We start from the raw sequence: 112,936 nt of genomic DNA on the forward strand, positions 1-112,936 counted from the left end.
CCTCCGAGGTTGATCCCGAAGATCTGCAGACCGCTGTCGACCGGACCGTCGGAGGAGAACATCGCTCGCCACACGATCGCGACCGACACCGAACCGCCGATGAGCGACGGAGCGTAGAACGCCGAGCGGAAGAAGCCCGCGCCCTTGTCACGGTAGTTCAGCAGCATCGCGACGGCCAGCGCCGCCGCCAGGGTGATCGGCGTGCCGATGAACACGTAGACCAGGGTGATCTGCGCCGACTGGATGAAGTTCGGGTCGTTCGTGAACAGGCGGATGTAGTTGTCCAGGCCGATCCACTTGGGCGGCTGGAAGATGTTGTACTTCGTGAAGGACAGGTAGAGGGAGTACACCATCGGCACTCCGGTCAGCCCGAAGAAGCCGATCAGCCATGGGGTGAGGAACGCATAGCCGGTCGCGGTCTCACGACGCAGTCGTGCGCGCTGTCCGGGCCGTGCGAGTTCGTTCTCGGGGCGGCGGCCGCTGCGCAGCGCCCGCCCTCGCCCGGACTTCTTGCCCGTGACGATCGTCCTGGTCGCCGTCGTGCTCATGACAGCTCCTTCCGAAGTGGATGGGGTGCGGTGGGTCGGGCGGACGTCGCCCGACCCACCGGCGGAATCACTGGTTGAGGACGACGTCCATCTCGGAGAAGAACTGCTCCACGGCCTCGTCGACCGTCGTCGTGCCGAAGTTCAGCTCGGTGCCGAGTACCCGGAACTTCTCCTCGAGGGTGCCGTAGCCGACGATCGGCACGGGCGGTGCGTCGCCGAGGCGGTCGGAGATGGACTCCTCGTAATCCTTGACGAGCTGGCTCATCGGGTCGAGGTCGGCCGCCTCGAGGGCGGTCTCGGATGCCGGGAGGCCACGGTTCGTGCCGAAGATCTCACCGGACTCGGGCGAGTTCACCAGGAAGTTGACGAGCGTCGCCGCTGCCTCCGGGTGCTCCGTCTTGGCCGAGATCGTGTGCAGCATCGACGGCTTCAGGTAGAGGTCCTTCGCGCCGTCCTTGGTGACGGGAGGAGCCACGAGGCCGAGCTCGGTGTAGTTCTCACCGAGGTTGGCGAGGTAGCCGGCACCGAAGTTGTCCCACGTCAGCTCGCTGGCGTTCTTGGCCGCATCGAAGGCGCTCAGCGGGTTGAGCTCCTCGACGGTCTGCTGAGGAACGACGGCGCCATCGCGGATGTCGTCTCCGGACTCCCAGAACTCCTTCAGGCGGTCCTCGTCGAAGCCGGGGGTGCCGTCCTCGTCGAACAGGTTCTTGCCTTCGCTGCGCAGCTGGATCTCGAAGTTCTGGATGCGGCCGGTCCAGTCCGATCCGCCCCAGAACGCGCCGCCGCTGGCATCGGTGACCTCGCCGATCCACTCGTCGTAGTCTTCCCAGTCGCCACCGGCGAACTGCTCGACGCCCGCGGTCTCGAGGAGCGCCGGGTTCGTGAACATGCCCCACGCGTTGGTGGAGGTCGCGATGCCGTAGGTGGTGTCGTCGACGACGCCGATGCCGAGGATGTTCTCGGGCAGCGGGTCGGTCTCGATGACGGATCCGAGGTAGGGCTCGAGATCCAGCAGCAGACCGTTCTCGGAGTACTGACGCAGGTACGAATAGTCGAACTGCATCACGTCGGGGAGTCCGCCACCGGCGGCCTCGGTCTGACGCTTCTCCCAGAACTCCGGGAACCCGAGGAACGTCGCGTTCACCGTGATGTTCGGGTACTCCTCGTTGAACGCCTCGATCGCCTGGTTGTACAGGTCGGCGCGGACGTCGTTGCCCCAGAACGCGAGGTCGAGCGTGACCTTCTCGTCGGGATCGTAGGTGGCCCCGCCCTCGGGGCTGCCACCGCCGGCGCAGCCGGCGAGTACCAGCGCTGCGCTGGTGGCGACGGCCGCTGCGGCCGCCAGACGCTTCTTGCTGAACATCGTTGTCCTCTCTGGTGAACGTCCTCGTTCGGCTGAGCCGCGGAACGCCTGTGTCCATGTGGTGCGGGATGCGATCTCCGAAGTGCGGGGAAAACGCTTACCTGCACGCTAATCCAGATTGAAACGTTTCGCAACCGGCAATTCCGCGGCCGGATTACATCGATTACCGCGGGATCTTCCAGTCTTTCACGACCAGGTTCCCGGCCTCGACGTCGAGACCCAACCGATATACCGCAGCTCTCCGCTGCTCACCCGTCGCAGCGTGCACAGGTGCCGCCTCGGCGGTGGCGAAGAAGTAGAACCACAGCTCGTCACCGTCGCGCACATGGGCGCCGTGATTGCCGTGCCCTCCCCCGGGAGCATCGGTGAGGATGACGGCATCATCACCGCCCTGGCGGGTCCACCCGACGCCGTCGTCGGAGCGATACACGCCCATCCCCCGCCACTCGTCGACGATCATCCACCAGAATCCACCGAGGTCGAAGACCGTCGGCCCCTCATGGGGGCGTCCGCCGATCGCGACACCGTCGAGACGCCATTCCGCGAGGTCGGCGGATGACGCGACCATCGTGACCGAGTCCGCCGCCTCGTCCTTGTACCAGATTCGCCAGAGGCCGTCAGGGGTGCGCGCGACCGCCGCGTCGATGACCCGATCGCTGCTCAACGCCAGCGGTCCGCGTCTCACCCAGCGACGGAGGTCGTCTGAGACGTACTCCACGATCTCGCGCACGAATCCGGGCCAGCGGTCGGGAATGCCGTCGATCTCGGTCAGGTACATGCGCCACCGGACGCCGTCCCAGACGACCTCGGGGGCCCAGTGCGTGCGCTCGACGTCGACAGGCGGCAGGCCCGGCACCAGGACGAGGTCGGATGCCGCGGGCTCGAGCGTGCCGTCGTACGTCCACTCGACTCCATCGTGCGAGGTGGCGACACCGATGCGGCTGCCGTGGATCCACGAGACGCCGGGCCCCGCGTCCTCGAGGCTCGCCCGGCGCTGCGTGTAGAACATCCACCACAGACCGTCCGCATCGATCACGACCCGCGGATCCGTGGCACCGTCGTAGACGGGGTCGCGGTAGAGCTCGATCATCGGCGGAGGTCGGTCACAGGGCTCGCGAAGCCGGCACGATGCGTCGGATGCGTCCCCAGAAGTTCCGGCGTGATGACCGCGCCGTCGGCGGCCGCCGAGGCGTAGATCCCCGCGACGATCTCGAGAGACCGGGCGGGAGCATCCGCGGTCGCCGGCAGGGGCTCGCCGTCGAGCAGCGCGTCGAACACGTCACGCAGCAGCGGCCCGTGGTCGCTGCGCTCTTCGACGTCCGGGAACGCCCACGAGTTCGCCTCGGCCTCGAATCCGGGCGCCGGGGTGATCCGCCAGTTCTCGTGCCCGTGACCGTAGACGTGGTCGACCGTGATCGTGGCCTTCTGCGTGTCGATGCGGATGGAGCTCGTCTCGCGCGGCGATACGGCGCTCGTGATCAGCTGCGCCACGACACCCTGCTCGAAGACTATGGTCGCGGTCGACACGTCCTCCGTCTCGGTCTCACGGTCAAGCCTCCAGAGCCGCCCCTGCACCGACGACCAGTCACCCAGCAGGTGAGCGAGCAGATCGATCTGATGGATGCCGTGGCCGAGCGTCGTGCCACCGCCCTCCGTCTCCCACCTGCCGCGCCACGGCACCGCGAAGTAATCCGCGTCACGGAACCAGAGCGTCTGGCACACCGCGACGAGCGGGCGACCGAGCGCTCCGCGCTGCAGCAGTCCGCGCACGTGCGCTGCCGCCGTGCCGGTGCGCTGCTGGAACACGACAGCAAGCTGCCTGTCGGCTGAGAGTGCGCCCGCGCGCATGTCGTCGAGCTCATCGAGTGAGGGCGCCGGCGGCTTCTCGACGATCACGTGGGCGCCGGCCGCGAAGGCGGCCAGCGACTGCGCGCGGTGCGGACCCGGCGGGGTGCAGATGAGCACGACGTCCGGATGCTCGGCGGCGAGCATCTCGTCGAGGTCGGAGTACGCGGCGGCGATGTCGTATCTGACGGCGAACTCCCGAGCCTTGTCGAGGCTGAGGTCGGCGACGGCGACGAGTTCTGCGCGCGGGTACGCGGCGACTGCGCGGGCATGGGAGTTCGCCACGGCTCCGGTGCCCACGAGGGCAGCGCGAAGGGTCTTCTCGGAAGTCATCTGTCCTCCTCAGGACGGTGAGTCTGCGTCATCTCAGATCGCCGGTCATCTCATGCCGTTCTGCACCAGGTGCAGCCGAGCGTATCGCCCGTCGGCGGCGAGCAACTCATCGTGCGAGCCCTGCTCGACGATGCGGCCGTGTTCGAGCACGACGATGCGATCGGCCTGCCGGATGGTCGACAGCCGGTGCGCGACGACCAGGGTGGTGCGGCCGCGCATGAGTCGTTCGAGAGCCTCTCTCACGAGGCTCTCCGATTCGGGATCGAGGGCACTCGTCGCCTCATCGAGCAGCAGAATGCGCGGGTCGCGCACGAGCGCACGGGCGATCGCCAGTCGCTGGCGCTGGCCGCCCGACAGGCGCGCTCCCCGCTCGCCGACCACGGTGTCCCAGCCATGGGGCTGCTCGCTCACGAACTCCCACGCATTGGCGTCGCGCAGCGCCTGCTCGACGCGGCCCGGCGTGACGTCGGGCATGCCGTAGGCGATGTTGTCGAAGACCGACCCTTCGAACAGCACCGACTCCTGCGGCACGACCGAGATCGACCGCCGCACCGTGCGCAGGTCCAGCTCCTGCATGTCCTGGCCGTCGAGCCTGATGCGGCCGCTGGTGGGTCTGACGAAGCCGAGCACCAGGTTCAGGAGCGTCGATTTGCCCGACCCCGACGACCCCACGAACGCGACGGTCTCGCCCGGCGCGATGCGCAGATCGATCTCGAACAGGGCGTCGTCTTCGGCATCCTCATATCGATGCGTCGCCGAATCGAGCACGATCTCGCCGGTGACGGCTGAGACGACGCGCTTGCCGGAGTTCTGCTCGATGTCGGGCTCCTGCAGCACCTCGGCGATCGAGCGCACCGACTCGAGGCCGCGAGCGCCGACGGGGATGAGCATGAGCAGCTGCGTGAGCCCGCCGGTCAGCAGCGTGAAGTAGCTCGAGAGCATCACGACCTCACCGGGCGTGATCGGCAGGAATCCGGTGAGCGCGCACACCGCGGCGAGCATGAGGCAGGCGACGCCGAGCAGCTGCATCGCGACCCACGAGATCGACGCGACGCGGCCGTTCAGCAGATCGAGGTCGAGCCCGGCCCGACGCACTCCGTCTGCGCCGCCGGCGACCCGGGTGATCGCCGTCTCCTCGAGTCCGTGGGCTCGGGTCACGGGGATCAGCGATGCCATCTCGCCGACCCGGGCCGAGAGTGTCTCGATCTCGCGGCGGAAGATCTCGTTGCGTCGCTTCGAACGGTTGCGCATCCCATAGCGGATGCCGATGGCAATCGGCACAGCGAGAGCGTAGACCGGCAGGAACTGCGGCACGGTGACGGCCGTCATGGCCAGCGCACCGAGCATGACCATGGTCGACGACAGCAGCGGATGAGTGACCTGCTGCAGCATCAGCTCGACGTTCTCGACATCTCGCACGACCTTCGTCTGCACGATCGACGAGCTCATTCGCGTGTGGTACCCGATCGAGAGGCTCTGCAGTCGCGCGGTCAGGGCGTTGCGCAGGTCGGCGCCGAGGTCGCGCACCACGGTCATGAAGTTGCGCGTGTAGATGATGTGGTTCGGATAGTTCTGCAGCAAGAGGACCGCCGCGAGGGCGAACCACCAGAGCACCTCGGTGACGTCGCCCTTGCTCGCCACCACATCGATGATCGCGGCGGTGATCACCGGCAGGAACCACAGCGGGATCTCCTTCACCGCGAATGCCGTGATCGCGAACGTGAGGCGCCACGGGCGGCGCGCGACCAGACGCAGCACAGAACGGGTCGGGTGCTGACCGTCGATGAGCGCAGCCGGGTGGGAAAGCGCTTTCTGTCGCATGGTCCTATCGTAGAGTCCGAGCAGTCGCCACGGAAGCGCGACGGCAGGAATCGCCAGGAGATGACACTTATGACCTTCGACGCAGCGTTCGACTGGGCCCGCCGCCACGTGCACGCGGAGCGGCTGCCCACCGCCGTCGTCGGTATCGCGACCGCCGACGGCATCGTCGGCCTCGACGGCTTCGGCGCAGCCACGGATGCCGTGTATCCGCTGTTCTCGATCACGAAGGTCCTCACGGGGATCACGGCAGCGAGGGCGATCGAGCGCGGACTGCTCACCCCGAACACTCCGTTGACCGACGCCCTTCCCGACTTCGGCTCGTCTCGCGATGACATCGTGCGCCTGTGGCATCTCGCCTCGCACACATCGGGGATCTCCGAGCCGGCGCTCGACACGGCCCTGCCGCTGCGCCACGAACTGCTCACCAGAGGACGCGACTTCGCCGCCGGAACCGCCTCGAGGTACTCGACGCTGGCCTTCGAGGGCATCGCGGCGATGATCGAGCATGCGACCGACACGACATGGGATGACGGCACTCTCGACTGGGCTGCCGGAATCGGTGCGATCGGCCTGACGCTCGACACCGCGCAGTCGGTCGGCGTGCCTGACGCTGCGGCGGGCGGGCTCGACCTCGATCGATTCCACGCCACACGGGCACCGGGTGCGGGCCTGCTGGGCAGGGCCGAGGACCTGCTGCACCTGGGCACCGAGCTGCTGCGAATCGACCGGGGCGGCCGCGACGGCATCCTCTCACCGGCCGGTCTCGCCATGATGCGTCGCCCGCTCACGGGAGACATCCCGCGCCTCGACCCGTATCCGGACGAGCGTGGTCAGGACTGGGGGTTCACGTTCAATCTGCGCAGTCGCGCCCCCGGCCTCCTCGACCGCGACGTCTTCGGCCACGGCGGGTGGGCCGGCACCGAGTTCTGGGTCCACCCCGGTGCGGGGGTGGCCTGGGTGCTGCTCACCAACGCCGCCGTCCGGCCGGGCGTCGATGCCGACGAGCTCGACAACGCGGTGGTCAGCGCACTCTAGCGCGGCCTGGCGCGCGACGGTCGGCACCCGCGCGAGCCGCCCGGCCCATCTTCGAGAGACACCCTGAAACGTCTCAAGACAGTTCTGAAACGTCTCAAGAAAGTTCTTGCCACCGCCTCCGACCGCGTGCAAGGATCGGTGCCAACCCTCGGGAATACGTTTTCCGGGCAATTCGGATCCATCGATCGGCCGAGACGAAGTGGTCTCTTTCGCCTCGGCTCCCCCTTTTGATATCCGCACCGACGCGGGTCTCTCAGTCGTACCCCTTAGCCAGTGATGTCCAAGGAGGAACCGTGGAGCATTCCACCCGTTCTGCACGAACGTCCCGTCCGTTCCCGCGCCTGCGCGCAGGGCTCGCCGCCGCCACGATCGCCGCCGTGATCGGAGCGACCATGACCGCCGTTCCGGCGGCGGCCGCGCTCGAACCGGCCGCCGATGGCGCCTGGCGCTTCGACTTCGGCACGGCTACGAGCCCGGTCGCCGAGGGATACGAGCCAGTGGTCGCGACCTCGCTTTACACGGCCGCATCGGGATGGGGAGTGACGGTTCCCGACGGCGTCGCACTGTTCGCCCGTGACCGCACAGGCAACCGCACTCCGGCGGATCCGGTGGCCGAGGACTTCGTCGCCGGGACCTCCTGGGGCTTCCTGCTCGACAGCGTCCCCGCCGGCGAGTACGACGTGACCGTGACCATCGGCGATGCGCTGACGACGGCGTCGAGCACGAACGCGACGCTCACGCTCGAAGGTGTCGCGCAGACGCGACTGCTGTCACCCAAGGGCGGCTCCACCACCGAGACGTTCCGCACGAAGGTCGAAGACGGACAGCTGACCGTGGGCTTCACGGGGAGCGGCCTCGGGGCCTACGTCAACGGACTCGTCGTCGCCCCGGTGCTCCCTGCGGTGCCCGCCGACCTCGCAGTCGCCAAGGTCGCCTGGAACACGGTCGATCTGACGTGGACACCCTCTGATGGCGCCACGGCCTACCGTGTGCTGCGGGCCGACGTCGCTGGCGATGCTGTCGGCGAGTTCACTCAGGTCGCCGAGACCGAGACGACGACGTTCTCCGACACCGCCGTCGCCGAGGGCGACACCTTCGCCTACGTGGTCGAGTCCGTCAATTCCTATGGGCTCGTCTCCGCCCGCACCGCCGAAGTGCGCAGCGGCGCCATCCCGGCCCTCGCCGTGCCGGCGACGCCTGAGGGACTCGCGGTCGCGCAGGTGACGAAGGATGCCGTGGCGCTGACCTGGACCGCGACGCCCAACGCCGACGAGTACGCCGTCGAGCGCGCGGGTGCCGACGGACTCTTCTCCCCCGTCGCCACGGTGTCCGCACCTGCCTTCACCGACACCGTCGACACGTCAGAGAAGTGGTCGTACCGGGTGACCGCACGCAACGCGGCAGGTACCTCCGATGCCTCCGTCGCCGTCGATTCCGCGGTCTACGCGGCGCCCGCGCCCCTGCCCGCCGGCGACCGGATCGTCTTCGACTTCGGGCCCGGCGCCCTCGCCGACGGCGCCGTCGGCGTCACCTCGGCCATCGGGTTCTCCGACGAATGGGGATACGGCTTCAGCACGGCTCCGACCTCCGCCGAGCCCGATGTCGACCGCGGCGGCGACGACCCGCTGCGCGCAGACCACGTCGCGGCCCAGGGCGGCACCTTCGAGGTGCAGCTCGGCGCCGGCGACTACATCGTCACCGTCATCGCGGGTGACCGCACTGCCGCGAGCGAGATCGCGATCACCGCGGAGGGCATCGCCAAGGTGCAGACGACCGCGAAGCCCGCCGGGGAGTACCTCGAGATGGCCTTCCCGATCGCCCTCATCGACGGGCGCCTGACCCTGCAGGTCGGCGGTACGGCGGCGGCGCTCGACGCGCTGACCATCACGCGCCAGACGAGCCGCGCTCCCGGAGCGCTGCCGACCGTGTATCTCGCCGGCGACTCGACCGTCCAGACCTACACCGACACGTTCGCACCGCAGGCGGGATGGGGGCAGATGATCGACCGCTTCTTCGCCGACGACGTCGCGTTCGCGAACCATGCGATCGGCGGACGATCCTCGAAGAACTTCATCACGCAGGGCCGTCTCGACGAGATCCTCCGCGGGATCCGCCCCGGCGACTATCTGTTCGTGCAGTTCGGCCACAACGACGCGACTCAGGGCGTCGACGATCGCTACGCGTCTCCTGCCGACTACAAGGAGTACCTGCGCAGCTATGTGCAGGGAGCCCGCCAGCGCGGAGCCACCCCCGTGCTCGTCACGCCCGTCTCGCGCCGCAGCTTCGACGCTGCGACAGGGGCCGCCAACGTGAGCTTCCCCGAGTACGTGGCGAAGATGATCGAGCTCGCGCAGGAGGAGGGCGTGCCGCTCGTCGACCTCTCTGCATCGAGCCGCGCCTACCTCGACGAGATCGGCCCCGAAGCCGCGAAGTCGGTGTTCCTCTGGGTCGACCCGGGCATCTTCCCCGGGCGCCCCTCCGGCACCCAGGACGACACGCATTTCCAGGACTACGGCGCGATCCAGATGGCGCGCCTGATCGCCCAGGACGTCGCCGCCCTCGACGACCCCCTCGCCGCGAAGGTCATCGACGTCGAGCCGCCCGCCGCGGTGCCGGCCGCACCCGCGAATCTCGTGGCCGGCTCCATCTCGAATGCCGGCGCCGTGCTGCAGTGGGACGCATCCTCGGGCGCCGATATCTACCGCATCGAACGCCAGGCCACCGCGGACCCCGAACAGGTCTGGTCGCTGGTGACCACGACCACGCAGACGAGCGCCATCGTGCAGGGCCTCGCCGAGGGCGCGGGATACCGCTACCGCGTCTTCGCGGTGAACGGCCGGGGCGTCTCGGACGCGTCGAACACCGTGAGTTTCTCGACCAAGCAGGCAAAGTGGAAGTTCGACTTCCAGCTCACCGGCGGGGTCGTGATGCCGGGCTACACCGAGGTGAACCCCGACGACGGGTACACGGCTGATGCCGGATTCGGCTTCGAGGCCCCGTTGGCCGCGAGCGCCGGACGCGACCGGGGGACCGCGGGTGGTGCGAGCGACCTCGAGCGGGACTTCGTCCTCCCCGGCGACTCGAGCGAGTTCCTCCTCGACGTGCCGAACGGCACCTACTCGGTCAAGACCTACTCCGGCGATTGGATCGGCTCCACCCGGACCAACTTCGACATCGAGGGCAAGGCCTTCGGGACGGGCAACGCCGGATCCGGATCCGTCAACGCGTCGGTCCGCGGCCCTGTGCTCGTCACCGACGGTCAGCTCACCGTGCGGGTGCACGGTGCCGCCGCAGGAACACGCCTCAACGGCATCGAAGTGACTCCGATCCTGCTCGGCCCGGCCGGCCTCGAGGTGACGGACGTGGACGCGGATCCTGCTGCGCCGACCGTCTCCCTCGCCTGGACCGCCGAGCCGGGGATGACCTGGAAGGTGTATCGCACCTCGGCGTTCGAGAAGTCGTCGACCCTGGTCGGCGAGACGACGACGGCCTCGTTCGTCGATGCCGGCGCCCGCCTGGGGCTCGATTACACCTATCACGTGACCGCAGTCGACCAGACCGGGCTCGAGTCGGTGCCCTCGGCATCCGTCGACGTGTCCCTGGTGGACCCGGCTGTCGCCGCTCCGTCTTCTCCCACCGCACTCGCGGTCGACCGGCTCGAGAAGCGCGAGGTCGAGATCTCGTGGGCGCAGCCGAGCACCGCCGTGTACACGATGGTGTTCCGATCCGAGATCGAGGGTGAGCGTGGTGAACTCGCCGGCTTCACCAGCTCGAACCGCTTCGTCGACACCGCCGTGCTGACCACGATCCCGTACCACTACACCGCTGTCGCGGTGAATGCCGGTGGTGCAGGGCCCGACTCCGCGCAGCTGAGCACGGAGGCGGCCACGGTGCTGCAGCGGCAGGCCGAGTACCTCGACCGTGCGCCTGCAGCGGTGCAGACGGGCGATGGCGTTCTGGTCAGCTGGCGCATGCTCGGCACCGACCCCGATGCGATCGCCTTCCATGTGTACCGAGACGGCACCCGCATCACGGACGAGCCGATCACCGACTCGACCAACCTCCTCGACGCCGACGGTTCGAGCGACTCGACGTACTTCGTCACGAGCCTCCTCGACGATCGCGAGGTCACGGTGACCGACGAGTTCGGAGTGCAGGACGGCGACCACCTCTCGATCCCTCTCGACAAGCCTGCCGACGCGTACACGAAGGACGGCCAGCCGTACTCGTACCGCGCCAACGATGCGAGCGTCGGAGATCTCGACGGCGACGGGCAGTACGAGATCCTCGTCAAGTGGGACCCCTCGAACTCGAAGGACAACTCGCAGTCGGGTTACACGGGCAACGTGTACCTCGACGCCTACCGTCTCGACGGCACGCGCCTGTGGCGCATCGACCTGGGGGTGAACATCCGGGCAGGCGCGCACTACACGCAGTTCCAGGTGTTCGACTACGACGGCGACGGCCGCGCCGAGGTGGTCATGAAGACCGCTGACGGCACGATCGACGGCGTGGGGCAGCCCATCGGCAACGCCAGCGCCGACCACCGCAACAGCACGGGCTACGTGCTGACCGGCCCCGAGTACCTCAGCGTCTTCGCCGGACTGACGGGGGCTGCGGTCGACACCGTGGACTACGTGCCGGCCCGAGGCGACGTCGGCTCGTGGGGCGACACCTATGGCAACCGGGTCGACCGGTTCCTGGCGGCGACCGCCTACCTCGACGGCGAGCACCCCAGTGCGATCTTCAGTCGCGGGTACTACACCCGGGCCGTCATGGCGGCGTACGACTTCGACGGCACGACGCTCACTCAGCGCTGGGTGCTCGACTCGAACGACCCTGGCAACGAGGGCTTCTACGGGATGGGCAACCACAACCTGTCGGTCGCCGACGTCGACGGCGATCAGAAGGACGAGATCGTCTTCGGATCGGCCACGGTCGACGACGACGGCAGGCTCCTGTACTCGACCGGCCTCGGCCACGGCGACGCGATCCACGTCTCAGACCTCGTGCCCTCGAACCCCGGGCTCGAGGTGTTCGCCGCACACGAGGAGATGAACGCCTCGGGCAACGTCGGCGCGACGATGCGCGACGCGCGCACGGGTGAGGTCCTGTGGTCCATTCCCGCGGCCAAGGACACCGGTCGTGCCGCCTCCGGCGACATCGACCCCCGGTACGAAGGCGCCGAAGGCTGGGCGATCGGCGGTGATGCCGCGTGGAACTCCCCCGTCGGCCAGTTGCGCTCATCTACCGGTGAGCTCATCGGCGAGCGCATCCCTGCGGCGAACTTCCTCGCCTGGTTCGACGGAGACCCGCTGCGGGAGATCGTCGACCACGACTGGAACGCCGAGACGTCCACGGGCGTGCCGACCGTGTCGAAGTGGAACTGGGAGACAGAGTCCAGCGACGTGATCCTGAAGGCTGCGGGCGCGCTCTCCAACAACAGCACCAAGGGCACGCCGAACCTGCAGTCGGACCTCTTCGGCGACTGGCGCGAGGAGATCGCCTGGCGCTCCGACGACTCGACAGAGTTGCGGATCTACTCGACCACCGACGAGACGGATCTGCGCCTGCGGACCCTGATGCACGATCCCGTGTATCGACTCTCGGTCGCGTGGCAGAACACCGGGTACAACCAGCCGCCGCAGACGAGCTTCTTCCTCGGCGACGGCATGGAGCAGCCGCCGGCTCCGCGCATCGCGGTCACCGGCGATCCTTCGGGGGCAGTCGATCAGACGGCTCCCGTGGTCTCGGGAATGCCTGCGGACGGCACCCTGTTCGCCAGCACGTCGACCTTCACCGTGGACGTGACGGCCGCCGATCCCGAGTCCGGGGTGCGCACCCTCGACGTCACCTTCGACGGAGAACCCGTCGCACCGGGCCAGACGATCGACCTGGCCGACCTCGTCGGACCCCACACGGTCACGGTGAACGCGGTCAACCACGACGGCCTGGTCACCCGTGCGGAGGCTCAGATCCTGGTCTACGACGACGAGTGGCCGACGGCGAAACCCGCCCGCGGCACGCTGTCGACGGACTCGGGCTGGGACACCGGTCTGCACGACGGCGAGTTCACCGTGTCGATGAACCTCTGGCACGGCGTGAACGGGGCGGTGTTCCGGCTCTACGAGAACGGGACGCTCATCGCGACGAAGCTCCTCGACGCCGACTCGCCCAAGGCCCAGCTCACCACCGTCTCGGTGAGTGGCCGCACTGACGGCACGTATGTGTACACGGGCGAGCTGACCAACGCGAAGGGCACGACGTCGACGACGTCCATCACGGTCAAGGTCAAGGACGCCGCCCCCGGGGTACCCGTCGTCAGCCACGACAACTGGGATCGCGACGGCAGCTACACGGTGACCACCGACCTCTGGTGGGGCACCAACGGCACCGAGTACCGGCTCTACGAGAACGGGGTCCTGATCGACACCCAGGCTCTGGTGACCGCCTCCCCCTCGGCGCAGCGCGCGCAGACGGCGATCACCGGTCGCGCACCCGGCGCGTACGCGTATGTGGCCGAGTTCTCGAACGCGGCGGGGGCCACAGCCTCGAGGAGTGTGACTGTGACGGTGAGATGATCAGCGGATCCACCCGAGGCATGGCCGGTCGCTTGACAGAGCGACCGGCCATGCTAGTCTGGGAGACATTGAATGAAACGATTCAAAACCCCTCGATGAAGAGAGACCCATCATGACCCGCGTCGCGTTCCAGTTGCAGGTGCGTCCTGAACTGCTCGACGAATACCTGGCCCGTCACTCGCCCGTGTGGCCCGAGATGCTGGCAGAGATCGCGGCCGCCGGCCGCCGCAACTATTCACTGTTCCTCGCAGACGGTGGTCGGCTGATCGGCTACTACGAGGTCGACGACGACTCCGCAGCACAGGCGTACCTCGCGGCCTCCCCCGTCGCCGCACGCTGGGAGGCCGAGATGGGCCGCTTCTTCATCGGGCTCGACGGTCGCCCCGACCAGGCAGCCGCCACACTGACCGAGGTGTTCCACCTCGAAGACCAGCTCGACACCCACAACCGCAACGACACCGAAGGCAGCGCCTCATGAGCATCCTCTCGTCCGACAACCTCGCAGCTCTCGAGCAGCAGGGCATCGAGCTCCCCAGCTGGGCGTTCGGCAACTCCGGCACCCGCTTCAAGGTGTTCGGCACGCCTGGCACCCCGCGCGACCCGTGGGAGAAGATCGCGGATGCCGCGCAGGTCAACAAGTACACCGCCCTCGCTCCTTCGGTGGCGCTGCACATCCCGTGGGACCTCGTCGACTCGTTCTCGGACCTCCGCAAGCATGCCGAAGACCTCGGCGTGACTCTCGGCACGGTCAACTCCAACACGTTCCAGGACGACGACTACAAGTTCGGCGCCCTGACCCACGAAGATCCGACGATCCGCCAGAAGGCGATCGACCACCACCTCGCCTGCATCGACGTGATGGATGCCACGGGCAGCCGCGACCTGAAGATCTGGCTCGCAGAGGGGTCGAACTACCCGGGCCAGGCCGACCTGCGCGGGCGCCAGGACCGCCTGCAGGAGTCGCTGCAGCAGATCTACGCACGCCTCGGCGACGACCAGCGCCTCGTGCTGGAGTACAAGTTCTTCGAGCCGGCGTTCTACCACACGGATGTTCCCGACTGGGGCACGTCGTACGCTCAGGTCTCGTCGCTCGGCGACAAGGCGATGGTGTGCCTCGACACCGGCCACCACGCCCCCGGCACCAACATCGAGTTCATCGTCATGCAGCTGCTGCGCCTCGGCAAGCTCGGCTCGTTCGACTTCAACTCGCGCTTCTACGCCGACGACGACCTGATCGTCGGCGCGGCCGACCCGTTCCAGCTGTTCCGCATCCTGTTCGAGGTGGTCCGCGGCGGCGGTCTCAACAACCCTGACGTCGCGTTCATGCTCGACCAGTGCCACAACGTCGAGGACAAGATCCCCGGCCAGATCCGCTCGGTGCTGAACGTGCAGGAGATGACGGCGCGTGCCCTGATCGTCGATCGCGAGGCACTGGCCACGGCGCAGAAGTCCGGCGACGTGCTCGCCGCGAACGCCGTCTTCATGGACGCGTTCTACACCGACGTGCGCCCTGCCCTCGCCGAGTGGCGCGAGTCGCGCGGACTCGCCGCCGACCCGATGGCGGCCTACGCCGAGTCGGGTTACCAGCAGAAGATCGCCGCGGAGCGCGTCGGCGGTGTGCAGGCCGGCTGGGGCGCCTGACCCTCGACTGCTGAGACCATGAGACCCGTCGGGATGCGGGAGCCGATCCCCGCATCCCGACGCCCCACCGACAGAAGGACGGATGCTGTGAGCGACCAGGTGCTCGACGGGCCGCACGGACCGCTGCGCGTGCGCGTGTACGAGCCGGAGAATCCTGCAGGGCCCGGACTCGTCTGGGCGCATGGCGGAGGGTTCGCCGCCGGCGAGCTCGAGATGCCGGAGGCCGACTGGGTGGCGCGGAGCTTCGCCGACCGGGGCATCGTCGTGGTCTCGGTGGACTACGCGCTCGCGCCGTTCCCTCGCACCTGGGCTGTGGCAGCCGGTGCTCCGGAGCGCGCAGGCGTGCACTATCCGGTCGCGTCCGACGAGCTCGAGGCCGCGTTCCGCTGGGCCGTCGACTCCGGCCTCGCACGCGGCCCGTGGTCGATCGGCGGAGCGAGCGCCGGCGGCAACCTGGCGACCGGCGCAGCTCTGCGCCTGAGCCATGGAGCAGGCCCCGTCCCCGCCCTCGCGGTGCTCGCCTACCCGACTCTGCACGCGGTCCAGGGCGCACCGGATGCCGTCCTCCGTGCGGCGCTCGACGCGGATCCGGAGGCCGACCTGTTCGGGCCCGACCCCGTGCGCGTCATGTACGAGAACTACCTGGGCGGCTCCCTCGCAGACCACGACGTCTACGCGGTGCCCGGCACCGCATCGGTCGACGACCTCTCGCGCTTCCCCGCCACGATCATGATCAACGATGAGGTCGACGAGCTGCGCGTCTCCGGCGAGGCCTTCGGTGCCTCACTGCGATCCGCCGGTGTCGATCTCGACATCTCGACCGAGCCTGGCACCCGCCACGGCCACCTCAACCGTCCCGAACACGCGGCGGCGACAGCATCCATCGACCGCTTCGCCGCGCGCATCCTCGCCACTTCTCCCGAGAACAAGGAACAGCCATGACCAACCCCACCGCCGCCGCCCTCATCGAGCGGTCGAACCGCCTGGGCGCCGATCCGAAGAACACCAACTACGCCGGCGGCAACACGTCGGCGAAGGGCACCGAGACAGACCCGGTCACGGGCCAGCCGGTCGAGCTGATGTGGGTCAAGGGCTCGGGCGGCGACCTGGGGACGCTGAAGGAGCAGGGACTCGCCGTGCTGCGCCTCGACCGCATGCGCGCGCTCGTCGACGTCTACCCCGGCCTCGACCGTGAGGACGAGATGGTCGCCGCGTTCGACTACTGCCTGCACGGCAAGGGCGGCGCCGCTCCGTCGATCGACACCGCGATGCACGGCCTCGTCGACGCCGCGCACGTCGACCACCTGCACCCCGACTCGGGCATCGCGATCGCGACCGCGGCCGACGGCGAGGCGCTGACCGCGAAGATCTTCGGCGACAAGGTCGTGTGGGTTCCGTGGCGTCGCCCCGGCTTCCAGCTCGGACTCGACATCGCCGCGATCAAGGCACAGAACCCGCAGGCGATCGGCACGATTCTCGGCGGCCACGGCATCACCGCCTGGGGCGACACGTCGGAGGAGGCCGAGGCCCACTCGCTGTGGATCATCGACACCGCAGCTGCCTACATCGAGGCGAACGGCAAGGCCGACCCGTTCGGCGGCGTCCGCTCGGGCTTCGAGGCCCTCCCCGAGGCCGAGCGCCGCGAGCGCGCAGCGGCCCTCGCCGGCACCATCCGCGGCATCGCCTCGACCGACAAGCCGATGGTCGGCCACTTCACCGACTCCGACGTCGTGCTCGACTTCCTGGCGTCTGACCGCGCTCCCGAGCTCGCAGCCCTCGGCACCAGCTGCCCCGACCACTTCCTGCGCACCAAGGTCAAGCCGTTGATCCTCGATCTGCCCGTCACGGCCTCGGCCGACGAGCAGATCGCCCGTCTGCACGAGCTGCACACCGAGTACCGCGCCGACTACCAGGCCTACTACGACGCGCACGCGACGAACGAGTCGCCCGCGATCCGCGGCGCCGACCCCCTCATCGTGCTCGTGCCCGGCATCGGGATGTTCTCGTACGGCGCGAACAAGCAGACCGCCCGCGTCGCCGGCGAGTTCTACGTCAACGCGATCAACGTGATGCGCGGCGCCGAGTCACTGTCGACGTACTCCCCCATCTCGGACGCCGAGAAGTTCGCCATCGAGTACTGGGCACTGGAAGAGGCCAAGCTGCAGCGCATGCCGAAGCCGAAGTCGCACCAGGGCCGCATCGCCTTCGTCACCGGAGCCGCCAGCGGCATCGGCAAGGCGATCGCCACCCGTCTCGCTGCCGAGGGCGCCTGCGTCGTCATCGCCGACCTCGACCTGGAGAAGGCGCAGGCCGCTGCGGCCGAGCTCGGGAACACCGACGTCGCGATCGGCGTCGCGGCGAACGTCGCCGATGCGGATGCCATCCAGGCCGCGCTGAACGACGCCGTGCTCGCGTTCGGTGGCGTCGACCTCGTCGTCAACAACGCCGGACTCTCGCTGTCGAAGCCGCTGCTCGAGACGACCGAGAAGGACTGGGACCTGCAGCACGACGTCATGGCCAAGGGCTCGTTCCTCGTGTCGAAGGCCGCAGCTCGCGTGCTGATCGACCAGAAGCTCGGCGGAGACATCATCTACATCTCGTCGAAGAACTCGGTCTTCGCCGGCCCGAACAACATCGCCTACTCGGCGACGAAGGCCGACCAGGCGCACCAGGTGCGACTGCTGGCCGTCGAGCTCGGCGAGTTCGGCATCCGCGTCAACGGCATCAACCCCGACGGCGTCGTGCGCGGCTCGGGCATCTTCGCCTCGGGCTGGGGCGCGAACCGTGCGGCCACCTACGGCGTCGCCGAAGAGGACCTCGGTCAGTTCTACGCCAACCGCACGATCCTCAAGCGCGAGGTCGTTCCCGAGAACGTGGCGGATGCCGTCTACGTGCTCACCGGCCCCGAGCTCAGCCGCACCACTGGCCTGCACATCCCGGTCGACTCCGGCGTCGCCGCGGCGTTCCTGCGATGACGGTGCGGTCCGTCGCCGCCGTCGACCTCGGGGCGACCAGCGGTCGCGTCATGATCGGGCGGATCGGCGACGGCCGGCTAGATCTCGAACTCGTCTCGCGGTTCCCGAACGGGCCCGTCGAGCGCGAAGACGGCCTGCACTGGAACTTCGGCGCTCTCTACGAGCACGTCGTCTCAGGACTCGCCGAGGCCGTGCGCCGCGAGCCGGGCATCGAGAGCATCGGCATCGACTCGTGGGCCGTCGACTACGGGTTGCTGAGCGACGGGGAGCTTCTCGCCGAGCCGTTCCACTATCGCGACGAGCGCACCGTGCGCGGGGTCGCCGAGGTGCACGCGATCGCCCCCTTCGCCGAGCTGTACGGGCGCAACGGACTGCAGTTCCTGCCGTTCAACACGCTGTACCAGTACCGCGTCGACGCCCGCCTCGCCGATGCCGACACCGCCCTGCTGATCCCCGACCTCATCGCGTTCCTGCTCACCGGAGCGTCGGTCGCCGAGCGCACCAATGCCTCGACGACGGGTCTCCTCGGCGTCGAGTCGGGCGAGTGGGACGACGAGCTGGCCGAGCGCCTCGGCATCCCGTCGGGCATCCTGCCGACGCTCGTCGATCCGGGCGAGACGATCGGTGTGCTTCGCGCGGACCTCGCTGAGCGCATCGGCAAGGAGCTGCCCGTGATCGCGGTCGGCTCGCACGACACGGCATCCGCCGTCGTCGCGGCTCCCCTGTCGACGCCTCACTCGGCCTACATCTCGTGCGGCACCTGGGGCCTGGTCGGCGTCGAGCTGGCCGAGCCGGTGCTGACCGATGCTGCACGCGAGGCGAACTTCACGCACGAGCTCGGCGTCGACCGGCGCTACCGCTTCCTGCACAACGTGACCGGGCTCTGGCTGCTGAGCGAGACCGTGCGCGCGTGGGAGGCGGAGGACGGATCGGCGATCGACCTGACCGAGCTGCTGGCCGCGGCCTCCGCCGTCACGGACGACGTGCCCCTCTTCGACGCGAACGACCCCTCGCTCAGCGCCCCGGGAGACATGCCCGCACGCATCGCTGCACTCCTGGGAGCACAGGCACCCTCGACGCGACCCGCCTTCGCCCGATCGATCGTCGAGTCCATCGCCACGGCATTCGCGGATGCGGTGCAGACGGCATCCGATCTGTCGGGACGCGAGCTCGACAGCATCCATCTCGTGGGTGGCGGGTCGTTGAACCGCCTGCTGTGCCAGGCGACGGCCGATCGCACCGGGCTTCCGGTGCTCGCGGGCCCCGTCGAGGCGACTGCACTCGGCAACGTGCTCGTGCAGGCGCGTGCCCTCGGCGCCGCCCCGGCGATTCTCGAGGAGCTGCGCTCCTTGGTCGCCGCCACGCACGAACCGGAGCACTTCGACCCGCGCTGACCCGCTCTGACCCGCAACCTCCCCGCAGCGGCACACGTGGCCGCCCGGATCACAGATGGATGCCGAGAACACCCTTTCTCGGCATCCATCTGTGTTCTCGGAATGCATCTGTGTTCTCGGCATGCGTCCGCAGCGGGCCAGGAGGGCACCCGGACACACGAAAGGGGCGCCGGAGCCGAAGCCCCGACGCCCCACGCGAACCGACTCAGAAGTCGAAGTCGCCGATGTTGTCTGCGTTGAACTCGAACGGGTCGCCCAGCAGCACGACGCCGTCTGCGCCGACCGTGTACTCGCCGAGCTCGCCCGCGTCGAAGGTGTCGCCCTCTTCGCCGGTGATGTCGCCCTCGATCAGCGCCTTCGAGGCGAAGGCTGCCAGGTAGCCGAGGTCGGCCGGGTTCCACAGCGCGAACGCGGTGACGGTGCCGTCTTCGACGTACTCGCGCATCTGGTTCGGGGTGCCGAGACCGGTGATCGCGACCTTGCCCTTGTAGTCCGAGGTAGAGACGTAGCGAGCGGCAGCAGCGATGCCGACCGTGGTGGGCGAGATGATGCCCTTCAGGTTCGGGTGGCTCTGCAGGAGAGCCGCGGTCTTGTCGAACGATGTCTGGTCGTCGTCGTCACCGTAGACGGTCTCGACGATCGTGATGTCGGGGTACTCGGTGGCGACGTACTCCTTCATCAGGTCGATCCAGGCGTTCTGGTTGGTCGCGTTGGCGGATGCCGACAGGATCGCGACCTCGCCCGCTCCACCGATCTGGTCGGCGATCAGGTCGACCTGCACCTTGGCGATGCCCTCGGAGTCGGCCTGGTTGATGAACAGGTCACGGCACTCGGGGTTGGTGTCGGAGTCGAAGGTGACGACCTTGACGCCCGCGTCGCGCGCCTCGTTCAGGGCGTCGCAGATCGCCTTCGGGTCGTTGGCCGAGACGACCAGCGCGCCGACGGCCTGCTGCGTGGCGGTGTTGATGTAGCTGACCTGAGCGTCGGGCGTGGCTTCAGCCGGTCCGACCTCGGCGAACGTGCCGCCGAATTCGTCGACGGCGGTCTTGCCGCCCTCGCTCGAGGTGTCGAAGTACGGGTTGCCGAGGTTCTTCGGCAGGAACGTGATCGCGAGGTTGTCGGATCCTCCGCCCTCCGAGCCCGATCCGCCGGAGCCGCCGCTGGTGTCGGCACAGCCGGTCAGCACGAGCGCTGCGGCCACGGCGACCGCCGCGAACCCCGCGATCTTCTTACGTGCAAACGTCATTGTTCTTCCTTTCGTGATGATCACCGCAGGCGGGTGCCGACGATGAGAGGCTGCCTCATGGTGCGGGAGAGGCTGCTACGCGCAGTGGCGGACCGGCCTTCGCACGGACGCGCTGCGCCCAGGCGAGGACGCTGGCCGCGACGACCGAGAAGATCAGCAGTCCGCCGGTGATGATGTTGATGACGTCGGAGGTGACGCCCGCGAGACGCAGGCTGCTGCCCAGGACTCCGATCAGCAGCACGGCGGCGACGACACCGTGCAGGTGTCCGCGTCCGCCGAAGACCGAGACTCCGCCGAGCACGACCGCCGCGATGACCTGCAGCTCGAGCCCGGTGGCGTTGTCGCCTCGGGCGCTGCCGAACCGCAGCGTGTAGAAGATGCCGGCGAAGGCGGCGACGACGCCCGAGAGGACGAACAGGATGAACTTCGTGCGCTCGACGTCGACGCCCGAGAACCGTGCGGCGTCCTTCGAGAGACCGATCGCGAAGACGCCACGGCCGAACGGCGTGAAGTGCAGCAGCACGACGAACAGCACGAGCAGGATCAGGAACGGGATCACGATGTACGGGATCGTCGTTCCCGCGATCTTCGCCTTCGCGAGAGCCGTCCAGGTCTCGGGGAAGTCGGTCACGGCCGTGGTTCCGAGAAGCCCGACCGCGAGGCCGCGGAAGAGAGCCAGGGTACCGATCGTGACGGCGAGCGAGGGCAGTCCGACGATCGTGACGAGGAAGCCGTTGAACGCACCGCCCACCACTCCGACCAGCAGGGCAGCGAGGGCGGCGACCTCGAAGGGCGCACCCGACTCGGTGAGCACACCCGTGACGACGCTGGCGAGACCGACCATGGAGCCGACCGACAGGTCGATCTCGCCGGTGATCATCACGAGCGTCATCGGCAGGGCGATCAGCAGGATCGGCGCGACGTCGAGCAGCAGGTAGTTCGCGGTGATCGGCTGCGCGAACCCGCGGATCGAGAAGGCCGCGACGATCGTCACGAGCACGAGCAGCGCGATGATCGCGAACTCGCGGTTGATGAAGACGCGCCGCCAGAGCGGACGGTCGTAGTCGCGGATGACGCGCGTCGACGTGGTCGTCGTTGTCGTGGTCATGATTCGTCCCTCGCCTCGATGAGCTGGCGTCTCTGTCTGACCGCGAGCACCCGGTCGAGCACGATGGCTCCGATGATCAGCACGCCCACCACGGCGCGCTGCCAGAAGTCGGGGATGCCGAGGATGGGCAGCGCGCGGTTGATGGTCATCAGGAGCATCGCGCCGATGGCCGCGCCCCAGACCGTGCCGACACCGCCGGTGATCGCGATGCCGCCGATGACGGCTGCGCCGACGGCATCCAGCTCCCAGCCGCTGCCGGCCTGCGAGCTGATCGATCCGTATCGAGCGGCGTAGAAGACTCCGGCGAGACCCGCGAGCGCGCCGGAGAGGATGAACGCCGAGAGCACGCGGCGGGTGACCTTGAGGCCGTAGAGCTCTGCGGCCGACGGGTCGGATCCGATCGCGTAGTACTCGCGGCCGCCGCGGGTGTTGCGCAGGTACCAGGCGGCCATGGCGAGCACGATCACGGCGATGATCGACAACACCGGGATGAACAGGATCTGCTGGGTGCCGAGCGCGAGGAAGTCCTTGGGCATGTCGGAGGCGTTGATGCGATCACTGCCCGTCCACAGCACGTTTATGCCTCGATAGGCATACAGGGTGCCGAGCGTGATCACCATCGCCGGAACCTTCGCGAATGCGACCAGGGCGCCGTTCACGAGACCGAGGAAGGCTCCGAGCAGCACGGCCGCGATCACGACGACGACGATCGGGATGCCGGGGACGTCGACGAACAGGCGTCCGGTCAGGTAGGCCGTGAGGCCCATGACCGAGCCGACCGAGAGGTCGACGTTGCGCGTGATGATCACGATCGCCTGGCCGACGGCGACGAGCATGAGGATCGACGGCGTCAGCAGCAGGTCGCGCCAGCCGTCGGAGCTGAACAGGAAGTTCGGGTTCTTCACGGTCGCGGCGATCACGACGAGCACGAGAGCTGCGAGGATGCCGAACTCGCGCGCGCGACCGATGCCGCCCGGCTTCTTCGAGATCGCCGGAGCGGCGGGCGCCGGCGCGGTGGTGAGGCTCATGAGTGCAGCTCCGATGAGTGAGTGGCGGCGAACATGACGTTCTCGCTGGTGGCGTCGTCGCGGGAGATCTCGGCGGTGATTCGCCCTTCGCGCATGACCAGCACCCGGTCGGCCATCCCGAGGACCTCCGGGAGCTCGGACGAGATCATCAGGATCCCCAGCCCTTCGCCCGCGAGCTGCGAGAGCAGTCGGTGCACCTCGGACTTCGTGCCGACATCGATGCCTCGCGTCGGCTCGTCGATGATCAGGACCCGAGGATCGGTGGCCAGCCACTTGGCCAGCACGACCTTCTGCTGGTTTCCGCCTGACAGCGTGGCTGCGACGGTGTCGAGCGCGTGGGTCTTGACCTCGAGACGGGATGCCCACTCCTTGGCGGCGCGGTTCTCGATTCCGCTGGTGATCAGGCCCCACTTCGACAGACGCCGACGGATCGCGAGGGTGATGTTGCCCCCGACGCCCGCATCGATCACGAGCCCCTGCTTGCGGCGGTCCTCCGGCACGAGCGCGAGGCCGCTGCGCATCGCGGCGGTGGGGTTGCGGCGCGCGACGGCTGAGCCCAGCATCCGCACCTCGCCCTCGCTGTACGGGTCTATGCCGAAGACCGCGCGGGCGACTTCGGAACGCCCGGCGCCGACGAGGCCGGCCAGGGCGACGATCTCGCCCGCTCGCACGGTGAACGAGATGTCATGGAAGACGCCGGGCCGGTTGAGGCCCGTGACCTCGAGCAGCGGCTCGCCGATCGCGGCCTCCTGCTTCGGGAAGAGCTCGGTGACATCGCGGCCGACCATCTGCCTGACCAGGTCGTCGACCGTGGTCTGGGCGATCGGGGTCGTGTCGATGTAGGCGCCGTCACGCATCACGGTGACCGTGTCGCACAGGTCGAAGACCTCGTCGAAGCGGTGCGAGATGAACAGGATCGCGCGCCCCTCGTCGCGCAGGCTCCGGGCGACGGCGAACAGGCGGTCGACCTCGACGCCGCTGAGGGCGGCGGTCGGCTCGTCCATGATCAGCACGCTCGCGTCGAGCGAGATCGCCTTCGCGATCTCGATGATCTGCTGGTCGGCGATCGACAGGCCCTCGGTGATCCGATCGGGGTCGAGCGCGACGCCCAGGCGACGGAAGATCTGGTCGACCTCGGTGCGCATCGCCTTGCGGTCGATGCGTCCGAGGAAGCCGGTGGGCTGACGGCCCATGAAGATGTTCTCGGTCACCGAGAGATCGGGGAACAGCGTCGGCTCCTGGTAGATGACCGCGATGCCCGCGGCCTTCGACTGGGCCGTGCTGGTGAAGTCGACCTCTTCGCCGTGCAGGCGGAAGTCTCCCGAGTCACGGCGGTAGAGACCGGCCATGATCTTCACGAGGGTCGACTTGCCCGCACCGTTCTCGCCGATGAGGGCGTGGATGGAGCCGGGGCGGAGCGTCAGGCTGCCGGAGCGGAGCGCGACGACGGGGCCGAAGGACTTAACGACCCGATGCAGCTCGAGCGCGGTGGGGGGAGCGCTGCGGGCGGAGGCTGCGTCTACCACTGGCTTTCCTCTCCGTTGAGGGGGATGATGATCGGAATGAACTTTACCTGAATCGATTCAAGCTCGTTTCAGGCTAGTGTATGTGATGCCGGTCTCAGGTCAACCCCTGATGCCGAAGCGTGATCCGCCCGACGACGAGAGGACAGCCGAATGCCGATCAGCATCCGCGATGTCGCGCTCCGTGCGGGCGTCTCGGTGGGGACGGTCTCGAACGTCCTGAACCGCCCGGACGAGGTCTCGAGCGACTCGGTCGTGCGGGTCACCCAGGCGATCGAAGAGCTCGGCTACGTGCGCAACGACGCGGCCCGCAAGCTCAGAGCCGGCGTGAGCACGACCGTCGGATTCGTGGTGCTCGACGGTCAGAACCCGTTTTACAACGACGTGGTGCGCGGGGCCGAAGACGAGGCGTCCAGCCACGGCATCGCCATCCTCTACGGCAACACCGACGACGACCCCTCTCGCGAGAAGGTCTACCTCGACCTGTTCCGCGAACAGCAGGTGCGCGGACTGCTCATCGCCCCGTACGGCGACGTCATGACACAGCTGCGCAGGTTCCGCGCGAGCGGTATCGCCACCGTGCTCGTCGACCGGTTCAGCGCCGACAGCGGATTCTCGTCGGTCTCGGTCGACAGCGTCGCGGGCGGCAGATTGGCCGTCGAGCACCTGATCGAGGGCGGGCGCAGACGAATCGCGTTCGTCGGCGGCCCCTTCGACATGCGCCAGGTCACCGATCGGCTCGCGGGAGCACGCGCTGCGGCCGAGAACGCAGCGGTGCACGTCGAGCTCGAGGTCGTCCCGACGGCTGCGATGACCGTCGAAGAGGGCGTCGCCGCAGGTGCCAGACTGCTCACCCGGCCGCGGCGCGAGTGGCCGGATGCGCTCTTCGCCGCCAACGATCTGCTCGCTCTCGGGCTGCTGCAGTCGCTCGTGTCCGGCGGGCGCGTGCTCGTCCCCGACGAGATCGCGCTGATCGGATTCGACGACAATCCGTTCGCCGCCGCGGCCGCGGTGCCGCTGTCATCGATCCGCCAGCCCAGCCGCATGATCGGCCGCACCGCGCTGCGCATCGTGCTCGAAGAGGCGGCAGACCCCGAGAGCATCCCGCGCCAGACGGTGTTCCCGCCCGAGCTGATCGTGCGCCGCTCCACCGGCGGCTGAGACGGCATCGGGCTGCGCCGATCAGGCCCCGTACGCGCGTGCGACCGGCCGCCGCAGCCGTTCGTATTCGACCGAGGGCCAGCGCTCGTCGACGGTCAGCACCTCCCAGCCCGTCTCGGTGCGCAGCATGGTGTCCTCGACCTTGACCCCCGGTGCGGTCGGATTCCACGCGAACGCCTGATTCTCGACCAGCAGATCGGTCGTGGATGCCGTGGCACGCGGGTCGCGTCCGGCATATCCGGTCGGCCCGCCCTGGTGATGCCGCTGCCATTCGTCGGGATCGAACCCGAAGCGCGCGTACGCTGCGATCCCTGCCGCGAAGGCGTCGTCGAGACGAGCGCCGGGAACGGAGGCATCGAGGAACGCGCGTTCGACCCCGAGGATCGATTCCTCGTCGACGGATGCGCCGACCCATCGTGTCGCGTTGGCGATGAGCCCATCGCGTCGACCGCACACGACGATCATCGCGCGATCGCCGAGCAGGCCGGCAGTCGGGAGCGGATGCCGGAATGCGCCGCGCTCCGCGCCCGAAACGAGCACGACGAGCGGATCGATGCCTCGGGCCATGAGCTCGGCCGCGGCGACCGCCGCGACGGCCCGTTCGGTCTGGTCGGGCTCTACCCTGCTGAGCGCATCGGTCAGCGTCTCGGCCGTCTCCCGCCCCAGCGACCGATATCTCGCACGCTCGGCCGGCAGCATCCGAGCCCTCGCTGCACGCAGCTGAGGCGCCGCCTGAGACTCCGGCACCGCCTCGTCCTCGGCGGCCGCGACCGCCGGCGGGATCCACCAGGGCACTCGCACGATGCGCTCGGCGTCCTCGGGCAGCAGCTCCTCGGCGATCATCCGGTCGGCCTCGTTGTCGGCGACATAGAGCACGTCCCCGCCCTCCTCCGCACGCACGGCGAGCACCGGGGGCCCCGCAAGCGACACGTGGGTGCGCACGCCCTCGAGGTACCACGACACCGCCTCATGCGACGCCAGAACGAGCGCTGCGCCGCCGAGCTCCCGCCGCACTCGGGCGACACGATCCTGCTTCTCGATGCGGTCCTCGGATGCTCCGACCATGCGACTCTCCCTGCAAAACGTTTTCTCGTAGTATGACGACAGCCGCGACCGATCGCGGAACGAAGGGATGCCGATGGCACGCGAATCCTCACGCCCCGGCATCACCGACGTCGCGAAACTCGCCGGGGTCTCACTGTCGACCGTGTCGCGCGCGATGAACGGCAATCCGAGGGTCGATCCGGCACTCGCGGAGCGCGTTCAGGCGGCCGCAGCCGAGCTCGGCTACACGGCCAATCCGGTCGCCCGCAGCCTGGTGCTGGGTCGTACGCAGACCGTCGCCGTCGTGATCCCCGACCTCGAGAACCCGACGTTCCAGGCGATCCTGCGGGGCCTCAGCCGGGCAGCCACGGCCGACGGATATCACGTGCTGGTCGCCGACTCGCGTGAAGACCTCGACGAGGAGCACGCACTCGCCAGGGCCACCCGGCTGCGTACCGACGGCGTGATCCTCTGCGCACCGCGCATGCCCGAGGAGGAGCTCGCGACGCTGCTCCCCGCACTCTCCCCCGCCGTCGTGATCAACCGCGGCCCACAGCCGAGCGCACCGGTCGTCGGCGCGGACTACGGGTCGGGCATGCGCGAGATCGTCGACCACCTGACGTCGCTCGGTCACCGTCGCCTGGTCTACCTCGCCGGCGCCACCCGCAGCGTGACCCACAGGGCTCGACAGGATGCGATCGCGGCAGCGATCTCGAGGACGGCGGGCCTGGAGGTCGAGGAGATCTCCGCCGGTGTCGACTTCGACAGCGGCACCGCGGTCGCCGATCAGGTGCTCGCGAGCGGCGCGACCGCCGTGATCGCCTACAACGACCTCGTCGCGATGGGTCTCCTCTCGGCACTGATCGTGCGCCGCGTGGAGGTGCCGGGTCGGCTGTCGATCACCGGCTTCGACGACATCCCGTTCGCTGCCTACACCTCGCCGCCGCTCACGACGGCCGCCGTAGCCGCGGTCGAGATCGGCGCCGCCGCCTGGGCTGCGATGCACGCTCAGCTCACCGGCGGCGACCCCACCCCGACGCTCACACTGACGCCGAGCCTCGTCGTGCGCGGAAGCACCGCGGCCCCGCACGAAGGCTGAGCGTCCGCATCCCGACGACTCGACATATGCCCTGTGCTATCGTCGAGAAAACGTTTCCTGAGTTCGAGATCAAAGAAGGATCACGATGACGAAGACCCGCTACGCCCTCGCCGGCGCCGGAGCCCGCGCCCAGATGTACATCGAGGGAATCCTCGGCACCCACCGCGACAGAGCAGAGCTCGTGGCGATCATCGAGCCCAATCCCGTGCGGGCGGCGCTGTACGCAGACCGGATCGCCGAGGTCGGGGCACCCGCTCCCCGACTGGCGACGCCCGACGAGCTCGAGCAGGTCATCCGCGACGAACGGGTCGACCGGGTCATCATCTGCTCCCGCGACGACCTGCACGCCGAGCTGATCGTCCGCTCGCTCGAGGCGGGCGCCGACGTCGTCGTCGAGAAGCCGCTCACGATCGATGCGGCGAGCGCGGCACGCATCGAAGAGGCTGTGGAGCGCACCGGCCGCCAGGTCGTGCTCACGTTCAACTACCGCTACTCGCCGCGCAACAGCGCGCTGCGCCAGGTGATCCAGGACGGGACGATCGGAGAGGTCACCTCGGTGGACTTCTCGTGGATGCTCGACACCAACCACGGCGCGGACTACTTCCGCCGCTGGCACCGTGAGAAGAAGAACTCCGGCGGTCTGCTCGTGCACAAGTCGAGCCACCACTTCGACCTGGTCAACTGGTGGATCCGCTCGCAGCCGACCCGAGTCTTCGCGTCGGGCGCGCTGCGCTTCTACGGCGCCGACAACGCCGCCGCCCGTGGACTGGGCGAACGTCCCGCCCGCGGTACCCACGACGGCGGCGACCTGTTCGAGCTCGATCTTCGCACCGATGAGCGCCTCACCGCGCTCTACCTCGACGCCGAGGAGCACGACGGATACCGGCGTGACCTCGACGTCTTCAGCGAGGGGATCACGATCGAGGACAACCTCGCACTCGTCGTCGACTACGCCTCGGGCGCGACGATGTCGTACTCGTTGAACGCGCACTCGCCCTGGGAGGGCTACCGCGTCGCCGTCAACGGCACGCTCGGCCGGGTCGAGCTCGAGGTCATCGAGCGGGGTGCCGTCCTCGCGGGCGAGGGCCTGCATCCGCACATCGACCCCAGCCTCTCGGGCAGCGACGGCACCACCGCGCTGCGCCCGGAGGGCGAGCGGCTGATCGTGCAGCGGCACTGGGAAGAGGCCTACGAGGTGCCGATCGACGGCGGCGACGGAGGCCATGGCGGCGGCGACGAGCTGCTGCTCTCGGATGTCTTCGAAGGCCCGGGAGACGACCCGCTCGCACGCCCGGCCGACTGGACCGACGGCATCCGCTCGATCGCCGTCGGCATCGCCGGCAACCGCTCGCTCGAGACGGGCCTGCCGGTGAAGGTCGACGAGCTGGGGATCGCCCTGCTGGCACGTCGATGAGAATCGTCGTCACCGGCGGATCCGGCCGGCTCGGGCGCACGCTCGTGACGGGCCTCTCCGATGCGGGTCACGAGATCGTCTCGATCGATCGCGAGCCGACCGGCGATCTCGATCGCCCCGGGATCACCCAGTTCTCCCTCGACCTGACCGATGCGGATGCCACGGCATCGGCACTCGCCGGCACGAAGGCCGACGCTCTCATCCACCTGGCAGCGATCGCGGTGCCGTTCAGTGCCCCGGAAGACGTCATTCTGCGCACCAATGCCGCGCTCGCGCAGTCGGTGCTCGGCGGAGCGGTGCGCGCTGGCATCCACCGCGTGGTCGCCGCCTCCAGTCCGACAGTGATCGGCTACGGCGCTCCGCGCGGATGGACGCCCGAGCGGCTGCCGCTCGATGAGGCTTCGCCCGCCGAGCCCTGGAACGCCTACGCCCTGTCGAAGCTGCTGATCGAGCAGACCGTCGCCATGCTGCAGCGGCAGACCGGCGACGACGTGCGCTTCGCGTCCTTCCGCCCCTGCTACGTGATCGCCCCGGAAGAGTGGGCCGGCGCGCCAACGCAGCAGGGCCACACCGTGCTCGAGCGACTCGATGATCCGGCACTGTCGGCTCCCGCGCTGTTCAACTACGTCGACGCCAGAGACGTGGCCGGCTTCGCCGACACCCTGCTCGCCGCCCTCGATGACATCCCGAACGGCGAGGTCTTCTTCGTCGGTGCCGACGATGCACTCGCCCGTCGCCCGCTGAGCGAGCTGCTCCCCCGGTTCCACCCCGGCACCGAGAAAGCGGCAGCGGCGCTGACCGGCAGCGCACCCGCCTTCTCGTCAGCCAAGGCCGCCCGACTGCTCGGCTGGCATCCCACCCACACCTGGCGCACCGAACTCGTATCCGCCGCCGCACCCGCCTCCGCACCCGCCTCCTGAAAGGCTCGACATGGACTTCGATGGAATCCTCTTCTTCCCGGTGACCCCGTTCACCGCTGACGGCACGATCGACCACGAGCTGCTCGCCACCCATGTCGCGACCGGCGTCGAGGCCGGAGCCGGCGGGGTGTTCCCCGCGTGTGGAACGGGCGAGTTCCACGCCCTGTCGACGAGCGAGGCGGCAGCAGTCACCCGCACGACCGTGTCCGCTGTGGCCGGCCGAGTGCCGGTGATCGCCGGTGCCGGCGGCCCGCTCGGGCACGCGATCGAGGTGGCGAAGGCCGCAGCGGATGCCGGCGCCGACGGGCTTCTCATCCTTCCGCCCTATCTCGTCGGCGGCACCCAGGCGGGACTCGCGGCCTACGTCGAGCAGATCGTCGAGGCAGCGAGCCTGCCTGTGATCGTCTACCACCGCGGGAGCGCCCAGTACTCGGTCGATACCGTGCGCCGACTCGTCGCGAACCCGAAGGTCGTGGGCTTCAAGGACGGCACCGGCGACATCGGCGCGACGCAGCTGATCGTCCGCGCCGTCGCCGAGGAGGGCCGCTCGGACTTCGCCTTCTTCAACGGGCTGCTCACGGCCGAGCTCACACAGGGCGCGTATCGCGGCATCGGCGTTCCCCTGTACTCGTCGGCCGCATTCGCGATGGCGCCCGACATCGCGAACGCCTATTACCGCGCCTACGCCGACGGAGATGAGGAACGGCGCCTCGCACTGCTCGACGGCTTCTATCGACCGCTCGTCGAGCTGCGAGATGAGACCCCCGGATTCGGCGTCTCTCTGATCAAGGCGGGGCTGCGGCTCTCGGGACTCGCGGTCGGGTCGGTACGCGCACCGCTCGTCGACCCGACGCCCGACCAGGAGGCGCGCCTCGCTGAAATCCTCGCCGCAGGGCGCGCGCTGCTGTGACCGCGATCCGGAGTCTGACGACGCGTCTGCAGCAGGTGCCGCTGACGCGCCCGTGGGCTGCCGATGTCACCTCGGTCGGCGTCATCGCGACGCATGTCGTGCGCTCCGACGGAGCGGAGGGATGGGGCTTCTCGTGGAGTCCGCAGATCGGCGCGCCCGCGGTGAAGGCTCTGCTCGAACACGACATCGCACCAGCCGCGGTCGGACGCTCAGCCAACCCCGGCGAAAGCTGGCAGGGCCTGTGGGAGCACCTGCACGAAGCCGGAGGCGGAGGCGTCACGACGATCGCGCTGGCAGGGCTCGATCTCGCACTGTGGGATGCCGAGGCGCGGTCGGCAGGCGGCACGGTGTCCGGGCTGCTCGGCCGACACCGCGAACGCGTGCGCGCGTACGGCTCGGGTGTGAACCTGCACTATCCGCTCGAGGAACTGCTCGCGCAGGTGCAGCGGTGGATCGATTCGGGGTTCACCGCCGTCAAGATCAAGGTCGGCAAGCCCGATCTCGCCGAAGACCTCGATCGTGTCGCCGCCGTCCGCGAGCTGCTGGGACCGGATCGGTCTCTGATGATCGACGCGAACCAGCGGTGGGATCTCGCGCGGGCGACCACGTCGGTCGAAGCGCTGTCGCGGTTCGATCTCGCCTGGATCGAGGAACCGTTGCGGGCCGATGACCTCGACGGCCACACGGAACTCGCGCAGCGCATCGAGGTGCCGATCGCGCTCGGCGAGAACCTGCACACCGTGCACCGCTTCGGCGACTTCCTGCGCGCCGGAGCAGCGCAGATCGTGCAGCCCAACATCGTGCGGGTCGGTGGCATCACCCCGTTCCTCCGCATCGCCGAGCTGGCGGCGTCTCACGGCGCGGCCCTGCACCCGCATCTGCTGCCCGAGCTCTCGGGACAGCTCGCTCTGACGCTGCCAGACACCGCCGCCGAGGTGCTCGTCGAAGACGTCGAAGACGCCGGATTCGGCGCGCTGGGCGCTCTGGTCGAACCCTCACCGGTGACGATCGCCCGCGGCTGGCTCACCGAGAACGCACACGACGGCCTCGGCATCCGCTTCTCCCCTCTGCTCGACGCACCGGCGCTCGATGACGCCACGGCTCGTGCCGATGACCCTCTGCTCGACATCCCCGCGTTCATCGCAGGAAAGGACCCCTCGTGACCACGTCCCCCGAAGATCTCAATGCGATCGTCCGCGCCGCAGCCGCCGCTGCCCCGATCTGGCGTCGCTCGTCGGCCACGGAGCGAGCAGCCTGGCTGCGCGCTGCGGCCGATGTGCTCGACGCGAACGTCGCCGAGCTCGTCGCGATCGCCGATGAGGAGACCCGCCTGGGCGCGACCCGCCTGACCGGCGAGGTCGCCCGCACGAGCGGTCAGCTGCGGCTCTTCGCGACGGTCGTCGAGGAGGGCTCGTACCTCGAACTCACGGTCGATGACGCGGATGCCGGCGCCACCCCGCCGCGACCGGAGCTGCGCCGCCTGCTCACCGCTCTCGGACCCGTCGCCGTCTTCTCGGCGTCGAACTTCCCCTTCGCGTTCTCGGTCGCCGGTGGTGACACGGCCTCGGCCCTCGCCGCCGGAAACCCCGTCGTCGTGAAGGCGCATTCGGGCCACCCTCGGCTGTCGGCGCGCACCGCCGAACTCGTCTCCGCAGCGCTGGAGGCCGCGGGAGCGCCCACCGGATCGCTCGCGCTCGTGGAGGGTCGCGAAGCGGGCAACGCGCTCGTGCAGCATCCGCTCGTCCGCGCCGCCGGCTTCACGGGTTCGGTGTCGGGCGGACGCGCACTGTTCGACCTCGCCTCCGGGCGCCCCGACCCCATTCCGTTCTACGGCGAACTCGGCAGCATCAACCCTGTCGTCATCACCGAAGCCGCGGTCGCCGCACGCGGTGAGGCCCTGGCTCAGGGCCTGGTCGGATCGTTCACCCTCGGCGTCGGCCAGTTCTGCACCAAGCCGGGGGTGGTCTTCGTTCCCGCAGGCACGGGCTTCGAAGACGCCGTCGTGGCCGCCGTGCCCGCGACCTCGGGCGGCCCGCTGCTGACCGATCGCATCACCGAAGCGTTCCCCGCCGGACTCGCCCACCTCGAGGGCGATCCTTCGGTGTCGATCCTCGCCGAAGGCGTCGAGGTCGACGGTGTGCGCCCGGTCGCCCTGCTCACCGATGCGCGTGCGGTCGCAGCGCGGCCCGAGACGCTGCTCGAGGAATGCTTCGGGCCGGTCACGCTCATCGTCCGCTACGACTCCGAGGCCGACCTGCACGCGGCGCTCGCCACTGTGCCGGGGAGTCTGACCGCGACCCTGCACGCCGAGCCCGGCGAAGACCCTGCCGCAACTCTGGAACTCCTGCAGGAGCGTGCAGGGCGAGTGCTGTTCGCGGGCTGGCCGACCGGTGTCGCGGTGACCTGGTCGCAGCAGCACGGCGGCCCGTGGCCGGCGACGACCTCGCTGCACACCTCGGTCGGCGCGTCCGCGATCCGTCGGTTCCTGCGTCCGCTGGCGTTCCAGGACGCGCCCGAGACTCTGCTCCCCGAGGCGCTCCGCGACGAGGCGCTCATGCGGCTGCCGCACCGCCGCAACGGGGTGCTCGTGCTGCCGGCCTGACCGCGGCACACGGATCGCATCCGATACGAAACGCCCTCGCCGCCACAGGACGGAGAGGGCGTTTCGGCATTCGGGGGCGGGTCAGCTCTGCGGCAGGGCTCCCGCATTCGCGGCGGCGAGAAGCTGCTCGATCTGCTCGTAGGTGACGTCGACACCGGGGAAGCCGATCAGGCGCCCGATCGGGAACGACGCCATCATCTTCTCCATCGCCTCGTCGTTCGGCATCATCGACGCCGCAGACGAGTCGGCACCGGTGAGCCCGTCCATCAGTCCGCCGAGTGCGGCCATCGCGATCGGCCCCGCGACGGGGTGGGCGACCACGTCGCCGATCGACGAGTTCATGGTCAGAGGCAGCGAGACGACGTCGCCTTCGACAGAGACGGTCGACGACGAGCGGATGTCACGGCTCGACGCCGCGACCTCGACCGAGTACTGGCCGCTCTCGACGATGAAGCGGTCGACACGGACGTCCCAGTACGCCAGGTCCTCGCGGCGGACGACGAGCTCGACCGTTCGGGTCTCCCCCGCGGCGAGCGCCACGGACGAGAACGCCTTCAGCTCACGCGGCGCGCGCTGCACCGACGATGCGACCGGAGAGACATACACCTGCACGGCCTCTCGGCCGTCGCGCGTGCCCGTGTTGATGACGTCGACGGTCACGGCGACGTCACCGTCAGCCCTGACCGACACGGAGGCCTCGCCGTACGAGAACGTCGTGTAAGACAGCCCGTGGCCGAATGGGAACGTGACGTCGAGACCCTTCGCGTCGTACCAGCGGTAGCCGACGAGCACACCCTCGCCGTAGCGGACGTGACCGAACTCTCCGGGGAAGTTGCCGAACGAGGGGTTGTCCTCGAGTCGTACCGGGATGGTCTCGGTGAGCTTGCCCGACGGGTTCACCGCGCCGTACAGCACGTCGGCGACGGCGCCGCCACCTGCCTGACCGAGCAGCCAGGTCTCGACGATCGCGGGGACCCGGGCTGCGAACGGCAGCGCCACGACGCCGCCGTTCGAGAGCACGACCACGGTCGCGGGGTTGGCCTCGATCACGGCGTCGAGCACCGCGAGCTGGTCGGCGGGGAGGTCGATGTGCTCGCGGTCGAAGCCCTCCGACTCCTCCGCCGCGGGAAGGCCGAGGAACACGACGGCTACGTCGGCCGTGGATGCGGCGGCCACCGCCTCGGCGCGCAGGTCGTCATCGGAGCGACCGGATGCCGCGACGGCACCGCCCGCGACCGAGTAACCGGCTGCGTAAGAGACGTGGCCGCCGCCGACGGCGCGCAGCTCGTCGAGCGCCTTGTCGACTCGGGTCGGGTTGATCAGCGACGAGCCTGCGCCCTGGAAGCGCGGTTCGGTGGCGAAGGCTCCGATGACCGCGATCTTCTGTCCCGCTGCGAGCGGAAGCACATCGCCGTCGTTCTTGAGCAGCACGATCGAGCGACCGGCGGCCTCCCTCGCGAGCGCATGGTGGGCGTCGACATCCAGCGGCCCCGACACGGCAGGACGCTCGCCGGCCTTGCGCACCAGGTCGATGGCTCGGTCTGCCGCCGTGTCGAGCACGCTCTCGGCGAGGTCGCCTGCACGCACGGCGGCGACGAGCTGAGCATCCGTCCGCCCACCCGACGACGGCATCTCGAGATCGAGTCCTGCGGCGACACCGGCGACCCGGTCGTTCACCGCGCCCCAGTCCGAGACGACGAGGCCGTCGAAGCCCCAGTCGTCGCGCAGAACCTGGGTGAGCAGCCACGGGTCCTCCGAGGCGTAGACGCCGTTGATGCGGTTGTACGAGCACATGACGGTCCACGGCTGTGCATCCTTGACGACGCGCTCGAACCCGCGGAGGTAGATCTCGTGCAGCGGGCGCGGGTCGACATCGGAGCTCGCGCGCATGCGGTCGAACTCCTGGTTGTTGGCCGCGAAGTGCTTGAGCGAGGTGCCGACCCCCTGCGACTGCACGCCGCGCACGGATGCCGCGCCGAGGACGCCCGACACGATGGGGTCTTCGGAGAAGTACTCGAAGTTGCGTCCGCACAGCGGCGAGCGCTTGATGTTGATGCCGGGGCCGAGCACGATGGCGACGTCCTCGATCGCGGCCTCGATGCCGATGGCCGCGCCGACCCTCTCGATGATCTCGGGGTCGAACGACGAGCCGATGCCGACGGCAGGCGGGAAGCATGTCGCGGGCACACTGCTGGAGAGGCCGAGGTGGTCCGTGCCTCCCGACTGCTTGCGGAGGCCGTGCGGACCGTCGGTCATCATGATCGACGCAAGACCGATGCGGTCGATGGCCTTCGTCGTCCAGAAGTCCGCGCCGCTCGTGAGCGAAGCCTTCTCCTCGAGGGTGAGGTCGGATGCCGAGAGCTCGGTCATGGTCTTCCTTTCGCAGGCGACAGCAGTGTCTTGCGAAAACTATATGCGAGTAGGTATTGGATTTCAAACGTTGTTCAGGATTACTCTCGAGAAATGGCACGACGAGGTTCATACGCGAAGGGCGTCGCACGACGCGGAGAGATCCTCGAGAGCGCGCTCGATGTGATCGGGCGCAAGGGCTACCAGAACGCGTCGCTCAAACAGATCGCCGAGGTCGTCGGGGTCACCCCGGCGGCCCTCCTGCACTACTTCGGGAGCAAGGAGGAGCTGTTCACCGAAGTGCTCCGCACCCGCGACGAGCACGATCTCAAGGAGCCCCAGCCCTCGGATCCCGCCGACGCCAAGGCCGCCTTCGTCGACGTGATCCGCCGCAACGCCGAGGTCCCCGGTGTCGTCGAGCTGTTCTCGCGCCTCTCGGTCGATGCCGTCGACCCCGAGCATCCCGCCCACCGGTACTTCCTCGATCGCAGCGCACGGCTGCGGGAGAGCATCTCCGCTGCCTTCGAACACGACGCCGAGAGACGCGCGACGCTCGACCCCGACAGCATGGCCAGGGTGATCCAGGCCGTCTCCGACGGACTCCAGCTGCAATGGATGATCGACCCGTCCGTGGACATGCCCGGGATCATCGAGGCGCTGATGGACGTGCTGTACCCGCCGACCGCCGAGGCGCGGCGGGAGCCGACACCCGAGGTGTGAACGGGAAAGCCGCCTCTCCCGGCACGGGGAGGGGCGGCTCTCAGCAAGCGATCCCGCGGATCAGCGCACGTTTCCGTTCGAGCAGGTCTGCTGTGCGGCCGAGTTGCCCTTGATCGAGTCGGGCAGAGCCACCACGTTGTCGGGTGTCGCCGCAGCATCCGGCGTCGCCGCCTCCGCGTCCGTGGGAGCCGCCGGGACCGGATCGGTCACGACGACACCGTCGTTCGCGGTGTTCTCATGCGTGACCTGCAGCTGGGCATTCGCGTTGATCGCGTCCCACATGGCCTGGGCGGCCGACTTGTTCGCCACGACCTTGTTCGGGTTCGCCGAGTCGGTACCCGTCGGGTACTGCAGGAAGACGATGTCCTCGAACGGCACCGACTTCACGGCCAGGGCGATCTGCACGATCTTCATCGGATCGGCGAGCGAGGTGCTCGCCTCGACATTGCTGAGTCCGGTGTTCGCGAGCTTCAACATCATCGGGACGTTTCCGAGGGTCTCGCTGCTGATCAGCTTGCGCACGAGGCTCGACATGTACTGCTGCTGGTTGCCGATGCGACCGAGGTCGCTGCCGTCTCCGACACCATGGCGAGTGCGCAGGAACTGCAGAGCTTCGAGGCCCTGGACGGTGTGCGTTCCCGCAGTCATGTCGAGTCCGGTGTAGCGGTCCTTGATCGGGGTCGCGAGGCAGACGTCGACGCCTCCGATCGCGTTCGTGATCTCGATCACGCCACCGAACGTCACGGAGGCCGCGAACTGGATCTCCTGGCCCGTGAGCTCGGTGATGGTCTTCGCGACGCAGTTGAGCCCGCCGTCGGTGTACGCGACGTTCAGAGGCTGCTTGCTCATCGCGGAGTGGACGTCGCCCTCGGCATCCTCGCACTCCGGGATCGACAGCAACAGGTCGCGGGGGAAGCTGACGACGGTGATCCGGCGCGGCTCCTGCGAGACGTGGACGAGCAGGTTCACGTCGTTCAGGGTGCCCTCGGCGTCCGAGCCGCTGCAGCGTTCGCCGAAGTAGGCCGCGTACGCCTCTTCACACGTGTCGACGCCGGTGAGCAGGAGGTTGAACCCCTCCTTGTACTCGCCGATGTCCGGCGGGAGCTCGGTCTTGGTCTCGAGCTCGACCGCGTTCGCGGTCACCGTGGTGGAGAGGTCGTAGAACACGTACGCCGCCACACTGGCACCGCTGACGAGCACCACGGCGAGGCCGATCGCGATGAACTTCAAGAGCTGGTTCAGGGGACCTGGAGTGCGCAGCTGACCGTGTCGCGCGATGGTACGACGGCGTCGGGTGTTCGGACTCACTCGGGGCCTTTCGGTTCAGCGTGCGGTGCGGGGATACACCGTTCCCTGTAAAGCGGAGGGTGTGGGATTCGAACCCACGAGACATCTCTGCCCACTGGTTTTCAAGACCAGCTCCATCGGCCGCTCGGACAACCCTCCCGACAGACGAATCTGCCGACAAGCCGTGAGTCTAGCCGAGTTCTATTCTCCCGCGCTGACCTGGGCAGGTGCTGGAAGCGTGTTCAGCGCTGCCGCCAGGCCGCCGTCCTCGACATTCGCGGTCACCTCACCGGCGGCATCCTTGACCTCATCGGGGGCCTGCCCCATCGCCACGGCACGCCCGTCGAGACCGAGCGCCCAGCCGAACATCCCGATGTCGTTGCGACCGTCCCCCGCGACGAGCACGCGACCGCGCTCGAAGCCGAGCTCGGTGCGCACGCGCTCCAGCGCGGTGCCCTTGTCGACACCCTGCGGCGCGATGTCGAGCCAGGCCGTCCAGCCGATCGCGTACGAGACCTCGTTGAGCCCGGCGTCCGAGACGAGCCGATGGAAGTCCTCCTCGTCGTGCCCCGGAGAGACGACCACGACGCGCGACACCGGCTCGGCGACGAGTTCCTCGAACCCGACCTGGCGCCCGCCGTCGAGCGTCCAGTCATCGAGGTGCTCCGTGTAGAGCCGCTGGCCCGACCCGAGCTCCACCATGTATCGCGCTTCAGGCAGCCGCTCTCGCAGCAGCGCGAGAACAGGCGCGGGGTCGAAGACCTCGATGTGCCATCGCTCCCACTCGTCGCCGACGCGACGCATCGTGACGGCCCCGTTCGAGCACACGACGAAGTCCGCCGTCAGACCGAGAAGTTCGACATAGCGACGTGTGGCCATCCAGCTGCGCCCGGTCGCGATGGTCACTTCGTGACCGGCATCCCGCAACCGCGCAACGGCCTCTGGCACGCCGGGGCTCATCGTCTCGTCCTGCAGGATGATCGTTCCGTCGACGTCGAGGCCGACGAGCCAGGGGGTCGTCACGCGTGAGGCTCCAGCACTTCGAGGCCGCCCAGGTAGGGACGCAGCACCTCGGGCACACGCACCGAGCCGTCCGCCTGCTGATGCGTCTCGAGCAGCGCCACGATCCAACGGGTGGTGGCGAGGGTGCCGTTGAGCGTGGCGACGGGCTGGGTCTTCGCCGTCTGACCGTCCTGAGCCTCCGGACGGTGACGGATGTCGAGACGGCGTGCCTGGTAGGTGGTGCAGTTCGAGGTCGACGTCAGCTCGCGGAAGGCGCCCTGCGTCGGAACCCACGCCTCGATGTCGTACTTGCGCGCGGCGCTCGATCCGAGGTCGCCCGCAGCGACGTCGATGACCCGGTAGGCGAGGCCGAGCGAGGTCAGCATCTCCTCCTGCAGCGCGACGAGGCGCAGGTGCTCCGCCTCAGCATCCTCGGGGTTCGTGTAGACGAACATCTCGAGCTTGTTGAACTGGTGCACGCGGATGATGCCGCGGGTGTCCTTGCCGTGCGAGCCCGCCTCGCGCCGGTAGCAGGTCGACCAGCCCGCGTAGCGCAGCGCGCCCTTGCCGAGGTCGAGGATCTCGTCCTTGTGGTACCCGGCGAGCGCGACCTCGCTGGTGCCGACGAGGTACAGGTCGTCGTCCTTGTCGAGGTGGTAGACCTCGTCGGCGTGCTCGCCGAGGAACCCGGTGCCCTGCATGATCTCGGGGCGCACCAGAGTGGGGGTGATCAGGGGCACGAAGCCGTTCTGCAGGGCCTTGTCCAGCGCGAGGTTCATGAGTGCGATCTCGAGACGCGCGCCGATGCCGCGGAGGAAGTAGAAGCGCGCACCCGAGACCTTCGCGCCGCGTTCCATGTCGATCGCACCGAGGAGCTCGCCGAGCTCCAGGTGGTCACGGGGCTCGAAGTCGAACGCGGGAACCTCGCCCACACGGCGGAGTTCGACGAAGTCGGCCTCGCCACCGGCCGGCACGCCGTCGACGACGACGTTCTCGATGCGAGCGAGAGCAGCGGATGCCGCGTCCGAGGCCTCGTTCGCGGCCTGCTGCGCCTGCTTGACCCGCTCTGAGAGATCCTTGACCTGCGCGACGAGCGCGGCCTTCTCCTCCTTGGGCGCCTTCGCGACCTGCTTGCCGAAGGCGTTCTGCTCCGCCCGCAGCTCTTCGAAGGCGGCGAGAGCCGCCCGGCGCGATCGATCGGCCTCGAGTGCGATGTCGACGGTGCCCTGGTCGTTGCCACGGGCGGCCTGAGAGCGGCGGACGATCTCCGGGTTGTCGCGGAGGAGTGCGAGGTCGATCATCCACCAAGTCTATGGTGCGGGCCGGGCGAGTCCTCCGCGAACAGGTGGGGCGGATGCCGGGGCTAGAGTAGCGCCATGATGATGAGCGCCCCCGCCCGGCGACAGGCGGCGCTCGTGTACAACCCGATCAAGGTCGATGAGAAGCATCTGCGCGCACGGGTCCGGGCGCTCTCGCGCGAGGCCGGCTGGGAGCATCCCGCCTTCTATCCGACCACGATCGAGGACCCGGGCCAGAACGCGACAGCTCAGGCGCTCGCCCGCGATGTCGACGTCGTTCTCGTGGCCGGCGGTGACGGCACGGTGCGCGCGGTCTCGGAGGCGATCGCGAACAGCGGGGTGCCGCTCGCAATCCTCCCGAGCGGCACGGGGAATCTCCTCGCGCGCAATGTCGGGCTCCCGCTCGGCAACCCCGACGAGATGATCCGCGCAGCGCTCGGCGACTTCCGACATGCGATCGACATCGGGTGGGCTCGGCTCACTCGCGAGAACGGCGAGCACGAGGAGCACGCCTACGTCGTCCTCGCCGGAGTCGGGTTGGATGCCGACATGATCGCGAACACGCGACCGGACCTCAAGAAATCGGTCGGATGGATCGCCTACGTCGACGGGGCCGCGAGGTCTCTGGTGACGGCCGAGCCGTTCCGCGCGGTGTTCCAGATCGACGACGGACGCCTGCACTCGACCAAGGTCCACAGCATCCTCTTCGCCAACTGCGGCCTCCTGCCCGCGGGCATCGCACTCATCCCGGACGCCTCCATCACCGACGCCATCCTCGATGTCGCGGTGATCCAGCCCACGGGCATGCTGGGGTGGCTCGGCGTGTGGCGCAAGATCTGGTGGGACAACTCGGTGCTCCGGCGTTCACGCGCAGGTCGCCGCGTGCTGGAACGCCGAGGCCGGGATGCGTCGGTGCACTACTTCCGCGGAGGCGTCGCCGAGGCGGCTGCGAGCTCGCCTACGCCGATCGAACTCGACGGCGACGAGTTCGGCACCGCAGTGCGCATCACCTGCCGGGTGGATCCAGGGGCGCTGCTGCTGGCTCTCCCCGCGGACCACCCGGTCTCCGGGCTCTGATCCGCGGAGAGGTCGGATCAGCCGCGAACCTCGACCGTGCCGTCAAGCCCTCCACCGACCAGCGTGAGGGTGAAGGCGTCGTCATCCACGGCGTCATCGCCGAAGGCGATGAGCGTCGCCCGAGGCGCCATGTCCATGGTGCACACCTGAGTGTCATCGGTCACGAACGTGGCTGTTCCCGTCGCACCTGAGCCCTCCACGCCCTCGACCACCGGGGCGCAGCTCGAGGAGCCCCAGGTGAGCAGCACGAGCGAGCCGTCGCCGATCCATCCGGCGCTCGGCGTGTACTCGGTCGACGATCCCGGCGTGCCGGAGAAGGACGGGTCTCCGTCGAGGTCGACCTCGTCGGCCACATCGCCGTACGTCACCTGCAGCGTGATCTCCTTGGTCGGGTCCACGCCCTCGGGCAGCGCCCCGACGCTCGCGCGCTGCACCATGTCGGCCGTGCACACGGCGTCTGCGTCGACGTCGACCAGTTCGACCGATACCGTCTGGCCCTCAGCCGACACCTGGTCGACCTGCGGAACGCAGGTGGAGGACCCCCACGTCACGACGGCGAACATCCGACCGTCATCGAGCAGTGCGCCCTCGACGTCGTCGAAGTCGTCGTCGCTCCCCGCCGAAGGCGAGGACGACGGCGCATTCGTGGGCGCGTCCGCGCCCGGAGTCGACGTGCATCCGGCGACCAGCATGACTGCCGCGAGGGCGGACAGAGCGGCGATGAGGCGTGTGGGGGTGGCCATGCACAACAGGGTACCGGCCAAGCGTGATCGGCGGGCACCCCACGTCTGGGGGACTACTGGAGTGCGGACGTGAGTCGCGCGAGGTTGTCGAGAACGGTCGAGCGCAGCGGCTGCTGCATCCACTCCTCCAGCGTGAGTTCCCGGCTGAGTGAGCGGTAGTGGTCTTCGACCTCGCGCATCTCGGCGACGAACTCCTCGCCGCGCACGAGCATCGACACCTCGAGGTTGAGACCGAACGAGCGCATGTCCATGTTGCTCGATCCGATGACGGCGACCTGATCGTCGATCGTGAGGCTCTTGGTGTGCAGGATGTACGGCTTGCGGTACATCCAGATGCGGACGCCGGCCTTCAGCAGCACCTCGTAGTAGCTGCGCTGCGCGTGGTAGACCATGGCCTGGTCGCCCTCTTCCGAGACGAACAGCTCGACCACGACGCCACGGTCGACTGCCGCCGTCACGGCCAGCAGCAGTGCCTCGTCGGGGACGAAGTAGGGGCTGACGATCATGATCTTCTCTTTGGCCGCGTAGAGCAGCCCGAGGAACAGACGCAGGTTGTTCTCGACCTCGAATCCCGGTCCCGACGGTACGACCTGGCAGTCGAGGTCTCCCGAACCCGCTTCGGCGTGCGAGATGTCGATCTCCTGCAGCACCTCGTCGGTCTCGCTGTACCAGTCGCTGAGGAAGATCGCGTTGACGCTCAGGACGACAGGGCCGTCGATGCGCACCATGAGGTCGACCCAGTGCAGGCCGCGCTTGATGTTCTTCGGGAGGTTGTACGTCGAGTCCGTGACGTTCTGCGACCCGAGGAACGCGACCTTGCCGTCGACGACGAGGAGCTTGCGGTGGTTGCGAAGATCGGGACGCTGCATGCGTCCCTTGAGCGGCTGCACCGGGAGCATCAGATGCCAGTTCGCGCCCATGCGGTTCAGTCGAGCGATCGTCTGCCGGTACTTCGGCTTCCACCGGTTCGCCCAGTGGTCCAGGAGCACCCGGACGTGCACCCCGCGTGCGGCGACCTCTTCCAGGGCTCGGAAGAAGTTGTCGGTCGACGCGTCGGACTGCAGGATGTAGAACTCGACGTGGACGTAGTCCTCGGCCTTGCGGATCTCGTCGGCCATCGCATCGAGCGAGTCCTGATATCCGGAGATCAGGTGCGCTCCGTTGTCTCCGGAGATGGGCAGGGCACCCAGCCGATGGTTCATCTCGACGAGCGGCGGGAACCAGCTCGGAGCGTTCGGGCGCAGGGTGCCGAAGTGCAGATGCTCGCTCGTCTCTGCGATGTACTCGTTGATCTGGTCCTGTTTACGGCGGCGCGCACGCGGCAGGCGCGGGTTTCCGATCAGCAGGAAGAGGAACACGCCGACGAACGGGATGAAGAACACCGCGAGCAGCCAGGCCATCGCCGCGGTGGGACGCCGGTTGCGCGGGATGATGATGATCGCCGAGATGCGGATCGCCAGATCGAGGGCGAGCAGGAACGCCGTGATCCACCAGGCCCAGGTCTCGGGCGTCATCCCTCGTCCTCTCGGCCGGTCGGCACTTCGACGGTGCGCCTCAGTGGGCACCTGAGAGGTGCACTGGCTACACAGTAGCCGATGGTTCGGACGTCGCTCAGGAGCGCGGGGGCAGACCGCGCGCGGCGCGCTCCTCGGCCTCGATGCGCGCGTGCACCTTGCGCTCGGTGCGATCGAAGCGCAGGATCCCCCGGAGAACGAAGAAGAACACGACGCTCACTCCGATGGTCGGGATGATCGACCATGCGGCTGCGAGCCAGAAGTTCTCCATGACTCCATGGTACGCGACCGACTGCTCCTCCACATTCGAGAGCCCGCAGGACAAGGGCAGCCGCGGCTGTGGACTCGCCCCGCGATGCCGCCTGCGCGATCACACTCGCAGCATGACAACAGTGCTCCGAGCCTCCGGCTCCGCTGAGTTCCTCAGCATCGTCCCGTCCCTCGCAGGGTTCACCCCCACCGAGAGCCTCGTCCTGCTGCCCTTCGACGGCTCACGCACCTGCGGAGCCATGCGGCTCGACCTCCCGAGAGGCGACGTCGGCCTCGCGGACTACGCGGACGCGGCGATCGGCCTCGTGTCTCGAGTCGACAGGACGGATGCCGTCGCCGTGGTCGTATACACCGATGACGAGGTGCACTCGACGCGCGACGGACTCGTCCTGCCGTTCGCCGTCGAGGTCGACGAAGTGCTCGGGCGCGCGGAGGACGCAGGTCTCCGCATCGTCGACGCGCTCTGCGTGACGTCCGACGGCTGGTCGAGCTACCTCGACGACGAGCCCCGGCTCCGTTCAGTCGATCACGCTTCGCCCGACGTGCCGGGCGTCGGAGACGTGTCAGGCGACCAGCTTGCGGGAGCGTCGCTCCCGAGCGTCGATCTCGCCGCGAAGGAACGAGTGGCGAGAGCGCTGTGCGACATCACCGACCTGCTCGATCGGAGCAGCAGGGGAGAGTCGCGAGGTGTCGGGAATCCGCAGGCACTCGCGGCTCTCGTTCTTCTCGAAGACCTCCCTGCGTTCTTCGAGGCGGTGCTCGCCTCGCCCGACGACCTTCCGCCGTTCGCGACGGCGGCACTGGTCTGGTGCCTCGATCGCCCGCTCTTCCGCGATGTGGCGCTGACGCAGTGGGCCACCGATGCCCTGGGCGGCGCACGCACGCTCGAGGCGCAGCTCGCGTTCGCCGACACGAGGTCGACCGTGCCCGACGACCTCGGCGACGTCTTCCTCGGCCGGGGCCCCACGCCCGACCCCGAACGACTCCGAGGTGCTCTCACCCTGGTGCGCGCCGCTGCCGCCCGCGCACCACGCGCGTCTCGGCTCGGCCCCCTCACCGCAGCCGCGTGGCTGTCGTGGGCGCTCGGCCGGGCGAGCCATGCCGCGCACTACCTCGACCTCGTGCGCGAGATCGATCCCGAATACGGCCTCGCAGCGCTGCTCGAGACGATGATCAGTGCCGCGATGCTGCCGGAGTGGGCGTTCCGACGCGGCGCGACGCCGGTTACTTGACGAGTGGGAACAGGATGGTCTCGCGGATGCCGAGCCCGGTGATCGCCATCAGCAGGCGATCGATGCCCATTCCCATGCCACCGGACGGCGGCATGCCGTGCTCGAGAGCCCGCAGGAACTCCTCATCGACCGGCATCGCCTCGACGTCACCACGCGCAGCGAGCTTCGCCTGCTCGACGAACCGCTCGCGCTGGATGACCGGGTCTACGAGCTCGGAGTATCCGGTCGCCAGCTCGAAGCCGCGGATGTACAGGTCCCACTTCTCGACCACGCCGGCGATCGAACGGTGCTCACGCACCAGGGGCGACGTGTCGACGGGGAAGTCCATCACGAAGGTGGGGCGCACGAGGTCGCCCTTGACGAAGTGCTCCCAGAGCTCTTCGACGAGCTTGCCATGCGTCGCCTGGGCCGGCAGATCCACACCGTTGGCCTCGGCGAAGGCGATGAGGTCCTCGACCCGATCGCTCGGGGTGATCGTCCGGCCGGACGCCGCCGACAGCGATTCGTACATCGAGATGCGGTCCCACTCGCCGCCGAGGTCGTACTCGGTGCCGTCGGCCCAGGTCACGGTGGTCGAACCGGACACCGCGACCGCCGCCTGCTGCACGAGCTCCTGCGTGAGAGCAGCCATCTGGTTGTAGTCGCCGTACGCCTGGTAGGCCTCGAGCATCGCGAACTCGGGGCTGTGGGTCGAGTCGGCGCCCTCGTTGCGGAAGTTGCGGTTGATCTCGTAGACGCGCTCGATACCGCCGACCACCGCACGCTTCAGGTAGAGCTCCGGAGCGATGCGCAGGTACAGCTCGGTGTCGAACGCGTTGGAGTGCGTCACGAACGGACGCGCCGACGCTCCTCCGTGCTGCACCTGCAGCATCGGCGTCTCGACCTCGAGGTAGTCATGACTGCCGAACGTCGCGCGCAGGCTGGCGTTGACCGCGGCGCGGGCGCGAACGGTGGTGCGCGCCTGTTCGCGGACGATGAGGTCGAGGTAGCGGCTGCGGACGCGGCCCTCCTCGCTGAGCTCCGAGTAGGCGTTCGGGAGGGGCAGGATCGCCTTGGAGGCGATCGTCCATCCGTCGGCCATGATCGACAGCTCGCCACGACGGCTGGAGATGACCTCGCCGTGCACGAACACGTGATCGCCCAGGTCGACGTACTCCTTCCAGTCGGCGAGGGACTCCTCGCCGACGTTGGCGAGCGAGATCATCGCCTGGATACGCGATCCGTCTCCCGCCTGGAGCGTGGCGAAGCAGAGCTTGCCGGTGTTGCGGCTGAACACGACACGGCCGGCGACGCCGACGACGACACCGGTCTCGGCGCCTGCCTCGAGATCGTCGTACTCCGCGCGCAGAGCAGGGATCTGGTGCGTCACCGGAACGCTGACGGGGAAGGCCCCGCCCGCGGCGTCCGCCCGATTCGCGACCAGGCGCTCGCGCTTGGCGAGACGCACGGCCTTCTGCTCGTGGACGTCTTCTTCGGTGGCGGCGGTGGCCGTCTCGGGCGCGGCAGACGCGTCAGTCATTCGGGGGCTCCTTGAAAGTCGTCTCCAGTTTACCGAGGTCGCGTCCCTCGCCCCACGGTCGAGTCTGGGTAGCCTCGATGCATGGCAGCCATCAGACTCGCCCCCGCTCTCGTCACGGTCGGTCTCGCCGCCACGGTCCTGTCGGCGCCGGCCGGCTCCGCGACCGCGGCGAGCGCCGATGCCGACGTCGACGTCGATGACTTCTCCTACGCATCGTGGGACGCACGGTTCGAGGTGAGTCTCGATGACGAGGGCCGCTCGCGCATGCACGTGACCGAGTCGCTGACGGCGAGATTCCCGGACTCAGACCAGAACAAGGGCATCGTGCGCGGGCTGCCGACCAGCTACGAGAATGCCTGGCTCGAGCTCCAGGTGCTCTCGGTGACCGATGAGACCGGCACAGAAGTGCCGTACGAGACCGATGAAGAAGACGGTCTGCTCTATGTCCTCACGGGCGACGACGACTATGTGCAGGGGCTCACGACCTACGTGATCGAGTACGAGATGCGCGACGTCATCCTGGCGGCCGACACCGGCGTCGATGAGTTCTATTGGGACCTCCTCCCCCTCGACAGCACGCAGCTCATCGAGGAGTTCCGTGCCGATGTGGTGTTCGACGACGAGATGACCGAGCGCATGACCGGCGACGCGCGCTGCTACGCCGGGTACGCGGGCTCGACGAGCGAATGTCCACTCACCACGTCATCTGGCGGCTCGGAGTTCCACGTCGAGGCGAACGAGCTGTCTCCGGGCGAGGGCGTGACCCTCGCAGTCGGCTTCGAATCGGGCACGGCCGCGCAGCCGGCGGCCCGCCAGCCCGACCCCGTGACCGACACCGTGCCCGCGATCGCCGCGCTCGGCGGACTCGGGCTCTCGGTCGGCGGCTGGTTCGCCGTGTCCTCCTTCCGACGATCCCGCCGCACATCGAGCGGCATCATCGTGGCCCAGTACGACGTTCCGGATTCGATGCCGCCGCTGCTCGCCGCAGCGATCGTCCCCGCGGCGAAGGATGCGATCCCCGCCGAGATCGTCCACCTCGCAGTGCGCGGCACGTTGCGCATCGAGGAGAGCACCGAAGCCGAGGAGCCTCGCCTCCGACGCCTCCCCGGAGGCCGTATCCCCGACCAGCTCGACGTCGAGGCGGTCGATGCGCTGTTCGCGGATGCCGACGCCGATGGCGTCGCCGAGCTCCCCCGCTCGAGCGAGGACTTCGCCGCACGCATGACGGCACTGGTGAAGAGCGGCGCCGATACGGCGGTGTCGCGAGGCCTGGTGACGAAGGCGCGCAGCCGCGGTGCGATGATCCTGCAGTGGTGCGCGATCGCCGTCGCGGTCGCAGGCTTCGGTCTCGGCCTGTGGGGCATCATCGCGGGCAGGGTCACGGCGTTGCCCGCGTTCGTGGCCATCGCATTCGGCCTGTTCCTCGTACTGCTGTCCTCGCTCTACAGCTTCTCGAAGCACACGGTCCTGACTCCCGACGGAGCCCGGGAGTACGAGTACCTCATGGGGGTGAAGGAGTTCGTCCGAGTGGCCGAAGCCGACCGACTGCAGATGCTTCAGTCGTACTCGGGCGCCGAACGCCGTCAAGACGGCAGCGCGAACGTGATCGTCGTCTACGAGCGCCTGCTCCCCTACGCGATGCTGTTCGGCATGGAGGACGAGTGGGGTCGGGTGCTCGAAAGCGCCTACACCTCGGAACAGCGCGGGGCCTCGTGGATCGGCGATCCCAGCGCACCGTTCGTGAGCGGGCAACTGGTCGCGTTCGCGGCCTCGTCGAACGCGGCCGCGAACTACTCGGCCCCGAGCGCGAGCAGCTCGTCGAGCTCCGGCGGGTCGTTCGGAGGCGGCTTCTCGGGCGGTGGCGGCGGAGGCGGCTTCTCAGGCGGCCGCTGACCCCGGAGTTTCTGGCCTCGGTGTGCGTCCGGACTCGGTGTGCGTCTGACCTCGGTGTGCGTCCGGCCTCAGAGCAGAGGCGAGGGACCGGACGCGTCCCGCAGCGCCCGCTCGACGGTCGACTGCACCAAAGCCGACAGGTACCCGCCCGGGTTCTCGATGCCGATCTCGCCGAGGCGCGTGGTCGACTGCACGATGATCGACCGCGAGAACTCGGTCGCAGCCTGGATCACGTCCGCGTACGCCGCCCTGTCGGCTTCGGCGATGACCACGGGCTCGCATCCCATCTCCACCGCCAGCGCCTGGGCGATCGGGAGCACCGCTGCCGGCGCCGTGACTGCGGCGTAGCTCGCCTGCAGCTGGCGCAGGTCGATCGTCGTGCCCGTGAACGTGATGGCCGGGTGCACGGCGAGCGCGATCGCACCGCTCTCGGCGGCGGGCCGCAGCACGTCGATGCCGTACCCGGGGTCGGTGTGCAGCACGAGCTGTCCGAGCTGCCACCCGCCCACCTCGGCGATGCCCGCGATCAGGGCGGGAAGCTGGTCGTGCGGAACGGCGACGATGACGAGTTCACTGCGCCGCACCACTTCGAGCGCGTCGAGGATGGGCACCGCGGGGAGCACGGCGGACGCCCGATCGTCGTCCGATCCGCTCGTGATTCCCGTGATCGCGTGACCGGCGCCGGCGAGCGCCGCGCCGATGACAGGACCGACGCGTCCCGCGCCGATGATGCCGACTCCGAGGCGCCCGTCGCGGCGCGACGGATCACTCACCGTTCGGCGCCGGAGGCGCGGACGGAGATGCCGGAGGAGCAGGAGCGGCCACCGGCGGGGCGGGCGGGGCGGCGGGCGGCGCAGGAGGAGCCACCGGCGCGGCACCCGGCGGCACGTAAGGCGGAGGCGGCGTCACCGGCGGAACAGGAGGAGCCACCGGCAGAGCAGGCGGAGCGGCAGGCGAGGAGACGGGAGGCGCAGCAGGCGCGACCGGAGGCACAGGCGGCGCACCCGAGCCGACATACGGCGGAGGCGGGGTCACCGGCGCGGGCGCACCCACGGGCGGCATCGGAGGAGCGCCGAGCGCATCGGGCTCGACACCGGCACCCGGCGCGGCCTCGGCACCGGCACCCGGATACCCACCGGGAACCTGCGCGCCCCCGGCATCCGTCACATACTCGCCCCAGCGATGCGTGTGGTCACGCGCCGCAGCGGCGACCGCGGCCGAACTCACACCGTCGAGGAGGAAGAGCGCGTCATCCCGCTCGAGCCCCGACAGGTAGCCGGTGATGAGACCCTGCACCGAGTGCACCTGCGCCCCCGAGACGCGCTGAGCGCGGTCGATCGGTCCTTGGGAGAGCGAGACGCCCTGCAGCCGGGCGAGCGGGAAGACGGCCAGCTTGCGCCAGACCGTTCCTCTGCGCAGCAGCAGCCCGAACTCGGTGAGCGCGTAGCCGTGCCGCTTCCACGACAGGGGCCTCCGCCACCACGCCCGACGTGGCATCGTGCGGTACGGATCGCCCTCGACCGGGCCGAGGATGCCGTGCTCCCAGACGAGCGGGATGTCGGCGACGGGCGCGTCCGGGAGGATCAGCGCGAGCACGCGTTCGACGTCGGCGCGCTTGCCCACCGGCAGCACGACGTTGAACTGCTGCGCCGAGCCGGACGACTGCTGAGCTGCGCTCTTGCCGCTCATGCGGTTGATCTTGATGGTCCACCAGCCGAACGGACGCCACAGCAGCGACTGCGTGACCTCCACGGCGAAGATGCGCCCCGGGGGCAGCGTCTCGGTGACGGTGGTCAGCAGCCCGTAGGTGATCCGCACGCCGTCAGGAGTCGGCGCGATCGAATACCGCAGGGACTTCGAGATCTGCGCCCAGGTGATGCCGACCACGGCGATGACCATCGGGATGCCGATGCCGAGTGTGATCCCGAGGCCGAGGAAGCCTCCGATCGGGTCGCCGTCGATCAGCGATCCGATCGCGACGCCGCCGACCGCGACGCCGAAGATCACGCCGAAGAACACGACCCACAGCACGCTCGAGATCAGCTGCGATCCGATCAGACGCCCGGCCGGGATCTTGACCACGCTCTCGGGTTCGACATCGGCGAGATCGACACCGCCGATCAGACCGTTGACGCCGTCGTTCACCGAACCGACGAGCTGAGCCCTGGCCGACGCGGGAGCACCGGGAACGGCTCCGGCAGGATTCGCCGGGCGCACTCCGGCTGCCGCATCCGATGCCGTCTGCCGCGCGGCGCGAGCCCCGGAGGCGAGGCGGAGGATGTCCGAGCGCACGGACTCTGCGCGAGGCGTGGCCAGGTACTCGAGCTCGACGTTCGAATCTGTGCCGGCACCCACCACCTCGAGCTTCGCGAGGCCGATGATGCGCGCGGGGAACGGACGCGTGAGGTTCACGCCCTGCACCCGATCCAGCGGCGCGCGGCGGTGCGAGCGGAAGATGATGCCCTTGCGCACCTCGACGTGGTCACCCGTGATCCTGAACTGCTGGAAACGCCAGATGAACCAGAAGATCCCCACCAGCACGACAACCAGCGCCAGCACGCCGAGCAGCACGACGAGGATCAGGTTGTTGGCGAGCACCCAGTCGACCGGGTCGCCGCCTGTGTAGTCGTCGTAGTGCGCTTCTTCCGGAGTGAAGAGGTCGACGAACCAGGCGATGAGACGGTCGCGCAGGTTCGCGATCGCGATACCGGCGATGATGATGAGCGCCAGACCGCCTTTGAACAGCGGGGTGAGCGGATGCATCCGATGCCACTCGCCGTCGGCGAGGGTCGTCGACTCGACCCGCGGCTCGACGTTCGCCACGGGCGGCGGCGGGAACTGCTGCTCGCTCACAGGCCCGTCCGGCGGGTCTCGGCCACTTCGATGAGCGTGTCGCGCAGGGCCTCGGACGCCGCCTGGGTGAGCCCGGGGATCTGCACGCCGGTGGTCGCGGCTGCCGTCACCATCTTGAGCTGCGTGACCCCGAAGGCGCGGTCGAGCGGTCCCTGAGTGATGTCCACCAGCTGCATGCGCCCGTAGGGCACCGCGATCATGCGCTGCCAGAGGATTCCCTTACGGAAGACGATGTCGTCGGCGCGGAGCATGTAACCGATGGCCTTCGCCTGCCGCGGCAGGATGATCAGCGTGATCAGCGTGATCAGCACCACGACGCCGGTGGGTATCCACACCCACGTCTGATGCAGCACCAGCGCGAGAACCAGCGCGACGGCCAGCACGAATGCCACGAAGATCACGTTCTGCAGGATCTGCGACACGACGTATCGCGGGGAGATCTGGTGCCAGCTGCCGTCGAGCTCCAGCCTCGCCTCATTGCGAGCGGTGCGCAGCTGGGAGTAGGTGCCTTGGTCGAGAGAGGCGAGGTCAGTGACCTCCGCCGAGTTCAGCGGGGCCGGGATCCCCGGCTCGATCTCTGGGTTCTGAGTCATCAGGATCCTTCGGAAGTATGCAGAACTGTTCGGCGATGAGCGCGGCGACCACGAGCACGATCGCGCTTCCGATCAGTGCCAGCATCGCCACAGTCGACCCTACCGGGGGATCGACCGGCCTCGACAGGAGGAACACCAGGAGGCCAGCTCCGAACCCCGCCATGATCGCGCCCACGAGGCTCGAGGCACGGGCGAGCGTCACGGCGCGGGTCGCGCGGAACGGGTCGATGCGGATGCCCTGACGCACGCTCGCACGCACCGGCCAGGCCACGCCGAGCGACGCGGCGGCGATCAGCAGAAGCAGCACGGGCAGCAGCAGCGACGGAGTGAACGTGGTGCGCCCCATGGCGGTGAGCATGTGGTCGAGCACGTAACCCGCCGCACCGGCGAGGAGCGCGAGGACGACGAGCAGCCCGACAGAGGTGCGCTTCATCACTGCTCCGAGGCGCGCAGGCGCGCGACGAGGTCAGCGACGCGGCCGCGGCCCGGCAGCTCGGCATCGGCATCGAGTTCGAGCCAGGGCTCGAGCACGAACAGCCGCTCGAAAGCGCGCGGATGCGGCAGCTGCAGGCGCTCGTCATCGGAGGCCTCATCGCCGTAGGCGATCAGATCGAGGTCGAGGGTCCGGTCGCCCCAGCGCACGTGGCGCTCCCTGCCGTGCTCGTCCTCGATCGCGTGCAGCATCCCGAGGAGGATCGAGGGCGCGAGGCGCGTGGTCACGAGAGCCACGGCGTTGACGTATCCGGGGGCCTCGGGGTCGGGGCCATCGAGTCGCAGCGCGACCGTCTCGAACAGCGGAGACAGGCGGACGTCGCTCACCAGAGGCAGCCGCGCGATGCGCTCAGCCGCTGCGCGGATCGTGGCCTCGCGGTCGCCGAGATTCGCCCCGAAGGCGACCACAGCCACCGCTTCGTCCCTGCCGGGGCGCGGGCCGGGGATGCTCGGCGGGTTCGCCAGGTTGCGGCTCATCGCGACACCTCCGTGGCCGAGTGCTTCTGAGCCCGGTGCACCGTCACGGCGACGTCGCCGAAGGACAGCGCGATCGGGGCATGCGGCTTGTGCACCGTGACCGTGACGGCGTGCACGCGGGAATCGGCCAGAGCGACATCCGCGATGCGCTCCGCCAGCGTCTCGATGAGGTTGACGGGCTCTCCCCCGACCACGGCGGCCACCTTCTCGGCGAGTTCGCCGTAGTGCACGGTGTCGGCGACGTCGTCGGATGCCGCGGCCTCACGCAGCGGCATCATCAGGCGGAGATCGATCGTGAACTCCTGACCGTTCTCGCGCTCATGGTCGTAGACGCCGTGCCGGCCGAAGACGGTGAGCCCCGTCAAGACGATCTCATCCAGGAAATCCATGGTCCTACCTCCCGTCCCAGGCGTGGGTTATGGCGAGAGCATCGCGGGTGGCACCGACATCGTGCACCCGCACGGCCCACACACCCGCTCGGGCGGCGAGTGCACTGGTCACCGCGGTCGCGAGATCGCGTCGCGCTTCCGAGACCTCCCCCGGGTCGACGCCGATGGTCTCCGCGAGGAATCTCTTGCGCGACGTGCCGATGAGCACCCGCGGCCCGAGGGCGACGATCTCGTCGAGTCCCCGCAGGACACCCCAGTTCTGGCCGCCCTTCTTCGAGAATCCGATGCCCGGATCGAGGATCAGCCGAGACGGCGCGATCCCGGATGCCGCGGCTTCGCCCATCCGCTCCTGCAGCTCCCCGGCCACCTCGCGAGCGGTACGACGGTAGACGGCGTTCGCGTACATGTCGTCCGGAGCGTCGCGCCAATGCCCGATCGCATAGTCGGCGCCGGATTCGGCGACCGCCGCGAGCATGTCGGGGTCGGCCAGACCGCCCGACACGTCGTTGACGATCCGCGCTCCCGCTCGCACCGCGGCGGCGGCGGTCGAGGCGTTGAGGGTGTCTATGCTGACCGGCGCGCCCTCGGCGACCAGCCGCTCGATCACCGGCAGCACACGCCGCTGCTCCTCCGCCGCTCCCACGCGCTCGGCGCCTGGTCGGGTCGACTCGCCGCCGATGTCGAGCACCGTGGCACCGTCGGCCCGCAGCTGCAGACCGTGCGCGACCGCCCGGTCGACATCGAAGTACCGCCCGCCGTCGCTGAACGAGTCGGGCGTGATGTTGACGATGCCCCAGATGCCGGTCATGGGTGCGCCGATCCGGTCGATGCGCCGATCAGCGCGATGAGCTCGGCCCGAGCGACCGCATCCGTGTACTCGCCGCGCGCGGCGATCGTCAGGGTGGAGGCCTCGGGCTGGCGTCCTCCGCGCATCGTGACGCAGCCGTGGCTTGCGTCGAGCACGACCAGCACCCCGCGGGTGTCGAGGTGCTCCGCGATCGAGTCGGCGATCTGCTCGCCGAGACGCTCCTGCACCTGCGGCCGAGCCGCGAGGGTCTCGACCACCCGCACGAGCGCACCGAGACCGACCACCTGCTCGCCCGGAAGATAGGCGATGTGCGCCCGCCCCGCGAACGGCAGCAGGTGGTGTTCGCACACCGACCGGAACCGGATGTCGCGCAGCAGGACCGCACCGGACGGCAGCGTGTCCGGGGCAGGGCCACGGGCGACGCTGATCGTGTGGGCGAGGGGCGCCGCGGCGTCCTCGCCGACTCCGGCGAAGAACTCCGCGTACAGCTCGCCCATGCGCGAGGGGGTCTGCTTCAGACCGGGACGATCCGGGTCCTCCCCGATCGCCTCGAGCAGTTCTCGTGTCAGTCGCTCGACACGTGCACGGTCGACGGACACGGGTCAGGCCGTCGCGGGTCGTGCCTGACCGGCGTTCGCGGATCCCTGCTGCGTGCGCGTGGCCGCCGACGGAGCCTCGACCGATGCGGCGAGCGAGACGTCCTTCTTCGGGACCTCGATCGGAGGCCGCTCCGACACCGGACGGGCTTCGCTGGAGAGCCAGAGCGGGCGCTCGGGGAGCTTCTTCACCTCGGTGAAGATCTCGGCGATCTGGTTGTGGTCGAGGGTCTCCTCCTCGAGCAGCGCCAGGGCGAGCCTGTCGAGGATGTCACGGTTGGCGCTGATGACCTCGTAGGCCTCGTTGTGGGCCTGTTCGATGAGCGCGCGCACCTCGGCATCCACCCTCTCGGCGACCTTCTCGGAGTACTCGCGGCCACGCCCCATGTCGCGCGCGACGAACATGTCGCCACCCTCGGAGCCGAGCTTGACCGGCCCGACCTGGGTGGTCATGCCGTATTCGATGACCATCTTGCGGGCGATCGAGGTCGCCTTCTCGATGTCGTTCGATGCGCCCGTGGTCGGGTCGTGGAAGATGATCTCCTCAGCGACGCGGCCACCCATGGCGTACGTGAGCTGGTCCTGCAGCTCGTTGCGCGTGACGGAGTACTTGTCGTCGAGCGGCAGCACCATCGTGTAGCCGAGAGCCTTGCCGCGGGGCAGGATCGTGATCTTCGTGACGGGGTCGGTGTAGTTCATCGCCGCCGCTGCGAGCGCGTGGCCGCCCTCGTGGTAGGCGGTGATGAGCTTCTCCTTGTCCTTCATGACGCGGGTGCGACGCTGAGGGCCGGCGATCACGCGGTCGATGGCCTCGTCGAGGGCGCGGTTGTCGACCAGCTGCGCGTTCGAGCGAGCGGTCAGCAGGGCGGCTTCATTGAGCACGTTCGCGAGATCGGCTCCGGTGAAGCCGGGGGTCTTGCGGGCGACGACCTCGAGGTCGACGCTCTTCGACAGCGGCTTGCCCTTGCTGTGCACCTCGAGGATCTTCTGGCGACCGCGCAGGTCGGGGGCGTCGACACCGATCTGGCGGTCGAAACGACCGGGGCGGAGCAGCGCGGGGTCGAGGATGTCGGGACGGTTCGTCGCCGCGATCACGATGACGTTCGCGTTCGGGTCGAAGCCGTCCATCTCGACGAGCATCTGATTGAGCGTCTGCTCGCGCTCATCGTTTCCGCCGCCCATACCGGCACCACGGTGGCGACCGACGGCGTCGATCTCATCGATGAAGATGATCGCGGGAGAGTTCTCCTTGGCCACGTTGAACAGGTCGCGCACTCGGGATGCACCGACACCGACGAACATCTCGACGAAGTCCGAACCCGAGATCGAGTAGAACGGCGCTCCGGCTTCACCGGCGACGGCACGGGCGAGCAGCGTCTTTCCGGTTCCGGGAGGGCCGTACAGCAGCACACCCTTCGGGATGCGGGCGCCGATCGCCTGGAACTTGGCCGGATCCTGCAGGAACTCCTTGATCTCGTGGAGCTCCTCGATCGCCTCGTCGGCACCGGCGACGTCGGCGAAGGTGACCGTCGGGGTCTCCTTGTTGACGAGCTTGGCCTTGGACTTGCCGAACTGCATGACCTTGCCGCCACCGCCCTGCATCGACGACAGCAGCCACCAGAACAGCAGGCCGAGCAGCACGAGGGGAAGAAGAAGGGAGAGGATGCCGTCGAACCAGGTCGCGCGCGGAACGGCGTCGTTGAAGCCGTCCTTCGGGTCGGCGTCGTTGATCGCCTTGACCACCTCGTCGGCACGGGCGTCGACGTAGTAGAACTGCACGTTCTCGGAACCCTCGAACGCCTTCGACAGAGTCATGTCGACCCGCTGATCGCCGTCGGTGTTGACGACCTCGGTGACCGACTCGCCGGCGAGCAGCTTCAGACCCTCCTGGGTCGTGATCTGCTTCGGCGCGCCGAGGTTCGAGATCAGAAGGAAGCCGCCGAACAGCAGCAGGCCGATCAGGGCGACGTAGATCAGCGGATTCCGCGTGAGCTTCTTGACATCCATGGTCGGATCAGCGTATCGCGCGTGCCCTAGGTGGCCGCTGTGCGTTCACCCACGGCGTATCGGTACTCCACCGTCCGTTGAGCGAGAAGCCCGCGACGAGACGAGACGCGCTCAGCTGTAGACGTGCGGCGCCAGCACCGCGACATCGCGGAGGTTGCGGTAGCGCTCGTCGTAGTCGAGGCCGTAGCCCACGACGAAGTCGGTGGGGATGTCGAAGCCGACGTACTTGCAGTCGATGACGACCTTCGCAGCCTCGGGCTTGCGCAGCAGCGCCAGCACCTCGATCGACTCCGCGCCCCGCGACTCGAAGTTCTCGAGCAGCCAGCTGAGGGTGAGGCCGGAATCGATGATGTCCTCGACGATCAGAACGTGCTTGCCGTTCAGATCGGTGTCGAGGTCCTTGCGGATCTGCACGACGCCGCTCGACTTCGTGCTCGCCCCGTAGCTCGAGACGGCCATCCAGTCCATCGGCGCGTGGAAGGGCAGCGCGCGGGCGAAATCGGCCATGACCATGACCGCACCCTTGAGAACGCCGACGAGGACGAGCTCCTTGCCTTCGTAGTCGGCGGCGACCTGAGTCGCGAGCTCGTCGAGCTTCGCGATGATCTCCTCCTCGGTCACGAGGATCTGAGCAAGGTCGTCCTGGATTTCCGCGGCGCGCATGGATCGATGTTACGTCGTCGGACGGCCACCGCCACAACCGAGCGGTGTGCCGGTGCACGCACCCGTCCGGGGGGTGTGCGTCAGCTGCAGGTGAGCGTGCCCGAGAGCGTGGCGGCCTCATCGACGATGCCGAGGATGTCGAGGTCGGCGCCCTGTTCGACGACCGATCCCTCGAAGCCGTCGAACGTGACCGAGTCGCCGTCCGGCTCGGCGCCGCCGCTGCTCACGAACCAGCGGTCGTCTTCGAGGTGGATCGCGACGGTCGCCTGACCGTCGAGGATCGAGATCGTCACGGCCGCGCGCCCCTCGACGTCACCGCCCCCGATGAATGTGCGGAGCCCCTGGGCCTCCGAGCAGCGAAGGCCGTCGACCGCGATCTCCGCGTTCGACGTCGCCCCCTCCTCCGAGTAGAAGATCGAGATGCTCTGCGGATCGGACTCCGCTGCAGGTGCGCATCCGGTCGCCGAGACCGCGACGAGCAACCCGGCGGCCAGGACCGCGGCGAGCCGCATCGACGCCACCCGCCTCATCGCTCCTCCGCCGGCCGGAACCGCTTCATCATCTCGGCTCGCTGTTCAGGAGTCATCTGACGCACCTCGTCCTGCACCCGCTCGTTCAACGCCGTCATCCGGGCCTTGATCTCGGGCGAGTCGAAGAGCTGCTGGATCGTCGTCCGTCCGTTAAGCACGGATTCCACCGATCGGCGCATCGAGTCGTCCTGCGCCGTCTCCCTCAGCTGCCGCAGGGCCTCGCGCGCCTTCCGATCCTGCTCGGAGCCGACGGCGAAAGACCCGAAGATGGGCTGGTCGTCTGCGTCTCGCGGGCCAGAGCCCCGTGAATCCTGAGTCATGCGTCCACCTGTGTGTTGTCGTATCCGCTGGGGATCGAGGCGGTGATGCTGTCCGGCGTGAGCTGCAGCTGGATCACCGAGACGGCCGCGGCGAGCACGTTCCAGTAGTCGTTCGCCTTCTGCACGGTCTGATATGCCTCGATGATGAGCGAAGGGACCTTCGCCGCTTCGAGGGCGGCGAGCGCCCAGAGGATCACCGTCCCGATCACGGTCTCGATGAGCGCGGTGCCGGCGAGCGCGAGCAGAGCGACGTAGAGGATCTGGTCCATGATCTGCGCGAACAGACCGGCGAGGATGTCGCCGAGAGCAGACATGCCGATGTAGATCGTCGTGTACTCGTTCTTCAACGTGTCGAACTGCGAGCCGAGGTCGTCGCCGATTCCCGGCCACTGCGCGAACCAGGCGGCGGCGGCCTCGGCCGCCTCACCCGTCCAGTCCGTCATCGCGGCGCTCGCACTCTGGATCGCGCTGTTGCCCGTCGCACGGCAGTAGTCGCCGAGCTGGCCGAAGGCCACGGCGGTCGACTCCACATAGGACCAGTCGCCGATGAATCGCTTCGACACCTCGTCGAGCGGGTTCCAGTCGAAGAGCATGTCGATGATCGTCGCGACCATGTCGGTCGGGCTGAGCCAGTTGGCCGACAGGATCTTCGAGACCCAGTCGCTCGAGGCTGGGGCGGGGATGTTGTCGAACGCGTGCGCCGGTGAGACGACGCAGACGGGAGGCGGGAGGCTGACTGCGCCCACCGACGCAGCATCCGGATACGCGGCGTCCAGCCGCGCGCGCTCCGTCTGGTCCAGGTCCTCGTAGTTCTGCGCCGTGGCGCGGACCTCCGTCGCGGATGCCAGGAATGTCGTGCCCATGCGCTCGAAGACGCTGAGCGAGTTCGCCCGCACCTCGTCGGTGAGTCCCGCCACCTGACTGTAGATGCTGACCGGCGGGATGTACCCCAGCTGCACGTAGGAGCTCGTGAACATCAGCGCGGTGGTGGCGGAGCAGTAGGATCCGTACCCGGTGAGGTCGGCGAGTCCCTGTGCCTCGTCGGCGAGCTTGTCGAGAGCTGCGAGTTCGACGGAGAAGGTCATCGCCACACCCCCGCATTCGCACTCTCGACGCGACTGAACTCCAACGACGCGGTGGACGCTGCAGCGATCACCTGGTTCGCGATGCCGTGGAGATCGCGGAAGTCGGCCATCCACGCGCGCTGGGCGTACCGATAGGCCTCTTTCGCCTCGCCGCTCCAGGCCTCATCGAGGCGGTCGATCTCGGCGTCGAGATCGTCGAGCGACGTCCGAATGTCCTGCAGTGCGGTCACGATACTGTCCACGGCTCCGTTCACGGCGCTGCTCGTGATCGAGATGTGTTTCCTCGACATGCTTCCCCCCGGGGCTCCGCCGTTCGGCGAAGGCTACGACAGGCTACACCGCTGCCCCGTGTTCCCCACTACTCTGGGCGGTGACACGGGCGGACGCCCCAGACGGAAGGAATCTCCATGGCTCTCGACGACATCCTCACGCAGGTCCCGATCGACGACATCGCCGCGAAGCTCGGAGTCTCCCCCGAGGTCGCCAAGTCGGCTGTCGAGCAGGGCGGCGCCGTGCTGTTGGGCGGTCTGGCGAAGAACGCCTCGACCGCCGAGGGCTCCTCCGCGATCGAGAACGCGCTCAAGCGCCACGAGGGCAAGACCGGCGCCTCGAAGGTCGACGACATCGACCAGGCGGACGGCGGCAAGATCGTCTCGCACATCCTCGGCGCCGACGAGAAGAAGGTCACGCAGAAGCTCACCGAGTCGAAGGAGACCGCAGGCATCGACTTCGGCAAGCTGCTCCCGATCCTCGCCCCGATCGTGATGGGCCTGATCGCCAATGCGACCAAGGGCAAGTCGACGAAGACCGAGACCGCAGAGGCGCAGTCCGGCGGCGGCGGGATCGGCGATGTGATCGGCGGCCTGCTCGGCGGAGGCAACTCCTCGGGCGGCGGCGGAATCGGCGACCTGTTGGGCGGCCTGCTCGGCGGAGGCAACTCCTCGGGCGGCGGCGGGATCGGCGACCTGCTCGGTGGCCTGCTCGGCGGCGGCAAGAAGTAGCGAACGGCGGAGCGGTCGACAGGTGTCGGTCGCTCCGCTCCGCTCCCTCGCTCGACGACCGCGGTGCCGGTCGTGTGAGCGCAGACCCGGTCGTTGCGCGAGCGAAGCGAGACGAGACGGATGCTTCGACTCAGCGCGCGGTGAAGACGATCCGTCCGCCGAGCCTGGCCGCGGAGCACGCGGGCAGATCGATGGGGCCCTGACCCGACCAGTCCGTCGCGAGACGGGCGACCTCGAGCGTCTGCAGCCTCGTCAGGCTCACGCCGAACTCGCTGTCGACGACGAGGCGGATGATCCGGTTGCGGAGGGCGGCCGGATTGGCGGCGAGGGCGGCGACGCTCACCGATATCCCCGCCTCGGCGTGCTCGACGATGTCCTCGATCGTCTCGTGGATCATCTCGTCGAACGCCTCGGCATCCTCGCGAAGCTGTTCGGCGGTGCGGGCGAGGGCCTCGGCGATGCCCGGGCCCAGCTCCGACTCGAGAACGGGCAGCACGCGCTCCCGCACGCGTACCCGCGCGAAGCGGTCCTCGGAGTTGTGGGGGTCGTCCCAGAACTCGAGATCGGATGCCGCACAGAACGCGCGGGTCGTCTCGCGCCGCACGCCGAGCAGCGGGCGCACCCACCGCACTCCGTCGTCGTCCTCGCGCACCGGGGCCATGCCCTGAAGGCTCGCAGCGCCCGATCCACGGGCGAGTCCGAGCAGCACCGTCTCGGCCTGGTCGTCGAGCGTGTGCCCGAGCAGCACGGCTGAGGCACCGGCATCCGCTGCCGCGTCCTTCAGGACCCGGTACCGCGCGTCGCGGGCCGCAGCCTCCGGACCACCCTCCTCGCCCACCTCGACCCGCACGATGAGTGCGTCGAGTCCGAGAGACGTCGCCGTCCGCGCGGCGCGCGAAGCGACGGCATCCGAGTCGCCCTGAAGACCGTGGTCGACTGTGAGGCTCCCCACTCGGAGTCCGAGCTTGGGGGCTTCGAACGCGGTCGCCGCGGCGAGCGCGAGCGAGTCCGCTCCCCCGGAGAGAGCTACGACGATGGCCGATCCCTCGGGCAGATCGGCGAGCGCGGTGCGCACGGCTAGGCGGATCTCGGCGATGGCAGGTGAGAGCGACGGCACAGCTCCACGGTAGATCACGAGCCGGGATCGTCGCACAAGGGTCGCGCGTGAACGGGTGATGGCCCTAACCTGGCGCCGTGGCAGATCGATTGGGCGGGCAGCAGTACAGCACCGAACGGTTCACGACCTTCGTCGACGCGGTCGTCGCGATCGCGATGACTCTTCTCATCCTGCCGTTGCTCGAATCGGTGTCGGACGCAGGTGCCGCCAACCTGAGCACGGCTGAATTCCTCGAGGAGCACCACGGACAGCTCCTGAGCTTCGCCCTGAGCTTCGTTCTGATCGCGTCGTTCTGGCTCGAGCATCATCGGCTGTACGCCGGGGTGAAGGGCATGACCGGTGGGCTGTTGTGGATCAACATCGCCTGGATGGTCACGATCGTGTGGCTCCCTGTGCCTACCGCCATGCTCGGCCAGATGGATGAGGACCCCCTGCAGACGGCGGTCTACATCGGGACGTTGATCCTCACCCAGGTGACGACACTCGCCGCGAAGGTCTACCTCCGACGGCATCCTGCTCTCACCGATCTCCCCTCCGATGTGCTGCGGCGTGGTGTCCTCGGAGACGTCGCGGCGATCATCCTGTTCCTGATCGCTCTGCCGATTGCGGCGTGGGTGCACCCGATCGGCTATGCGGCGCTGCTGCTCGTCATCCTGTCCAGCCCTCTCGAACGTCTGTTGAATCACGCCACCGCCCGAGGCCGGCGAGGGCGTGGCACAGATGATGCGCGCGACGGCTCAGATCACTGAAAGGTAGGCTGGTCGGCGGCATCCAACCGAACTTTTCCTGAGGAGCACACGCATGGGCGCACACGACGCCGTCATCGAGATCCCGCGCGGCAGCCGCGTGAAGTACGAGGTCGACCACGAGACCGGGCGAGTGCACCTCGACCGCGTGCTCTACACGACCTTCGGGTACCCCGCCGACTACGGCTACTTCGACAACACCCTCGGCGAGGACGGCGACCCGCTCGACGTGCTCGTGCTCCTCGACCACGCCATCTACCCGGGCGTCGTCGTCGAGGTGCGCCCCGTCGCCGTGCTCAAGATGAGCGACGAGGCCGGCGGAGACGACAAGCTCGTCGCCGTCCTGTCGAAGGACCCCCGCTGGGCGCACATCCAGGACATCGACGACATCGCCGAGTACACGAAGAAGGAGATCGCGCACTTCTTCGAGCACTACAAGGACCTCGAGCCCAACAAGTGGGTCAAGGTCGACGAGTGGGGCGACGCTGCTGAGGCGCAGCGCATCCTCGACGAGGCGATCGTCCGTTTCGGCGAGCAGGGTCACTGATCCCCAGGCTCCACGAAGAAGACCCCCGGTTCCGCTGAGCGGACCGGGGGTCTTCTTCGTCGCTGGCGCGGTTCTCAGACTGAGATGCCGCGGGCGGCGAGGAACGTGATCGGGTTCGTGTACGCCCCGTTGAGGTAGACCTCGAAGTGCAGGTGGCATCCGACGGATGCTCCGGTGTTGCCCGCGTAGGCGATGACCTGGCCGGAGCTCACCTGTGCGCCGTTGCGGACGGCGAATCCGCCGTCCCTGATGTGCGCGTAGCCTGACGAGACCCCGCCGCCGTGCTGGATGCGGATGTAGTTCCCGTAGTTCCCTCGCGGGCCGGCGTAGTCGACGGTTCCCGAATTCGCCGCGTAGATCGCCGCTCCGCAGCCGTTGGCGAGGTCGACCCCGTAGTGGTAGCCGGAGCAGGCCGCGCAGGGCTTGGGGCGCGAGCCGTATCCGGCGCTGCGGTGGCCGCCGTGCGGGCGAACCCAGCCACCGGTACCCGGTGACCCTCCCGTGCCGCCACCGCCGCCTCCGCCGCCGCCGTTGTTCCCGGCTGCGGCCGCTGCGGCCTCTGCTGCCTCGCGCTGCCTACGCTGCTCCTCGGCGACGCGCACGCCCTCCTGGTAGCCGGCGACGGTCGTCGCGGTGGCGTCCTTGAGGGCTGCGAGCTGCGCCTGCATCGTGGAGAGATTGGCCGTCTGCTCGTCGAGCGCGACCTGAGCGGCATCCGCTGCGGCCTGCGCCTCGATCATCTTCTGCTCGGCGATCTGCTGCAGGCGGTCGCGCTCGGTGCGGGCGACGACGGCCTGATCGGTCAGCGACTGCGCGGAGTTGCGTGCGGCGACAGCGTTGTCGTGCACGGTCTGGTTGTACTGGTAGACCTTGTCCATCGAGCCGAGGCGCGAGAGTAGCTCGTCGGCGTTGTCGGCGGAGCCGGCGAAGAACAGTTCGAGGGCGGTGTCATCGCCGCCGTTGCGGTAGAGCTGGGCAGCGAGCTGGGCGGCCTTCTTGGTCGCGTCGTCGGCGACGACAGCCTGCGCGTCGGCCTGGGCCTGCAGCTCCTCGGCGACGGCGATCGCGTCGAAGTACGCCAGCTGCGCCGTGTTGTACTCCTCACCGGCGAGCTGTGCCTTCGCCTGCGCATCGGCGACCCGCTGCGTGAGCGACTGGATCAGACCCTCGATGCGGGTGACCTCGGCGGCCTTGGAGGACTGGTTCGCCATGGCGCGCTGCACGTCGTCCCAGCTGGGGTACGTCGCCGCGTACGCGGCGGTCACCCCGGAGGAGACACCGAAGGCGCTGAGCGCGACGACACTGAGTGCGCCCATCGTGAGCGCACTACGACGAGTGACCGAGCCGTTCTTCCAGAACGCTCGGCTTTCTGCAGGTGTGGGCGCGCAGCCGCAATCGTCGGATGCCGCCGAGGCAGCATCCTTCGAGGAGTGCTTGTCGTTCACACGGCCCCTTCCGCCGGTTTCACAAATGCCACACTAACAACATCCTTCACATCCGCACCAGGGGCGGACAGCGTCGGAGGGCACAGTGATACGACTCCATCGTCCTCCCGAACACGCCCGGGAGACAGCAGGCTCGCCCTCGATTCGCGTTTTGCTCGAATCTTCCCTTATGCTTGAGCGTCGGCAAGGAAGTCCCCCGGGACAGACTTCGGCCCCATCGTTTAGCGGCCTAGGACGCCGCCCTTTCACGGCGGTAGCACGGGTTCGAATCCCGTTGGGGTCACTCCTTCCGGTACAATTGAAAACAAGTATGGCCCTGTAGCGCAGTTGGTTAGCGTGCCGCCCTGTCACGGCGGAGGTCGCGGGTTCAAGTCCCGTCAGGGTCGCTCTAAGCGACGGGCCCTTTTCTTCGAGAAGGGCCTTTCGTCTAGATGCGGCAGGTTCAGCCGGTCGCATGGCTCTGTAGCTCAGTTGGTAGAGCGCACGACTGAAAATCGTGAGGTCACGGGATCGACGCCCGTCGGAGCCACAGGGTGATCATTACAGTCACCTTAGGAACCCTCGCCTAGCTTCTACATGGCGGGGGTTTCCGCTTTTTCCTGGCGGGCACTTGGCGCCCTGCTCTAACCTTGAGCACATGCACGCTCGACACAACCCTCGCGGTGGTGCGGCGTCTGCCCCGCTCCTCCTCGGACTTCCTCTGGGCGCGCTCGTCGGCCTCGGCATCGGGGCACTGAATGACCAGCCAGGACTCGGCGCGGCGATCGGCGCTCCGTCCGGTCTGATGATCGGACTGATCATCACGATCTTCTGGGAGCAGCTGCGAAGGCGTGAGCGTCGGAGCGAGTGACCCCGTCGGCCACTCCGCGAGAGGCCACTCCGCTCACGGCCACGCGACACCAGACCCTCCCCTGATACCGTCGAAGCCATGTTCGTCGCCGGGATCGCCTCCGCCGTCATCGGCATCGTGCTGTTCCATGTGGCACTCGGCAGGACTCTGCGTGCGAACGCCGGGGTACGCATCCCCTTCGGTGCGCGCCCTCGCGAAACTCCGCCCGGGTCCGTCCAGATGCGTGCGCTCGCCGCAGGCCTGATCGTGCTCGGTGCTGTGTTCGTCAGCACCGAAGGGTGGCACTGGACCGTGATGGTGATCGCAGCCGGCCCCGTCGCGGCGATGATCGTGCTGACCCTCCACAATTGCCGCGTCAGCCGCGAGGCACGTTCCGCAGACGCCTGAAGCTGCTTCTCCCAGATGAGAGAGCGCTATGAAAAACACGCTTCCTTTGTTAAGCGTCGTAATATATCGACATGGGACCTGAACTTCCCGTTGCGCCTGGGGCGCAGCGGAACCTGGGGCCGGACGAGCTCTTCCGACGCCTCGCGACATCCATCGCCGACGGCACATATGCGCCCGGAGCGAAGCTGAGCGACAAGGCGATCGCCGACGACCTCGGCGTCACGCGCACACCTGTACGCGAGGCCGTGCAACGTCTCGCGCGCGCAGGGTTGATGGAGGTGCACGCGAACCGCTACTCGATGGTGACCGACATCACGGACGAGCGCTCCCGCATCACCCGCGAGTTCGCCGCGTCTCAGGGCGGCGAGATCATCCGCGAGGCCGCGCTCGCACTGTCGGAGCAGGATCTCGTCATCGCGTGCGAGCTGATCCACGACGCGATCGAGTCGGTCGAATCCGGCGAAGGCTGGATCGAGGCGCACGTCGAGCTGTTCGAGTTCCTCACCGACCGCGCTCTCAACGACCTGTACCGCCTGATGCTGAGCGACTTCTGGTACCTGGTGTTCCGCGACCTCTACCTCGGCGAGCCGCGAGTGAACACGAGGGACTCCCTCGAAGAGCTGGAGTCGGCGATGCGCGCCCGCAGTGCGAACGCCGGCGTGAAAGCCGTGCAGCGGATGCTCCGCTTCAAGTAGCCGGAGCGACTCGACGTAGTTGGTCCCGGCCCTCCCTCGCCCGAACGGGGAGGACCGGAGCAGCCGATTGAGAAGGTCCGCAAGCGTACCCACCCCCATGTGGGCGCTCAAGACCGAGAGAACTCGAGGGCACCGTCTGGTTCGACCGACGGAGAGCGGCAGATTGCTGCTCGTCGTGATCTCAGCGTATGGCGACGGGTCTCCTGACGCTCGTCGAGGCCCGACCGTTGACGCGGAGTCTCTCGACCTGCTAGGTCCTTCGTGTCCGCGTGATCAGTTGGTGGCGACGGCGTGAGCCCACCCTCGATACGCTCGAATCATGCTCGAGACGCTCACCGGATTCGCCGTCGTGGGAGTCGCGATCGCCCTCGGCTACGTGCTCGGACGCATCGACCTGCTCGGCCCGCACGCCCGACACGTGCTGGGCCGTCTCATCTTCTTCGTGCTCTCGCCGTTCCTCCTCTTCACGGTGCTCGCCCACGCCGACGCGAAGATGCTCTTCTCCGCACTGCTGCCGGTCTCGGCGATCGCCGCCGTGTCGATCATCGCGGTCTACACTCTCGTCGCGCGCATGTGGTGGAAGCGCCCCGTGGGCGAGACGCTGATCGGCGCCCTGTCCGCCGGCCAGGTCAACTCGAACAACATCGGCATCCCGCTGTCGCTCTATCTGCTGGGCAGCGCCGCCTACCCGGCCCCCGTGGTGCTCATGCAGCTGCTGGTGTTCACACCCATCTCGCTGACGATCCTCGACGCGGTCACCAGCGACAGGGTCTCGCTGCGCAAGACGCTCGTGCGCACCGCAACGAACCCGATCATCATCGCCTCGTTGCTCGGAACCCTCGTCTCGGTGCTCGGCGTCACGGTGCCCCCGATCGTCATGGAGCCCGCGCAGCTCATCGCCGACGCAGCGGTGCCGGTGCTGCTCATCAGCTACGGCATCTCCCTGCACGGCCAGCGGGTACTCGGCGCTCCGGGCCACCGCCGGGACATCATCCTCGCCACGGCGCTCAAGCTCATCGCGATGCCTCTGATCGCGTGGGTCGTCGCGGAGTTCGTGTTCGGGCTGTCGTCGACCGAGGTGCTGATCGTGGTCATCCTCGCCGCCCTGCCGACCGCGCAGAACGTCTTCAACTATTCGCAGCGGTACGACATCGGCGAGACGATCTCGCGCGACACGGTGTTCCTCACGACGCTCGGATGCCTGCCCGTACTGATCCTGATCATGTTCCTGCTGGGGTGAACCCCTCGGCGCCCGCGCGCCCCCGAGCGTCCGTGAGCACCAGCGGAAGATCCCGCATCACCACCACGCTGTCGAAGACCGCGGAGCCCTCAGGAAGCGCGTCGAAGAACGATGACCGAAGGTGGTGCAACTGCGCGCCCTCGATCTTCCATTCGCCCGTGGACAGGGCCACCGGCTCGACGGTGCGCCCGTCGTGGCCCAGCGACCACCCGACGCGGCCTGCCCGGTAGAAGTCCGACGCCTCATCGACAGAGGCGAAGACCCCGCTCGTCCACTCGCCGCCCACCTCGACGTCGGCATCGAGGCTGTGCGCCCCTGCCTGCATCGTGAGGGCATAGCGGTCGCCCGCCTCCTGAGTGTGGAATCGCGCCTTGCGATGGACCCCGGGGAACATCCGCCCGCCGAACAGGACCGGATGCCACGCCGAACTGTGCCTCTCGAAGATGAAGACGCCCTGCTCGACGCCATCCGCGCCGTCCCACTCGACGGCGATCCGATGCGCGGCATTCTCGGAGTGGAGGCCCCACCGGCGATCGGCCCAGCTCGGCCGGATCGATTCCAACCCCAGGACGCACACTCCGGCGAGCGCCGCTCCGCCGACGATCTGCGGACGGAAGCCGTCGGGCAGCAGAGTCGCGGCGACCGCCGGGTCGACGCGATAGCTGATGAGGAGTCGCCTGCGGAGCTGTGCTCTGACATCGCGGATGATCGTCATGTTGCGAATCTAGCACTGTAGCTAAATTCCTCCAAGGGTTCCGCGGTGACGCACGCCCCGTAGGTTGGACGCGTGGACAACCCGCTCTTCTTCATCGCGCTGATCGTCGGCGTCATCGTGCTGGCGATCTTCCTGCCACGGTGGGTCCGCCGGTCGAGCCGGTCAGCCGGCGAGCGCGCAGAGCAGCGCGTCACAGCATCCCGCCTCGAAGAGGTCCTCGGCGAGCTCGGCTCCACGGTCGTGGTCCACGCGCCGGAACCCGTGGCGCGCGAGATCATCGACGGCGTCGCGCTGCAGCAGCCCCGCAAGTTCACCGTGCTCGCGGGCGGTGACTACGGCATCCGCTTCGTCGAACCCGACGACTCCCTCGTCCGCCTCGTCGAGGACCAGGACGGCACTCGCGTGCAGATCGAACGGTTCCGGGAGTACCTCGGGAAGCCGCAGACCACGGAGTTCTGGGCGGACCTGCGCTCCCGCGTCGCCTCCGCGGCGAGCGCTCGCGGCATTGCGACCACCGCGGGGCCCGCACTGCGCCATCGGCGTGACCGCACCACCGGCGTCTGGTCACTCGAGTAGACGATTCTCGGACCGGGTGCATCTCACAGCCGTCGCAACTAGGCTGTGGTATTGCCGATGACGCCCCGACCAGCCCTGCAGCCGGACAGCGACGGCACCACTTCTCATCACAGTTCTCAGTCCCTGTGACCTGCGCCGGAAAGGCTGACCCATGAGTGCATCACCCGACAACGACCGCACCCCCGACTTCTTCGACAAGCTGATCGAAGAGACTCCCCGCGAGAACCCGCGTGAGCAGTCCGGCTTCACCGCCTCGTTCCGCGGCTACGACAAGGCCGAGGTCGACTCGGCTCTCAGTACGCTCCGCAACCAGCTGCAGCAGGCGAGGGCAGATCTCGCCGCGACCGAGGCGCGCCATGAGGATGCCGTCGAGGCTCTCCGCGACGAGGAGCGCATCGCTCGCGAAGAACTCGAGGCCGAGCTGCTCGCCGCCAAGGCGAAGGCAGCCGAGACCGAAGCGCAGGTCGCCACACTCACCAACGAACTCGTCGACACTCCTCGGGCTGACGGTCAGGAAGCGCCGTCCCGCGAGCAGTTCGAGGCGATCCTCCGCGTCGCCGAGGAGCAGGCGAACGTGCTCATCCAGAACGCTGCAGTGCAGGCCGACCGGCTGATGGCCGCCGCTCGCGAAGAGGTCACGACGCAGCGGGCCGAGGCCGACGCCGACGTCACACGCATCATCGCGCAGGCGCAGCACGACGCCGATCAGGTGCGTCTCAAGATCGACACCGAGTACACCGCACACGAGGCCACGCTCGAGCGCGAGGCTGCGCACGCGGCCGAGAAGGTGCACCAGGCCACGCAGGAGGCCACGGCCATCCGCACCGAGGCCGAGAAGGGCGCAGCCGCGCTGCGGTCCCTCGTCACCCGCGAGACCACGCAGCTGCGCGCCGACGCCGAGCGCGAGGTACGCGAGATGAACGCCCGCGTGCTCGAGTTCGAAGAGACCCTCACCCGCCGCCAGGACGACGCACAGCAGGAGTTCCTGGTGCTGCACAACCAGGCCGTCGCCCACGCCGAGCGCATCACCACCGACGCGAACGAGCAGGTCGCCGCATCGCTCGATCACGCACAGCGCATCTCAGGCAAGGCCGACGACTACGAGCGCCTGATGCGCTCGCAGGCGCAGACCATCGAAGCGGATGCCCAGGTGCGGGCGCGCGACACCCTCGACCGCGCCCGCGTGAAGTCGCAGAAGATCGTCGACTCCGTCACGAGCCACACCTCCACGGTGCTGCGCGACGCCGAGGATCAGGCCAGGCAGCTGCGCTGGCAGCAGCAGCAGCTCGCCAGCTTCATGGCCGAGGTGCGTGAGCTGATCCGCCCCGACGGCATCTTCAGCGATGAGGCACCGATCCTCGGAACCGTCGTGACCGCAGCGGATGCCGACGAGGACGAGGACGCCGCCACCGCCGAGGCCGTCGACGCCGAGCTGATCGACGACACCGAGGCCTATGGCACGGATGCGACCGATGAGCCGGCGTCGGAGTTCCGCGGCGACGAGGCGCTGGACGACGAGCTCCTCGACGACGACGCGGAGACCATCGACGGCAAGATCACGATCGAGGTCGTCGAGTCCGACGAGAAGGCCTCGCGCTGAGCATCCTCTCCTGACTGACGAACCGGGGGCGTGGGCGGATATCCGTCCACGCCCCCGCTTCGTGGTCCACCCACCGGCTATCGCTCCGGCCCTTCAGCGGGCACGCTGTACCTATGACAGACAGCGTGATCGAGGTGCGGGACCTCCGCAAAGAGTACGGTGGCGCCGTCGCGGTCGACGGCATCACCTTCGACATCCGCCGCGGAGAGACCTTCGCCCTTCTCGGCCCGAACGGCGCGGGCAAGTCGACGACCATCGAGATCCTCGAGGGCTATCGGCACCGCACCTCCGGTGACGTGCGTGTGCTCGGGGTCGATCCCCAGCGCGGCGGTCTGTCGTGGAAGGCTCGGCTCGGCATCGTGCTGCAGTCCACCGGCGAGGCCGGGAACTTCACCGTGCGCGAACTCCTCACCGAGTTCGCCGGGTACTACCCCGACCCTCGCTCGGTCGACGAGGTGATCGCCGCAGTGGGGCTCGAGCACAAGCAGCGATCGAGAGCGGGCAAGCTGTCGGGCGGTCAGCAACGACGCCTCGACGTCGCTCTCGGGATCATCGGCCGACCCGAGCTGCTGTTCCTCGATGAGCCGACGACAGGGTTCGACCCCGAGGCGCGGCAGCAGTTCTGGCAGCTCATCCGCACCCTGAAGGCGGAGGGCACCAGCATCCTGCTGACGACCCATTACCTCGACGAGGCGGCGCGTCTCGGCGATCGAGCTGCGGTGATCACGGACGGTCGGATCGTGGCCATCGGTCGGATCGACGAGATCGGCGGGCCCGAGGCGCGCACGCCGATGGTGCGATGGAGGGATGCCGCCGGCGTACGCCACGAACAGCGCACCACCACGCCCGGCGCTGTCGTCTCCGAACTTCAGCGAGCTGGCGGCGAGCCGGACAGCCTCGAGGTGGTGCGTCCCACGCTCGAGGACATCTATCTCGGCCTCATCCGCGAGCACGGAGCCGACACCGACACCGACACCGATCCGACGGCCGACGGCCTGCGGGCAGATGTGACGGAGTCCGCATGAGCGCCCCGACCGCCACCACGACCGCCAACCAGGGGTTCGGGCTCGCTCGGACCATCCGCCTCGGGGTCCGCCGCATCCCGTTCGAACTGCGTCAGTACTTCCGCGCCAGCGATCAGGTCTTCTTCACCTTCCTGTTCCCGACGCTGATGTACCTCATCTTCGCGACGATCTTCACGGGCGACATCGGAGAGGGAGCCGACAAGATCAGCATGGCGACCTACTACCTTCCCGGTCTCGTGGCCGGAGGCATCTTCCTGTCGGGCATGCAGGGCCTGTCGATCGAGATCGCGGTGGAGAAGAGCGACGGAACCCTCAAGAGGCTGGGCAGCACTCCGATCTCACCCGCCACGTACTTCATCGGCAAGATCGGCGAGGTCTTCGTCACTGCGATCCTGCAGATCACGCTTCTGCTGGTCGTCGCCGTCGTCCTGTATCAGGTGGAGCTTCCGTCCGACGCCGAGGCCTGGGGGCGCTTCGCCTGGGTCTTCGTGCTCGGGTTGCTCTCGTGCACCCTCCTAGGCATCGCGCTGTCGGCGGTGCCCCGGTCCGGAAAGACCGCCTCTGCGGTGGTGATCCCGGTCGTGCTGCTGCTGCAGTTCATCTCGGGCGTGTACATCGCCTTCACCGCACTGCCGGAATGGCTGCAGAACGTCGCTGCGGTCTTCCCCCTGAAATGGATGGCTCAGGGGATGCGCGCGGCGATCCTGCCCGAGTCGTTCTCGGCGGTCGAGCCGAGCGGATCGTGGGAGCTCGGCCTCGTGGCGATCGCCCTCACCGCATGGCTCGTGGCGGGTTTCATCCTCAGTCGCGCGACGTTCCGCTGGATCAGGCGCAACTGACTCCCCGGCACGCGAACGGCCCCATCCCGGAGGATGGGGCCGTTCGATGCGTGGGACGGCTTCGAAGCCGTCAGAGCTCTACGCGCGGACGAACTGCGCGGCTGCGGGGCAGTCGAACGGATCAGCACCCGCGGCGAGACCGACGCGGTTGAGGTACTGGATGACGATCGCGTACGACCGGCCGAGGCTGGTCTCGGTGTACGGCACGTTGTTGGCTGCACAGTAGTCGCGGACGACCTCGCGGGCCTTCGAGAGGTGCGGGCGCGGCATGTTCGGGAACAGGTGGTGCTCGACCTGGTAGTTGAGTCCGCCCATGAGCCAGGTGGCCCACCATCCGCCGCGGATGTTGCGCGAGGTGCGCACCTGCTTCGAGAAGAAGTCGAGGCGAGCGCTCGGGTCGATGATCGGCATGCCCTTGTGGTTCGGCGCGAACGACGCGCCCATGTAGACGCCGAAGACGGCCATCTGCACGCCCATGAAGGCGAAGGCCATGCCGAGCGGCAGCATTAGGAAGACCGGGACGAGCACGATCGCGAAGCGCAGGGCGATGAGGCCGAGCTCGATCCAGCGGCCCTTGGCCTTCTTGCTGGTGACCAGGTGCTTGACGCCGAGGTAGTGGAGGTTCAGGCCCTCGAGGGTGAGCAGCGGGAAGAACAGCCAACCCTGCTTGCGAGTGATCAGGCGGATCAGACCCCGCGACTGCGCAGCATCCGTCTCGAGGAACGAGATGGTGTCGACCTCGATGTCGGGGTCCTTGCCGACCTGGTTCGGGTTTCCGTGGTGCTTGGTGTGCTTCGAGTCCCACCAGGAGTAGCTGATGCCGACGACACCGGCGGCGAGGATGCGGGCGAGGCGGAAGTTCGCCGGGCCCGTCGAGAGGATCTGGCGGTGAGCGGCCTCATGGGCGAGGAACGCCACCTGCGTGAGGATGATGCCCAGCGCACCGGCCATCAGGAGCTGGAACCAGCTGTCTCCGAGAAGGATGAAGCCGGTGACGACTCCACCGAGGGCCACGGCGATGCCTGCGGCCACGAAGATGTAGAACCATCCGGCCCGCTGCAGCAGTCCGGTTTCGCGGATGACCTGCGACACCTGCTTGTAAGCGTGGGTCATCGGGGGGATGTCCGCGTTGCCCGAATACGTCTGACGTACCGGTCCGAGAACTGCGTCGGTCTTTTCGACCTGTGAAATGGAGATGTTGCTCTCCCGTCGATCGGAGCCCTTGAGCTGTGGAAAGCCCAAGGCAGATCGCCGAACGCTTACCTCAACCTAACCCCCCGCACATGCGCTGTGGGGAATACGTCGCGGACTCTGTGACGACTCTGTGTGACGTCACAGGCGATGGTCAGGCGCGCGCCCGATGCGGGCCGCGCCGCAGCACCTGACGCAGCCTCCGCGAGAATGCCGACGGGCGCCGCTCCGGCGTGTTCGCGCTTTCGAGAGCGTCGCGGGCGTCGTCGAGGGACTCGAACGAGCCGAGATCCGTGCCCCGCTGGTCGCGGGCGAGGTGGGTGGTGCCGTCGAACTCGACGAATCCGGCGAACTCGCCGGCTCGGGTCGCGACGTGCACGTCGGTGTCGGCCTGTTTCCAGGTCAAAGGGTCAGAAGGCGGAAAAGTGGTCATACTCATGGTGGTACTCATTGCTGTGTGACGGGCGCGCGCTGTCGCGGCCCGCAAGATGATGAGATCGAGGGCGGATGCCGCGCGCATCGATGCGCTTGGTCCGTGATGGCCCTGATCAGTGGCTTCGTGGTGGCCTAGAGGGGGGCCAGAACACACGCTGCAGCATCAGCTTAGCAGATCGGCATCCACAGGGCGAGGATCAGTTTCGCCCGCCACCGGGGCCGCCGCCACTACCCGAGGGGGCGGAGCCTGCGGTGGGGATGGTCGTCGTGTCGACGCCGACCACGAGGGTGGTCGCGTAGCCGCCGGCCACGTCTCCCGCGATGGTGGGCAGCTGCATGGCGGCGGAGTCGTCGCCGAAGACGTTGTCGCCGGAGAGGCTCGTCTGCGACAGGTTCTGCGAGGAGCCGTCGTAGCGGGAGTCCGCATACACCGCAGCACACGCATCTTCGGGGAGAGCTATCTGCGAGGTGGCGATCGCGTTGGCGGAGTCGGTGATCGAGTCGACGTCGGGATACACCTCGAAGTGGATGTGCGGCCAGCGTCCCGAGTAGCACCCGGGGAAGATCGACGAGAATGAGACCTTGCCCTCGGCATCCGCCACCTGCACGCCGCGCAGATACGTGACGTCCTCCAGCCCCGAGGAGTACATCGAGCACTCCCCCTGGGCGGTGCAGTGCCAGGCGTAGACGGCGACGCCGGCGAAGGGCACGCCGCCGTTCGCCAGGTCGAGCACCTCGAACTCGAAGGTGAGGGGGACGCCGTCGGCCGTGGCCGAGCCGTCGATCGAGGTCGTGATGTCCTGACGCACGATGCCGGAATCCTCGAGCACGTCGGGACCGTTGGAGCCGTCTCCGGGATACGGGCCGGCGGTCTCGTCGGGGATCTCCCCCGCTGCTGTCGAGGTGCCGGTCGACGCGTCGCTCTCGGTCGTCTCAGTGGGATCGCTGCTGCTCGTGCTCGACGTGCCGGTCGCCGCGGGAGCGCAGGCGGCCAGGACGACCGCGCCGACGCCGAGGCCTGCGAGACCGAGCACGCCGCGACGGGTCACGAGGGTGCGGATGTCGAAGGCCGCGCCCTGATCAACGACCTCCTCGTCGACCCGGTCGAGCAGCCGCCCTTCGTAGGCGGGGCCCTCAGGGGTCTGGACAGGTTCGGGGATGCGGCTCATGATCGTGCTCCTCTCAGTGGGTTCGGGATGTCGATGTGGTTGTCGATGTCCCCATGGTCACGGAGGAGCCGATCAGCGAGCTATGCGCCGTCTATACGAAAGCTATGACCTCTTGTCGACAGGCGGATGCAGCACGAGCACGACGACGATCGCGACGAGCACCAGTGCCGAGATGGCGACCGGGATCGGGAGGATCGGGTCGAGGAGCACGACCAAGGCCCCGATCGGGACCACGGCATTCACCACACGGTCGGCGTTCTCGCGAATCGCGACCCACCAGATCCCGAGCAGGAAGATCGCGATCGGGATCGTCACCGTGAACGAGGCGACGACGTTCGAGAGATGGCTCTCGCCGGTGAGGACATCGAGCTCGACCTCGATGCCGGCCGAGAACGCGGCAGCGGCGGCGAACACCACATAGTGCGTGTAGCCGTAGCGGAGCGAGCGGCCGAACGTCGTGATCGCCCGGTGGTGCGGCGGCCAGAAGTAGATCCACCACAGCGATGCCGTCACGGCGAGCGTCAGAACGGAGATGGAGATGAGGGGAGCGAACGATTCCAGCTCATGGCTCGCGTCGATGATCGCGTTCGCCGACGCGAGCAGGCTCTCACCCAGCACGATCAGCGTGAACAGCCCGTACCGCTCGGTGATGTGATGCGGATGCCACGGCGTCTGCCTCCGGTACTCGGCGAACACCGGCACGCTGATCTCGATCAGCGCGAACACCACGAAGGCGACGAGCTGCGCGGCGCCCGCGGGGATGAGCAGGAACAGGACCCACAGCACCTGCACGGCGGCGATCCCGAAGGCGTACCGACGGGTCGCCGACCGGAGCTCCCCCGCACCACGCGACGCCCGGAGCCACTGCGCGACCATCGCGATGCGCATCACGATGTAGCCGAGGACGGGCACGGTGAAGTCGCCGTGCTCGAATGCGGCGGGGATCCCGGAGGCGAAGACGAGCACCCCGCCCATCTGCACGATCGTGGTGACGCGGTACAGCCAGTCGTCGGTGTCGAAAGATGTGGCGAACCACGTGAAGTTCATCCACGCCCACCACAGCGCGAAGAAGACCATCGCGTAGGAGGTGATGCCGTGCACGAAGTCGCCGTGGCTCAGCGCGTGGTGCAGCTGCGCCGAGGCGATGCTCACGGCGACGACGAACACCAGATCGAAGAAGAGCTCGAGCGTGCTGGCCGTGCGATGCGGCTGCGCGGGGTCGCGCGGCAGCATGCGACTCAGGTGGAATCGAGGTGCGGGAGTAGTGGTCACGCGGTCAGAATATCGGCGCGATTCCGGGGCGGAGCGCGCGTATCGGAATATCGGTTCGTCCACTCGTGTGAATTATCTTCCGCTGAACGTCCGGTTCCGCTAGAGTGAACGAAGTCTGCAGTGCCTGCTGCCAGCACCACCGTGTGGGACGGTGATCGCAACCCGTGATGTGGGATCACGGATGCAGCAGGAACCCGAGGGGTCGGGATGCAGACGATGCCATGGACGTGGGGTCCGTGGTCTGGGGAAACACTGGGGAAAACAATGGCGCACTGGGGATTTCTGCGTACATACACGGCTCAAGGAGCCTCGGCATGACTTCCGTCGAGGATGCCCTGAGCATCACTCGCGCGGGTTCGGTCTTCACGCCGGTCGCTGCACCGCGAGCCGCCAAGTCGGTCACGCACACGGTGGTCACACCGCGCGTGTCCGCAACGCTGGAGAGGCGCCGCCAGTGGGAGCGGCGCTATCGGATGAGGCTGCGGATCACGGATGCCGGGGTCATCCTGTTCGCAGTCGGGATCACCGCAGCTGTCCAGCTGATGACCGGTGTCGCGGGGGAAGAGGCCCTGCGCAACGGCATTCTGCTGGCCACGCTCTGGTATCTCATGCTCAGCGCTCTGCATACACGTGATGCAGCGCTGTTCCGCGCCAGCGCCACCGAGTACCGCGGCGTGGCCCACGCGAGCGGATTGGCGTTCGGGATCATCGCCATGCTCGGCGTCGTGCTCGGCTGGCAGACGATGCAGCTCCTGCTGCTCGTCGGCCTGCCGCTCGGTGTTCTCACACTGCTCGTCACGCGCTGGGCGTGGCGGCACTGGCTGACGGCTCAGCGTGCGCGGGGGCGGTTCGCCTCCCGCACGCTGGTCGTCGGCAACAGGGACGACGTCGAGTACGTCATCCGCACCCTGCACCCGATCGGCGCCTCCGGCTATCAGGTCGTCGGCGCCACGCTTCTCGACGGCAATGCCCGAGACGTCGAGGTCGCGAACGCGCAATTCCCGGTGCTCGGCAACGTGAACTCCGTCTCGACGGTCGCGGCAGAGCTCGGTGCCGACACGATCATCGTCGCGAGCCGTCCTGACGGCGACCCGGACTTCGTGAAGCACCTGAGCTGGCAGCTCGAAGGCACCGCTGCGGAGCTCGTGCTCTCCAGCCGCCTCACCGACGTCGCCGGCCCGCGCATCTCGTTCGCGCCGGTCGAGGGCCTTCCGCTCATCCAGGTGCAGATCCCCTCGTACGAGGGCGGCCAGCACGTGCTCAAGCGCGCACTCGACATCGCTGTCGCATCCGTCGCGCTCATCCCGATCGCGCTGATCACGCCGATTCTCGCGCTGCTCGTCAAGCTCGACTCCCCTGGACCGCTGTTCTTCTCCCAGGAGCGCGTCGGACGCGACGGACGCACCTTCAAGATCATGAAGTTCCGCTCCATGAAGACCGACGCCGAGCAGCAGCTCGCGGCGCTCAAGGAGCAGAACCAGGGTGCGGGCCTCCTGTTCAAGATGAAGGACGACCCCCGGGTCACCCGGGTCGGCAGGATCCTGCGCAAGCTGTCGCTCGACGAGCTGCCGCAGTTCTGGAACGTCCTCATCGGCGACATGAGCGTCGTGGGTCCTCGTCCGCCGCTGCCTACCGAGGTCACGGCATACGACGGCACGGTCTTCCGCCGCCTGTACATCAAGCCGGGCATCACAGGCCTGTGGCAGGTCTCCGGCCGCAGCGACCTCTCGTGGGACGAGAGCGTCCGCCTCGACCTGCGCTACGTCGAGAACTGGTCCGTGATGAACGATCTGCAGATCATGTGGCGCACCGCCAAGGTCATGGTGCAGCCCAGCGGGGCATACTGAACGAATGAGTGAGGGGAATCCGACCGGCGCCGATGTGTCCGTCGAGGTCGCAGGAGTGCGCGTCGATTCGTTCACGGAAGCATCGCTGATCGAGCACATCATGACCATGGCCGCTGGCCGGCGGACCCAGGTCGCCGTCGGCGTGAACGCGCATGTCTGCAACCTCGCCCGACGCGACCCGCAGCTGAGCCGGCTGCTCTCGACGAGCACGACCTACGCCGACGGGCAGTCCGTCGTGTGGGCCGCGAACCTCCTCGGAGGTTCGGTTCCCGAACGGCTCGCGACCACAGACATCGCAGAGCCGCTGCTGCGTGCGGCCGCGGAAGCGGGCCATCCGGTCTACTTCTTCGGGGCCGCCGATGGTGTCGCCGAGAAGGCTGCCGAGCTTCTCAGGGCGAAGATCCCCGGGCTCACCCTCCGCACGCACCACGGCTACGTCTCGGCAGAGCAGGTCGGGGTGGTGCTCGACGACATCGCCGCGCATGGAACGCGCGTGCTCTTCGTCGGGATGGGCGACCCTGCCCAGCAGCTCTGGGTCGATGCGCACCGCGACCGACTGCCCTCGGCCGTCCTGACCTGCGGCGGACTGTTCGACTGGCTGAGCGGCTCGAATCGACGGGCACCCGAGTGGATGATCCGCGCGGGACTGGAGTGGCTGTGGCGCCTGATCATCGAACCTCGCCGCCTGGGCAAGCGCTATCTCCTGGGCAACCCGAGCTTCATGGCCGCCGTCGCGATGCAGAAGCTGCGCGGGCGCCGGGCATGAGCGCCGGCGCCACAGCGCGCGGAGACCTCGCACGCGGTGGCGCGCTGAGCTTCGTCGGGTCGGCGATCAGCGCCGTGATGGGGCTGATCCTGATCATCGTGCTCGGGCAGCTGCTGGGTGACGCAGGCTCCGGCGTCGTCCTTCAGGCGGTCGGCGTCTTCTCGATCGCGCTCGGCGTCGCCCGCTTCGGCATGGATTCCGCCGCGATCTGGATCCTCCCACGCCAGCTCGAAGACGGTCGCGCACTGCTACGACCGACCGGCGCGTTCCTGATCCTCGTCTCGGCGGTCGCCGGCCTCGCATGCGCGGGCGTCCTCTTCGTCGGAGTGCTCCTCGCAGAGGCCCGGAGCCCTGGGGACCCGGTCACCGCCGCCATCCGGTCGGTCGTCTGGTTCCTGCCGGTCGCCTCGGTCATGCTCACCGCCCTGTCGGCGACGAGAGCGCTGGGCAAGGTCAACGCCTACGTGCTCGTGGGCAACGTCCTGCTCCCGTCCTTGCGTCCCGTGGCGATCGCCGCAGCCGTCGGCATCGGCGCCGGCGCCGTGGGCGCCGCATTCGCCTGGGCACTGCCTCTGCTCCCCGCTGCCATCGCGGCGATCGTCGTCATGGTTTTCCAACTGCGCCGCCTGGGTGCTCAGGCGGCCCCCGGCTACCTCCACTCCGGAGTACCGGGCCGGACCATCCGCTACGCCCTCCCGCGCGTGCTCTCGTCGGGCCTCGAGCAGCTCCTCATCTGGCTCGCCGTGATCATCGTCGGTGCGATCGCGGGCCCCGCCGCAGCCGGCGTGTACGGCGCGGCGAGCCGGTTCGTCGCGGCCGGAATGATCGTCGACACCGCCCTGCGGGTCGTCGTCTCCCCGATGTTCAGCAAGATGCTGCACCGCGAGGACACGAAGGAGCTCGAGACGGTGTACCGCACCGCGACGATATGGCTCGTGCTGTTCAGCTCCCCCGTGTATGTGCTGCTCGCCGTCTTCGCACCCGTCGCGCTCTCGTTGCTCGGCGAGTCCTTCGCCGACGGACAGTCTGTGCTGATCGCGATGTCCGTCGGCTCGATCGTGACCTTCCTCGCGGGCAACATCCATTCGGTCCTGCTCATGAGCGGCCGCAGCGGTCTCGCCGCGATGAACAAGGCGATCGCGGTGGGCGTGAACGTGGCACTGATCTACCTGCTGGTCCCGATCTGGGGCATCACCGGCGCAGCGATCGCATGGGCGATCGCCTGTGCCCTCGATGCGGCGCTCGCGTCGATCCAGGTGCGTTTCGTCCTGGGACTGAGGGTCTCCCCCCTCCCCGGGCTCTACCCGCTGCTCGTGGCGCTGTCCACCTTCGGCATCCCCGCGATCGCGCTTCGACTGTTCATCGGTCCGACCTGGCTGGGCCTGATCCTCGCCGCCCTGATCGGCGCGGCATTGTTCCTCGGGTGGTGCCGCCTCGACAGGAAGCGCCTGCATCTGCACGAACTGCGCCGACCCCCCGGAACATCGTCGCGGTAACCAGTGGTGCGACTTCAGGCAGTGTGATATTCTGCCGCTTGGGGAAAGCTTCCGGCCTCTTTGTGCCGGTCGCCCGCTCGGTGGGACGAGCTACTACTATCTGGGGAAAATAGGGGATGTCTGGGGACGTTTTGACGACGCCCGACGCGCGCAAGCGCAGGGCGCTATGGATTTCACTCGCTGCGGCGACCGTCATCGTGGTGGGCGTGCTGATCGCGCTCGTCACCACGAGCGGTGACCGCAGCTCCACACCGGGCGCCGAGCCGACGCCGACCGTGACGGCGACACCGGCACCGGCAGCTCCGCCGACCGTCACGGGCGAGCTCGCCGATGACGAGGCGCTCGCCACGATCGAGACCGCGCTCGCCGCGCCGATCAGCACCGTCGGGACATCGGCAGACCTCGCCGCACTCCTGAAGGACGTCGCGGTCGACTCGTACGCGGCCGAGCTCGAGGCCCAATGGCAGGAGCTCATCGCGCAGGGCTGGAGCATCGCTGGCTCCCCCACGCTCGTATCGAGCGACGTGACCGCGGTGAGCACCGACACCGATCCGGCGACAGCCGAGGTGACCGCCTGCATCGACTCCTCCGCCGTGTCGATCCTCGATGCCGCAGGCGCTCCGATCGGCGACGACTCCGCGAAGATGCCTCGCGCGTTGCACCTGTTCACCCTGGTGCAGGGAGCCGACGACATCTGGCGCATCGCCAACCACAGTTTTCCGAACGACCCGACATGCTGAACCTGGCCGCTGACGAAAGGCGCCCTGAAATGACCACGAAGACCACCCGCCGCCGCGGAAGGATCGCGGTCGCCGCGGCCACCGCGGCGCTGACTCTCGCCGCCCTGTTCGTGCCGGTGACGAGCGCGACGGCCGCCGAAACACCGCTGCCGACGGCCGACGGCCAGTCCGAGCTCACCGCGGCCGCGTCCTGCTGGGAGATCAAGCAGCGCAATCCGCAGTCCGCCGACGGCGTGTACTGGCTGAAGACGCCCGCCATGGTCGCCGCAGACCAGTTCTACTGCGATCAGACCACCAACGGCGGTGGCTGGCTGCTCGTCGGGCGCGGCCGCGAGGCCTGGGCGACATCGACCAACGGCTCCGGTTCGCCGGAGCAGGTCCGCACCGACGTCACCGGCACGGCCGCTTTCACGCCGCGCCAGCTGTCAGGCGAGCTGATCGACCAGCTCAACAACAACCAGCCGATCAAGAACCTCGCCGAGGGCGTCCGTCTCGTCCGCGCGACGAACCAGGCCGGAACCACCTGGCAGGACCTGACGTTCACCTTCTCCAGCCCGCGTGACAAGTGGACCTGGATGTTCAACAACGAGCAGCGTGTGTCGCAGTACAAGATCGGCAACACCACCCGCAGCGGTGGACAGACGTCGAACTTCGGCAACGACAACAACTACGTGCGCGTGCGCACGATCACCGGCGCCACCGAGGGCTGGGCGATGGGCTTCGGCTTCGGTAGCAACATCCGCGGCAACCCCGCATCGACGAGCTACCTGTGGTCGAAGGACACCAACACGGGATACGCACGCCCGTTCACCCAGGTCTACATCCGTCCGCAGATCTCGACCTCCTCGCTGACTGCGATCCCGGCATCCGGGACTGCGGCTGTCACCAACGAGGCCGTGGTCGACAGCTTCGCGCAGACGCAGAACTGGGGCGTCTCGGGCCTCGGCGCAGGAGCCGCCAGCACGGAGGGCAGCAACGAGGTCTCGGCGTTCGCCGAGGTCGGCAGCACCGTGTTCGTCGGCGGCAACTTCACCACCGTGCAGAAGACGGCCGGTGGAGGCAGCTCGCAGCCGCAGGCGTACCTGGCCGCCTTCCAGCGCGACTCCGCCGAGTTCGTCCCGACCTTCCGCCCGACCTTCAACAACCAGATCAAGGCGCTCGCCGCACTCCCGGGCAACCGCATCGCGGTGGGTGGATTCTTCACGCAGGTCAACGGTCAGAACGTCGCGGGCCTCGTGGTCCTCAACGCCACGACCGGCGAGATCGATCCGACGTTCACCGGACGCCTGAGCAACGCGCTCAGCGGCGGTGTGCCGATCGTGCGCACGCTCGACGTGCAGGGCGGCTGGCTGTATGCGGCCGGGGTGTTCACACACTCGACCGGCGGCAGCTCGAGCGTGCTGAACTACACGCGCGGCGCCGTGCGCTTCAACGTCGCCAACGGCACACCCGACGCCACCTGGAACCCTGAGTTCAACGGCACCGTGATGAGTGTCGACGCCTCGGCGCAGGGTGATCGCGTCTACTTCGCCGGCTTCTTCTCGATGTCGAAGTCCCGCCCCGCTGACAAGGCTGCGGCGATGTCGGCGGCCAACACCGATCTGTTCAACTGGTCGGTCGTGTTCTCCAACCGCAACAGCGGTCGCACCGGTTACCAGCAGGCCGTGCTGGAGGTAGGCGACAAGGTGTGGCTCGGCGGATCCGAGCACTCCCTGTTCAGCTATTCGCGCGACAACCTCACACTGGTGAGCTCTTCCGTCGGCAACGCGGGTGGCGACTTCCAGGCCATCGCGACCGACGGCAACGCCGTCTACGGCGGATGCCACTGCTTCGAGACGCAGTACGACGGATCCACCACGTGGAACCCGATCGGCACGGCGTGGACCGCGGCCAACGCGGTCTACGGCTCGGGCGCCTGGAGCGCCACGACCGGCACTCGCATCCCGAGCTTCAACGGCGACTTCGACACGAACCGCGGAGCCGGCTCCTGGGCACTCTTCGTCGACTCGAAGGGAACCCTGTGGCAGGGCGGCGACTGGACGTACTCGACGCAGCAGGGATACGTCCGACAGTGGTCGGGCGGCTTCGTCCGGCACGCGCAGCGCGACACGGTCGCTCCGACGACTCCGGCCAACCTCGTCGTGAACACCACGACGGACGGCGTCTCCCTGACCTGGGGCGCGTCGACCGACGATCGCGGAGTCACGGCATACCAGGTGCTGCGCCACGACCGGGTCGTCGCGACGGTGACCGGCACGACGGCGTCGCTACCTGCAGCGCCGGCCGACACGCAGTACTTCGTGCGAGCCATCGACGGCCGAGGCAACGCCTCGGCATCCTCTGCGGCCGTCAAGGCCGTCGCGCCGCCGGCTCAGCCGACCTACGCGACGCTGGTCGCCGCGGGATCGACCTGGTCGTACCTCTACAACGCCACCGGCCCGTCCGGTGCGTGGACGACCGCGGCCTACGACGCCTCGGCGTGGCAGACCGGCCTCGCTCCCCTCGGCTGGGGACAGACGACCCTCGGCACGACCCTCACGACGACGGTCACGCCGAAGCCGCTTGCCTCGTTCTACCGACAGACGTTCGACGTCGCCAACGCATCACAGCTCGAGTCGGTGAAGATCACCACCCGAGCGGATGACGGCATCGTGCTCTACGTCAACGGCACCGAGGTGCTGCGCAAGAACGTCGATGCGGGCGTAGCCGCAGGCGTCGGGACCTACGCGAACACCGCCGTCGGCGCTGCTGCAGCGCTCGCGGCACCGCAGACGGTCACCGTGCCCGGCTACCTGTTCACCACGGGCACGAACGTGATCTCCGCCTCGGTCCACTCGAACTACCGCTCGACCCCGAGCCACAGCTTCGAGCTCGAGGCGGTCGCCACGATCGGGACCCAGCCCGTCGCTCCGCCTGCCGACCCGCAGCCGGAGCCGGAACCGGAGCCCGAACCCGAGCCCGAGCCGGAACCCGAACCCGCAGTCACGACGCCGGTCGTCACGGCAGGATCCACGTGGTCGTACCGCTTCACGAACGACGCCACTCCGACGGACTGGGCCGCGGCGAACTTCGACGCCACGGCCTGGGCGACCGGTGCAGGAGCCTTCGGATGGGGACACACCGGTCTCGCGACGGCGTTCGACACTTCGGTGTCGCCCCGCCCGATCACGAGCTACTACCGGCAGCCCGTGAGCCTGACCTCGCTGAACTTCAGCAAGGTGACGGTCACGACCCGCGCCGACGACGGGATCGTGGTCTACGTCAACGGCGTCGAGGTCGCACGTCAGAACATGAGCGCGGGAGCGGTGACTCAGAGCACCTATGCGAACGCGGCGGTGTCGGCGACCAACGCGGTCAACACCCCGTTCGTGTTCGACGTACCCGTCTCCGCCTTCCAGGTGGGCGCGAACGTGATCGCCGTCGAAGTTCATTCGAACTACCGTTCGACCCCGAGCCACAGCTTCGAGCTGTCCGCTGTGGCATCATGACCGATGTGACCGCCCCGACTCGACCGGGATTCAGCGAATATCTCGCCGACCTGAATCGCGCACAGAAGAGCGGGGCGGGCGTGCCCGCATACACACGCTGGGTGAACCGCAGACTGGCCCGAGGCGTCGCCGCATCCGCGGCGGCCCTCGGGCTCACCCCGAACGCCGTCACCATCCTGAGCGCCGGGCTCTCGGCGGTCGGCCTCGCGATGATGATCGTCTTCGAGCCCTCATGGTGGTCTGCGCTGGCGACGGCGGCGCTGCTCGCCGCGGGCTACGTCTTCGACTCGGCCGACGGCCAGGTCGCGCGTCTCACCGGAGCATCCAGCCCGGCGGGCGAGTGGCTGGATCACGTGGTCGATGCGATTCGCACCCCTGCCATCCACCTGAGCGTGGCCGTCGCGGTCATGCTCCACCGCCCTGACCTGATCTGGCTCGCGGTCGTCGCACTGCTGTTCACCGTGATGAGCGTCGGACAGTTCATGAGCCAGATCCTCGCGGAGCAGCTCGTCCGCAACCGCGGCGGAGAAGCCGCAGAAGCGTCGGGCACCCGCAAGTCGCTGCTGCTGCTGCCGACGGACACCGGCATCCTGTGCTGGAGCTTCGCCTTCTGGGCCGCTCCCCCGGTGTTCTTCGTGGTCTATGCGGCGCTCTTCGTCATCAACACCGTGCACACGGCTGCATCGATGCGGCGGAAGTACCGCAAGCTCGCAGCCCGCTGACCTTCAGGCCTTGGCTTCGGCCGTGGCCGGAGACTCGATCGCCGTTCGCGCATTCGCGCGGGCGGCGTTCGTGCGTTCGGAGCGGGCCACGAACGGCCACGCGATGCCGCGCTCGGTGCGCTGCGCACGTCGCAGGCCGCGTTCGGCGACGGCGCCGAGCAGCGGAGTCTCGATGGCGTCGGCTTCTTCCTTGAGCCACCGGATCTCCGTGGTGGTCGTGTCGTGCTCGCGTGCGACCACGACAACGGACTGCGCGACGCGGAGCCCGGCGAGGATGCTCGCGGGGTGCGCCGACGACGGCAGCACGACGAAGGTCAGGGTCTCATCGCCGGCGTCCGCGATGGCCGCATGCGTCTGCTCGGTCAGGAGCAGGTCGCCCTGCCGCTCGTCTCCGCTGTCGGATGCGGTGAACACGCGCAGCGTGGGGATGGACGACGAGACGGCACGCCCCTCTTCGGCGTCGTCGAGTTCGAGCGCCGTGCCGAGGTGCTCGCGGAACTCTTCGGTGCCGGCGGGAACGATCAGCTGGACGTCGTGGCCCACCTGCGCCGTCACGACGGCGAGGTTCACCGCCGTCGGCGAGGTCTCGTCAGAGTGAGTTGCATCGATGACCAGGACAGTCGTGCCGAGATAGATGTCGACGAGCAACCGCTCCCTGGTGACGCGCAGCGAATCGGCTGCCGCGCCCTTGGCCGGCACGTCCTCGCGCTTGGCATCGACGGTCGCGAACACGGGCGCGCGCAGTGACCGCGAGATCTCCGCAGCGTTGCGCAGGCGTCGATCGAGCGGGTTCCAGATGAAGGCGGCGATGATCCCGAGCACCAGACCACCCGCGAGCCCGGTGAGCAGGGTGACGGTGCGGCCCGGCGCATATCCGAGCTCGTTGTCCTCCGCCGCGGACAGGACTATGCCACCGGTGGTGTCGACGCTCTGCAGGCCGTTGCGCTGAGTGAGCAGCCCGTCGAGCTCGGTGATGATCTGCTGACGCTGCGTCGTCGCCTGCGCGTAGGCGGCACTGCTCGGATCGGCCGATACCAGCTGCTGGTTGACCTCACCCAGAGTGGTGTTGAGCGCGTCGATGCGCTCATTGAGGTTCGTCACCATGACACCGATGCGCTCCTGCGCCTGGTCGCTGCGGAAGGACAGGTAGGCGGATGCCACGGCATCCGCACCCTTCACCGCCGCGGCGGCCGTCGGCGCGTCGTAATCGACGGTGACGACCGCGGCACCTGACGAGGTCGCGACCGTCGACGCGGCCCGGATCTCACCAGGGGTCGCTTCCCCGTCGAGGAGCTCGGAGGCGCGTGTGGCGACGACGTGCGAGCGCGCGATCGCCGTCTCGGTCGCGTCGTCGAGCAGGCCGGATGCGGCACGCTGCGCGCTGAACGGCTCGGTCGTGATGACGTTGAGGTTGAGGGTGGTCGTCGCCGTCACCGTCTGGGGCGCCAGGAGCAGGTATCCCGCAGAGGCGATGGCCCCGAGGACGGTCGCCACGACGAGGATCCGCCACTGCCTCTTCAGCACGAACACGTAATGGTCGAAGCCCAGCGTCGCCGCGCCTGCCTGATCGTTGTCGTCCATGGACGATTCCCCCTCGCCTAACACTGCCGCGGAATCGTCCCCAGTACTTCCCGCCCATATAACAGCCTGTGCACATATCCTAGGGGCGAACCCTGGGGGAACACGGAGGACGGGTGGACACGCATTTCGCAGTGGCGGGAGGAGCACGCGTCGGCGTGCCCGTCGGCGACCCCGTGCGCACCGAGCTCCCGCGATGGCCGTTCACCGCCATGCTCGCGTTCTTCCCGCTCTGGTGGGTGCTCGGTTTCGCCGAGATGGCCTGGATCCCCCTCGCCGCCTGCATGGTCGTGCTCATGGTGCGTCGCGGCGGCATCCAGGTTCCTCGCGGCTTCGCGATCTGGTTGATGTTCATCGTGCTGATGTGCGCGTCCGTGATCGGGATCGACACTTCCGGCCGGATGATCGGCTTCGTCTACCGGGCGCTGCTGTACATCATGATCACGGTCGTGTTCGTGTACGTGTACAACGCCCGTGAGACGCTGACCATGCGGTACGTGCTCGGTGTCCTCACGCTGTTCTGGCTGTGGGCGGTGCTCGGCGGGTTCGCGGGAATCATCGCTCCGGAGTTCTCCTTCCGCACTCCACTGTCGTACGTCCTGCCCCAGGGACTGCAGGCCAACGAGCTGATCGGCGAGATGGTGGTGCGCCGCCTCACGCAGTACAACCCCGACAGCTGGCTCGCGCTCGACCCGCGCCCCTCCGCGCCGTTCCTGTACACGAACGGCTGGGGCAACGTCTACTCGATCACGCTGCCGATGGTGGTCGCGTATCTCACGCTGATCCCCCGCGGTCGCCGCTTCTGGCTCCTCATCGTGACGATTCCGCTGTCGCTGGTCCCGGCGTTCCTCACGCTCAATCGAGGGATGTTCATCGGCCTCGCGGTCGCCGCGGCGTATCTCTTCTTCCGGTTCGCGCTCGCCGGAAGGCTGCGAGCTGTCGCTCTCCTCAGTGTGATCGGCGTCATCGCGGGGATCGCCGCCGTCGCGCTCGACGTCGGCAGCAAGCTCACGGATCGGGTGGAGACGAGCTCATCGACCGAGGATCGCGCCAACCTCTACGAGGAGACGTTCGTCCGGACGCTGCAGTCCCCGTTCTTCGGCTACGGCGCTCCACGGCCGTCGTTCACCGACGGCGCGCCGTCCGCAGGAACCCAGGGGCACCTGTGGATGGTGATGTTCTCGCACGGCTTCCCCGCTCTCATCTGCTTCCTCCTCGCGTTGGTGTGGATGTTCTTCGCGACCGCGCGGGCGAGCAGCACGGCGATGCTGGTGCTGCACACCGTCCAGCTCGTGATCCTGGTGGAGGTGTTCTTCTACGGCGTCCTCCCGAACGGGCTGATCCTCACCTTCCCCGCCGCGGCGCTCGCCATGCGGGAGCTGCGGACCAAGCCGTTGTCGCCGCCGGTGTCGACCCGGTAGACTGCAGAGATCGCGCTTGGGGAAGCGCGACTTTCTACCACGACTTTGGGGAGTCAATGGTGCAACCGATCATCAGCGTCGTCATGGCGACGCGAGACCGTCCGCAGCTGCTTCGACGCGCTGTCGCTTCCGTCTTCGCTCAGGAGACCGTCCAGCCCATCGAGGTGGTGCTCGTCTACGACGGCACCGAGATCGACGAGTTGAACGACCTCGAGCGCGGACCGCACACGCTGCGTGCGGTCAACAACTCGAGGACACCGGGTCTCGCGGGAGCGCGCAACACCGGCATCCTCGAGGCTTCCGCTCCGCTCGTCGCATTCTGCGACGACGACGACGAATGGAAGCCCACCAAGCTCGCAGCCCAGCTGCCGCTGTTCGAGGACCCTTCGGTCGTCCTGACCGCGACGGGAATCGAGATCCATTCGGCAGGCGGCACTCACGCACGGCTCTCTCCGCAGTCGGTCGATCTCGACGACCTGCTGCGCTCGCGCATCACCGAGCTGCACCCCAGCTCGTTCGTCGTCCGAGCTGAGGCCCTCCGCGGTGAGCTCGGCCTCGTCGACGAAGAGCTGCCGGCCTCGTACGGCGAGGACTACGACCTGTTGCTCCGCGCCGCGAAGGTCGGACGCGTCGTGGCGGTACCGGAGGCCCACACCATCATCCACTGGGACCGCACCTCGTACTTCAGCGAGAAGTGGCAGGGCATCGCAGACGGATTGAGCTACCTGCTTGAGAAGCATCCCGAGTTCGTTCGCAGCGGCGAGGGCCAGGCCCGCATCGAGGGCCAGATCGCCTTCGCCCACGGCGCGCTCGGCGATCGTCCCCGCGCCCGCTCCTGGGCCCGCCGCGCGATCGGCCACGACATGCGGCAGCCTCGCGCTTACCTGGCGCTGCTGGTCGGCATGGGCGTGGTCTCGGGCGAGCGTGTCGTGGCGACGCTGAACAAGCGCGGCAGAGGCATGTAGATGCCTCGGTTGTCTGTGATCGTCCCGGCGTACAACGCGGCGGGGACGATCGCGTCCGCGATCCGCTCCACCACCCGTGCATTGCCGCGGGATGCCGAGGTCGTCGTCCTCGACGACGGGAGCGCGGACGGAACAGCGGAGGCGGTCCGCGCTCTCGACGATGCGCGCGTGCGCGTGATCTCGCGTCCGAACCGCGGAGTGGCAGCGACGCTCGGCGACCTCCTCGACGCGACCGACAGCGAACTCGTCGCTCGGATGGATGCCGACGACCTCGTGCTTCCCGGACGCTTCGTCCGCCAACTCCGCGCGATCGACCGAGGCGCGGATGCGGTGTTCAGTACGGTCGTGACGTGGGGATCGGGGATGCCGGGCCTGCCCCGCCCGTCAGCCATCGCAGCCGACGACTTCGGACTGCACCTGCTTCTGACCAACCCGGTCGCGCATTCGACGTTCCTCGGCCGCCGTAGCTCAATCGAGGCCGCAGGGGGCTACCGCGACCTCCCGACCGAGGACTACGACCTCTGGTTGCGGATGGCGACCCGCGGCGTGCGCATGCAGCGCCTCGCCCTTCCGGGCCTTGCCTACCGAGTGCATGCCGCTCAGGTGACGGCCTCCGCCACGTGGCGACGCGCGTCATGGGAGAGCCCGGAGCTCGCGGCGTCTTACTCCGAGCTCGCCGAGCACCTACTCGGCGCCCCGGCCGTGCGCATCACGTCGCTGTCGATCGACGAGGCCCGCTCCGATGCCGCGAAGATCGAGGAGCTCGATCGGTTCACGGCGCAGTTCGAACAGGCCATGCGCTCGCACTCGCCCGCCGCGCGCCGGGCTCTCGGGCGTAAGCTCGCTGAGCGCCGGGAGTGGCTGGCCGCCCGCATCGCAGAAGGAGCCGTGAGATCACGATGACCGCGCCCGACGCCCGTCAGCAGTTCCGCACCGCATGGGCCGCGGACCGCCAGGCGAACAGGTCGTACCCCAAGAGTCGATTCGTGATGCGATGGTTCCGCCTCGCTCAGCGGTGGAAGGCCGGTCGTGGCCCTCTTTCGAGGCTCTGCTTCATCGTGGTCGGCGGCTCGTACAAGCTGGTGACCGAGGGATTCATGGGGATCGAGCTGCCGGTCAGCACTCAGGTCGGTCCCGGCCTGAGGCTGCGCCACGGGGTCGGGGTGGTAGTCAATCCGGCCAGCAGGATCGGGGCGAATGTGATGCTCCGGCAGGGCGTGACCCTGGGAAACCGCCGAGCATCCGACGACTGCCCGACCATCGAGGACGACGTGGAGATCGGTGTGGGTGCCGTCGTGATCGGCGCGATCACCGTGGGTGCGGGTGCACGCATCGGCCCGAATGCAGTCGTGTTCAAAGATGTTCCGGCCGGCGCCGTGGTGATGTCACCTCTCAGCGAGATACGCCTCTGAGCGCTCGCCGGCGCTATCCGGTGCCGCAGTATATCGTTATTCGGGATCGCCGAGATTTGACCCCACCGTCAGATCATGCTGTGATGAAATGGTTATTTTCCGCGGAGGGGGTTCCGACGGAATGAGTTTTCCGAATAATGAGCATCTCCCGAAAGACGTCTCTCGGTGCCTTGGGCGCCGCCATACTCACACTTTCCTTACTGAGCGGGGCTCCGGCCACCGCCGCAGATGACGACCTTCCCGGATGGGTCTTCCAGGAGGACGTCGATCTTTCCGACTCGAGCCGCTGGACACTCGAGACCGGTCAGTCGTCGAACACCTCGTCGTACGACATCCCCAGCAACGTGTCGTTCGGCTCTACAGGGCTGACGGTGCGCGGCGCTGCCGAGAACCGCTCGAGCGCGGCATACACCTCTGGCGACGCGAAGGGGCTCGACATCGTCATCCCCAACTACTCGCGCGTCGAAGCCGTGGGCTCCGTGCCCTACGGTCCGGGCCTCTGGCCTGCGCTGATGTGGCTGCGCCCGCTCGACAGCGCCCACGGCGAGATCGACCTCATGGAGGTGTTCGGCGACGACGCTCGTCCCGCCGCCACGCTCCACAATGAATACGGACCCACGCACCGCAGCCTGCAAGGCTCCGTTCGCTGGGAGAAGCTGCCCAACTCGAATCCGACCGGCACGCACACGTATGTGATGGAGAAGACCCCGAATCGGATCGTGATCAGCGTCGACGGTCACGTCATGCTCGATGCGGGTCCTGAGGATGTGCGTCCCGGCTTCGACTGGAAGGCGATCTTCGAGCGCCCCACCGCCACCTGGTACCCGCGTGTCACCCTGCAGATCGGCTGCCCGCCAGCCGAACCCGCCTGCGGCATCGGCCTTCCCGCCTCCGGGTGGAAGGGCGGCGAGATGAAGCTCGAGAGCCTCAAGGTCTGGCGCATGGCCAACCCCGGGGAGCAGCCTCCGGTCGTCGAACCTCCGGTCGTCGAACCGCCCGTGGTCGAACCGCCGGTCGTCGAACCGCCCGTGATCGAACCTCCGGTCGTCGAACCTCCGGTCGTCGAACCGCCCGTGGTCGAGCCTCCCGTGGTCGAGCCTCCTGCAGAGGCCGGCGCGTTCGCACTGCGCCCCGGGCAGGAGGTCCGTCACGACTACAAGGGTGCCGAGACAGGGGGGACTGAGGCGTCCGTCACCTTCACGGTTCCCGAGAACATCGGCACAGGGGTGATGTACCACTCATTGCAGGCCCTCTCATCGGATGACGGGAAGAACGGCTACCGTGCCACCGTGACCCTCAAGGCCTCGGGAAGCATCCGCCTGACACTCGCGAAGGTGACCGCCAACCGGAGCGTGATCCTGAAGGATGTCGTCGTCGCGGGCCGGGGGACGTACGAGCCCGGTGACGAAGTGCGCGTCTCGATCCGCGTCGTCGACGGCAAGGTGCTCGCAAAGGCATGGGCCGCTGATGCCAACGAGCCCGACTGGCAAGTCACTGCGTCAGGCGGCGCGAGTGCTTCCACGGGCGACGGAATCCGCATCCTCGGCTATCTGTCGAAGGTCGCGCCCACGGCTGTCACCGCGCCCTGGTCGGAGCTGAGCGCCCAGCTGCGTTAGAGCTCTCCCGGTTTCAGCGCCTCCGCGTCTATCGCTCGGAGGACACGGATCGCGGCGGTGTCCGGCTTCGGCTCGGACACCGCCGTCTTCGTGTTCCGGTGCCTCTTCGGCGCATACACGACGAGCGAGTGGAAGAGGAAGCGCGCGAAGAAGGCGACGATGAGCGACAGCCCCGTGGCGAGCACGCTCGAGATATGCCACGTCTCGACCATCAGCGCCATCACCGGGATGCGCAGAGCGGCCTCGACGTTGTTGAACGTGAACGAGGCTGCGAAGCGACCGCCCAGACCGCGTGCATCCGTGCGCATGTCGGCGAAGACGAACCGCTCCTGCAGGATGAAGTTGCCGATGATGGTGATCTCGGCGCCGATGATGGCCGCCCAGATATAGGGCACGCCTGCCACGGTGAGAAGCCACATGATGCCGAGGTTCGCCACGGCTCCGATCACGCCGATCAGCGCGAAGAGCGACATCTTGCCGAATCGCAGTCTCGCCAGGTGGGCGATGAACGTGGTGCCCTGACGCATGCTCGCTTTCGAGGTGCCGTGGCGCCGCTCGGCGAACTCCATCGGGATCTCGGCGATGCGCAGATCCGTGCGGGCGAGGATCTCGAGGAGGATCTTGAAGCCCTGTGGCTTGAGGGACGCGAGATCGAGCCTGGTGCGGTCGACGAGGAAGAACCCCGTCATCGGGTCGGAGCTGCGGGCGAGCCGGATCGGGAACATCGCGCGCGTGAGCCAGGTCGCTGTCCGCGACACCCCGAAGCGCACGGCCGTGCCGAGACCGCTGGTGTCACCGCCGCCGACGTACCGCGAGGCGGCGACCACGTCGGCATCACCCTCGTGGTGACGGGCCACCAGGGCGGGGAGCAGTTCCGGCGGGTGCTGCAGATCGCCGTCCATCACGATGCAGAGATCGGATGCCGCGGCCTCCAGCCCCAGCACGACCGCTCCCCCGAGTCCGCCCGTGTTGTCCGCTCGATGAATGACGCGGACGGGAAGAGGAGCGTCCGCGGCGACCCGCTCGATCTCGGCCGCCGTGTCGTCGGTGCTGTCGTCTACGAAGAGGATCTCGGCGTCGTATGCGGCGAGCGCGACGGCGGTCCGGGCAACGAGCTCCGCGACGTTGTCGCGCTCGTTGAAGGTCGGCACGATGACGGTGACCGGTGTCCCCACGGACTCTCCCCCTTCATGTGCGTCGGCGATGCTGCGGCATCCATAGTTCCATGTGTTCCTGTGGGCCGGAAACCCGGCACCTGCTAAGCTGTGCGAATGCGGCTGTGGGAGTCGCTGGGTGGATGGGGATCCGCCTTCTGGGGAATTACTGATCTGGGGAGATCATGGGGACGCGCATCGGCTATGCCGTGGGTGCTTTCGACCTGTTTCACGTCGGGCATCTCAACCTTCTTCGTCACGCCAAGCAGCACTGCGACATCCTTGTCGCCGGTGTCGTCAGCGATGAGATGCTGCGGCAGGTGAAGGGCATCGAGCCCGTCATCCCGACCGCAGAACGGGCGGAGATCGTCCGCCACATCTCGTTCGTCGACGAGGTGTATGTCGAGACCACTCCGTCGAAGATGGATTCGTGGCGTGACGTGCAGTTCACGCACTTCTTCAAGGGCGACGACTGGCGCGGCACCGACAAGGGCCTGCGGCTCGAACGCGAGTTCGCCGAGGTCGGCGTCGAGGTCGTCTACTTCCCGTACACGGCGCATACGTCGAGCTCATCGCTGCGACGTGCGCTCGATGCGATCAGTGCCGGCGCCACGGCCACCGGCACTCCGGCGCTCGCGACGCGCTGACTCCGCGCGCCCGCGCCCTCACCGTCGCGGGCGCGGGCGCGGGCGTGACGGTTCGTCGGCGCTGAGTCGCCGTGATCAGTTGGCCACGCCGAGCAGGCTGCGAGCCATGCGCGCGACGTGAGGCGGAGTGTGCGCCCCGAGCCAGACCGTCCACTGCAGCGGCGGCTCCGAGCACGTCCACTCGACGCACCACGAGTGCACCGCGGTGGCGAGCCGCTCGCCCTTCGCGTGCTGGCGGATGCCGTCGCCTCGCAGCAGCCACCGCACCGAGACGCCCTCGGGAACATCGATGTGGCGGAACTGGATGCGTGCGGCCGCCTCGAGCATGATGACACCCTCCGCGTCCCAGGGCAGGCGAGCGGCGATGGCCGCGATCGCTGCGGCATCCGTCGAGTCTCCGGCGATGAGTACGACCCCCTCGATGTGCTCCCAGTCCGGATCCTCGAGGTGCTCGCACGCAGTGTTCATGGGACAAGTATAGGTAAGGCTACCCTTACCGAGCAATGGTCGACTTCTCGCCGCGCTGACTCGGCGCCCTTCCAGCCATGCGGCTCTACCCTGGATACATGACTTCTCCTGCAGAATCCGCGATCACGCTGTTCGGCGCCGACTGGTGCCGCGACTGCATCCGCACCAAGAAGCAGCTCGACGGTCTCGGTGTCGAGTACACCTACGTCGACCTCGTCGCCGACCCGTCGGCCGCCGACGTCGCGAAGGAGATCTCGGGACGCACGAACATCCCCGTCGTGCTCTACCCCGATTCCTCGCACCACGTCGAGCCGTCGAACGCCGACGTCGAGTCGAAGCTGCGCGAGCTCTCCCTCATCTGAACCCGCTGCTCTGACCCCACTGGGGGCTCCTCGCGCACCGCTACACTGGCGCGATGAGCACCGCGGCTCGGCCTGAACGAGCATCCGCCCGCCTGTCCGCCCGCACGGTCGCCCTGTACGCGATCGGCTCGCTCGGCACGGGCGGCTACGCGACCCTCCCGGGGCTCGTGCTGACGTACTTCCTCACCGACAACCTCGGTGTCGCGGCCCTCGCGGCCGGCCTGATCGTGACCGCGGCCAAGATCTGGGACGTCATCATCGACCCGCTGATCGGTGCGGCATCCGATCGCCAGCAGGCGCGGACGGGCTCCCGTCGCGGCTTCATGGTCGTGGGCGCCCTCACGCTCCCGCTGTTCTTCGCGCTCACCTTCGCGGTGCCTCCGTCGTGGGGACCGACAGCTGGCGCGATCTGCGTGCTCCTCGCGTTCCTCGCGACGGCCACGTCGTTCAGCCTGTTCCAGGTGCCCTACGTCGCCCTGCCCGCCGAGCTCACCTCGGGATACGACGAGCGCACCCGCCTGCTCGGGTGGCGCGTGGTCGTGCTCACCGCAGCGATCCTGCTCTTCGGCGCCGGCGGACCCGAGCTGCGCCGAGCGGGGTCGGACCCGGTCGCGGGATACCTGCTGATGAGCGTCGTCGCGGGTGTCACGATCGGCGTCGGCATGCTCATCGCCTCGCGCACGGCGGATGCTGCCGCGCACCGCCCCGACGAGGCCGTACGCCCCATGCTCACGGCGCCGGCCGGAGTCCGCGAACAGTATGCCGCGGGCGTCCGCACCCTGCGCCGCAGCCAGCCCTTCCGCGCGCTGCTCGGCACGTTCCTGCTGCAGGCTCTGGCGACGGGCACCATGCTCGCCGCCGCACAGTACGTCGCCACCTGGGTGCTGCGCAGCGAGGACGCCGTCACGCTGGTGTTCCTGACGCTCGTCGGCCCCGCGCTGGTCGCCACCCCCGTCTGGACGGTCGTCGCGCGGAGGATCGGCAAGGAGCGGGCCTTCGCCATCGCGAGCATCCTGTTCACTGCTGCCGCTGCGACCCTCGTCCTGGCCGCCTGGATGCCCGGAGCCTGGATGTACGGCGCGATCGGGTTCGCCGGCATCGCGTACGCCGGGTTGCAGTCTCTGCCGATGGCGATGCTCCCCGATGTCATCTCCCACGACGAGCGGGCCAGCGGCCGGGGCCAGGCAGGCACGTTCACGGGGGTATGGACGGCGGGCGAGACCGTCGGATTCGCCCTCGGCGCCACCGCGGTCTCGCTCACCCTCGCGGCGACCGGGTACGTGTCGACCGTCGCCGGGGCGACGGTCGAGCAGCCGGACGCGGCGATCACGGGGATCGTGCTGAGCTTCAGCATCCTTCCCGCACTCCTGATGGCGGCGAGCCTGCTGACCCTCGGCCGATATCGGCTGCGTCGCGCCGACATCGACGCGTGAGCGGGTGCCCGGCCTAAGCTGGGATCCCGTCCGAAGGAGACGCCGATGACTTCTGCGACCACGCCCGCCGCCAAGACGGCGACCACCGACCTGCCGGAGGGTGAGCGCGAACGCCTCGACGCCGCGATCGCCGAGCTCCACGTCGGCAGCCGCACGTGGTCGGCCCTGACCCTCGCGCAGCGCGTCACCCTGCTGCACGGGGTGCGCACGAGCGTCGCCGCGACGGCCGAGGACTGGGCGAACACCGCCGCTGCCTCCAAGGGCCTCGACGGCCGGCATCCGCTGCGCGGCGAGGAATGGCTCAGCGGACCGTACAGCGTCCTCGGCGCCCTCGATGCGGACATCGAGACCCTCTCGCGCCTCGCGAACGGCACCAATCCGCTCGACGGCGTCAAGATCGACCGGGCTCCCGGCGGACGCTCTCGCGTGCACGCCTTCCCCCTCACCGGCATCGACCGGTTCCTGCTCTCCGGCTACACGGGCGAGGTGTGGTTGGAGCCTGGGATCACCCCGAACGGCGCGCGGGCCGCGGCCGGCCTCGCCCAGCGCACGCCGTCGGAGTCCGGCGGCGTGGGGCTCGTGCTCGGAGCCGGCAACATCACGTCGATCCCCGTGCTCGACGTGCTCTACGAGCTGCTCGCGCACAACCGCACCGCACTGCTCAAGGTCAACCCGACCCAGGATGCTCTCGTGCCGGTGTACAAGCGCGCATTCGCCCCGCTGATCGCCCTCGGCCTGCTGCGCATCGTGCGCGGAGGACCCGCGGTGGGGGTGTACCTGACGGGTCACCCCGATCTCGCGCACGTGCACATCACCGGTTCCGCCGCGACGTTCGACGCGATCGTCTGGGGCACGGGATCGGCCGCCACGCGTCGGCGCCGCGAGAATCGGCCGCAGCTGAAGAAGCCCATCACCGCCGAGCTCGGTGGAGTGTCGCCGATCATCATCGTGCCCGGCGACTGGACGCCCGCCGACCTCACCTATCAGGCCGAGCATGTCGCGACCATGCGCCTGCAGAACAGCGGCCACAACTGCATCGCCGGCCAGGTCGTCATCATATCGTCGGATTGGGCTCAGGCCGACGACTTCCGGGCGGCCCTGCGTCGCGCCTACGCCAACGCCCCTGAGCGGCAGATCTGGTATCCCGGCTCTCCGTCGCGGATGGACCTCGCGACGCAGGCCTACCCCGATGCACTCGTGCTCGGCGACCGCCTGCTGGTCGAGATCGAGCAGGGCGACGACCCCACAGCACTGCAGAGCACCGAGTACTTCGCTCCCGTCCTGGGCGTCGTCTCGATCGCCGGCACCGGGCAGGAGTTCCTCGACTCCGCGGTGGCCTACGCGAACGATCGGCTGCAGGGCACTCTGGGCGCCAACCTGCTGATCGCCCCGTCGACTGAGAAGACGCTCGGCGCCGGGTTCGACCGTGCCATCGCCGCGCTGCGCTACGGCTCGATCGCGATCAACGGATGGACAGCCTTCGGCTTCATCACACCGACCCTGACCTGGGGGGCGTTCCCCGGCAGCACGATCGACGACGTCGGCAGCGGCATCGGGGTCGTCCACAACGCGCTACTGCTCGACGGCGTCGAGCGCTCGGTGATCCGCGGCCCCTTCCGGCCGTTCCCGCGCTCGCTGCCGATCCTCAACGGCGGTGGGCGCCTCACGATCCTCCCGAAGCCGCCGTGGTTCGTGTCGGCACGCACGGGTGCCGCGGTGAGCGAGGGCCTCACACGGTTCCGCGCGAACGGCGGGATCATCGGGCTGCTGAAGACGCTGACGCAGGCGCTGCGCGCCTGAGGCGCCCCGCCTCTGAACACCCCGTCCGAGGCGCGGTCTCAGCTCGCGAAGCGGTCGGTCGCCGCGCGCAGTGCCCGCTGGGTGCCGGGTTCGGTGGCCGAGTGGCCGGCGTCGTCGACCACGACGAACTCCGCCTCGGGCCACGCCACATGCAGGTCCCACGCCGTCATCATCGGCGTGCACACGTCATGGCGCCCCTGCACGATGACGGTCGGGATGTGACGGATACTGTCGACTCCCGCGATCAGCTGGCCCTCCGACCACCATCCGCGGTTCACGAAGAAGTGGTTCTCGATGCGGGCGAACGCGGTCGCGGCGCGCGGATCGGACATCGCCTCGATCTGGGCGGCATCCGGTCGGAGGGTGACCGTCGACGCCTCCCACCGCGACCAGGCGACCGCCGCCGGCTCGTGGACGGCCGGGTCGGGGTCGAACAGCCGCCGGTGATAGGCCTCGATCATGTGCGACCGCTCGAGCACCGGGATGGGAGCGAGGAACTCCTCCCACAGATCCGGGAAGAGCGCCGCCGCGCCGCCCTCGTAGAACCACTCCAGCTCCTCCCGGCGGAGCGTGAAGATGCCCCGGAGGATCAGCTCGCTGACGGCCTCAGGCTGCGCCTGCGCATAGGCGAGCGCGAGCGCGCTCCCCCACGATCCGCCGAACACCTGCCACTGGTCGATGCCGAGGTTGCGGCGAAGCAGCTCGATGTCGGCGATCAGGTGAGCTGTGGTGACGAAGCGGAGATCGGCGTCCGGCGCGCTCGCATGCGGGGTGCTGCGCCCGCAGCCGCGCTGGTCGAGCAACACGATCCGATACGCGGCGGGGTCGAAGAACCGGCGCTGCCAGGCGGAGGTGCCGCTTCCCGGCCCGCCATGCAGGAACACCACGGGCTTGCCGTCGGGGTTGCCGCTGACCTCCCAATACATGCGGTGGCCGTCGCCGACGAGCAGCTCGCCTGTCTCATACGGCTCGATCGGCGGATACAGCGCGTCCAGGTCCATCGTCACAGTTCCCCGGGTGCCGCCGTGAGTGGGTCGGCGCACACGTCGAGCCCGTACTTGTAGCCGCTCGCGAACCAGCCTTGCCTCTGCTCGCTCGTGCCGTGCGTGAAGCTCTCGGGGTTCACCGAACCCGAAGACTGCTGCTGGATGTTGTCGTCGCCGACGGTGTTCGCCGCGTTCAGCGCATCCTGGCGCTCGGCCTCCGTCGTCTCCTGCAGGTACGGGACGCCGTCCGGGTCCTTCTCCTGCGTCATCTGCCCGATCCACGCGCCGGCGTAGCAGTCGGCCTGCAGTTCGATGCGCACACCGTTGCTGTCCGGACCCGTGCCGTTGTTCGGATACTGGTCCATCACGCCGGTGATGTATTGAATATGGTGACCCCACTCGTGACCCACGATGTAGAGCTGGGCGAGGTTGCCGGCCGATGCTCCGAACTGCTGCTGCATGAGCTGGAAGAAGGTCGGGTCGATGTAGACGGTCTCATCCGGCGGGCAGTAGAAGGGGCCGACCGCATTCGAGGCGGTTCCGCACGGAGTGGACGTCGCGCCGTCGACGATGATGAGCTGCGGGGCCCGGTACGGGTCGACGTGGTCCTCCCAGTAGCCGTCGAGTGCCAGCTGCGAGCTCGCCACCCGGCAGTCGACGTTCTCGTTGGCGTCCTCGCCGGTGAGGCAGTTCTCGATCACGCTGCCGCCCTCGGGCTCGGATCCGCCGCCGGTGGCTCCCCCGCCGCCGAACAGGCCTGTCAGGTCGATCCCCAGCAGCGGACCCGCGATGAGGGCGATGATGCCGAGCAGGCCCACGCCGCCGGCTCCCGCGACGACGGCGCCGCGGCCGCGTCGGCGGGCGGTGTTGCCGGAGACATCGGCATCTGGGTTGAAGGTCATGCCACGAGGGTACTCTGCGCCGAGGGCTCGTCACGGTCGTAGGCTCGAGTCATGACGACCACGATCACGCTGACCGGTGCAGGTGGACAGATCGGATACGCGCTGCTCTTCCGCATCGCAGCAGGAGACCTGCTCGGGCCCGATGAGAAGGTGCGGCTGCGGCTGCTCGAGATCCCCCAGGGGCTCGGTGCCGCCGAGGGCGCGGCGCTCGAACTGCAGGACGGCGCCTTCGGGCTGCTCGAGCATGTCGAGGTGACCGACGACCCCGCCGTCGGCTTCGACGGCGCCGACCTCGCGCTGCTGGTCGGAGCGCGCCCGCGAGGGCCCGGCATGGAACGGAAAGATCTGCTGGCCGCGAACGCGGGCATCTTCGGCCCCCAGGGAGCGGCGATCGCCGCGCATGCGTCGTCCGATGTGCGCGTGACCGTGGTCGGGAACCCGGCGAACACGAATGCTCTCATCGCCGCGGCATCCGCAGACGGCGTTCCTGCCGAGCGGTTCACGGCGCTCACGCGCCTCGACGAGAACCGGGCGAGGGCTCAGCTCGCGCAGACCCTGGCAGCGCCCGTCGACACCGTGCGACGGGTCCCGATCTGGGGAAACCACTCGGCGACGCAGTTCCCCGACGTCTCGCATGCGACGGTCGGCGGCGTTCCGGTGGCCGATGCCCTCGAGGCCCTCGTGGGCGACGTGCCCGCATGGCTCGACCAGACGTTCATCCCGCGGGTCGCGAAGCGCGGGGCGGAGATCATCCAGGTGCGCGGGTCGTCGTCGGTGGCCTCGGCCGCGAACGCGACGATCGAGCACGTGCGCGACTGGGTGCACGGCACCGATGACTGGACCTCCGCCGGCGTCGTCTCGCACGGCGAGTACGGGGTTCCCGCAGGGCTGATCTCGTCGTTCCCGGTGCGCTCGATCGACGGCGAGTGGCAGATCGTCGAGGGACTCGAGGTCAGCGACTGGGCGCGCGCCCGCATCGACGCCTCCGTCGCTGAGCTGGTCGAGGAGCGCGAAGCGGTGCGAGCCCTCGGGATGCTCTGAAAGGTCACCGCGCAGCCTCGGATCAGGGCAGAATGGATGCCGGAGGTGCGCGATGAGCGAGACGATCGATCCCATGAAGGCGACGGCATCCGTCGACGAGGCCCTGACGAGTCCGCTGCACCTGCCGCATGCGGCAGCGGAGTGCCCGAAGTGCTTCACCGAGCTGCAGCAGAACCGCGATTTCTGGCTCGCCCGACCAGACGGCTCCCGCCTTGTCGGACTCGTCGTCTCGCGCGAGGGCATGCCTTCGGTGGTCGAGCAGCGCGACGACCTCACCCGGTTCGGTGTGCCGATCGAGGGGTTCCGTCACCCCTCCCCCGACATCCTCGAGAGCTGGAGCGACCGGCTCTCACGCCTCATCGGCACGCTGAAGACAGGCGACGTGCTCGTCGTCGCGAACATCCACGCTCTGGGCCGCGACGCCGACGAAGGCGCCCGCACCGCCAAGGAGCTGCGCCGTCACGGCATCATCGTCAAGGTGCTGAGCCACAACGCACGCCACCTGGCCGACGCCGCGCGCTGACGCCCGTCACGGGCCTCCGCATCACTGCGGCCAGGCCTCAGAAGTCTCCGGCCTGAAGGCGCGCGAGCGTCGCCGGGCCGATCTCGGCTCGCGCCGCAGGATGATGCGCGTAGAACGACACGAGCTCGGCGAGGATCACCGGATCACTCGCGAGATCACGAGTCGCCCACGACGAAGGACGCATCGTGGTCGTGCGGACGACGACGCGGTCGCCCTCCAGCGATGCACCCTCGATCTCGTCCCAGGTCGCGCTCACATCGTTGCGCGGGATTCGCAGCTCGAGACCGTCAGGGTGCACCGTCAGACGATGGCGGGAGGGGGGACGGAACCACGAGCGGGCGCCTGCGATGAGCAGGGTCGCTCCGATCACGGGCACACCCAGCAGGGTGAGTAGCGTCATCCGCTCTGCGGGAACCGTGAAGACACTCCATGCCCACCCGGCGACGAGGAGGATTCCCGCCAGGCCGAGAGTGCGCAAGGGCCAGATGATCTGCTCAGCGCCACCGAACACGACGCTCGTTCCGTCCACGACCAGGCGAACGACCCTCATGCGCCCGACTCTGACGTGGGCCACCAGCAGCCAGACGGCGATACCGACGGCCGCTGTGACTCCCGCTCCGAGAACCTTCATGGACGGGGCAGGGTCGGCCACCAGCGTCGCCGCGTAGAAGAGGATCGCGGCAGCGAGCAGGACGCCGAGTGCGATCAGCCCGGTCGTCGACCGACGCTGACCCTGCCATCCGGCGAGACCCGGGACCCAGACGGTCTCGACGGCGAGCTTCTGCGTGCCCGTCACTGGTAGCTCGGCGGCACCCACAGCAGCTGCGCGGCGACCAGGCCGCGATCGCGGCTGACGATCTGCGCGCGACCGGGGATGGCCGGAATCGCCTTGACCTTGCCGATCAGCTGCCCCTCCTCCGGGCTGCCCGAGAGCAGGATGCCGGTGGCGCCCAGGTCGGTCATGCGCTGGATGATCGGGTCGTAGGCCGCACGGCTCGCTCCGCCGGTGCGACGCGTGAGGATCACATGCAGACCGAGGTCGGCCGCCTGCGCGAGCAGCGGGGCGAGCACGGCCACAGGGTTTCCCTGCGAGGTGGATACGAGGTCGTAGTCGTCGATGAGCACGAAGCCCTCGGCGCCCTTCCACCACGACCGTGTGCGCAGCTGATCGGGAGTGACATCTGCGCCGGGGATGCGGCTCTGGAAGAACTGCGCGAGTTCGCTCATGCCGCCCTCCGTCATCTCGTGCGAGGTGAGGTAGGCGCCGAGGTACTCCTGCGGGATCTCTCCGAGCAGCGCACGGCGGTAGTCGACCACGAAGATCTTCGCCTCGGACGGCCCGTACAGGCGAGTGATCTCGTGCACAACTCCGCGGAGCATCGAGGACTTGCCCGAGTCGGCGTCGCCGTAGAGGTAGAGCAACGGCTCTTCGAGGGGGTCGATCGAGAACGGAGCGAGGTTCGCCTCGTCGATGCCGAGGAGGATCTCGCGGGGCTCCGAACCGTCTGCCGTTGCGGCGGCGGCGACGCCGCGCAGGTCGGCGTGACCGATGCGCGAGGGCAGCAGGCGCAGCTTGGGGCCGGCAGGCCCGTGCCACGCCGATGCGACTCGCGCGACGAGATCGTCGATACCGCCCGCGAGCGAGGAGGCCTCGTCGACGCCGTCGATGCGCGGCAGTGCCGTGAGCATCTGCAGGCCGTTCTCGTTCAGACCGCGACCGGGGATCGCGGTGACGTTCTCCGCCGCCTTGCGGTTGACCTCGGAGTCCGTCGGGTCGCCGAGCCGCAGCTCGATGCGCGTGCCGATGAGGTCCTTGATGTTGGCGCGGATCTCCATCCAGCGAGCCGCCGTGATCACGACGTGCACGCCGTAGGTCAGACCGCGAGCGGCGATCGCCTGGATCTGCGGTTCGAGCATCTCGAACTCGGCTCGCAGCGTTCCCCAGCCGTCGACCAGGAGGAAGATGTCGCCGTAGCCGTCATCCGCCAGCCCCTGGGCACGCCGCTGACGATAGGTGTCGATCGAGTCGATGCCGTTCTGGCGGAAGTAGACCTCGCGGGCGTTGAGCAGGCTCGTGACCTCAGCGACCGTGCGTCGCACGATGTCCGGCTCCGAGCGCGTCGCGACGCCGCTGACATGCGTGAACCTCTGAAGGCCGGTGAAGCTGCCGCCGCCGAAGTCGATGACGAAGAACTGCACCTCCTGCGGAGTGTGCGTGAGCGCCAATGCGACCAGTGCCGTGCGCGCGAGAGTGCTCTTGCCGCTGAGCGGCGCACCGACGATAGCCATGTGACCTGCGGCACCGCCGAGGGAGATCGCGAGATTCTCACGGCGCTGCTCGAGCGGCACGTCGACGATTCCGAGCGGAACGGTGAGAGCACCGGCGCCCCGCCACCGCGGCGAGATCAGACCGAGGGCCGGGTCTTCGACGAGGTCTCCGAAGAGCTGGTCGAGCGTGGCCGGGGTCTCGAGCGGCGGCAGCCAGACCTGGTGGGCCGAGGGGCCGCGACCGCTCATCATCTCGACGGCGATCTCGAAGGTGTTGCGCTTCTCTTCGGGCTCGGCGTCGACCACGACCTCGGGCTCGTCGACCGGGGTGTCAGCACGCCAGACCGGAGCCGCGGTGAACAGCTCGACCGCGGTCGAGCCTGTGCTCTGAGCAGAGCCGGTCGCCGCGCGGCGCCTGCGGCGGGGCGGCGGCCCTGACACGTAGGAGGCACGGAACTGGGTCATCGTCTCGGTGTCGGACTTCAGGATTCCGGCACCCGGCTGCGTGGGGAGGTGGTAGGCGTCGGGCACGCCGAGCACCGTGCGCGACTCGGCCGCCGAGAACGTGCGCAGGCCGATGCGGTACGACAGGTGCGTGTCGAGGCCGCGGAGCTTGCCCTCCTCCAGGCGCTGCGAGGACAGCAGCAGGTGCACCTGGAGCGAACGGCCGAGTCGGCCGATGTTGACGAACGTGTCGACGAACTCGGGCTTGGCCGACAGCAGCTCGGAGAACTCGTCCGCGACGATGAGCAGCGCGGGAAGAGGAGCCAGGTCGGTGCGTCCGCCACGACGGGCTTTCTCGTAGTCGGCGACGTTCGCGAACGGACCCGTCGCGCGCAGGAGCTCCTGCCGGCGGACCATCTCGCCCTGCAGCGCGTCCTGCATGCGGTCGACGAGCGAGATCTCCTCGCCGAGGTTCGTGATGATCGCCGAGACGTGGGGCATGTCCGCCATGCCGGCGAACGTCGCGCCACCCTTGAAGTCGACGAGCACGAAGTTGAGCTGCTCGGGCGAGTGGGTCATCGCGAGGGCGAGCACGAGCGTGCGCAGCACCTCGGACTTGCCCGAACCGGTCGCGCCGATGATGAGACCGTGGGGTCCCATGCCCTGCTGCGCGGATTCCTTGATGTCGAGGATCAGCGGACTGCCGTCTTCCGTCTGACCGATCGGCACCCGCAGTCGGTCACGTTCGAGACGAGGAGCCCAGGCCGCGTCGAGGTCGAGATCGCGTACGTCGGGGAGTCCGAGCAGTTCGACGAGCTCGGCCTGATCGGTCGCGCTCTTCTTCTTCGTGATGGTCGTGCCACCGGAGTACAGGGCGATGAGCCGCCGGGCGGTCGCCTCGGCCTCGACGATGCTGATCGCGTCGGCCTCGAAGGGGCGCGCGGGAGCCTGCAGGCTCACGAGCTCGGCGCGGCTGCCCTTGTCTCCGGGCTCGAACGCGATGCGGAGTGCGTTCGGGTCGTCGAGGTCGCTCCACCGGGAGGGAAGGTCGATCACGGTCACGCCCTGCACGCCGTCACCGCTGACCAGCATGTCGTTGAACGACGTGCTGACACCGTCGGTGAGGATCACGATGTGGGGCACCTTGGCGCCGGATCCGTCGCGCGAGAAGCGCGACCGCTCACGCACCTCGGCCGGGAGCATGTCCTCGAGCTCGGACAGCTGCGAGCCGATCATTCGCGCCGCGCCGAGACCGTCCCGGACTGTGCGCGAGTGCGTGTGCGGCATCCACTTGGCCCACTCCCACTGCGGCAGGACCGCGGAGTCTGCGGCGATCACGATCTGCACGATGTCCGGATCGTGCATCGTGGCGAGGTGCAGCAGCATGGCTCGCGCGAGGCCACGCGATTCGCTCTCGTCGCCCGTGATCTCGATGCGCGCGTAGTCGCGCAGGGTGACGCCGAGCGACAGGTTCTTCTGGAGCTCGTGGGTCAGCATGAATCGATGCGCGGCGGATGCCGCGACCGGGTCGAGCTGCGCGAGCGGAGGGAGCTCAGGCGCCTCGAGAGTGATGCACAGCGGCTGGTCGCTCGTGCCGACTCGAACCGTGAGGAAGTCGGGGTCGTTCATCCCGCGCTCCCACACGCGGGTGCGTTCCTCGGCGATGTACGGCAGCGCCGAGGGCGCGGGGAGGTGCCAGTTGGCGGCCCGTCGTTGCTGCCTCGCGGCGACACGCACGGTCTGGCGCAGCTCGGTCAGGTAGGCCAGGTACTCGCGTCGCGAGCCGAGCGTGGCCGCCTGCCGCTGCGACCGCTGACGCCAGCCGTTGACGGCGACGAAGCCCAGCGACGACAGCAGGAACATGCCGCCGGTGAGCAGACCCGTCACCGACTGGTTCGACATGGTGACCATGACGATCGCGCCCACGCTTCCGAGCATCGGCAGGAGGGATCCGAGGATTCCCATGCCACCGTCGTTCGGCTGCAGCTCGGGCGGTGCCTGGACGGGGAGCTTTCCGGAGGGGACGCGGGGCGGCGCGAGGCGGGGTCCTGTCATGCTCTCTCTCCGGCGCTGCTGTCGTTGGCCAGCAGGAGGCTGATGGTGAAGCTGCGGTTTCCGATGCGGACGCGGTCGGCGTCGTCGAGAAGCACCCGCTCCCCCGCGACGAGTTCCGTCATGTGTCCGTCGTCGGAGCGGATGTCGGAACCGTTGGTGGATCCGAAGTCCGTGACCCAGGTGCGGCCTCGGGAGTGCTCGATGCGCAGGTGCGTCTTGGACACCGACGAGTCAGGATCTGTCACGGTGACGAGCCGGTCGTCATGGACGCTGGCCACAGGGGCACGACCGAGGTTCACTGCGACCGGGAGTCCGAGCTGCACCCGCTGACCGGTGTCGAAGATGAGCAGCAGAGCGCCGGACTCGGATGCCGGGGCGCCGGCGTCACCGCCGGACTGCTGCACCGGGGCAGGAGCGACCGTGAAGAGCGGCCGGTCCTCTCCCTGAGGCACGGGGGCGGGCGTCTCGGTGCGGTGCGATGCCGCGCGGGCATCGGTGGGCTCGGAGTCCTCGTCGACCGCCGAGGGGTGCGCGCCCAGCGGCACGACCTGAGGGGGCGCGAGCGGCGCTGCCGCCTGCGGAACCGGCGCAACCGCGGCGACGTCCGCGGAAGCACGCGGAGGAACCGACACCACCACGGTGCCAGCCATCCGGTCGGCCCAGGACTGACGGCGCCCGCCGCGGTCCCAGGCGGTGGACGCGACGACGACCCAGCTGCCCACGGCGACCAGGAATCCCGCACCGGTGACGACGCCTCGCACGAACTGGCGGCCGATGCCGGGAGAGTACGGGCGGTCGGCGCGCGCCGCGCGCAGCCTGAGCACGGCGTTGCCGAGTGTGAGACCCGTGCGGGCTTCGAGCACCCACAGGAAGATCGCGAGCTCGGCGACCGTCAGGCCCGAGAGGAGCATGCTGCGCGTCGTGACGAGCACGATGGCCGCGATGAGGATCACCGCGGCGACGTCGAGGGTGAAAGCCGCGATCCGCTGCCCTGTGCCTGCAGGCGAGCCGACGAACGCGGGCCCCAGACCGTCTGCGGGCTGCCTCGTCCGTGCGCGCGTCGCGACGATCGGCGTGGGTGCGGGAGGAGTGGGTGCGGAGCGCAGCGGTGCGCCGTCGACCCCGGGTGGCGCCGCGATGAGTGCCGGAGGAAGCGCCGGGATCTCGCCCTGCTGAACGGGTCCTGGCTGCACCGGGGGGATCAATCCACCCGCCGGCCAGGGCTGTGGTTCGCCGTTCCCGCTCATCCCGCCATCATTCCACGAACGAGCGACAGCGCATTCGCATAGAGCAGGGCCGCCGGGAGCGCGAGTGCGACGGCGAGCCACTCGAACGCGTCGCCGAATCGCGACCAGACGAGCGAGCTCGCGCCGCGCGAGATCGGGATGATGACAGCGACAGCGGTGAGACCGACGACGAACAGCACTGCCGCCCCCAGCACCTGGAAACCTGCACCGAGGGTGACCGATGCCTGGATGCCGGCGACGACGAACACGACGGCGGCGGCCGCACGGGGCAGCCACCGCAGGATGCGCGACGTGGTGTGCCGTGGAGTCAGCAGAAGCGCGAGGCCGACGCAGACGAGGAGGGCGATGCCCCCGGAGACCACGATCGGGTCGTCGGGCCACTCGCGCAGGAACGCGAGCGGTGTCATCAGCACGGCGACGAGGCTGAGCACAGCAGTGCCGGCGATGAGACGCGCGGAGGAGTCGTCGACGACGTCTGTGATGCGCTCGGGGCGCAGCAGACCCACGGACTCCGGAATGGCTCCGCGCACCGTCCAGCGGCTCGTCATGAAGTGCTTGTAGTCGATGAAGTACCCCTCGGGGAGGTTCACCAGACTGCTCGGCAGAGCACGGAGCCCCAGCGGGACGAGTCCGAGGGAGATCGCCGCAGCCTCGGCCTGCCCCCAGCGGAGCAGCAGAGCGAGCCCCCAGACGGAGGCGAGCACGACGAGCAGCACTGTCGCCGTGCCGGCGGCCGCCCGCATCGGACGTGCGCGTGCGGACACCGCGATCACGGCGGTGGTGATGCCGCCCGCGAGGAATCCGGCGGCTGCGGAGAGGTGAGCACTCGCCTCCAGCCCGGCCGGGATCAGAAGCGCCCCTGCCGCGAACGACAGCAGGATCGGAGCGAGAACGCCGAGGATGCCGCGCACGCCTGCCGCCGAATCCCGACGCGCCCACGCCACCGCTCCGCTGATGGCACCGAGGACGAGCAGCAGCCCGATCAGCAGTCTGAGCAGCGGATCGCCTGCCCCCTGCGCGAAGACTGCGACGAGCAGCAGACCGCTGACGGCCAGCATCCACCATCGGGCGCCGTGATCCGCCCGCGTGGGCGCTGCGGTCGCACCCGTACGACGGGCCTGCGGGGCCAGCGCCGTGCGATCGATGAGCGCGTACAGCCCTCCGTCGATGAGGTCTTCGCACTCGGTCTCACCGGGGATCTCGAAGCCGCCGGGGCCGATCGTCACGAAGCGATCGGCCGTCGACAGCCCACTGAGGACGAGAGCGTCGTCGAGGGTCTCGTCGAACGGAAGCGAGAGATCGAAGCGACGATCCTCGCTCTGAAGAACGATCCGACGCCGCTCTACCGTCTCGATTGCCACACCTGCACCCTATCGACCTGCACGGCCGAAGCCGTGGACTCTCCCTCTGCGCTGACCCGTGACGTCTGCACCGCCCTCCGATCCCGCGACCGGAGGACACAGCAGACGGCGCGGACCCGACGCATCACTGCGACGGGCCCGCGCCACGGGATCAGGCCCCGAACCGCCCGGCAGCCGACTTGTCGGTCTGCACGTACTGGCCCGAGATCTCCTCGGTCTTGCCCGCGATCTGCGTGAGAAGCTGCTGCATCTCACTCAGCGAACGGTTCCACTTGGCCTGAGCCTGGTCATACGCCTGCTGCGCGGAACCATCCCACGCTGCACGAAGCTTGCCGACCTCGGACTCGAGACGATCGAGCTCCGAACGAATACCCTGCGACCCGCTGCGGATCTGCGCTGCCAGAGCGTTGACCTGCTCCGGGCGAACTGACATCGACTGCATCATGTTCTCCTTGAAATCTCTGTGGTCTACGCTCAGGAACCCATCATCGAGCCGAGGCCCGAGATGGTCTGCTGGTGAGCTTCTTCGGTCGCAGCCTGGTCACGCTCAGTACCCGCGAGGGCATCCTCGAGCGTCACGAGGACCTCGTTGAGCTGACGAGCCTGCTCGTCCCAGCGGGACATCAGCGTCGAGAACGATGCGGCAGCCGCACCCGTCCAGAAACCACGCAGCTGCTCGATCTCGCTGCGGACCTTCTTGGTCTGCTGGTCGATCCCGGACTTGGTCTCCCGCACCGCCTGGGCTCCGCGGCGCAGAGCCCCTTCTTCTGCGGAGATGACATCAGCCATAACTCACTCCCTCCGGTCCTTGCGGACACACGTGCGGGGAGCGCATCCCAGAGTTGGGACGACTTCGAAACAACCCCCCACGATTCGTTTCAGGAGACAGGCTAGATCAGATCGCCCCCGATCACCAGAAGGGCGCGGTTTACGGACAGACGATCAGCGCGCTGAGCGTGCCGGTACCGGTCTCCGCATCATCCGGTGAGAGCGTTCCGCTCGACTGCCCCGCCCAGAACTTCACCTCACCCTCGACGTCTCGGAGCCAGTAGGAGCCGTTGCTCTCTGCGGCGATGTCCGCACCGTCCGCGCGAAACTCGGTCGTCCCCGCCTCATCGGTGACGGTCATCTGCACCCGGCCGGAGGAATCGAAGGAGAATGTGCCGGGGTACGGCTCGACACCGGTCGCGGAGACGCGCGCCTCACACGCCACGGTGCTCGGCACGAACGCCGCCAAGTGCACCGTCTCTCCGGCCGTGAACCTCACGCTCACCCCGACGGGCGGCGTCGATCCTGACGCCTCCGGGTCGGGAGTCGGCACCGTCACGGGATCGTCGCAGCTGATCGAGCCCGCGAGCACCCCCGAATACTGCTCGGCGTCATCGGCTGCGACATTCACGTCGTCACCGGGCGCCCACCCCTCGACGAGGGACACGTCGCCCTCGGACGCGTCGACGGTGAGCACCGTCCCGGATGCGGAGAGAACGAGCCCGGTCGCTTCGAAGAGCACCAGCCCGTCATCGCTACCGACGCCGACCGAACCTCGACGGGGCCCGTCGAGTCCGATCGAGAACCGCCCCTGCGGGTCGTTCGAGATCGCGAGCCCGTGCACGCTGCCGGCGTCGCAGGTGATCTGGTCGGGATCGAGAGTCACGGTGCGTTCAGCGCCGTCCACTTCGTAGGTCACCGTGAGACCAGTCGACGCGCCGGGCGCGCATCCCGCGAGCGCGAGCACCATCGCTGCCGCGGCGACGAAGGCTGTCGTCGCCCGCAGCCTCAACGGTGCCACGCGCCGGCTCGGCGGCGATCGAACGCGTCGACCCGCTCCACGGTCTGACCCGCGACACGGCTCGCCTCCCGCGCGATGAGCCGAAGCCGTTCGAGGGATTCGTGCCAGTCGCGCACCGCGACCGACATGGCCTCGCGAGCCTCACCGTCCCAGCGGGACTCGAGCACGGCGGTCTCATCGCGAAGCGCATCGAGGATGCGCTCGATCTCGTCGATGCCTCCATCGATCTCCGTCAGAGCGCCCTTGGCGGTCGACACCTTCAGCCCGATCATCGCTGCGTCTCCTCATTCGTCTCCACAAGTTCCCGCAGCGCATCCGGGATGGCTGCAGGCGGCGCGGGGAGCACGCCGCTCGCCAGCAACGTCGACAGCGGCGCCCGCCCGTTCAGGACGCCGTCCAGCACCTCGTTCAGCTTCGGATCGTCGCTGGTGGCGCGCACCTCCCGCATCTGCTTCGCCAGCTGCACGAGCACCGGGGCGCTCGCGGCGACCGTGGAGAGCGCGAACGGCGCGCGCTCGGAATTCATCCGCCCGGCGAACGCGGCGTCGGGGTCGAGGGGCTCGGAACTGCGGTTCGCTTCAGCACCCGGAGTCATGAGGTCTGCTCCATCGTCGGCACGGGCATGGTCGCGGCGAAGTTCGACAGATCACCGGAGAGATTCCCGAGGGCTTCGAGTATCGAGTACAGGGACGAGAGATCCTGAAGGATGTCATTCACGTCCGCGAGCTTCTTGAACGCCCACAGCAACGAGACGCCTGCCGTGCCGTAGCCGATGAGGCCACCACCGCCGGTCCACACCGTACCGGTGCCGAACGCCGCGCCCGCAGCAGCGACGAGCACGGCGTCGTAGAGACCGTATATCGCGCCGGCGATCTGCTCGGCGGACTGGATCACGCCGGTGCAGTAGTCGGAGAAGACGGTTCCCGCGTCGGCGAGGGCGCTCTGCGCGTCCGAGAGGGCGTTCAGCAGATCTTCGAGGTAGGCCTGTGCGCTGTTGGACGCGTATCCCTGCCATTGGACGCCGGCGTAGGCGACCGCGCTGGCCAGGTGACCGTGCATGTCGTCGACGAGCGACGCGAGGCCGTTGATCGTGTCGGCGAACTGCTGGATGTCGCCCCACCGGCCGCCGTAGGTCTCGAGCACGCGCTGCGGCAGAGTCTGCGCACCGAGCCATCCGAGCACCGTGTCGATCCACTCGCTCGGACTGAGCAGGTCGCCCGGAACGAGGTTCGTGCTCAGCTGATTCAGCTCGTCATAGCTTCCGAGGTCGCAGAAGAAGGCGGCTCCGCCCGTCGGCGGCCCCCATACCGGAAGCGAGTCGTCGGTGCGGTCATAGCTGGGCGCGATCTCGGGGGCTCCCGACGGCGACTGCGTGTTGTCGTTGTATTCGTCGGGGTCGGTCGCGTCGATGAGCGCGGCCTGCTCCATGTCGATGCCCTCACCCTCGTCGGCGACGGCGATGAGCTCGGTGGCGGTGCCGTCGAGCACCTGCTCGAGGTGATCGAACCAGTCGATCAGCGACGACCTGATCTCGATCGCGGCGCCCGCGACCCGCGTGTAGGCGTCGAAGCTGCCGTCGTCGGTGATCGTGCGACCTTCCAACCAGGCGCGAGCACTCGCGGCCTGATCCGCATACTGCGTGAACGCTCCGGCCTGCTCACGCAGTCCGGCGGGATTCAGCCAGAAATCGGTGTCGCTCATACCACCCCTTCGTCATCTGCCACGGCATGGGACCGGCACCGTCGACTGCGCGACGGCGCTGACCCGTGACGTCTGCACCGCCCTCCGATCCCGCGACCGGAGGACACAGCAGACGGCGCGGACCCGACGCATCACTGCGACGGGCCCGCGCCACGGGATCAGGCCCCGAACCGCCCGGCAGCCGACTTGTCGGTCTGCACGTACTGGCCCGAGATCTCCTCGGTCTTGCCCGCGATCTGCGTGAGAAGCTGCTGCATCTCACTCAGCGAACGGTTCCACTTGGCCTGAGCCTGGTCATACGCCTGCTGCGCGGAACCATCCCACGCTGCACGAAGCTTGCCGACCTCGGACTCGAGACGATCGAGCTCCGAACGAATACCCTGCGACCCGCTGCGGATCTGCGCTGCCAGAGCGTTGACCTGCTCCGGGCGAACTGACATCGACTGCATCATGTTCTCCTTGAAATCTCTGTGGTCTACGCTCAGGAACCCATCATCGAGCCGAGGCCCGAGATGGTCTGCTGGTGAGCTTCTTCGGTCGCAGCCT

102 protein-coding genes and 4 tRNA genes (2 of these 106 only partly in view) are annotated in these 112,936 nt (G+C 68.4%); 49 read left to right on the forward strand and 57 right to left on the reverse strand.

Features of this window, described 5'->3' with window-relative positions:
* The 5 genes from ACQ4LY_RS02040 to ACQ4LY_RS02060 form a co-directional block, all read right to left on the reverse strand.
* Positions 1-548, reverse strand: partial view of a carbohydrate ABC transporter permease gene (locus ACQ4LY_RS02040; RefSeq protein ID WP_431074335.1) — the 5' portion only. 454 nt of this gene lie to the left of the window's left edge; only the first 548 of its 1,002 coding nucleotides appear in the window; the start codon lies at positions 546-548; the stop codon falls past the left edge of the window.
* A 67-nt stretch (positions 549-615) separates the two neighbouring features.
* Entirely contained in the window at positions 616-1,911 is a 1,296-nt protein-coding gene (locus ACQ4LY_RS02045) for an ABC transporter substrate-binding protein (RefSeq protein WP_056515434.1), read from the reverse strand.
* A 163-nt stretch (positions 1,912-2,074) separates the two neighbouring features.
* A complete protein-coding gene (locus tag ACQ4LY_RS02050; protein ID WP_431074336.1) occupies positions 2,075-3,001 on the reverse strand; it encodes a family 43 glycosylhydrolase in 927 nt (308 codons plus the stop codon).
* Complete coding sequence (locus ACQ4LY_RS02055; RefSeq protein WP_431074337.1) at positions 2,998-4,089, reverse strand: Gfo/Idh/MocA family protein; 1,092 nt, start codon at positions 4,087-4,089, stop codon at positions 2,998-3,000. Before ACQ4LY_RS02055 ends, ACQ4LY_RS02050 begins: the two co-directional genes overlap by 4 nt.
* A 45-nt stretch (positions 4,090-4,134) precedes the next feature.
* Positions 4,135-5,910, reverse strand: a complete 1,776-nt coding sequence (locus ACQ4LY_RS02060; protein ID WP_431074338.1) for an ABC transporter ATP-binding protein — start codon at positions 5,908-5,910, stop codon at positions 4,135-4,137.
* A 69-nt stretch (positions 5,911-5,979) separates the two neighbouring features.
* Between ACQ4LY_RS02060 and ACQ4LY_RS02065 the strand changes: the two genes are divergently transcribed.
* The 7 genes from ACQ4LY_RS02065 to ACQ4LY_RS02095 all read left to right on the forward strand — a co-directional run bounded on the left by ACQ4LY_RS02065 (position 5,980) and on the right by ACQ4LY_RS02095 (position 19,536).
* Positions 5,980-6,945: a serine hydrolase domain-containing protein gene (locus tag ACQ4LY_RS02065; protein WP_431074339.1), complete on the forward strand. Its 966-nt coding sequence runs from the start codon at positions 5,980-5,982 to the stop codon at positions 6,943-6,945.
* A gap of 293 nt (positions 6,946-7,238) precedes the next feature.
* Positions 7,239-13,526 carry a fibronectin type III domain-containing protein gene (locus ACQ4LY_RS02070; RefSeq protein ID WP_431074340.1) on the forward strand — a complete coding sequence of 2,096 codons (6,288 nt, stop codon included), beginning with the start codon at positions 7,239-7,241 and terminating at the stop codon, positions 13,524-13,526.
* 112 nt (positions 13,527-13,638) lie between these two features.
* A complete protein-coding gene (locus ACQ4LY_RS02075; RefSeq protein WP_431074341.1) occupies positions 13,639-14,004 on the forward strand; it encodes an L-rhamnose mutarotase in 366 nt (121 codons plus the stop codon).
* The gene (rhaI, locus tag ACQ4LY_RS02080; RefSeq protein WP_431074342.1) at positions 14,001-15,167 is read left to right on the forward strand and encodes an L-rhamnose isomerase; all 1,167 of its coding nucleotides are present in this window, start codon (positions 14,001-14,003) and stop codon (positions 15,165-15,167) included. Before ACQ4LY_RS02075 ends, rhaI begins: the two co-directional genes overlap by 4 nt.
* An 87-nt stretch (positions 15,168-15,254) precedes the next feature.
* A complete protein-coding gene (locus ACQ4LY_RS02085; RefSeq protein WP_431074343.1) occupies positions 15,255-16,109 on the forward strand; it encodes an alpha/beta hydrolase in 855 nt (284 codons plus the stop codon).
* Positions 16,106-18,142 carry a bifunctional aldolase/short-chain dehydrogenase gene (locus tag ACQ4LY_RS02090; protein ID WP_431074344.1) on the forward strand — a complete coding sequence of 679 codons (2,037 nt, stop codon included), beginning with the start codon at positions 16,106-16,108 and terminating at the stop codon, positions 18,140-18,142. The genes ACQ4LY_RS02085 and ACQ4LY_RS02090 overlap by 4 nt, the downstream gene beginning before the upstream one ends.
* Positions 18,139-19,536 carry a rhamnulokinase gene (locus ACQ4LY_RS02095; RefSeq protein WP_431074345.1) on the forward strand — a complete coding sequence of 466 codons (1,398 nt, stop codon included), beginning with the start codon at positions 18,139-18,141 and terminating at the stop codon, positions 19,534-19,536. The genes ACQ4LY_RS02090 and ACQ4LY_RS02095 overlap by 4 nt, the downstream gene beginning before the upstream one ends.
* 205 nt (positions 19,537-19,741) lie before the next feature.
* On the opposite strand, the gene rhaS is transcribed toward ACQ4LY_RS02095, so the two are convergent.
* Genes rhaS through ACQ4LY_RS02115 form a run of 4 tightly spaced genes read right to left on the reverse strand, consistent with a single transcriptional unit; the run spans position 19,742 to position 24,444 of the window.
* On the reverse strand, positions 19,742-20,782 hold the full coding sequence (gene rhaS, locus ACQ4LY_RS02100) for a rhamnose ABC transporter substrate-binding protein (protein ID WP_431074346.1): 1,041 nt from the start codon (positions 20,780-20,782) through the stop codon (positions 19,742-19,744).
* A gap of 55 nt (positions 20,783-20,837) precedes the next feature.
* Positions 20,838-21,890 carry an ABC transporter permease gene (locus ACQ4LY_RS02105; protein WP_431074347.1) on the reverse strand — a complete coding sequence of 351 codons (1,053 nt, stop codon included), beginning with the start codon at positions 21,888-21,890 and terminating at the stop codon, positions 20,838-20,840.
* Positions 21,887-22,918, reverse strand: a complete 1,032-nt coding sequence (locus ACQ4LY_RS02110) for an ABC transporter permease (RefSeq protein ID WP_431074348.1) — start codon at positions 22,916-22,918, stop codon at positions 21,887-21,889. The genes ACQ4LY_RS02105 and ACQ4LY_RS02110 overlap by 4 nt, the downstream gene beginning before the upstream one ends.
* The gene (locus ACQ4LY_RS02115) at positions 22,915-24,444 is read right to left on the reverse strand and encodes a sugar ABC transporter ATP-binding protein (RefSeq protein ID WP_431074349.1); all 1,530 of its coding nucleotides are present in this window, start codon (positions 24,442-24,444) and stop codon (positions 22,915-22,917) included. Before ACQ4LY_RS02115 ends, ACQ4LY_RS02110 begins: the two co-directional genes overlap by 4 nt.
* 150 nt (positions 24,445-24,594) lie before the next feature.
* Between ACQ4LY_RS02115 and ACQ4LY_RS02120 the strand changes: the two genes are divergently transcribed.
* Positions 24,595-25,602: a LacI family DNA-binding transcriptional regulator gene (locus ACQ4LY_RS02120; RefSeq protein WP_431074350.1), complete on the forward strand. Its 1,008-nt coding sequence runs from the start codon at positions 24,595-24,597 to the stop codon at positions 25,600-25,602.
* A gap of 21 nt (positions 25,603-25,623) precedes the next feature.
* On the opposite strand, the gene ACQ4LY_RS02125 is transcribed toward ACQ4LY_RS02120, so the two are convergent.
* Entirely contained in the window at positions 25,624-26,667 is a 1,044-nt protein-coding gene (locus ACQ4LY_RS02125; RefSeq protein ID WP_431074351.1) for a M24 family metallopeptidase, read from the reverse strand.
* A gap of 73 nt (positions 26,668-26,740) precedes the next feature.
* On the opposite strand from ACQ4LY_RS02125, the gene ACQ4LY_RS02130 reads away from it, so the two are divergent.
* From ACQ4LY_RS02130 to ACQ4LY_RS02155, 6 genes are all read left to right on the forward strand, one after another.
* Complete coding sequence (locus ACQ4LY_RS02130; RefSeq protein WP_431074352.1) at positions 26,741-27,745, forward strand: LacI family DNA-binding transcriptional regulator; 1,005 nt, start codon at positions 26,741-26,743, stop codon at positions 27,743-27,745.
* Positions 27,746-27,830: 85 nt separating this feature from the next.
* Entirely contained in the window at positions 27,831-29,159 is a 1,329-nt protein-coding gene (locus tag ACQ4LY_RS02135) for a Gfo/Idh/MocA family protein (protein WP_431074353.1), read from the forward strand.
* A complete protein-coding gene (locus ACQ4LY_RS02140; RefSeq protein WP_431074354.1) occupies positions 29,156-30,079 on the forward strand; it encodes an NAD-dependent epimerase/dehydratase family protein in 924 nt (307 codons plus the stop codon). The genes ACQ4LY_RS02135 and ACQ4LY_RS02140 overlap by 4 nt, the downstream gene beginning before the upstream one ends.
* 10 nt (positions 30,080-30,089) lie before the next feature.
* Positions 30,090-30,989, forward strand: coding sequence for a 5-dehydro-4-deoxyglucarate dehydratase (locus tag ACQ4LY_RS02145; RefSeq protein WP_431074355.1), 900 nt, complete (start codon positions 30,090-30,092; stop codon positions 30,987-30,989).
* Entirely contained in the window at positions 30,986-32,152 is a 1,167-nt protein-coding gene (locus ACQ4LY_RS02150) for a mandelate racemase/muconate lactonizing enzyme family protein (RefSeq protein WP_431074356.1), read from the forward strand. Before ACQ4LY_RS02145 ends, ACQ4LY_RS02150 begins: the two co-directional genes overlap by 4 nt.
* The gene (locus ACQ4LY_RS02155; RefSeq protein WP_431074357.1) at positions 32,149-33,591 is read left to right on the forward strand and encodes an aldehyde dehydrogenase (NADP(+)); all 1,443 of its coding nucleotides are present in this window, start codon (positions 32,149-32,151) and stop codon (positions 33,589-33,591) included. Before ACQ4LY_RS02150 ends, ACQ4LY_RS02155 begins: the two co-directional genes overlap by 4 nt.
* 81 nt (positions 33,592-33,672) lie before the next feature.
* Here the strand turns inward: ACQ4LY_RS02155 and ACQ4LY_RS02160 are convergent, their stop codons facing one another.
* Complete coding sequence (locus ACQ4LY_RS02160) at positions 33,673-35,961, reverse strand: glycoside hydrolase family 3 C-terminal domain-containing protein (RefSeq protein ID WP_431074358.1); 2,289 nt, start codon at positions 35,959-35,961, stop codon at positions 33,673-33,675.
* A 93-nt stretch (positions 35,962-36,054) separates the two neighbouring features.
* Between ACQ4LY_RS02160 and ACQ4LY_RS02165 the strand changes: the two genes are divergently transcribed.
* Positions 36,055-36,660: a TetR/AcrR family transcriptional regulator gene (locus tag ACQ4LY_RS02165; RefSeq protein WP_431074359.1), complete on the forward strand. Its 606-nt coding sequence runs from the start codon at positions 36,055-36,057 to the stop codon at positions 36,658-36,660.
* Between the two features lie 60 nt (positions 36,661-36,720).
* Here the strand turns inward: ACQ4LY_RS02165 and ACQ4LY_RS02170 are convergent, their stop codons facing one another.
* The 4 genes from ACQ4LY_RS02170 to serS all read right to left on the reverse strand — a co-directional run bounded on the left by ACQ4LY_RS02170 (position 36,721) and on the right by serS (position 40,250).
* Positions 36,721-37,968, reverse strand: coding sequence for an LCP family protein (locus ACQ4LY_RS02170; RefSeq protein WP_431074360.1), 1,248 nt, complete (start codon positions 37,966-37,968; stop codon positions 36,721-36,723).
* Positions 37,969-38,021: 53 nt separating this feature from the next.
* A tRNA-Ser gene (locus tag ACQ4LY_RS02175) sits at positions 38,022-38,106 on the reverse strand.
* Positions 38,107-38,148: 42 nt separating this feature from the next.
* Complete coding sequence (locus tag ACQ4LY_RS02180; protein WP_431074361.1) at positions 38,149-38,970, reverse strand: HAD family hydrolase; 822 nt, start codon at positions 38,968-38,970, stop codon at positions 38,149-38,151.
* Positions 38,967-40,250 (reverse strand): serine--tRNA ligase, encoded by a 1,284-nt coding sequence (serS, locus tag ACQ4LY_RS02185; protein WP_431074362.1) that lies wholly within the window; start codon positions 40,248-40,250, stop codon positions 38,967-38,969. The genes ACQ4LY_RS02180 and serS overlap by 4 nt, the downstream gene beginning before the upstream one ends.
* Before the next feature lie 75 nt (positions 40,251-40,325).
* Between serS and ACQ4LY_RS02190 the strand changes: the two genes are divergently transcribed.
* Positions 40,326-41,324 (forward strand): diacylglycerol/lipid kinase family protein, encoded by a 999-nt coding sequence (locus tag ACQ4LY_RS02190; RefSeq protein WP_431074363.1) that lies wholly within the window; start codon positions 40,326-40,328, stop codon positions 41,322-41,324.
* Between the two features lie 17 nt (positions 41,325-41,341).
* On the opposite strand, the gene ACQ4LY_RS02195 is transcribed toward ACQ4LY_RS02190, so the two are convergent.
* The 3 genes from ACQ4LY_RS02195 to ACQ4LY_RS02205 form a co-directional block, all read right to left on the reverse strand.
* Entirely contained in the window at positions 41,342-42,067 is a 726-nt protein-coding gene (locus ACQ4LY_RS02195) for a hypothetical protein (RefSeq protein WP_431074364.1), read from the reverse strand.
* A gap of 53 nt (positions 42,068-42,120) precedes the next feature.
* The gene (gene cls, locus ACQ4LY_RS02200) at positions 42,121-43,581 is read right to left on the reverse strand and encodes a cardiolipin synthase (RefSeq protein ID WP_431074365.1); all 1,461 of its coding nucleotides are present in this window, start codon (positions 43,579-43,581) and stop codon (positions 42,121-42,123) included.
* Between the two features lie 97 nt (positions 43,582-43,678).
* The gene (locus ACQ4LY_RS02205; RefSeq protein ID WP_164481682.1) at positions 43,679-43,852 is read right to left on the reverse strand and encodes a hypothetical protein; all 174 of its coding nucleotides are present in this window, start codon (positions 43,850-43,852) and stop codon (positions 43,679-43,681) included.
* Between the two features lie 112 nt (positions 43,853-43,964).
* Between ACQ4LY_RS02205 and ACQ4LY_RS02210 the strand changes: the two genes are divergently transcribed.
* Positions 43,965-45,083, forward strand: coding sequence for a DUF4192 family protein (locus ACQ4LY_RS02210; RefSeq protein ID WP_431074366.1), 1,119 nt, complete (start codon positions 43,965-43,967; stop codon positions 45,081-45,083).
* Here the strand turns inward: ACQ4LY_RS02210 and lysS are convergent.
* Positions 45,076-46,602 carry a lysine--tRNA ligase gene (lysS, locus tag ACQ4LY_RS02215; protein WP_431074367.1) on the reverse strand — a complete coding sequence of 509 codons (1,527 nt, stop codon included), beginning with the start codon at positions 46,600-46,602 and terminating at the stop codon, positions 45,076-45,078. The genes ACQ4LY_RS02210 and lysS overlap by 8 nt on opposite strands.
* 81 nt (positions 46,603-46,683) lie before the next feature.
* On the opposite strand from lysS, the gene ACQ4LY_RS02220 reads away from it, so the two are divergent.
* Positions 46,684-48,495, forward strand: a complete 1,812-nt coding sequence (locus ACQ4LY_RS02220) for a DUF2207 family protein (RefSeq protein ID WP_431074368.1) — start codon at positions 46,684-46,686, stop codon at positions 48,493-48,495.
* A gap of 68 nt (positions 48,496-48,563) precedes the next feature.
* Here ACQ4LY_RS02220 and ACQ4LY_RS02225 read toward each other — a convergent pair whose 3' ends face one another.
* The 14 genes from ACQ4LY_RS02225 to ACQ4LY_RS02290 all read right to left on the reverse strand — a co-directional run bounded on the left by ACQ4LY_RS02225 (position 48,564) and on the right by ACQ4LY_RS02290 (position 59,598).
* Entirely contained in the window at positions 48,564-49,268 is a 705-nt protein-coding gene (locus ACQ4LY_RS02225) for a DUF2520 domain-containing protein (protein WP_431074369.1), read from the reverse strand.
* Positions 49,261-51,348, reverse strand: coding sequence for a PH domain-containing protein (locus tag ACQ4LY_RS02230; protein ID WP_431074370.1), 2,088 nt, complete (start codon positions 51,346-51,348; stop codon positions 49,261-49,263). Before ACQ4LY_RS02230 ends, ACQ4LY_RS02225 begins: the two co-directional genes overlap by 8 nt.
* On the reverse strand, positions 51,345-51,941 hold the full coding sequence (locus ACQ4LY_RS02235; protein WP_431074371.1) for a PH domain-containing protein: 597 nt from the start codon (positions 51,939-51,941) through the stop codon (positions 51,345-51,347). Before ACQ4LY_RS02235 ends, ACQ4LY_RS02230 begins: the two co-directional genes overlap by 4 nt.
* Complete coding sequence (locus tag ACQ4LY_RS02240) at positions 51,877-52,374, reverse strand: DUF3180 domain-containing protein (protein ID WP_431074372.1); 498 nt, start codon at positions 52,372-52,374, stop codon at positions 51,877-51,879. The genes ACQ4LY_RS02235 and ACQ4LY_RS02240 overlap by 65 nt, the downstream gene beginning before the upstream one ends.
* Complete coding sequence (gene folK / locus ACQ4LY_RS02245) at positions 52,374-52,910, reverse strand: 2-amino-4-hydroxy-6-hydroxymethyldihydropteridine diphosphokinase (protein WP_431074373.1); 537 nt, start codon at positions 52,908-52,910, stop codon at positions 52,374-52,376. The genes ACQ4LY_RS02240 and folK overlap by 1 nt, the downstream gene beginning before the upstream one ends.
* A complete protein-coding gene (folB, locus tag ACQ4LY_RS02250; protein ID WP_431074375.1) occupies positions 52,907-53,299 on the reverse strand; it encodes a dihydroneopterin aldolase in 393 nt (130 codons plus the stop codon). Before folB ends, folK begins: the two co-directional genes overlap by 4 nt.
* A gap of 4 nt (positions 53,300-53,303) precedes the next feature.
* Positions 53,304-54,107 carry a dihydropteroate synthase gene (gene folP, locus ACQ4LY_RS02255; protein WP_431074376.1) on the reverse strand — a complete coding sequence of 268 codons (804 nt, stop codon included), beginning with the start codon at positions 54,105-54,107 and terminating at the stop codon, positions 53,304-53,306.
* Positions 54,104-54,706, reverse strand: a complete 603-nt coding sequence (gene folE / locus ACQ4LY_RS02260) for a GTP cyclohydrolase I (RefSeq protein WP_431074377.1) — start codon at positions 54,704-54,706, stop codon at positions 54,104-54,106. The genes folP and folE overlap by 4 nt, the downstream gene beginning before the upstream one ends.
* A gap of 3 nt (positions 54,707-54,709) precedes the next feature.
* Positions 54,710-56,710 (reverse strand): ATP-dependent zinc metalloprotease FtsH, encoded by a 2,001-nt coding sequence (gene ftsH, locus ACQ4LY_RS02265; protein WP_431074378.1) that lies wholly within the window; start codon positions 56,708-56,710, stop codon positions 54,710-54,712.
* A 111-nt stretch (positions 56,711-56,821) separates the two neighbouring features.
* On the reverse strand, positions 56,822-57,373 hold the full coding sequence (hpt, locus tag ACQ4LY_RS02270; RefSeq protein WP_056309897.1) for a hypoxanthine phosphoribosyltransferase: 552 nt from the start codon (positions 57,371-57,373) through the stop codon (positions 56,822-56,824).
* Positions 57,374-57,453: 80 nt separating this feature from the next.
* Positions 57,454-57,903, reverse strand: a complete 450-nt coding sequence (locus tag ACQ4LY_RS02275; RefSeq protein WP_431074379.1) for a hypothetical protein — start codon at positions 57,901-57,903, stop codon at positions 57,454-57,456.
* Positions 57,900-58,223, reverse strand: a complete 324-nt coding sequence (locus ACQ4LY_RS02280; protein WP_431074380.1) for a hypothetical protein — start codon at positions 58,221-58,223, stop codon at positions 57,900-57,902. The genes ACQ4LY_RS02275 and ACQ4LY_RS02280 overlap by 4 nt, the downstream gene beginning before the upstream one ends.
* Entirely contained in the window at positions 58,220-59,308 is a 1,089-nt protein-coding gene (locus ACQ4LY_RS02285) for a hypothetical protein (RefSeq protein ID WP_431074381.1), read from the reverse strand. Before ACQ4LY_RS02285 ends, ACQ4LY_RS02280 begins: the two co-directional genes overlap by 4 nt.
* Complete coding sequence (locus ACQ4LY_RS02290) at positions 59,305-59,598, reverse strand: WXG100 family type VII secretion target (protein WP_431074382.1); 294 nt, start codon at positions 59,596-59,598, stop codon at positions 59,305-59,307. Before ACQ4LY_RS02290 ends, ACQ4LY_RS02285 begins: the two co-directional genes overlap by 4 nt.
* 117 nt (positions 59,599-59,715) lie before the next feature.
* On the opposite strand from ACQ4LY_RS02290, the gene ACQ4LY_RS02295 reads away from it, so the two are divergent.
* A complete protein-coding gene (locus tag ACQ4LY_RS02295) occupies positions 59,716-60,309 on the forward strand; it encodes a DUF937 domain-containing protein (protein ID WP_431074383.1) in 594 nt (197 codons plus the stop codon).
* Positions 60,310-60,439: 130 nt separating this feature from the next.
* Here ACQ4LY_RS02295 and tilS read toward each other — a convergent pair whose 3' ends face one another.
* Positions 60,440-61,426 (reverse strand): tRNA lysidine(34) synthetase TilS, encoded by a 987-nt coding sequence (tilS, locus tag ACQ4LY_RS02300; RefSeq protein WP_431074384.1) that lies wholly within the window; start codon positions 61,424-61,426, stop codon positions 60,440-60,442.
* A gap of 77 nt (positions 61,427-61,503) precedes the next feature.
* Here tilS and ACQ4LY_RS02305 point away from each other — a divergent pair, with 77 nt between their 5' ends.
* Together ACQ4LY_RS02305 and ACQ4LY_RS02310 are read left to right on the forward strand one after the other, a co-directional pair.
* On the forward strand, positions 61,504-62,175 hold the full coding sequence (locus ACQ4LY_RS02305; protein ID WP_431074385.1) for a TMEM175 family protein: 672 nt from the start codon (positions 61,504-61,506) through the stop codon (positions 62,173-62,175).
* Between the two features lie 52 nt (positions 62,176-62,227).
* Positions 62,228-62,719, forward strand: coding sequence for an inorganic diphosphatase (locus ACQ4LY_RS02310; RefSeq protein ID WP_055869737.1), 492 nt, complete (start codon positions 62,228-62,230; stop codon positions 62,717-62,719).
* Positions 62,720-62,793: 74 nt separating this feature from the next.
* Here ACQ4LY_RS02310 and ACQ4LY_RS02315 read toward each other — a convergent pair whose 3' ends face one another.
* A complete protein-coding gene (locus ACQ4LY_RS02315) occupies positions 62,794-64,164 on the reverse strand; it encodes a peptidoglycan DD-metalloendopeptidase family protein (protein WP_431074386.1) in 1,371 nt (456 codons plus the stop codon).
* Positions 64,165-64,374: 210 nt separating this feature from the next.
* Between ACQ4LY_RS02315 and ACQ4LY_RS02320 the strand changes: the two genes are divergently transcribed.
* The 7 genes from ACQ4LY_RS02320 (at position 64,375) to ACQ4LY_RS02350 (ending at position 67,336) form a co-directional block, all read left to right on the forward strand.
* A tRNA-Glu gene (locus ACQ4LY_RS02320) sits at positions 64,375-64,447 on the forward strand.
* A gap of 29 nt (positions 64,448-64,476) precedes the next feature.
* Positions 64,477-64,550, forward strand: a tRNA-Asp gene (locus ACQ4LY_RS02325).
* A 70-nt stretch (positions 64,551-64,620) separates the two neighbouring features.
* A tRNA-Phe gene (locus tag ACQ4LY_RS02330) sits at positions 64,621-64,693 on the forward strand.
* Positions 64,694-64,801: 108 nt separating this feature from the next.
* Positions 64,802-65,014 (forward strand): hypothetical protein, encoded by a 213-nt coding sequence (locus tag ACQ4LY_RS02335; protein ID WP_431074387.1) that lies wholly within the window; start codon positions 64,802-64,804, stop codon positions 65,012-65,014.
* A 78-nt stretch (positions 65,015-65,092) separates the two neighbouring features.
* Positions 65,093-65,401 carry a hypothetical protein gene (locus ACQ4LY_RS02340; RefSeq protein ID WP_431074388.1) on the forward strand — a complete coding sequence of 103 codons (309 nt, stop codon included), beginning with the start codon at positions 65,093-65,095 and terminating at the stop codon, positions 65,399-65,401.
* Positions 65,402-65,472: 71 nt separating this feature from the next.
* The gene (locus ACQ4LY_RS02345; RefSeq protein ID WP_431074389.1) at positions 65,473-66,096 is read left to right on the forward strand and encodes a GntR family transcriptional regulator; all 624 of its coding nucleotides are present in this window, start codon (positions 65,473-65,475) and stop codon (positions 66,094-66,096) included.
* Positions 66,097-66,415: 319 nt separating this feature from the next.
* Positions 66,416-67,336, forward strand: a complete 921-nt coding sequence (locus tag ACQ4LY_RS02350; RefSeq protein WP_431074390.1) for an AEC family transporter — start codon at positions 66,416-66,418, stop codon at positions 67,334-67,336.
* Here the strand turns inward: ACQ4LY_RS02350 and ACQ4LY_RS02355 are convergent.
* Positions 67,317-68,051, reverse strand: a complete 735-nt coding sequence (locus ACQ4LY_RS02355) for a DUF2071 domain-containing protein (RefSeq protein WP_431074391.1) — start codon at positions 68,049-68,051, stop codon at positions 67,317-67,319. The two genes, ACQ4LY_RS02350 and ACQ4LY_RS02355, sit on opposite strands and share 20 nt — an antisense overlap.
* A 72-nt stretch (positions 68,052-68,123) precedes the next feature.
* On the opposite strand from ACQ4LY_RS02355, the gene ACQ4LY_RS02360 reads away from it, so the two are divergent.
* From ACQ4LY_RS02360 to ACQ4LY_RS02375, 4 genes are all read left to right on the forward strand, one after another.
* Complete coding sequence (locus tag ACQ4LY_RS02360; protein WP_431074392.1) at positions 68,124-68,627, forward strand: hypothetical protein; 504 nt, start codon at positions 68,124-68,126, stop codon at positions 68,625-68,627.
* Between the two features lie 151 nt (positions 68,628-68,778).
* Positions 68,779-70,227, forward strand: a complete 1,449-nt coding sequence (locus ACQ4LY_RS02365; protein ID WP_431074393.1) for a cell division initiation protein — start codon at positions 68,779-68,781, stop codon at positions 70,225-70,227.
* A 113-nt stretch (positions 70,228-70,340) separates the two neighbouring features.
* Entirely contained in the window at positions 70,341-71,252 is a 912-nt protein-coding gene (locus tag ACQ4LY_RS02370) for an ABC transporter ATP-binding protein (protein ID WP_431074394.1), read from the forward strand.
* Positions 71,249-72,091 carry an ABC transporter permease gene (locus tag ACQ4LY_RS02375; protein WP_431074395.1) on the forward strand — a complete coding sequence of 281 codons (843 nt, stop codon included), beginning with the start codon at positions 71,249-71,251 and terminating at the stop codon, positions 72,089-72,091. Before ACQ4LY_RS02370 ends, ACQ4LY_RS02375 begins: the two co-directional genes overlap by 4 nt.
* Positions 72,092-72,169: 78 nt before the next feature.
* Here the strand turns inward: ACQ4LY_RS02375 and ACQ4LY_RS02380 are convergent, their stop codons facing one another.
* The 4 genes from ACQ4LY_RS02380 to ACQ4LY_RS02395 all read right to left on the reverse strand — a co-directional run bounded on the left by ACQ4LY_RS02380 (position 72,170) and on the right by ACQ4LY_RS02395 (position 76,119).
* Complete coding sequence (locus tag ACQ4LY_RS02380) at positions 72,170-73,288, reverse strand: fatty acid desaturase family protein (protein WP_431075736.1); 1,119 nt, start codon at positions 73,286-73,288, stop codon at positions 72,170-72,172.
* Positions 73,289-73,436: 148 nt separating this feature from the next.
* Positions 73,437-73,688, reverse strand: coding sequence for a hypothetical protein (locus tag ACQ4LY_RS02385; RefSeq protein WP_431074396.1), 252 nt, complete (start codon positions 73,686-73,688; stop codon positions 73,437-73,439).
* Positions 73,689-73,914: 226 nt separating this feature from the next.
* Positions 73,915-74,886 (reverse strand): 3,4-dioxygenase subunit beta, encoded by a 972-nt coding sequence (locus tag ACQ4LY_RS02390; RefSeq protein WP_431074397.1) that lies wholly within the window; start codon positions 74,884-74,886, stop codon positions 73,915-73,917.
* A gap of 102 nt (positions 74,887-74,988) precedes the next feature.
* Positions 74,989-76,119 carry a low temperature requirement protein A gene (locus tag ACQ4LY_RS02395; RefSeq protein WP_431075737.1) on the reverse strand — a complete coding sequence of 377 codons (1,131 nt, stop codon included), beginning with the start codon at positions 76,117-76,119 and terminating at the stop codon, positions 74,989-74,991.
* 353 nt (positions 76,120-76,472) lie between these two features.
* Here ACQ4LY_RS02395 and ACQ4LY_RS02400 point away from each other — a divergent pair, with 353 nt between their 5' ends.
* From ACQ4LY_RS02400 to ACQ4LY_RS02425, 6 genes are all read left to right on the forward strand, one after another.
* Positions 76,473-78,005 carry a sugar transferase gene (locus ACQ4LY_RS02400; protein ID WP_431074398.1) on the forward strand — a complete coding sequence of 511 codons (1,533 nt, stop codon included), beginning with the start codon at positions 76,473-76,475 and terminating at the stop codon, positions 78,003-78,005.
* A gap of 4 nt (positions 78,006-78,009) precedes the next feature.
* On the forward strand, positions 78,010-78,771 hold the full coding sequence (locus ACQ4LY_RS02405; RefSeq protein ID WP_431074399.1) for a WecB/TagA/CpsF family glycosyltransferase: 762 nt from the start codon (positions 78,010-78,012) through the stop codon (positions 78,769-78,771).
* Positions 78,768-80,267, forward strand: a complete 1,500-nt coding sequence (locus tag ACQ4LY_RS02410) for an oligosaccharide flippase family protein (RefSeq protein ID WP_431074400.1) — start codon at positions 78,768-78,770, stop codon at positions 80,265-80,267. Before ACQ4LY_RS02405 ends, ACQ4LY_RS02410 begins: the two co-directional genes overlap by 4 nt.
* Before the next feature lie 116 nt (positions 80,268-80,383).
* Positions 80,384-81,007 carry a hypothetical protein gene (locus ACQ4LY_RS02415; RefSeq protein ID WP_431074401.1) on the forward strand — a complete coding sequence of 208 codons (624 nt, stop codon included), beginning with the start codon at positions 80,384-80,386 and terminating at the stop codon, positions 81,005-81,007.
* A gap of 29 nt (positions 81,008-81,036) precedes the next feature.
* The gene (locus ACQ4LY_RS02420; RefSeq protein WP_431074402.1) at positions 81,037-84,495 is read left to right on the forward strand and encodes a fibrinogen-like YCDxxxxGGGW domain-containing protein; all 3,459 of its coding nucleotides are present in this window, start codon (positions 81,037-81,039) and stop codon (positions 84,493-84,495) included.
* On the forward strand, positions 84,492-85,217 hold the full coding sequence (locus tag ACQ4LY_RS02425) for a CDP-alcohol phosphatidyltransferase family protein (protein WP_431074403.1): 726 nt from the start codon (positions 84,492-84,494) through the stop codon (positions 85,215-85,217). The genes ACQ4LY_RS02420 and ACQ4LY_RS02425 overlap by 4 nt, the downstream gene beginning before the upstream one ends.
* Positions 85,218-85,220: 3 nt before the next feature.
* Here the strand turns inward: ACQ4LY_RS02425 and ACQ4LY_RS02430 are convergent, their stop codons facing one another.
* Positions 85,221-86,798, reverse strand: a complete 1,578-nt coding sequence (locus ACQ4LY_RS02430) for a hypothetical protein (protein ID WP_431074404.1) — start codon at positions 86,796-86,798, stop codon at positions 85,221-85,223.
* A gap of 113 nt (positions 86,799-86,911) precedes the next feature.
* Between ACQ4LY_RS02430 and ACQ4LY_RS02435 the strand changes: the two genes are divergently transcribed.
* The 5 genes from ACQ4LY_RS02435 to ACQ4LY_RS02455 all read left to right on the forward strand — a co-directional run bounded on the left by ACQ4LY_RS02435 (position 86,912) and on the right by ACQ4LY_RS02455 (position 92,209).
* The gene (locus ACQ4LY_RS02435) at positions 86,912-88,216 is read left to right on the forward strand and encodes an O-antigen ligase family protein (RefSeq protein WP_431074405.1); all 1,305 of its coding nucleotides are present in this window, start codon (positions 86,912-86,914) and stop codon (positions 88,214-88,216) included.
* A 59-nt stretch (positions 88,217-88,275) separates the two neighbouring features.
* Positions 88,276-89,181, forward strand: coding sequence for a glycosyltransferase family 2 protein (locus ACQ4LY_RS02440; RefSeq protein ID WP_431074406.1), 906 nt, complete (start codon positions 88,276-88,278; stop codon positions 89,179-89,181).
* A gap of 15 nt (positions 89,182-89,196) precedes the next feature.
* The gene (locus tag ACQ4LY_RS02445) at positions 89,197-90,084 is read left to right on the forward strand and encodes a glycosyltransferase family 2 protein (RefSeq protein WP_431075738.1); all 888 of its coding nucleotides are present in this window, start codon (positions 89,197-89,199) and stop codon (positions 90,082-90,084) included.
* Positions 90,081-90,593: a serine acetyltransferase gene (locus ACQ4LY_RS02450; RefSeq protein WP_431074407.1), complete on the forward strand. Its 513-nt coding sequence runs from the start codon at positions 90,081-90,083 to the stop codon at positions 90,591-90,593. Before ACQ4LY_RS02445 ends, ACQ4LY_RS02450 begins: the two co-directional genes overlap by 4 nt.
* Positions 90,594-90,730: 137 nt before the next feature.
* Positions 90,731-92,209 (forward strand): glycoside hydrolase family 16 protein, encoded by a 1,479-nt coding sequence (locus ACQ4LY_RS02455; RefSeq protein ID WP_431074408.1) that lies wholly within the window; start codon positions 90,731-90,733, stop codon positions 92,207-92,209.
* Here ACQ4LY_RS02455 and ACQ4LY_RS02460 read toward each other — a convergent pair.
* Entirely contained in the window at positions 92,206-93,384 is a 1,179-nt protein-coding gene (locus tag ACQ4LY_RS02460; RefSeq protein ID WP_431074409.1) for a glycosyltransferase, read from the reverse strand. The two genes, ACQ4LY_RS02455 and ACQ4LY_RS02460, sit on opposite strands and share 4 nt — an antisense overlap.
* A 164-nt stretch (positions 93,385-93,548) precedes the next feature.
* On the opposite strand from ACQ4LY_RS02460, the gene ACQ4LY_RS02465 reads away from it, so the two are divergent.
* Positions 93,549-94,010, forward strand: coding sequence for an adenylyltransferase/cytidyltransferase family protein (locus ACQ4LY_RS02465; RefSeq protein WP_431074410.1), 462 nt, complete (start codon positions 93,549-93,551; stop codon positions 94,008-94,010).
* 75 nt (positions 94,011-94,085) lie between these two features.
* On the opposite strand, the gene ACQ4LY_RS02470 is transcribed toward ACQ4LY_RS02465, so the two are convergent.
* On the reverse strand, positions 94,086-94,478 hold the full coding sequence (locus tag ACQ4LY_RS02470; RefSeq protein ID WP_056515022.1) for an SIP domain-containing protein: 393 nt from the start codon (positions 94,476-94,478) through the stop codon (positions 94,086-94,088).
* Positions 94,479-94,576: 98 nt separating this feature from the next.
* Between ACQ4LY_RS02470 and ACQ4LY_RS02475 the strand changes: the two genes are divergently transcribed.
* From ACQ4LY_RS02475 to ACQ4LY_RS02485, 3 genes are read left to right on the forward strand one after another with little or no spacing between them, the layout of a single operon-like run.
* Positions 94,577-94,840, forward strand: coding sequence for a glutaredoxin family protein (locus tag ACQ4LY_RS02475; protein ID WP_056309972.1), 264 nt, complete (start codon positions 94,577-94,579; stop codon positions 94,838-94,840).
* 53 nt (positions 94,841-94,893) lie between these two features.
* Positions 94,894-96,273, forward strand: coding sequence for an MFS transporter (locus ACQ4LY_RS02480; RefSeq protein WP_431074411.1), 1,380 nt, complete (start codon positions 94,894-94,896; stop codon positions 96,271-96,273).
* Between the two features lie 45 nt (positions 96,274-96,318).
* Positions 96,319-98,073 carry an aldehyde dehydrogenase family protein gene (locus ACQ4LY_RS02485; protein WP_431074412.1) on the forward strand — a complete coding sequence of 585 codons (1,755 nt, stop codon included), beginning with the start codon at positions 96,319-96,321 and terminating at the stop codon, positions 98,071-98,073.
* Between the two features lie 38 nt (positions 98,074-98,111).
* Here ACQ4LY_RS02485 and pip read toward each other — a convergent pair whose 3' ends face one another.
* Positions 98,112-99,074, reverse strand: a complete 963-nt coding sequence (pip, locus tag ACQ4LY_RS02490; protein ID WP_431075739.1) for a prolyl aminopeptidase — start codon at positions 99,072-99,074, stop codon at positions 98,112-98,114.
* A gap of 2 nt (positions 99,075-99,076) precedes the next feature.
* Positions 99,077-99,961, reverse strand: a complete 885-nt coding sequence (gene ypfJ / locus ACQ4LY_RS02495) for a KPN_02809 family neutral zinc metallopeptidase (protein ID WP_431074413.1) — start codon at positions 99,959-99,961, stop codon at positions 99,077-99,079.
* Positions 99,962-100,012: 51 nt separating this feature from the next.
* Between ypfJ and ACQ4LY_RS02500 the strand changes: the two genes are divergently transcribed.
* Positions 100,013-101,002, forward strand: a complete 990-nt coding sequence (locus ACQ4LY_RS02500; RefSeq protein ID WP_431074414.1) for a malate dehydrogenase — start codon at positions 100,013-100,015, stop codon at positions 101,000-101,002.
* 52 nt (positions 101,003-101,054) lie between these two features.
* Positions 101,055-101,525 (forward strand): recombinase family protein, encoded by a 471-nt coding sequence (locus ACQ4LY_RS02505; RefSeq protein ID WP_431074415.1) that lies wholly within the window; start codon positions 101,055-101,057, stop codon positions 101,523-101,525.
* 37 nt (positions 101,526-101,562) lie between these two features.
* Here the strand turns inward: ACQ4LY_RS02505 and ACQ4LY_RS02510 are convergent, their stop codons facing one another.
* The 12 genes from ACQ4LY_RS02510 to ACQ4LY_RS02565 form a co-directional block, all read right to left on the reverse strand.
* Positions 101,563-102,321 carry a hypothetical protein gene (locus ACQ4LY_RS02510; protein ID WP_431074416.1) on the reverse strand — a complete coding sequence of 253 codons (759 nt, stop codon included), beginning with the start codon at positions 102,319-102,321 and terminating at the stop codon, positions 101,563-101,565.
* Entirely contained in the window at positions 102,318-106,292 is a 3,975-nt protein-coding gene (gene eccCa, locus ACQ4LY_RS02515) for a type VII secretion protein EccCa (RefSeq protein WP_431074417.1), read from the reverse strand. Before eccCa ends, ACQ4LY_RS02510 begins: the two co-directional genes overlap by 4 nt.
* On the reverse strand, positions 106,289-107,539 hold the full coding sequence (locus ACQ4LY_RS02520) for an FHA domain-containing protein (protein WP_431074418.1): 1,251 nt from the start codon (positions 107,537-107,539) through the stop codon (positions 106,289-106,291). Before ACQ4LY_RS02520 ends, eccCa begins: the two co-directional genes overlap by 4 nt.
* Entirely contained in the window at positions 107,536-108,900 is a 1,365-nt protein-coding gene (locus tag ACQ4LY_RS02525) for a hypothetical protein (protein ID WP_431074419.1), read from the reverse strand. The genes ACQ4LY_RS02520 and ACQ4LY_RS02525 overlap by 4 nt, the downstream gene beginning before the upstream one ends.
* A gap of 151 nt (positions 108,901-109,051) precedes the next feature.
* Positions 109,052-109,333 carry a WXG100 family type VII secretion target gene (locus tag ACQ4LY_RS02530; protein WP_079113895.1) on the reverse strand — a complete coding sequence of 94 codons (282 nt, stop codon included), beginning with the start codon at positions 109,331-109,333 and terminating at the stop codon, positions 109,052-109,054.
* Between the two features lie 41 nt (positions 109,334-109,374).
* Positions 109,375-109,689, reverse strand: coding sequence for a WXG100 family type VII secretion target (locus ACQ4LY_RS02535; RefSeq protein ID WP_056309991.1), 315 nt, complete (start codon positions 109,687-109,689; stop codon positions 109,375-109,377).
* 139 nt (positions 109,690-109,828) lie between these two features.
* Positions 109,829-110,689, reverse strand: coding sequence for a hypothetical protein (locus ACQ4LY_RS02540; RefSeq protein WP_431074420.1), 861 nt, complete (start codon positions 110,687-110,689; stop codon positions 109,829-109,831).
* Positions 110,677-110,961, reverse strand: a complete 285-nt coding sequence (locus ACQ4LY_RS02545) for a WXG100 family type VII secretion target (RefSeq protein ID WP_431074421.1) — start codon at positions 110,959-110,961, stop codon at positions 110,677-110,679. The genes ACQ4LY_RS02540 and ACQ4LY_RS02545 overlap by 13 nt, the downstream gene beginning before the upstream one ends.
* Positions 110,958-111,284 (reverse strand): hypothetical protein, encoded by a 327-nt coding sequence (locus ACQ4LY_RS02550; protein ID WP_431074422.1) that lies wholly within the window; start codon positions 111,282-111,284, stop codon positions 110,958-110,960. The genes ACQ4LY_RS02545 and ACQ4LY_RS02550 overlap by 4 nt, the downstream gene beginning before the upstream one ends.
* Positions 111,281-112,390 carry a hypothetical protein gene (locus ACQ4LY_RS02555; RefSeq protein WP_431074423.1) on the reverse strand — a complete coding sequence of 370 codons (1,110 nt, stop codon included), beginning with the start codon at positions 112,388-112,390 and terminating at the stop codon, positions 111,281-111,283. Before ACQ4LY_RS02555 ends, ACQ4LY_RS02550 begins: the two co-directional genes overlap by 4 nt.
* Positions 112,391-112,548: 158 nt before the next feature.
* Entirely contained in the window at positions 112,549-112,830 is a 282-nt protein-coding gene (locus ACQ4LY_RS02560; protein WP_079113895.1) for a WXG100 family type VII secretion target, read from the reverse strand.
* Between the two features lie 41 nt (positions 112,831-112,871).
* Positions 112,872-112,936: the 3' portion of a WXG100 family type VII secretion target gene (locus tag ACQ4LY_RS02565; protein ID WP_056309991.1), read on the reverse strand. 250 nt of this gene lie beyond the right edge of the window; the window shows 65 of its 315 coding nt (coding positions 251-315); its start codon lies off the right edge, out of view — the gene reads right to left on this strand; it ends in the stop codon at positions 112,872-112,874.

Source organism: Microbacterium phyllosphaerae (assembly GCF_050628115.1).
Lineage (GTDB): Bacteria > Actinomycetota > Actinomycetes > Actinomycetales > Microbacteriaceae > Microbacterium > Microbacterium phyllosphaerae_A.

What these genes read in the sequence shown, in the direction of transcription:
- ACQ4LY_RS02340 (WP_431074388.1), top strand. Translation starts at nt 65,093, where the DNA reads ATGTTCGTCGCCGGGATCGCCTCCGCCGTCATCGGCATCGTGCTGTTC.
- ACQ4LY_RS02235 (WP_431074371.1), bottom strand. Translation starts at nt 51,941, where the DNA reads ATGACTCAGAACCCAGAGATCGAGCCGGGGATCCCGGCCCCGCTGAAC.
- ACQ4LY_RS02280 (WP_431074380.1), bottom strand. Translation starts at nt 58,223, where the DNA reads ATGACTCAGGATTCACGGGGCTCTGGCCCGCGAGACGCAGACGACCAG.
- ACQ4LY_RS02395 (WP_431075737.1), bottom strand. Translation starts at nt 76,119, where the DNA reads ATGCTGCCGCGCGACCCCGCGCAGCCGCATCGCACGGCCAGCACGCTC.
- ACQ4LY_RS02190 (WP_431074363.1), top strand. Translation starts at nt 40,326, where the DNA reads ATGATGATGAGCGCCCCCGCCCGGCGACAGGCGGCGCTCGTGTACAAC.
- ACQ4LY_RS02520 (WP_431074418.1), bottom strand. Translation starts at nt 107,539, where the DNA reads ATGAGCGGGAACGGCGAACCACAGCCCTGGCCGGCGGGTGGATTGATC.
- ACQ4LY_RS02350 (WP_431074390.1), top strand. Translation starts at nt 66,416, where the DNA reads ATGCTCGAGACGCTCACCGGATTCGCCGTCGTGGGAGTCGCGATCGCC.
- ACQ4LY_RS02465 (WP_431074410.1), top strand. Translation starts at nt 93,549, where the DNA reads ATGGGGACGCGCATCGGCTATGCCGTGGGTGCTTTCGACCTGTTTCAC.
- ACQ4LY_RS02455 (WP_431074408.1), top strand. Translation starts at nt 90,731, where the DNA reads ATGAGCATCTCCCGAAAGACGTCTCTCGGTGCCTTGGGCGCCGCCATA.
- hpt (WP_056309897.1), bottom strand. Translation starts at nt 57,373, where the DNA reads ATGCGCGCCGCGGAAATCCAGGACGACCTTGCTCAGATCCTCGTGACC.
- ACQ4LY_RS02145 (WP_431074355.1), top strand. Translation starts at nt 30,090, where the DNA reads ATGGACTTCGATGGAATCCTCTTCTTCCCGGTGACCCCGTTCACCGCT.
- ACQ4LY_RS02165 (WP_431074359.1), top strand. Translation starts at nt 36,055, where the DNA reads ATGGCACGACGAGGTTCATACGCGAAGGGCGTCGCACGACGCGGAGAG.
- ACQ4LY_RS02050 (WP_431074336.1), bottom strand. Translation starts at nt 3,001, where the DNA reads ATGATCGAGCTCTACCGCGACCCCGTCTACGACGGTGCCACGGATCCG.
- ACQ4LY_RS02110 (WP_431074348.1), bottom strand. Translation starts at nt 22,918, where the DNA reads ATGAGCCTCACCACCGCGCCGGCGCCCGCCGCTCCGGCGATCTCGAAG.
- ACQ4LY_RS02130 (WP_431074352.1), top strand. Translation starts at nt 26,741, where the DNA reads ATGGCACGCGAATCCTCACGCCCCGGCATCACCGACGTCGCGAAACTC.
- ACQ4LY_RS02335 (WP_431074387.1), top strand. Translation starts at nt 64,802, where the DNA reads ATGCACGCTCGACACAACCCTCGCGGTGGTGCGGCGTCTGCCCCGCTC.
- ACQ4LY_RS02310 (WP_055869737.1), top strand. Translation starts at nt 62,228, where the DNA reads ATGGGCGCACACGACGCCGTCATCGAGATCCCGCGCGGCAGCCGCGTG.
- ACQ4LY_RS02425 (WP_431074403.1), top strand. Translation starts at nt 84,492, where the DNA reads ATGACCGATGTGACCGCCCCGACTCGACCGGGATTCAGCGAATATCTC.
- ACQ4LY_RS02055 (WP_431074337.1), bottom strand. Translation starts at nt 4,089, where the DNA reads ATGACTTCCGAGAAGACCCTTCGCGCTGCCCTCGTGGGCACCGGAGCC.
- ACQ4LY_RS02075 (WP_431074341.1), top strand. Translation starts at nt 13,639, where the DNA reads ATGACCCGCGTCGCGTTCCAGTTGCAGGTGCGTCCTGAACTGCTCGAC.
- rhaS (WP_431074346.1), bottom strand. Translation starts at nt 20,782, where the DNA reads ATGACGTTTGCACGTAAGAAGATCGCGGGGTTCGCGGCGGTCGCCGTG.
- ACQ4LY_RS02450 (WP_431074407.1), top strand. Translation starts at nt 90,081, where the DNA reads ATGACCGCGCCCGACGCCCGTCAGCAGTTCCGCACCGCATGGGCCGCG.
- ACQ4LY_RS02415 (WP_431074401.1), top strand. Translation starts at nt 80,384, where the DNA reads ATGTCTGGGGACGTTTTGACGACGCCCGACGCGCGCAAGCGCAGGGCG.
- ACQ4LY_RS02220 (WP_431074368.1), top strand. Translation starts at nt 46,684, where the DNA reads ATGGCAGCCATCAGACTCGCCCCCGCTCTCGTCACGGTCGGTCTCGCC.
- ACQ4LY_RS02470 (WP_056515022.1), bottom strand. Translation starts at nt 94,478, where the DNA reads ATGAACACTGCGTGCGAGCACCTCGAGGATCCGGACTGGGAGCACATC.
- ACQ4LY_RS02420 (WP_431074402.1), top strand. Translation starts at nt 81,037, where the DNA reads ATGACCACGAAGACCACCCGCCGCCGCGGAAGGATCGCGGTCGCCGCG.
- ACQ4LY_RS02095 (WP_431074345.1), top strand. Translation starts at nt 18,139, where the DNA reads ATGACGGTGCGGTCCGTCGCCGCCGTCGACCTCGGGGCGACCAGCGGT.
- ACQ4LY_RS02195 (WP_431074364.1), bottom strand. Translation starts at nt 42,067, where the DNA reads ATGGCCACCCCCACACGCCTCATCGCCGCTCTGTCCGCCCTCGCGGCA.
- ACQ4LY_RS02485 (WP_431074412.1), top strand. Translation starts at nt 96,319, where the DNA reads ATGACTTCTGCGACCACGCCCGCCGCCAAGACGGCGACCACCGACCTG.
- ACQ4LY_RS02045 (WP_056515434.1), bottom strand. Translation starts at nt 1,911, where the DNA reads ATGTTCAGCAAGAAGCGTCTGGCGGCCGCAGCGGCCGTCGCCACCAGC.
- cls (WP_431074365.1), bottom strand. Translation starts at nt 43,581, where the DNA reads ATGACGCCCGAGACCTGGGCCTGGTGGATCACGGCGTTCCTGCTCGCC.
- ACQ4LY_RS02240 (WP_431074372.1), bottom strand. Translation starts at nt 52,374, where the DNA reads ATGAAGCGCACCTCTGTCGGGCTGCTCGTCGTCCTCGCGCTCCTCGCC.
- ACQ4LY_RS02555 (WP_431074423.1), bottom strand. Translation starts at nt 112,390, where the DNA reads ATGAGCGACACCGATTTCTGGCTGAATCCCGCCGGACTGCGTGAGCAG.
- ACQ4LY_RS02400 (WP_431074398.1), top strand. Translation starts at nt 76,473, where the DNA reads ATGACTTCCGTCGAGGATGCCCTGAGCATCACTCGCGCGGGTTCGGTC.
- ACQ4LY_RS02090 (WP_431074344.1), top strand. Translation starts at nt 16,106, where the DNA reads ATGACCAACCCCACCGCCGCCGCCCTCATCGAGCGGTCGAACCGCCTG.
- folB (WP_431074375.1), bottom strand. Translation starts at nt 53,299, where the DNA reads ATGGATTTCCTGGATGAGATCGTCTTGACGGGGCTCACCGTCTTCGGC.
- ACQ4LY_RS02065 (WP_431074339.1), top strand. Translation starts at nt 5,980, where the DNA reads ATGACCTTCGACGCAGCGTTCGACTGGGCCCGCCGCCACGTGCACGCG.
- ACQ4LY_RS02345 (WP_431074389.1), top strand. Translation starts at nt 65,473, where the DNA reads ATGGGACCTGAACTTCCCGTTGCGCCTGGGGCGCAGCGGAACCTGGGG.
- eccCa (WP_431074417.1), bottom strand. Translation starts at nt 106,292, where the DNA reads ATGACAGGACCCCGCCTCGCGCCGCCCCGCGTCCCCTCCGGAAAGCTC.
- folK (WP_431074373.1), bottom strand. Translation starts at nt 52,910, where the DNA reads ATGAGCCGCAACCTGGCGAACCCGCCGAGCATCCCCGGCCCGCGCCCC.
- ACQ4LY_RS02535 (WP_056309991.1), bottom strand. Translation starts at nt 109,689, where the DNA reads ATGGCTGATGTCATCTCCGCAGAAGAAGGGGCTCTGCGCCGCGGAGCC.
- ACQ4LY_RS02275 (WP_431074379.1), bottom strand. Translation starts at nt 57,903, where the DNA reads ATGAGGCGGGTGGCGTCGATGCGGCTCGCCGCGGTCCTGGCCGCCGGG.
- ACQ4LY_RS02530 (WP_079113895.1), bottom strand. Translation starts at nt 109,333, where the DNA reads ATGTCAGTTCGCCCGGAGCAGGTCAACGCTCTGGCAGCGCAGATCCGC.
- ypfJ (WP_431074413.1), bottom strand. Translation starts at nt 99,961, where the DNA reads ATGACCTTCAACCCAGATGCCGATGTCTCCGGCAACACCGCCCGCCGA.
- ACQ4LY_RS02550 (WP_431074422.1), bottom strand. Translation starts at nt 111,284, where the DNA reads ATGACTCCGGGTGCTGAAGCGAACCGCAGTTCCGAGCCCCTCGACCCC.
- ACQ4LY_RS02500 (WP_431074414.1), top strand. Translation starts at nt 100,013, where the DNA reads ATGACGACCACGATCACGCTGACCGGTGCAGGTGGACAGATCGGATAC.
- ACQ4LY_RS02375 (WP_431074395.1), top strand. Translation starts at nt 71,249, where the DNA reads ATGAGCGCCCCGACCGCCACCACGACCGCCAACCAGGGGTTCGGGCTC.
- lysS (WP_431074367.1), bottom strand. Translation starts at nt 46,602, where the DNA reads ATGACTGACGCGTCTGCCGCGCCCGAGACGGCCACCGCCGCCACCGAA.
- pip (WP_431075739.1), bottom strand. Translation starts at nt 99,074, where the DNA reads ATGGACCTGGACGCGCTGTATCCGCCGATCGAGCCGTATGAGACAGGC.
- ACQ4LY_RS02135 (WP_431074353.1), top strand. Translation starts at nt 27,831, where the DNA reads ATGACGAAGACCCGCTACGCCCTCGCCGGCGCCGGAGCCCGCGCCCAG.
- ACQ4LY_RS02160 (WP_431074358.1), bottom strand. Translation starts at nt 35,961, where the DNA reads ATGACCGAGCTCTCGGCATCCGACCTCACCCTCGAGGAGAAGGCTTCG.
- ACQ4LY_RS02210 (WP_431074366.1), top strand. Translation starts at nt 43,965, where the DNA reads ATGACAACAGTGCTCCGAGCCTCCGGCTCCGCTGAGTTCCTCAGCATC.
- ACQ4LY_RS02140 (WP_431074354.1), top strand. Translation starts at nt 29,156, where the DNA reads ATGAGAATCGTCGTCACCGGCGGATCCGGCCGGCTCGGGCGCACGCTC.
- rhaI (WP_431074342.1), top strand. Translation starts at nt 14,001, where the DNA reads ATGAGCATCCTCTCGTCCGACAACCTCGCAGCTCTCGAGCAGCAGGGC.
- ACQ4LY_RS02560 (WP_079113895.1), bottom strand. Translation starts at nt 112,830, where the DNA reads ATGTCAGTTCGCCCGGAGCAGGTCAACGCTCTGGCAGCGCAGATCCGC.
- ACQ4LY_RS02410 (WP_431074400.1), top strand. Translation starts at nt 78,768, where the DNA reads ATGAGCGCCGGCGCCACAGCGCGCGGAGACCTCGCACGCGGTGGCGCG.
- folP (WP_431074376.1), bottom strand. Translation starts at nt 54,107, where the DNA reads ATGACCGGCATCTGGGGCATCGTCAACATCACGCCCGACTCGTTCAGC.
- ACQ4LY_RS02505 (WP_431074415.1), top strand. Translation starts at nt 101,055, where the DNA reads ATGAGCGAGACGATCGATCCCATGAAGGCGACGGCATCCGTCGACGAG.
- ACQ4LY_RS02480 (WP_431074411.1), top strand. Translation starts at nt 94,894, where the DNA reads ATGAGCACCGCGGCTCGGCCTGAACGAGCATCCGCCCGCCTGTCCGCC.
- ACQ4LY_RS02405 (WP_431074399.1), top strand. Translation starts at nt 78,010, where the DNA reads ATGAGTGAGGGGAATCCGACCGGCGCCGATGTGTCCGTCGAGGTCGCA.
- ACQ4LY_RS02060 (WP_431074338.1), bottom strand. Translation starts at nt 5,910, where the DNA reads ATGCGACAGAAAGCGCTTTCCCACCCGGCTGCGCTCATCGACGGTCAG.
- ACQ4LY_RS02430 (WP_431074404.1), bottom strand. Translation starts at nt 86,798, where the DNA reads ATGGACGACAACGATCAGGCAGGCGCGGCGACGCTGGGCTTCGACCAT.
- ACQ4LY_RS02355 (WP_431074391.1), bottom strand. Translation starts at nt 68,051, where the DNA reads ATGACGATCATCCGCGATGTCAGAGCACAGCTCCGCAGGCGACTCCTC.
- serS (WP_431074362.1), bottom strand. Translation starts at nt 40,250, where the DNA reads ATGATCGACCTCGCACTCCTCCGCGACAACCCGGAGATCGTCCGCCGC.
- ACQ4LY_RS02475 (WP_056309972.1), top strand. Translation starts at nt 94,577, where the DNA reads ATGACTTCTCCTGCAGAATCCGCGATCACGCTGTTCGGCGCCGACTGG.
- ACQ4LY_RS02295 (WP_431074383.1), top strand. Translation starts at nt 59,716, where the DNA reads ATGGCTCTCGACGACATCCTCACGCAGGTCCCGATCGACGACATCGCC.
- ACQ4LY_RS02205 (WP_164481682.1), bottom strand. Translation starts at nt 43,852, where the DNA reads ATGGAGAACTTCTGGCTCGCAGCCGCATGGTCGATCATCCCGACCATC.
- ACQ4LY_RS02370 (WP_431074394.1), top strand. Translation starts at nt 70,341, where the DNA reads ATGACAGACAGCGTGATCGAGGTGCGGGACCTCCGCAAAGAGTACGGT.
- ACQ4LY_RS02125 (WP_431074351.1), bottom strand. Translation starts at nt 26,667, where the DNA reads ATGGTCGGAGCATCCGAGGACCGCATCGAGAAGCAGGATCGTGTCGCC.
- ACQ4LY_RS02285 (WP_431074381.1), bottom strand. Translation starts at nt 59,308, where the DNA reads ATGACCTTCTCCGTCGAACTCGCAGCTCTCGACAAGCTCGCCGACGAG.
- ACQ4LY_RS02290 (WP_431074382.1), bottom strand. Translation starts at nt 59,598, where the DNA reads ATGTCGAGGAAACACATCTCGATCACGAGCAGCGCCGTGAACGGAGCC.
- ftsH (WP_431074378.1), bottom strand. Translation starts at nt 56,710, where the DNA reads ATGGATGTCAAGAAGCTCACGCGGAATCCGCTGATCTACGTCGCCCTG.
- ACQ4LY_RS02390 (WP_431074397.1), bottom strand. Translation starts at nt 74,886, where the DNA reads ATGAGCCGCATCCCCGAACCTGTCCAGACCCCTGAGGGCCCCGCCTAC.
- ACQ4LY_RS02120 (WP_431074350.1), top strand. Translation starts at nt 24,595, where the DNA reads ATGCCGATCAGCATCCGCGATGTCGCGCTCCGTGCGGGCGTCTCGGTG.
- ACQ4LY_RS02545 (WP_431074421.1), bottom strand. Translation starts at nt 110,961, where the DNA reads ATGATCGGGCTGAAGGTGTCGACCGCCAAGGGCGCTCTGACGGAGATC.
- ACQ4LY_RS02105 (WP_431074347.1), bottom strand. Translation starts at nt 21,890, where the DNA reads ATGACCACGACAACGACGACCACGTCGACGCGCGTCATCCGCGACTAC.
- ACQ4LY_RS02365 (WP_431074393.1), top strand. Translation starts at nt 68,779, where the DNA reads ATGAGTGCATCACCCGACAACGACCGCACCCCCGACTTCTTCGACAAG.